Source organism: Rhodococcus sp. 27YEA6, assembly GCF_044908235.1.
Lineage (GTDB): Bacteria > Actinomycetota > Actinomycetes > Mycobacteriales > Mycobacteriaceae > Rhodococcus_F > Rhodococcus_F qingshengii.
Window position 1 is genome coordinate 230,686 of sequence record NZ_JBIYCY010000003.1, and the last position, 115,343, is coordinate 346,028.

Here is a 115,343-nt window from a genome sequence, read left to right on the forward strand (position 1 = left end):
CCGCGGTAGGTGACGTTCGAGTTCTTGTACAGCCCACCGGTGGCGGGCAATTCGACGGTGACGTCGTATCGGCCGATACCGACCATAGCGGGAACACGCACGTACTGAGTGGCCATCACGATCAAACCGACAACCGTCAAGACGGCGAAGATGGTGAGCTGGATACGGACGAACTTTGTGAGCATCATGGTGCCGGTGCCCCCTGAGGAAGTCCTGGAATGTTGATCGGCGGAAGTCCCGGAATCTGAATGGTATTCGGATCCGCTGCCGGGGCCTGCGCAGCGGGAGCCTGTCCGGCGGGAGCTTGTGCCGGCGGTGCGGCAGGCTTGAGCGGATCGCTCAACGGGTTGCCTGTCTGTCCGGCGAGCCCCGCCTGCTTACCCAACACGCCTTCTGGTCCGGAGAGTGTTCCGGCCAACGGAGTTCCGGTGAGGAAGTTCGCGTCGAGTCGGGGCAGCGAGATGTCGATGGTCATCGCCAGGTTGGCGTAGTCACCGCGGATGACGTTGTCGATTCCGTTCTGTGGGAACGGGAACGTCAAGAGGACTCCGAGAACCTGAGTGAGAGCGTTACCCGAATCCGCCAAGGCCTTCAGAGTCGGCGACAGCGCGCGAACGTTGGTCGCGAAATCGTCGCCGCTCTCCTGGATGACGCGACTGGCCACCTCGCTGAGACCACCGAGGGAGGTCAAGGCGTTGGTGATGTCCTGACGCTGAGCGACAAGAACCTCGAGTGCCGGCGGAATACCTTCGAGTGCTTTGTTCAGGGTGTCGTGCTGGGCCTGGACCGTCGAGGACAGTCGATCGAGTCCCTCCATCGCCGAAACGATGTCGCCCCGTTGCTTGTCCAGACTGCCGACCAGCTGATCGAGCTGAGGTAGGAGGTCTCGAACGGAATCTTCACGCCCACCGAGAGCGGCGTTGAGTTCCTTCGTGATGTCCTGAACCTGAGCGAGACCGCCGCCGTTGAGAACAACCGACAGCGACGACAGCGTCTGTTCCGTCGTCGGGTAAGCGCCCGCTCGCTCGATCGGAATCAGGTCACCGGCTTCGAGTCGGCCCTCGGGCTCTTCTCCAACCGGCGGCGCCAACTCGATGTGCTGAGAGCCGAGCAAGCTGGTCTGACCGATTTTTGCCGTCGCGTTGGCCGGCAACTGAACCTCGGGATTCAGCGACACCGTTACCAGAGCGTGCCAGCCTTGAACCTCGATGTTCGAAACGCTTCCCACTGCCACGTCATCCACCCGGACGGGCGAATTCTGCGACAGCGTAGTCACGTTCGGCATCTCGATCTGAACCTCGTATGCGCCTTCGCCCCGGCCTTGAGTGCCTGGCATCGGCACCGAGTTGAGACCGTTCCATTCACAACCGCTGGCGCCGAGAGCCACTGCCGTGGCCAACACCGCAACCGTGGTCTTGCGAGCTACCCGCATCAGTTCCCTCCGCCCATGTTGAAGAGTTCGGCGAGATCCTTGGGAACACTCGTCATGGGAGCACCCGACATCGGTCCTGCGACGGTTTCCGGCTGATTCTGACTTGCCGCTTCCAATCCCGGTTCGGTGTAGACGATCTGATCCGGGAAAGCCTGCACGCCCGCGACCGGGTTGAACAGGAATCCGGGGTAGTTGCCGATCATCGTGCTGAGCACCGGCCCGAGGTACTGCTTACACAGGTCGGCACTGTTCTGGGAGTTACCACTCTCGATACCTTCGATGGAACCACAGATCCACTGGATCGGATTCTTGAAGTTACTCAGTGCAATTGCGCCGGTCATACTGCCCTGAGCCGGCTTGTAGATCTGATAGAAGTTGGCAAGCGACGTCGGTCCGGAGTGCAGAACCTGCTCGATCTCCGGGCGCTTGTCAGTCAGTACCTGAGTGGCATCGGCGAGACGCGCAACCGATTCGCTCAGTCCCTCGCTGTTGTCCTTGACGAACCGCTGGACGTCGCCGACGGCCAGGTCGAGATCACTGAGGGCGGTACCCAACTCGTCGGAGCTGCTTGCGAGAACGCTTGTCACCGAAGCGAGGTGACCGCTGAACTGCACGATCTGCTCGTTACTCGAGGACAACGCAGTGACAAATGCCTGCAGGTTCCGAATGGTGGAGAACAAATCGGTCCGGCCTTCGGACAGCGTGTGCATCGTGGCCGAGAGTTCGCGCAGCGTCGACCGAATCGACTCACCGTTACCGTCGAGGTTCGTTCCCACGGTGTCGATGAATCGACCGAGGGAACCCTGATCGTCCAGACCCTCCGGTCCGAGGGCGTCCGACAGTTTGGTCAGTTCGGTCTTGATCTCGTCCCACTCCACCGGAACGGCGGTGCGCTCGATCGGGATCTCGCCGCCGTTGGGCATCTGTTCCCCGCCGGAGTACACGGGGGTCAATTGCACGAAGCGCGCGGACACGAGGCTTTGAGCAACGATGAGCGCCTTGGCATCTGCCGGAACGTCGACGCTCGAATCGATCTTCATCTCGACGTAGGTGTCCCGATCACGCGGTTCGATCTTGGTCACCTTGCCGACGTTGACACCGAGCACTCGCACGACATCGCCCTCGTAGAGACCGGTGGTCGAGACGAAGTGCGCGGAGATCTTGGTCTTGCCCAGGCCTGGGATGAATAGGTAGGCCGCACCGGCGACAAGCAGCGCGACCAGCACACCCGCTCCGATCAGCACCCACTTCTTGCGTGGGTTGGTGGAGCCCTGTGGATCCTGTGAAGTCATGGTCTCGGTCATTCTCCCGGCCCCCTGATCGTCGGTGGAATACCGGGGAAGAAGTCTTCCAGGTCGCCCGGAACCTGCTCGGGCGCGACGCTGGTGTCCACCAGGGTCTTCCACCAGTTGCTCGGCAGAATGTTGATGATGAAGGCGTCGAAGAACGGGCCGCTGGCCACGGTCTCACCGAGCGCGGTGATGTACGGTCCGAGTCCGTCGAGCGCTCCCGCGATGTTGTCCTTGTTCTGCTGGAGAACCTCGGCGACCGAATTCAGCTTCTCGAGGGTCGGCCCCATCTGAGCCTCGTTCTCCTGCACCAGCGCTGACAGTTGACGTGAGACTGCGCCGGTGTTGACGATCAGTTCGCTGATCGCGTCACGCCGCAAGCTCAGTTCGGCAAACAGCTTGTTGCCGTCGACCAGCAACGAATCGATCTGACCGCTTCTGTCGGAGAGGATCTTGGTGACATCTTCGGCCCGCGAGAGCAATTGGAGCAGGCTCTCGTCGCGTGAGTTGATGCTCTGCGAAAGCCGCGTCATTCCGTCCAACGCGGTGCGCAGTTCGGGCGGAGTATCGGCCAGCGTGTCCGAGATCGCGTTGAGCGAATCGTTGATCTGTTCCGTGTCGAGTTCGGACACCGTTGTCCCGAGGTCACCCAGAGCGTCGTTGAGCGAGTACGGGGAGTTGGTGCGTTCGACCGGAATCGGCGTGTCCGTCCGCAACAGTCCGGATCCTTCCGGCCGTACCGCCAACGACTTTCGCCCGAGAACCGTGTTGGTCTTGATATCAGCCGCTGTCTGCTCGCCCAGGGCGACACCGTCCTGAACGGTGAAGGTGACCAACACCTTCTGGTCGTAGAGTTCGACGTCGCTGACCTTGCCGACCTTCACGCCGGCCATGGTCACGTCGTCGCCGGTGACCAGGCCGCCGGCATCTTGGAAGTACGCCGAGTAGCGAATGCCACCGTTGATGAACTGGAGTTGATCGTATTGAAGCGCGGCACCGACGGTTGCCACCGCCAGGACGAGACCGATGACACCGATCTGTACCGGATTACGTTCACGGGTTGGGGTCATGAGACTTTTGCGCACCTTCCCGTGTCCTGAACTGCCGTGGGCAAGATGATCGTCGTCCCGTCGGGTCCGGAGAACTTGAAAGTGTTGGCGCACAGATAGAACTGGAAGAATGCTCCGTACGTGCCCACTCGGATCAGCTTCCGGTAGTCGGACGGCAGACGATCGAGAGCGGTGTTGATGTCGTCCTTGCCCAGGTCCAGCTGCGTCATCGTTCGGTTGGTCTCCCCGATCAGCGTCTGGATGTCCGGACGTGTCGCCTGCAGCAACGACGCGAGATCTCCCGTGGCACCGGCGATCTCGGTGATCGAATTACCGATCGGGCCACTGTCCTTCGCCAATCCACTGACCAACTGCTGGAGCTGATCGATCGTGGTGGAGAACTGATCGCCCTTGTCGTTGATGGTGCCGAGTACATCGTTGAGATTGGTGATGACGTCCCCGATCAGCTGGTCTCGGTCCGCCAACGTGCTGGTGAACGAACTGGTGTTTCCCAGCAACGAAACCAGCGTTCCGCCCTGGCCCTGGAGTACCTGCAGCAGGGCCCCGGAGAGGTCGTTGACCTGCTGCGGGTCGAGCGAACGAAGCAGCGGCTTGAATCCGCCGAGCAGCAGATCCAGATCGAGAGCGGGCGACGTCTGATCGACCGGAATGGATCCTCCCGACGGAAGCGTCTCGGTGGAACCGGCGCCCTCGAGCAGTTCCATGTAGCGATCGCCCACCAGGTTCTCGTAGCGCACAGTCGCTTTGGTGCTCTTCATCAGCGAGTACTTGGTGTCGACGTCGAACTCGACCTCGGCCTGGTTGGAGTCACCGATGGACACTCCGGTGACCGACCCGACCGGAACACCGGCGATGCGGACCTTGTCGCCGGACTTGAGTCCCGAGACGTCCGAGAAGGTGGCGTGAAATCCGTTGCTGCTGCTGAAGCGCACCTGACTGAAGACGATCGCCAGTCCGGCGAAGATGACCGCCATGACGACGGTGAAAATCAGCAGCTTGACCGTGGTCGGTCTCATCACTTCCCGTCTTCCTGCTCGTAGGAGTCACCGAAGAGATACTGGAAAATGGTCGGCACGGTAACGCGCAGTTCGGTGTTGGGAACGAAGGGCACGTTGCCGGTGTTGGTGACTGCGAACGGTGCATGCCCGTCGACCTTCGGATCGAATTCGGGCAGACCATAACAATTGGGTCCGCCGGAGGCCGCGACCTTGGGGAGAGATTGCGGATTCTGGTACGCCTCGGCGCCGTACATGAAGCTCGCACTCAGCATCAGCGCCGCTTTGTCCCCGGTGCCTGCCAGTGGCTCGAACTTGATCCGGCCGTCGTTCAACCCGACGATGAAGCACGTCAGACCCGACGAGTACTTGTCGAGCAGGGTCGTCGTCGCGGTCAGAGTGTCGAGGGCGGTGGTCAGGTTCTGCTCGTTGTCGGTCAACAACGCGTTGCCGGTGTCCGCGAGGCCGGTGACGTTGAGCAACAGCAAGTCGAGGTTTGCCTGCTCGGCCACGATCGATCCGCTTGTCGCGGTGGCATTGTCGAGAATGCGCATCAGATCCGGTGCCACGTCGGCGTACAGATTGGTGACATCGGCGGCGCCGACCAAGTCTTCCTGGAGCTGCGGCAGAACCGGATTCATCTTCTTCAGATAGGTGTCACCGAGCTCGAGAACCTCACCCAGCGACTCGCCGCGCCCGTTGAGTGCGGTGGAGATCGCGCCGAGTGTGGCGTTGAGCTTTTCCGGTTCGATCTTCGCAAGTACGTCCGAAAGATGTTCGAAGACACTGTTGAACTCGACGGTGACGCTGTCCGAAGCGATGACAGCACCCTCCTGGATCGGCTGGGTCGACGGATCGTCGGGGATCACGATGTTGACGTACTTCGCACCGAACACCGTGGTGGTCTTGATCTCCACCCGGGCATTCGACGGAATCTTCGACATCTGGCCCGGGTCCATCGCCAACTTCAGGTTTGCCTGGTCCCCGTCGAGGGAGATCGATTCGACGCGGCCGACCTGCACTCCACGCAACTTCACCTTGGCATTGGGTTCCATGACGAGGCCGGCACGCGTGGACGTCACGGTGATGGGCGTGCTCTTGGTGAACCCACCCGAGAACATGGTGAGAGCAACGGCGACGATCGCCACGAGTCCGAGGACCAGGCCGGCTGCGGCCAACTTCTTGTGCCATCTGGGTACGGTCATCGCTTGCCCGCCTATCCCGACAGGTTGAAGTTGCCGGACCCGCCGTAGATGGCGAGTGAGATGAGCAGGGTGACCGTGACGACCGCGATCAACGAGGCGCGCACTGCGTTACCCACCGCGACACCGACGCCGACCGGGCCACCGGTTGCGTTGAATCCGTAGTAGGTGTGGATGAGCATGACGGCCAGCGCCATGACTATCGCCTGGGCGAACGACCACAGTATGTCCGTGGGTATCAGGAAGGTCGTGAAGTAGTGGTCGTACACGCCGCCGGACTGGTTGTAGAGGAACACCGTCGCAAAGCGGCTGGCGACGAACGACGCGATCACCGCCAGTGAGTACAGCGGGATGATCGCGATCATGCCGGCCATGACGCGGGTGCTGACCAGATACGGAATCGACGGGATCGCCATCGTCTCCAGCGCGTCGATCTCTTCGGAGACGCGCATCGCACCGAGCTGCGCGGTGGAGCCGGCGCCGATGGTCGCGGCGAGGCCGATTCCGGCGATGACCGGCGCTGCGATGCGAACGTTGATGAAGGCGGCGAAGAAGCCCGTCAGTGCTTCGACGCCGATGTTGCCCAGCGAGCTGTAGCCCTGAACGGCGATGGTGCCACCGGTGAACAGTGTCAGGAATCCGACGATCACGACGGTGCCACCGATGACGGCGAGCGCACCGGTGCCCATGCTGATCTCGGCGATCAGTCGCAGAGTTTCACGTGGATAGCGCATCAGCGCCTTGGGAGCGTGACCGAGAGCCTTCGCGAAGAACAGCGCTTGATCACCGATGCTGTCGATACTGCGAGAGATCGAACCGATCTGTCGACGTGTGCGCGGGAAGCGTCCCGCTGCGGCCAACGCCATCAGATCTCCTCCCGTCTGTCGTTTGTCGTTCTGTCCACTTCGATCTCTCCGACTGCCGTGGGCCTCATCCGGCCGTCAACTTGATACCGATGGTCGTGATGAGCACGTTGACGACGAAGAGCGCCATGAACGCGAACACGACGGTCTGGTTGACCGCGTCACCGACGCTCTTGGCGCCGCCTTTGACGTTGAGTCCGAGGTAGGCCGCAACCAGGCCGGCGATCATGCCGAACAGCCCTGCTTTGACCATGGAGAGCATGAGCTCACCGAATCCGGTGAGCAGTGTGATGCCGTTGACGAACGCGCCGGGGTTCACGTCCTGGATGAACACGGAGAAGACGAAACCGCCGAGGATGCCGATGGTGCAGACCAGTCCGTTGAGGAGCAGCGCCACACCTGTCGACGCGAGCACTCGGGGAACGACCAACCGGTGGATGGGATTGATCCCGAGCACCTTCATGGCGTCGATCTCTTCGCGGATGGTTCGGGCCGAAAGATCCGCGCAGATGGCGGTTGCGCCGGCGCCGGCGACGATCAGCACGGTGACGATGGGGCCGACCTGCGTGACGGTGCCGAGGGCAGCTCCGGCACCACTGAGGTCGGCTGCACCGATCTCGCGCAAGAGAATGTTGATGGTGAAGCTGACCAGCACAGTGAACGGGATTGCGACCAGCACCGTCGGCACCATCGAGACTCGGGCCACGAACCAGGCCTGATCGATGAACTCTTGCCGCTGGAAAGGGCGGGAGAAGACTGCCCTCAAGGTTTGGGCGGACATCTGAAAGAAGCCACCGACCGCTCGTAATGGCACCTCGACGAGGTCTACCATTCGCCCTCCTCGTCCTTGGTTGCCGCAGTACTGTCTGTTCTCATAGTCCAGCCCCCGACAGCTTGTGACTCAGGTCATATTAACTAGAACGTGTTCACCTGTCAAAAACAAGTGTCCAACTCTAAGGAGTAGCCTCACGGCGCCGATCCGAAACCGGAAGATCGGAGACATGGGAAGCATCCCTTTTCGATGCGATTTTCGCCGAAATATCCTGGAAATTAATACTTTTGAATGATCGGCGCCTTTCGGCGCCAGGTTCGAAATTCAGCCATGCGAGAGCCTTGACTGGGCACGCCGATCGAATATCGCATCGTTCGCAGGAATGCAAAATTGGAACACAGTCCAGTTTTTTCGAGACCGTTGGTCTCGTTACAGAACGCAGGCAAACTGCCGCGCCCACCGACTCGTGAACACGCTATTTCTACCAGGAAGTGGACACGTAGACCGTCTGAGTGTGAACAACGGTTCTACGTGTCGCGCACCCGAGAATCAGCGCCGTCGATCAGCCCAACGCGCGCAGGGCCGCCGATGCCGAGAACATCTTTGCCGGGTCACGGCCTGCGAAGTAGTCACCCATCACCGCGGACAGCGTTTCCGGCGACCAAGAATCTCCCTCGGCGTCGAACCGCTGCTCGACGACGGGCGCCGCCATCAGCGCAACCATCGGTCCGTACACCACGAATACCTGACCGTTGACGGCGTCGGCCGCTGGTGATGCCAGGTACGAGACGAGCGATGCCACATGCTCGGGCGAGAGCGGATCGATGCCGTCGGCCGGCGCGTCACCGAACACACCTTCGGTCATCGACGTCCGTGCCCGCGGGCAGATCGCGTTGGCCCGAACGCCGTAGCGCGAGAGCCCACGTGCGGCCGACAACGTCAGCGCCGTGATTCCGGCTTTTGCAGCGCCGTAGTTGGGCTGCCCTTCCGGTCCGAGAAGGCCCGCCTCCGAAGAAGTGTTGACGATGCGCCCGTACACCGGCGCCCCGGCTTCCTTGGATTTCGCCCGCCAGTAGGCAGCGGCGTTGCGGCACAGGAGGAAATGGCCGCGAAGATGAACTTCGAGTACCAGATCCCAGTCTTCGTCGGACATGTTGAACAGCATCCGGTCGCGTACGACGCCGGCATTGTTGACGACAATATCGACACTGCCGAACTGCCCCTGCGCTGCTTCCATCAGTGCGTCGGCGGTAGAACGCTCACCGACGTTGCCTGCCACGAATTCGACTTTGGCGCCGAGCCCGCGGATCTCCTCGAGCGTTGCTTCGACGGCCTCGTTCGGGGCCAGATCGTTGACGACCAACGACGCACCGGCCTTCGCCAGACCGATGGCCTCGAACTTTCCGAGCCCCGATCCGGCACCGGTCACGATGGCGACCTTGCCTTCGAGACTGGTTTCTGGGCTGTTCACAGCATTCATCGAAGCGCTCTCCCGGTTCTCTGCGGTCGTGTGTCGAGTTACCCGGCTCGATTGCCGTGACCCACGAGTTCGCAACTTTAGAACGTGTTCTTGTTTTGGGCAACCATCGTCACGGATGTTCGGTCAGCGCCGCACGCGGGCACTGAGCGATCGCGGAACGGACATCTTCCCAGCGATCCTCCGGCGGACGCACGGAACTGATCACGAGCTCCTCGTTGTCGTCGAGGTCGAAAATATCGGGTGCGATCCCTACGCACACTCCGTTTGCCTCGCAACGGTCCAGATCAACCCTGACCTCCATGGCGATTCCTCTTCTCTACTCACTACTACTGGCGCGAACACGGATACGAAACGAGTGCCGCAGGGCTGTGCCGCACACCGTTCCTGGCGATAACACTAGAACCTGTTTCAGTCGTGTGCAATGATTCGAAAAAGTACCGAGAACGGACGTCGAACGATCCGCCGGAGACGGCGAGAGCGTCCCTTGTCGCCGATGTACGCATCGATAGAACCTGTGTCAATCGAATGGTTGACGCTTTGATTCGTATCTCTATGGAGAGGTAACCATGCACATCACCTACACCCCTGAGCAGCAACAGCTCCAGGAGGAGTTGCGTGCCTACTTCGCACAACTGATGACTCCCGAGCGGCGTGAAGCGCTCGCCGCCACGACGGGTGAGTACGGCGAAGGCAATGTGTACCGCGAAGTCGTCGCGCAGATGGGCCAGGACGGCTGGCTCACCCTGGGTTGGCCGAAAGAGTACGGCGGACAGGAACGCTCCGCGATGGACCAGCTGATCTTCACCGACGAAGCCGCCATCGCCGGTGCGCCGGTGCCGTTCCTGACGATCAATTCGGTAGCGCCGACAATCATGCATTTCGGTACGGACGAGCAGAAGGCCTTCTTCCTGCCCAAGATCTCTCGCGGTGAGCTCCACTTCGCGATCGGCTACTCCGAGCCCGAGGCCGGCACCGACCTGGCCTCTCTGCGCACGTCGGCGGTCCGTGACGGTGACGATTACGTCATCAACGGGCAGAAGATGTGGACCAGCCTGATCCAGTACGCCGACTACGTGTGGTTGGCGTGCCGCACCGATCCGGAAGCCAAGAAGCACAAGGGAATCAGCATGCTGATCGTCCCCACCACGGCAGAAGGCTTCTCCTACACACCGGTTCACACCATGGCCGGCCCCGACACCAGCGCCACCTACTACCAGGACGTGCGGGTCCCGGCGTCGTCGATCGTGGGTCAGGAACACGGCGGCTGGGCACTGATCACCAATCAGCTCAACCACGAGCGCGTTGCCCTCACCTCGGCCGGACCGATTCTGACCGCGCAGCGTGAGGTCCGCGAGTGGGCACAGAACACCAAGCTGCCCGACGGCCGACGCATGATCGACCAGGAATGGGTGCAGATCAATCTGGCTCGCGTGCATGCCAAAGCCGAGTACCTGAAGTTGATGAACTGGGAAATCGCCTCCGCAACCGATCACGCTCCCGGCCCCGAAGCTGCGTCCGCCAACAAGGTGTTCGGTACCGAATTCGCCACCGAGGCTTACCGCTTGCTGATGGAAATCCTCGGATCCTCCGCCACGATCAGGCAGAACTCCCCCGGCGCTCTTCTGCGCGGCCGCATCGAACGCATGCATCGTTCTTCGCTGATCCTGACGTTCGGCGGCGGTACCAACGAAGTGCAACGCGACATCATCGGAATGACAGCTCTGCGGCTTCCCGCATCGAAGCGATAAGGACCCACGATCATGGAATTCACCCTTACCGAGGCCCAGCAGGACCTGTCCGGCCTGACACGATCCGTAGTCACCGAACTGGTCACCAACGATCGCCTTCGTGAACTCGACGCCGCGGAAGACCGCTTCGACGCCATCTTGTGGAACGCTCTGGCCTCGGCCGGCGTCCTCGGTGCGGCCCTTCCGGAGTCGGTCGGCGGAGACGGATTCGGGGTCCTCGAGCAGTGCAGCATCCTGGCCGAACTCGGACGCGGTGTTGCAGCCGTTCCGTTCTTGACGTCCATCGTCGGGTCCGCCGCAGCGATAGCGGAATTCGGCTCGGACAAGCAGCGAGACGAATGGGCGAGCGCTGCCGCCGCCGGCGAGAAGGTACTCACCGCGGCCCTCGCCGAGGAATACAACGACGACCCGGCCCACCCCGTCACGCGTGCCGAGAAGACCGCCGAAGGTTGGCGCATCGACGGAGCCAAGATCACCGTCGACAGTGCACCGCTCGCAGATCTGTTCCTCGTCCCCGCCATCACCGAGGACGGCGTCGCGGTCTTCCTCGTCGAACCGTCGGACGCGGGCGTGAGCATTACCAGGCAATCGACCACAGATTTCTCGAGCGCGGGTCTCGTCGAATTCGATTCGGTGCAGATTCCGGCCGACCGTGTTCTCGGCTCGGTTGCCCAGGGATCGGACATCGCGGCGTGGATCGTCGAGCGAATTCAGCTCGGTTCGACCGCCTACCAGTACGGAGTGCTCGATCAAGCGTTGAAGCTGACCGCCGAATATGCCACCGAGCGTGTGCAGTTCGGTCGACCGATCGGTAGTTTCCAGGCCGTGGCCCAGCGCCTCGCAGACGGATACATCGACGTCAAGGGTGTTCGTCTGACTCTGTGGGCTGCCGCGTGGCGTCTGAGCGAAGGACTTCCTTCCGACGGCGCTGTACAGACGGCCAAGTTCTGGGCTGCAGATGCGGGACACCGTGTCGGGCACACTGCGGTTCACGTTCACGGCGGTGTCGGTCTGGACGAGGACCATCCGGTTCACCGCTACTTCCTCGCGGCCAAGCATCACGAGTTCCTGCTCGGCAACGCAACGGATCAGCTTCGCGCGCTCGGCAAGGTACTTGCCGCAGTCCCTGCCTGAGTGCGTCCCACCGAGTGGAAATCCATGACCTGGTCCGAGACGAATCGATGATGATGCAGCTATGAGTCAGAGCCCCACTGTTTCCGATCTACTCCTCGGAGTCAGCGAGATCGACGACCGCGGTATCCGTTTCGAGGACCAGGTCATCACCTGGCGCGAGCACGTTCAAGGCTCGTTCGATCGAGCAGCGCTGCTGGACACGCTGCTCGATCGAACGCGCCCCGTCCATTTCGGACTTCTGATGGAGAACGTCCCCGAGTTCTCGTTGCTGCTCGGAGCGGCATCGTTCTCGGGTTCGGTCGCCGCCGGGCTGAACACGACCAGGCGCGGCCCGGCATTGGCGCGAGACATTGCGCTCTCCGACTGCCAGGTCATCTTCACCGAGAACAACCAGGCACATCTACTCGACGACGTCGATCTCGGCGACGTCCGGGTGATCAACGTGGATTCTCCGGCCTGGGCGGAATTGTTGGCGCCCTTCGCCGATACGCCGGCCTACGCGTCGACGGCGCAGCCCGACGATCTGTTGATGCTCATCTTCACTTCCGGAACCAGCGGTGATCCCAAAGCGGTTCGGTGCACGCACCACAAGTTGGCCTCTCCCGGGGTCATGCTTGCCGATCGTTTCGGGCTCGGCGCCGACGACGTCGTCTACATGGCGATGCCCATGTTCCATTCCAACGCGATGATGGCGGCGTGGACGGTCGCGCTGCACGCTCGTGCGGGAATTGCCATGCGACGCAAGTTCTCCGCTTCGGGTTTTCTACCCGACGTTCACAAGTACGGAATCACGTACTCCAACTACGTCGGAAAGCCGTTGTCCTTCATCGCTTCCACCCCCGAGGTGCCGAACGAGCGGGACAACACCTTGAAGATCATGTACGGCAACGAGGGTTCGGCGCCCGCCGTCGCCACCTTCGTCCGGCGCTTCGACGCTCGCGTCATCGACGGGTTCGGTTCCACCGAGGGCGGCATTTCGATCTCCGCGGCACCGGTTCCCCGGCCAGGCGCCCTCGGACTGCTCCCGGACGGCGTCAAGATCCTCGATCCCGAGACCGGAGCGCCATGCCCGCCTGCAGTCTTCGATGCCGACGGCCGGATCACCAACGCCGACGAGGCAACTGGTGAACTGGTCAATGTCACCGGCCCAGGCACGTTCGCCGGGTACTACAAGAACCCGGAAGCCGACGCCGAGCGAATGCGCAACGGCCAGTACTGGAGTGGCGATCTGGCGTACACCGACGTCGACGGTTACGTCTATTTCGCGGGACGCAGTTCCGGTTGGCTGCGAGTGGACGGCGAGAACATCGGTGCCGCACCCATCGAACGCTCCCTGGTCGGTTACCCGGGCTTCGCGCAGGTGTCCGTGTACGCAGTCCCCGACAGCGACGTCGGCGACCGCGTCATGGCGTCGGTGATTCCGGTCGGCGATGTCGACAACTTCGACCCGGCAGCCGTAGCCGAATACATCGATTCCCGGCCGGAACTCGGGCCGAAGCAGAAGCCGACCTTGATCCGAGTGTGCAGTGAGTTCCCGAGAACGGCGACGTTCAAGGTGGTCGCTCGAACGCAGAGCGCCGAACGCTGGAACACCTCCGATCCGGTGTGGATCCGACGGCGTGGAGAATCCGACTTCCAATTACTCACTCCCGAAATGGCACTCAGCCTCGAGAAGACGCGAGAGCCCGTCTAGCCCGATATCTCAGTAGTGCTGAGCAAGCGGTTTGTGCGCCGACACCGTTTTGTAGAACTCGGTGAGCCGAAGCTGTGATGCCGCTGCCTCGTCGATCACCACTGTCGCGTGTGGATGCAGTTGGAGGACCGATGCCGGGCACACCGCGGCCAGCGGCCCCTCGACGGCAGCGGCAATCGCAGCGGCCTTGTGTTCGCCGGTCGCGATCATCACCAGATGCTTTGCTTCGCAGATAGTTCCGAGTCCCTGGGTGATCACGTGCCGTGGTACGTCGCCCGGACTCTCGAAGAATCGGGCGTTGTCGGTTCGAGTCTGTTCCGTCAGCGTCTTGACCCTGGTCCTCGAATTCAGTGAGGACGTCGGTTCGTTGAAACCGATGTGACCGTTGCCGCCGATGCCCAGAAGTTGAACGTCCACCGGACCATTCGACGCAATCGCCCGGTCGTAGGCTGCCGCGGCGGCAAATGGATCCGGCGCGGTTCCGTCGGGGCTGAATACCCTTGCCGCGTCCAGGTCCAGGTGATTCACCAGCTCCGTTCGGATAACCTGGGCATACGACTCAGGGTGGCCTTCCGGCAGGCCGACGTATTCGTCCAACAGGAACGCCTGCACGCCGGCAAAACTCAACCCTTCCTCGCGGTGACGGCGCGCGAGTTCGCGGTACACCGAGAGCGGTGAAGATCCTGTCGCCAGGCCCAAAGTCCGTGCACCTGAATGCACCGCGTGTTCGAAGATGTCGGCAACAACGGTGCCGGCCGCCTCCGCACTGTCGACAATGACAATTTCCATCGGTTGATTCCTCAGCTTTCGGTGTAGTTCATGAGCCAGTTCCCAGCGGCCATGACGGCGCGGGTTTCGAGTTCTGGACCGGTGACGATCAGATCGGCGCGGCAACCCGGCACGAGATCGCCGACCATTCCGGCCAGCCCCATCAGCGAAGCAGGCGTTGCCGTCGCTGCGATGACAGCCGAAAGCAGATCGACGCCGGCGTGATTGACAGCCCGGCGGACTATGTCCATCAACCGACTCGTCCCGCCGGCAATGGCCGTGTCCCCCTGGCCGGCCAGCCGCGCCACGCCACCGACCACGTCGACGTCGAGAGGTCCGAGTGGGTAGCGCCCGTCGGGCATTCCCGCCGCAGCCATCGCGTCGGAGACCAACGCGATCTGATGCGGACCGACCAGATCGAACACCGTCGCCACCGTCTCGTCGGCGAGATGTACTCCGTCCCCGATCAACTCGACCACCATCTGTCCTTTCGCGGCCGCGGCAAGACACGCCGCCACTGCGCCGGGAGCGCGATGATGCATCGGAGCCATACCGTTGAACAGGTGAGTGGCACTGAGCGGTGCATGCGCCGAGTGTGCGATCGAACGTGTCGCAATCGGGTTGGACGCATCGGTGTGTCCGATACTCACGACGGCCCGGTGACGCTCCAGCAATGAGGCAAGTTCGCCGAAGTGTGCTGTCTCCGGAGCGATCGTCATCGAGCGGATGTGCCCGCGGCCGGCTTCGAGCAGCGACTCGAGCAGAGCCGGGTCGCCGTCGAGAATGCTGTCGGGATCCTGGGCGCCACAACGGAGTACCGACAGGAATGGACCTTCCAGGTGAATTCCGGCCAGCGTGCCCTCGTCCACCAGTCCAGCCAGGAGCTCGATGCGACTGCGCAGGATCTGCGGCGGCGCAGAGACGAGCGAGCCGATCACCGAGGTCGTGCCGTTCGTCCGGTGGTGATCGGCAGCCACGGTGGATCCGAACTCGTCTGCCTCGGGGAAACCGAATCCGCCGGCGCCGTGGCAGTGAACGTCCACCAACCCCGGGATGATCGTTGTCCCCGCAGCTGCCCGTTCGGGTAACGGGTCGGTTCGCTGCGACGCGGGCCCGGCCCACACCACACGATCACCGGAGATCTCGACGACCCCGTCCGGAAGCAGTTGCCCACCGGTCACCAGTTGTCCACGAAGAATTTGTCCACGATGTATCACGACATCACCTGCGGTACAACGGGAACTTCGGTATCCGCGATCGACAACTCACGGAGCACGGCGTCCGCGAGCACGTAGTGCCCTTGTTCGTTCGGATGGAATGCGTCAGCCAGGAGAGCCGGCGGTGGGCCCTCGGGAGAATGGGCCGTCCACTGCGCGTAGTGGTCGACGAACACCACGCGCGTCGAGGCGGCAACCTGCCGCACGACCTCGACGTACTGAACCAATCCCGCTCTGGTGGGCGCATTCTCGACGTCGATCGGTGGCGGCGTCTGCAGGATCGGCACCGCACCGATCGCTCGTGTCCGGAAGATCTTGTCCAAGAGGTCGTCTCGAAACCGCTCCAGTCCTTCTTCGCCATCCAATGCGTCATTCGTACCGAGCATGATCAACACCACCGAGGGTTCGAACACCTCGATGCGGTGTGCGAAACCCGCACGCACATCGGAGGATCGATTGCCGCTCACCCCGGTGTTGACAAGGACGTGGTTGAACAAGGAAAGCTCACCACGGATGCGCTCGGCGCAGTGTTCGACGTAACTTCGATGACCGTCGGTGTGCGTCAATCCCTGAGTGATGCTGTCGCCGGTGAAGACCCACCGTATCGGCGTCGAGGAGTCTACGAGCAAAGTCTCCAGTCGAATCCGTTCAGCAGTCCTGGACTTCAAAGCCTTCGACGTCGGGGTCACACCCTCTGCCTTCCGGCGCCCGATACTGCGGCTGCAAATTTCGACGTGATGAACGCCGGATCCGTGATTGCGGTTCCGACAACCACCGAGTCTGCACCCAGGGCGATGGCGCGTGCCGCATCCTCCGGGCTGTGGTACCGCCCCTCGGCGATGAGGACTGCATCTGGAAGTGCCTGCCGCAGTTCCGAGATCAGCTCCAGGTCCGGGCCGGCCAGCCGTCGGCTGTTCTCGGTATATCCCGCCAGTGTGCTGGAGATGACGTCGGCGCCCGCCGCGGCGGCAGCGATGCCGTCCTCGAGTGTTCCACAGTCGGCCATGACGAGGCCGCCGCGATCATGGACCGCGTCGACGGTGTCGGCAAAGGTCAGCCCGTCCGGACGAGGCCGCAGCGTGGCGTCGGCAGCCACGATCTGCGCACCCGAATCCACGACTTCGAGGGCTGATTCCCTTGTCGGCGTGATGAACACGCCCTCCGAGCCGATCTTCGTCAAACCGATCACCGGTACCTTCACTGCCGACACGACTGCGGCGACATCCGGAGTTCCGCCCACACCGCCGCAGCGGATCGCCACTGCTCCGCCGTCGACCGCGGCGCGGGCCATCCTCTCGATGGTCCCGGTGTCGCGCAGGGCATGGCCGTGTCCGGCCTGACAGGACACGATCAGCTTCCCGCTGATGATCGTGAGCAATTCTTCGACAGTCACGGTGTTACCTCGATTCGTGTTGCGGCGGCCAGTAGCGCAGCGCCGACGAGCGGCGCATCGGTGCCCAAACGGGCAGGAAGAATGGCAGTTTCGGCAATGGGGCCCATCGCTTCCACCCGGAAAGCGGAGGTCAGCGGAGACAGGAGGTCGGCTCCGATCTGGGCTGCACCGCCGCCGATGACGATCACCTCGGGATCGAATGCGGTGGCGACGCCGGCCAGGACGCGGCCCAGCAGAGTACCGGCGTCGGAGACCACGGCACGGGCGATCGGATCGCCCGAGTGCATGAGCGCCACCACTGCCTGTAACGGTTGAGTGGGCACACCCGCCCGCGCTGCGTACTCGGCTGCCATCGCCGGGCCAGACGCGACTGCCTCGAGGTGATCGGTTCTGCCGCAACCGCAACCTATCGCCCCGGAAACCGGAACCAACAGATGCGCGAGTTCGCCGGCTGTTCCGTGGGCACCGTGGTACAGCTGACCGCCCACGGTCAACGCGCCACCGATTCCGGTACCGATCGAGACGAACAGTGCAGAGGTTCGACCGCGTCCGGCGCCGATCATGTTCTCGCCGTGGGCCATCGCGCGCACGTCGTTGTCCACCGTCACCGGTAGGCCTGAGTGTGCCTCGAGTTCTCCGCGAACCTCGGCGCCACTCCATCCGGACAGAATGTCGGAGGCGAACACGACGCGGCCACGCACCCGATCGATGATTCCCGGTGCACCGACTCCGATTCCGGCTACCGTGTGATTCGCCCTCAGACGGTCGATCAACGCGGTAGCGGTCCCGAGAACGGCTTCCCTACCCGCCGTCGGTGTTGCCGCACGAACGGTGTCGATCACGTCTCCGTCGGACGTCACCACCGCGGCAGCCACTTTGGTGCCGCCGATGTCGATACCGATCCATCGCTTCTGCCCAGATGTCATGTCAGAGGAGCCCGGCCTGTTCCAGAACGACCTTGATCGTTGCGGTCTCGGACTCGTCGAGCGAGAGCATCGGCGCGCACATCGTGTTGCCGGTGATGACGCCGCGCAGGGCCAGAGCCGTCTTGAACGCGCCCAGACCCGCGGCACCGGCACTGACGCGACCCGGTGTCGGCGCCTCGACGATGGAGAACAGATCGGTGAGTCGATCCTGCTCGGCCTTCGCTGCGGCCCAGTCTCCTGCCTGCGCAGCGCGCCACAGTCGTACGTAGCCGTGCGGGTCCACGTTGGCCAGGCCGGGCACTGCGCCCGAAGCACCCATCAGCAGGCATCCGTCGACGACTACCTCGTGCCCGGTGAAGACGGCGAAGTTTTCGAGCCCGGCCGACTGACGGAGCAACATACGGAAACTGACGTCGTCGCCGCTCGAATCCTTCACGCCGGCGATGACTCCCTCGCGACCGAGCTCGACCAGCATTGCCGGGCTGAGCTTGCTGTGGACACGAACCGGGACGTCGTAGGCGAACAACGGAAGATCCACTGCGGCGTGGATGGAGCGGAAATGCGTTGCCGTCTCGGCTGCATCGGTGATCGCGTAGAACGGCGCCGTCGCGACGATGGCATCCGCACCAGCCTCGCGCGCCTGCTCGGCGACGGCGATGACCCGGTTGGTGGTCATGTCGTTCACTCCGACGAGGACCGGTACCTGGCCGCCGACGTGACCGATGGCCGTCTGCACCACCTGGGCGCGCTGAGCGTCGGTGAGGTAACCGACCTCACCCGAGGAACCGAGGACGAACAAGCCGTCGACTCCGGCTTCGATCTGCAGTGAGAGCAGGCGTTCGAGCGACGTGGTGTCGACCTCGCCCTCGAGCGTCAGTGGTGTGACGATCGGCGGGACGATTCCGCTGAAGGTGGTGGTTTCCGTGCTCATGGGGTCTCCATATGTTGGTTGTCGGATTGAGTTGTGGGTGCGGCTGTCAGGGAGAAACGGAGACCGGCTGACCGCTCGAGGCGGACAGATAGGCAGCATCGATCACGCGCATCGACGCGCGGGCGTCTGCCACGGTGTAGTCGGGTTCGGTCCGTGTGGGAAGTCGATCGAGCACGTGAGAGAGAAAGCTCGACACCGCGTTGTCCGAACCGAAGCCGCCGATGGGTAGTGCAGTCACGTCTCCCGAGGCCGCGAAGTGGGTCACCGCGGGTTTGTCGTCGTCGGAACTCGCGTATCCGTGGGATCCGAGGACGCGAACCGTCGCGGTATTCGCGCCGAAACCCGGTGCTGCGGGGATTCTTCCGACGGTCACCGTCGCGGTGACGCCGTTTTCCAGGGCGAGCGAGATCAACGCCGTGTCTTCGACTCCGAACTGCTGGTGGGCCCCGCCGTAGAGTGTGCTCGTCTCGGCGTACACCTCGGTGACGTCCAGGCCGGTGAGGTATCGGAGGTAGTCGGCGGCGTAACCGGCGAAGTTCACTACTTCTCCCCCGCCGGAAAGCGCGGGATCCACCACCAGTTCGGGACGCTCGACAGACGTCGCGAAATGTGTTCCGCTTGCGAGGAACTCGATGTCGACGTGGCGCGGCAGTCCGAGATTTCCGGCGTCGATCCATCGGCGCAGTCGCCGGAGCGCAGGTGAATGAGTGCGGTTCACCACCGTGCAGATTCGCCCGTTCGACCGTGCGGCTTGCTGAACCGCCGCGGCCTCCGCCTCGTCGACGCCCACCGGCTTGTCCACCAGGACGTCGAGTCCGGCGTTCAATGCGGCAATCGCAAGCCGCGCATGCCTGGTCGGCTCACTGCAGATGATCGCCAGGTCAATCCGTTCGGGGTCGAGCAACTCGCCGAGTTCGTCGATCCACTCGATGTCTGCGGCCTTTGCCATCGCGATCCCGTCCTCACGAATCCAATCGGGGACCGAGGATTCGTCGGAGGCCCCGACCAGGCTCACTCGAGGATCGGATCGCAACAGGTCCGCATAGGAGCCGGCATGCCTGACGCCGCTGACAAATCCGACGCGGATCGAACCGGTGCCGGTCATTGGTTTTCTCCGATCGAGACAGCGCGGCCGGTGTCGAGCGATTGCTGGGCAGCGATGGCAGTCGCGAGAGCTGCACGCACCTGCCAGTTCTCGACTATCGGGCTCGCGGAACCGTCGAGAGTGGCGATCCAGTGACGCATCTGATGCGACATCGCGTCCTCGATCGACGACGGCGGCGCGTTGGTCGTGTCCGTCATCAGTCCCGGGTCGTCGCCGGTGTCGTGCGCGAGCGTGCCGGAAGTCCCCGACACCACGATCCGACGCACCATCTTTCCCGATTGTGGTAGCGCGTAGGCCAATTCGATCAGAGCCAGCGATCCGTCCTCGAAGCGAACGGTCAGATGGAAGCTGTCGTGCACGGGCATCCCCGCCGCGAAGGTGGGGAAACTACGAGCGAACACACGGGTCGGACGACGACCGATCAGCCACGTCACCAGATCGAGTGCGTGGGTTCCGTTGTGAACGGGGTGACCACCCGAACGTTCCTTGTCGTGTTGCCAGCCTCGCCAGCCCCCTGGCCAGACATGGCCGGTGTACCAACTGAGATGGATCAACCGGGGGTCGCCGATGGCACCTTGTGCAACCGAGTTTCCGATCGAGGTGATCGACGGCTGGAATCGTACGGTCTGTCCGACCATCAGTGAGGTGCCGCCACCTTCGGTGGCCTCGACCATGGCGTCGAAGTCCGCGACTGTCAGCGCGGCCGGCTTCTCCACGTGCACATGCTTTCCCGCGCGGCCCGCGGCTATCGTCACGGGTGCGTGGTCGGGAGTGGCCCCGACGACGTTGACCGCCTGCACGCTCGGGTCGGCGAGAATCTTCGCCAGATCGGTACTGGCCTTCGCGCCCGGCGCCAACGCCGCAACCGATGCGGCCCGGTCCAAGTCACTGCCGAATACGTAGGCGACTTCGACCGACGGGATGCGCGCCAAGGCGCTGACGTGGTCCCGCGCGATTCCGCCGCTACCGATGACGGCTACACGCACCGTCACTTGGCACTTCCCGAGAGCACTGCCGGTTCGCCGCCACCGAGTCGCACCTGTTCGGCGACGACGAGTGCGCGTTCACGTGCGTACGTCAACGGCGAGTCGGGATCAGCCTTGCCGTCGAGAACTGCTGCCATCTCGTCGATTTCGTGACGAATCGCAGCCTGCATCCACAGCGAGGATCCTCCGTTGCCCGAGTTGTACTTCTGCGTCCTGCTCGCAGCGTCGATCAACGATTGGTTCTCGGCGTCGACGTCGAAGATCGGCCACGACTCTACGACCTGTCCCCCGCGCACTCGGCTGACCCGGCCGGTGTGGAAGTCCGCGTGGACCGAACCTTCGGTGGCATCGACGGTCAGCTGCCACGACGAAGTGTGTGAACGCGTCGAGATGGTGTGTCTGCCGATCGCGCCGCCGGCGAACGACACCACTGTGTTGCGGAAGCCGTCGTCCGCGGTGGCGATGCTCGACACGGCAGTCACCTCGCCGCCGAGCCAGCACATCAGGTCCAGTTCGTGAATCTCGTGAGTCAGTTCTCCACCCGTTCGGCTCTTGTCGAGCTTCCACCACTGTGGATCTGCGCCGTCGGTGTCGATCCAGCGTGAGCGAGACGTTTCGATCGCAGCGACCTCGCCGAGCTCCCCCGACGCCAGCAGGTCCGCCAGACGTCGTACACCCGGCATCATCCGCATGATGTGCCCGACCATCAACGGCGAACCGCTCGCGTCAGCGCTCGCGATCATGTTCTGCGCATCGACCAGTTCGACGGCGAGTGGCTTCTCGACAAAAACTGCCTTGCCGTGTTCGAGCGCCGCGATGGCAGGTTCGGCGTGCGCGTGATTGGGCGTCGCGACGACAACGAGGGCCAACTCCGGGTGAGCGGCCACCGCGTCGTGATCGTCTGTCGGGGTTGCCGAGAACTCTGCGGCGACGTCCTTGGCCCGCTCGAAGTCACGGTCGCACAGCATCGTCAGTTCGAAACGTGGATGGGCAGCCAGCTCGCGAGCGAGGGAACTACCGAAGAATCCGCAACCGACCACACCGACTTTGTATCGGGTCATGAAGTCTCCAAAGATTGGATGAGGGATGTCCTATGTTATACGGCCAGCGTCATCGCTCGTCAATTCGACGCCGGTAACACAGTCTTCATCTATGCAGGTGAGCGCACTATTTTTGGCTCGAAACCGGCGAAACGTCGAAGTTCGGCGCCGCCAGTTCCGAAGATTCTCTAGACGCTTTCTGATCCACAATGTAAGTTACGCAACATCGGACGTCGAACATAGGACATCCCCTATCCACTCCCTTGATGTCCCGCTCCCCGCCTTGGAGGCCGCCTTGAAGAACGAACGACCGCTGAGCTCCGCGTTCACCCGCCGAGACCTGTTCCGGTACACCGGGCTACTGGGAGCTGCAGCAGGTATCACCGCGACTCTCGCGGCCTGTGGCGGCGGGCCGTCGTCGACCTCGGTTGTCGGCGGTTCTGCGAGCACCGGCGATCTGACCACCGCCATCGGATACGGCAACGACCAGAGCTTCGACCCGATGCAGACTGCATCCGGTTTCCTCATGGCAGCGGTCAACCACGTCTACGAGGGACTGCTCGAAAACGATCCAGGCACCGGTGAGACGTATGCGGCGCTCGCACAGGCCGTCCCGACCGACGCCACTGCCTCGAACTGGACCATGAAAATCCGCGAGGGAGCAACCTGGCACGACGGCACTCCGGTCACCTCGGACGACGTCGTCTTCACCTTCGATCGCATCCTCGATCCACAGCAGAACGTACTGATCCGCTCCTTCTTCTCCTCCTGGCTGCAGTCCGTCACCAAGGTCGACGACCAAACGGTGACCCTGAACTTCAACTACCCGTTCAGCGCTGCCGCACAGCGTCTCTCGATCGCCAAGATCATGCCCAAGCACGTCTTCGACGGCCACTGGGACGAGGCCAAGTCCGGAGCGCTGGTCGTCGGTTCCGGTCCGTACAAGCTCAAGAGCCACACCCCCAAGAGCAACACAGCTTTCGAGGCCTTCGAGGCGTACAACGGGCCGCGTCCGGCCAACTTCGCGACCATGAACTGGCTCTCCATCGTCGACACCTCCTCACGCATCGCGCGCGTCTCGGGCAACAATGCCGGTGCACAACTCGCCGACAACATCCCCGTCGCCAACGTCCCCACTCTGACCTCCGGTGGGCGCACCGTCGAGGGCAACCCGGGCATGAACCTCATGTACCTGCTCTTCGACACCACTCAGGCACCGTTCGACGACGTTCGTGTTCGCCAGGCGATGTTCTACGCGATCAACACCCCGAAGATGATCGAGATCGCCCTCGGCGGCAAGGCAGCACCGGCCACGAGCTACCTGTACGAGCGCAACCCCGACTACGCGCGAGCGTCCACCGTCTACTCGTACGATCCGGACAAGGCCCGCTCACTCCTCGCTGCCGCCGGCGTCAGTGGCCTCGACCTGACACTGCTCTCCACCAACGTCAGCTGGCTGGCCGACTGCTTGCCGACCATCAAAGAGTCTTGGGACGCAGTCGGATTCAACACGACGCTCGAACCGCAGGACACCAGCGCCATGGTGAGCAAGCTCAACAGCGGCCAGAAGTTCCAGATCGCCGCCGGTACGTCCAACCCGCAGGCATTCGGCAGCGACGTCGACCTTCTCGTCCGCTACACGTACAGCAAGGGCGGCTTGTGGACGAAGACCTACGCCAAGTGGGACGACACCCCCGAAGCGCAGAAGATCTACGCCACCATGGACGAAGCCACCCGCGAGACCGACCCGGCAAAGCGCAGCACCCTCGTGCAGTCGTACCTGAACCAGATCGCCGAAAATGCTGTCTACTACCCGGTTCTCCATCAGGAACTCCTGACTGCGTGGGATCCGAAGAAGATCGCCGACGTCACTCCGCTGCCGTACCCCGGCGTCAACCTGCTTCAGGCGAAGCCGGCCTGATACCCGCCCGCTCGGCCGTTTCCCACAACTGAGAGATCCCCCGATGGCAAGAGTCCTCCCCATGCTGATCAGGCGATTACTGATACTGATCCCCCTGATCCTCGGCATCATCGCGTTCGTCTTCATCGTGATGCAGTTCGCGCCCACCGATCCCGCAACCGCGGCGTTCAACGGTGGCAACCCGACTGCGGAACAGTTGCAGCAGTTCAAGGAAGAGAACGGACTGCTCGATCCGCTTCCGCTGCAATACGTTCACTTCGTGACCGATCTGGTCAGCGGCAACATGGGTGACAGTCTGATTTCCGGTACCCCGGTGTTGGATTCGATCTCCACCGCTCTGCCACTGACCATTCAGCTCACGGTTCTCGGTCTGGTGATCGCCATCGTGCTCTCGCTGATCTTCGGCGTCACCAGCGCACTGTTCCGCGATCGTTGGCCGGATCAGGTCATCCGAGTGATCTCCCTCGGTGGTGTGGCGGCACCGTCATTCTGGTTGGCACTGCTGATGATTCAGTATCTGGCTGTTCAACTCGGATGGTTCCCCACCGGTGGCTACGTCAATCCGAGCGACTCCGTCAGCGACTGGCTCTGGTACATGGCGCTCCCGGCACTGTCCCTGTCACTGCCCGTCGCAGCACAACTCACGCGCATCATCCGCACGTCGATGGTCGAGGAGTTGGACAAAGACTACGTCCGGACCGCGATCGGCAGCGGCCTGCCCTATCACGTGGTGATCGGACGGAATGTGTTGCGTAACGCACTGATCAACCCGCTCACCGTCCTGGGTCTACGAGTCGGTTATCTCCTCGGTGGCGCTGTGGTCATCGAGCAGATCTTCGGCCTGCCCGGCATGGGTCAGCTCATGATCAACGGCGTCACCAACGGTGACCCCGCAGTCGTTCAGGGTGTTGTCATCGTCATCGCGGTCGGCTTCGTCGTCGTCAACCTCGCCGTCGACATCCTCTACCTGCTCGTCAATCCACGACTTCGGAGCGCAGCATGATGAGAAGAAAACTCACCGAGAAGCTTTCGCGACCCGGCATCACCTTTTCTCGCTTCCCCCTCTCGGCCTGGCTGTCGATGGCGGTTCTCGCGATCATCGTGCTCGCCTGCCTCTTCGCGCCGCTGATCACGCAGTACACCCCGCTCGAACAGGCGGTGGGTACCGCGGGCCCCAGCGCCGAGCACTGGTTCGGTCAGGACAGTCTCGGTCGAGATCTGTTCAGCCGCTTGCTCTACGGCGGACGCTGGTCGCTGACCATCGGTCTCGGTTCCACCTTCCTCGCACTGTGCGCCGGCGCTCTCATCGGATCGGTGGCCGCAACGAGCCGAAAAGGCGTCGACGAGACCATCATGCGTGTGCTCGACGTGGTCATGGCGTTCCCGGGCATTGCGCTCGCTGCCGTACTCGTCGCGGCCTTCGGTGGTTCGATCCCGGTTCTGATCGTCACTATCGCGTTCCTCTACACACCGATGGTGGCTCGCGTCGTTCGCGCAAACGTTCTCGCTCAGTACGGCGAGGACTACGTCGCGGCCGAAAAGGTCATCGGCGCAAGAACTTCACACATCGTCGTCAAGCACGTCGTAGCCAACTGTGCTGCGCCCGTTCTCGTCTTCTGCACTGTCATGGTCGCCGACGCCATCGTGCTGGAAGCCAGCCTGTCGTTCATCGGCGCCGGTGTGCGTCCCCCGGACCCGTCGTGGGGATCGGTGATCGCGGACGGCAAGAACATGGTCCTCCTCGGTGGTTGGTGGGCAACGGTGTTCCCCGGCCTGCTCATTCTGCTGACGGTGCTCTCCCTCAACGTGCTCGCCGAGGGCCTGACGGACGCGATGGCCGATCCGAGTCTGAAGAAGACCAAGAAGACGCCCTCCGCGCTCCAAGCAGCGCAGACCGCTGCAGCGGAGGAGACCTCCAACGAGCTCATTCTGGAGGACGAAGCCGCATCGGTCACCGACACTCCGGAGTTGATAGACGACTTCGCCGATCCGAGCGTCGTGAAAGATGTTCTCGAGCCGGCCGCCGAGCCGACTCCTCTCGAAACGCACCTGAAGATCCTGGCGGAAACCGAGCGGTCCCGCTCCGATCGTCTTGTGTACGAGGGCGATGCCGCGCCACTCCTCGAGGTCCGCAATCTCACGATCCGGTTCCCGGAACGCTACGGAGACACGGCGATTGTCGACAACGTGAGCTTCACCGTCCGCCCGAACGAGACGATGGCACTCGTCGGCGAGTCCGGTTGCGGAAAGTCGCTCACCTCGCTGGCGATCATGGGTCTGCTACCCAAGACGGCAGTGGTGACCGGCGAGATCCTGTTCGACGGAGTCAACGTCCTCGAGCTGAACAACCGGGAGCGAAACAAGCTGCGCGGGCACGACATGGCCATGATCTACCAGGATGCGCTGAGTTCACTGAATCCGGCGATGCTGATCCGCGCGCAGTTCAAGCAGCTAACGAAGCGCGGCGGTACCCGCACAGCCGAGGAACTGCTCGAACTCGTCGGACTCGATCCGGTGCGCACTCTCTCCAGCTACCCACACGAGCTTTCCGGTGGTCAGCGTCAGCGCGTTCTGATCGCCATGTCGCTCACCCGCAGTCCGCGGTTGATCGTCGCGGACGAGCCCACCACCGCTCTCGACGTCACCGTCCAGGCCCAGGTCGTGGACTTGCTCAACGACCTTCGGGAAAAGCTGGGGTTTGCCATGGTTTTCGTGAGCCACGATCTTGCACTCGTTGCTTCACTCGCTCACAAGATCACGGTGATGTACGCCGGTCAGGTCGTCGAGTCGGCGCCCACGAGTGATCTGCTCGTCGATCCCCGCCACGAATACACCCAGGGCCTTCTCGGGGCCGTTCTCTCGATCGAGGACGAAGCGCCGCGGCTGCATCAGATTCAGGGAACTGTTCCCTCGCCCGGAAACTTCGCGCCGGGTGACCGTTTCGCCGAGCGTTCCACTCGCCCGGACTCCGACCCCCTCCGCAAGCCGGAGATGGTCCGGGTCGACGGGACCGAGCATTGGTTCGCCAGCCAGTCCGCGACTCCCGTACGTACAGAATCGGAATTGGAGAGCGTGCGATGACTACAGCTGAAGCACCCATCCTGGAACTGAAGAACATTCACGTCGTCCACAAGACCCGTTCGGGATCACTGTTCAAACCGGGCACGGTTCACGCGGTCAACGATGTCAGTATCGACGTACGACGAGGGACGACGATCGGCATCGTGGGCGAGTCGGGTTGTGGCAAGTCCACTCTGGCCAAAGTCATGGTCGGACTGCAGAAGCCGACGTCGGGCGACGTGGTCTTTCGCGGCCGAAGCGCTCTGACCCGGTCGGCCGGCGTGCGCAAGGAGTTCGGCCGAGCGATCTCGATCGTCTTCCAGGATCCGGCTACCGCGCTCAATCCCCGAATGACGGTGGCCGACATCCTCACCGATCCACTCGACGTCCACGGCATCGGCAACCGCGCGAGCCGAACCGCCCGAGTTCGCGAGCTGGTCGGTTTGGTCGGACTCCCCCAATCTGCGCTCGAAGTCATCCCGAGCCAGATCTCCGGCGGTCAGCGGCAACGTGTCGCGATCGCGCGTGCACTCGCGCTCGAACCTGACGTCATCGTGGCCGACGAGCCGACGTCGGCGCTCGACGTCTCGGTGCGAGCGCAGATCCTGAATCTGCTCAGCGACATCAAGGCTCGGTTGGGGCTCGGCATGGTGTTCATCTCGCACGACATACAGACGGTGCGGTACGTCTCCGACACCATCGTCGTCATGAACGCCGGGCGGATCGTCGAGCAGGGAACGGCCCAGGAAGTATTCGACAGCCCGTCCGATGCGTACACGGCCAAACTGCTGGGTGCGGCGCCCAGCCTCCTGCAACGCACCGTTGACGTGGGTTGACCAATGGAGCGGATGACCGGACATAGGATGAAGGACGTTCGTATCAGAAAAGGGGAATCGATGTCTGTCCGGAGTGGCACACAGGGCGCTCGTTTCAGCGCGCAAAACCGCATGCGCGCACTTCAGACGGACATCATGAACTTGATCCTCGAACGCAGGCTCTCCCCCGGCGACCCGATGCCCACCGAGGCCGAACTGTCCGAGGAATTGGGTATCGGCCGAAACACGCTCCGGGAGGCGCTCAAGGTTCTGCAGGCCTTGGGTGTCGTCGAGATCCGTCACGGCTTCGGAATGTTCGTCGCCCCTAGCAACTTCGACGCTCTCGCCGACGGCCTGACCTTCCGTGGCCGGTTGTCCTTGCAGGGCACCGGGCACGAGGCGATGGAACTGGTCGACATTCGTCAGGCACTCGAGACCGGACTGATCGGTGCGGCGATGGCCGAGATGACGTCGGCCGACCACGCCGACCTCGACGAACTCGTCACCGGCATGGAGGTCCGTGCCGCTGCCGGGAAGAACTTCTCCGACATCGATGCGACCTTCCACTCCCGCCTGTACTCCCCTCTCGACAACCAGGTCCTCGGTCAGTTGATGGACGTCTTCTGGCAGGTGTACAGCGAGATACAGCAGGCCATCGGGCATTCGGATACGCCACTGATCGACATCGCGTCGAAGCACCGTGCGATTCTCGATGCGATCCGTACGGGTGATGCAGTCGAGGCGGCGCACACTCTCGATGTGCACTTCGGTGGCCTGCGCGAGCGGATCGCCAGTCTCCATGCGTCCGAAGCGCAGTAATTTCGAAACACGTGATTTTGCTCCGCTGGCTCACCATCGCGCCCGTTCTTCCGGCAAAATTACGGGTATGAAGAACCCGAACCTGACGCCTTCGCGCGTTCTCGCAGTTGTCCTCGCTGCCGCCCTGGTCATTTTCGTGATCGCACGCCGCCGCGACGACGGCGCCCTCAGCCGCGGAGAATGGTTGTCGGACACCGTCGGACCGGACGACCTCGCCGGCTGAAACGACGTGTGCCCTCGGCCGAAACTCGGCCGAGGGCACACGCACGTGTCATCTACTACTTCATCGAATCCAGTCGGGTTCGCGCGTCCTCGAACCCGGATACCAGCTCTGCCATGACCTCGGCGACCGGGCGGATCTCGTTCATCCGTCCCACGATCTGACCGACGGGCATTGCCACAACTTCCGGGTTCTCCGATGCAGCGATTCTCTGATGAGCGTCGCTGACCAGAAGGTTCTGCAGCGGCATCGGCAAGGGCGCCGGTGCTCCCGGGTTCGACCAGGCTTCCGTCCACTTGGTCTTGAGCAACCGAGCGGGCTTACCCGAGTAGATGCGCGAACGAACGGTGTCGGCCGACGTCGCGCCCAACAGTGCACGCTGAATAGCGGACGGGCCCTCGCCCGATGCACTGCCGAGTTTGTATTCGGACGTGGTGAGCCAGTACGAGCCCATCCACACTCCGGACGCACCGAGTGCAAGTGCGGCAGCCACCTGACGGCCGCTGCCTATACCGCCGGCAGCCAGCACAGCAGCTGAATCACCCAGTGCATCAACGATTTCCGGAACGAGAACCATCGACGCAATTTCGCCGGTGTGACCGCCTGCCTCGTAGCCCTGCGCGATCACGATGTCGACACCGTTCTCGACGTGACGACGCGCATGCTCGACGGCGCCGGCCAGCGCTGCTACCGGTACACCCTTCTCGTGCGCCTGATCGATGACGTCCTTCGGCGGTGATCCCAGCGCATTCGCAATCAACGCAATCCGGTGTCCCAGAGCAACATCGACGTGTGACCGCGCCACCGAGTGAAGCCATCCCAGTACGCCGGTCGCATGCTCGACGTCGTCGGAAAGCGGCGGCACACCGAGCTCGTCGAGCGTGCGGTTGACGAAGGCGCGGTGCTCCTCCGGAATCAGCTTGTCGAGATCGACGGCGCCGCCCTCGGTCGGCACCTTGGCCGGCATGACGATGTCGACGCCGTACGGCTTACCGTCGGTGTTCTCGTCCATCCACGTCAGTGCGGCTTCGAGCTCTTCCGGGTCGTTGAACCGGACGCAACCGAGCACGCCCAGACCTCCCGCGCGGCTGATCGCGGCCGCGACGTGCTCGGAAGGAGTGAATCCGAAAATCGGGTATTCGATGCCGAACTTGTCGGCGAGATCCGAACGCATCAGGCTTCCACGCTTTCGTTTGCGGACGCCACAGGAGCGCCGTTTCCGTTGTGATCATCGGCCTCGCGCGATTCCGTTTCGGCCTTCGCCCAGCGGTAGTCGGGCTTGCCTGCCGGGTTGCGCTTGATCTGGTCCACGAACCACACGCTGCGCGGAACCTTGTATCCGGCAATCTCTTTGCGTGCTGCGGTGGCGATGTCGTGCAGCGTCGGCGACGTGCCTTCGCGTACCTGGACCACTGCGGCAACCCGCTGACCGAAGCGCTCGTCGGGGATACCGACCACCAGCACGTCGAAGATGTCCGGGTGCGCCTTCAAAGCGCCCTCGACCTCTTCCGGGTACACCTTCTCGCCGCCGCTGTTGATCGACACCGAACCGCGGCCGAGCATCGTGACCGTGCCGTCGGCTTCGACCTGCGCATAGTCGCCGGGGATCGAGTAGCGAACGCCGTTGATGGTGCGGAAGGTTTCGGCCGTCTTGACCTCGTCCTTGTAGTAGCCGAGCGGGATGTTGCCCTTGCGAGCGAGCATGCCGCGCTTGCCCGATCCGGGTTCGACCTCGTTGCCGTCGTCGTCGAGAACCGTTGTGGAGGCGTCGATCTTGACCGTCGGACCGCCAGTGTGCTTCTGGCCCTTGCTCAGCACGGCAAGTCCACCGAAGCCGGTCTCGGATGCTCCGATGGAGTCCGTCAACAGGCGGTTGGGCAACAGTTCGAGGAACTGCTCCTGGATACTCGGCGAGAAGAGTGCAGCACTGCTGGCCATCACGTAGAGCGTCGAAAGATCGTACGGCTCACCGGTCTCCGGGTTTCCGGCGATGAGTGCGTCGAGCATCGGACGGCCCATCGCGTCACCCGTGATGAAGATCAGGTTGACCTTGTGCTTGTCGATGTTCTGCCACACCTCGTGGGCGTCGAATTCCGGGTGCATCAAACAGGTTCCGCCGCCGAAGAGGCTGTGGAATACCGCCGACTGCGAACCGCCGTGAATCATCGGAGGGATCGGGTAGCGGATCATGCTCGGGTTGGCGGCGCCGACCTTCGCCATCTCGTACTCGTCCTCGACCGGAACTCCGGTGACGAAGTTGATGCCTCCGCCGAGAACACGCCACCAGTCCTCGTGACGCCACATGACGCCCTTGGGACTTCCGGTGGTGCCGCCGGTGTAGAGCATGAAGATGTCGTCGTTGCTGCGCTCTTCGAAATCACGCTCACCCGAACTCTGCGCGAGTGCGTCCTCGTAGCCGATGCCGAAAGCACTGAAGTCCAGATCGGTGCCGTCCTCGACCACGATGACGGACTTGACCTTGGGAGTGTTCGGCAGGACGTTCGCGACCTTGTCCGAGTAGCGGCGCTCGTGAATGAGCGCAACCATGTCGGAGTTGTCGAAGATGTACTGCAACTCGTTCTCGACGTACCGGTAATTGATGTTGACCATCACGGCCCGGATCTTGAAAACCGCGACCATGGCCTCGATCGCCTCGATGACGTTCCGGCAGTAGATGCCGACCTTGTCACCCGGCTGAACGCCATGTTCACGCAGGTAGTGACCGAGGCGGTTTGCTCGGTCCTCCAACTGTGCATAAGTCATCTCGCGGTTGTCCGAGACCAGCGCAACGCGGTCCGGAACGAGGTCGATTGCGTGCTCTACGAAGTCTGCGATGTTAAGGGCCACGAGTTCAAAGTAGAACGTGTTACCGTTTCTGGCAAGACCCAATTTGAGAGCCAGCTCACAGACCCACCAGGAGCCATCAGTGTCCACTTCGACGACCGAAAAATCAGACATTTCGGAAACCGCGCCGCATTGCCTCGTGGAGAAGCGTGGCCACGTTCTCATCGTGACCATGAATCGCCCCGAGCGTAAGAACGCCATCACCGGCGAGATGATGGCGATCATGGTCGACGCCTGGGATCAGGTCGACAACGACCCCGAAATCCGTGTCGCCATCCTCACCGGTGCGGGCGGCGACTTCTGCGCCGGCGCCGACCTCAAGAACATGTCCGCCAAGCCGCCGGGAGATTCCTTCGCGGGCGGTGGCGTCGACATGTCCAAGATCGAAGGCCTCCTCAAGGGCCGTCGGTTGACCAAGCCGCTGATCGCCGCCGTCGAGGGTGCAGCCATCGCCGGCGGAACCGAAATCCTGCAGGGCACCGACATCCGCGTCGCGGGTGAGAGCGCCAAGTTCGGCGTCTCCGAAGCCAAGTGGGGGCTCTTCCCGCTCGGCGGTTCCGCAGTGCGTCTGGTGCGACAGATTCCGTACACGATCGCGGCGGACATCCTGCTCACAGGTCGTCACATCAAGGCTCCGGAGGCCAAGGAGATCGGGCTCATCGGCCACGTGGTCCCGGACGGCCAGGCCCTCGACAAGGCGCTGGAGCTCGCGGACCTGATCAGTGCAAACGGCCCTCTCGCCGTGCAGGCGATTCTCAAGACCATCCGCGACACCGAGGGCATGCACGAGGAAGAGGCCTTCCAGATCGACGCACAGCTGGGCATGAAGGTGTTCATGAGCGCCGACGCCAAGGAGGGCCCGCGGGCTTTCGGTGAGAAGCGGGCGCCCCAGTTCAAGGGTGTCTGACCCACCCCTGTCTGAGCCACCCCCGTCTGACCGACCCCCCGCCTGAGCCCCCTTTCCCGTCCGCTCTCGGTCCCACCCACCCCCCTTTCGAGCGAACGTACCTTTCGGCGCCTTCAGTGCGCCGAAAGGCACTTTCGCTCAGCCGGTTTCGTCCAATTTCACCCATCTCGACCTCGCGAACACCTGCGGCCGGGGACGTGACTGCGCCAATCTGTAGTGCGCACGCAGGTCCTCGATCACGCGATCAGGGTCCGTTCGCAGTGCACTGGGCACCGTCGGCAACACGATGATTCCCGCATTCTGCATACGCGTCCGACGCTCCACCGTGCGCTTGTAGTCCGTCGGCGCGGCATGCCATTCCAAGGAGTCGATGTCCCACGCGAAGGCAACCGAATCGATCCATCCGTCCGGAACTGCGATGAAGTCCCCGTTGGCATCCCGGATCTCATGGTTGAACAACATTTCCGGCAGCCCGCTCCGCTGCCACAATTTTCGCGCGTGAACCTCCGGAACCGAGTGGACGTTCGCGTTCACTTCGCGCAACACGACCCGAGGTAGCGCGGAACCCCGACTGCTACCCGCTTCGAGTTCCTTCGCAAGTTCGCGCACCGAGACATCGCCGCGTTGAACAGCCTCAGCGATGAGCGCCCGTGTGGGATCGAGCGCCTTGTACCGCCTCGCAGCGTCGAGTAACGCTCGCGGCAGCGGAGCACAGCGCAGACCGTTCCGAATCTCCGGCTCGGGCAGTCGAACAGTGCGCTCCACCGTGACGAACCCGACCGATTGAACTCGACGGTCGATGGGGATGAGCACCTGCACATCCCCCGAGTGCGTTCGATATCCGTACTCCGACATGGCTGATCGCCCCGTCAGCAGGGAATCGTCACCGCTCAACATGAGCGCAGCGATCGAGCGTTGACGTGGCGTCGGTTGACCGTTTCTGAGCAGAATGACCCCCGGCAATATGCGCTGCCACGGTCCACCTACCCGACACCGGGTGTGCACTGCGGAGTTGGACACGCCCAATCGCGCCAACTCCGCCGTTCGGATCACTCCGCTTCGACTGACGCGGTAAATCGCGTCCAGATCATCGCCCCACGTTCCTCGCCGCATGGTTGCAGCATGACTCGAGCATCAGCGCGGGCCCCGGCGGCGAACTGGGGTTTCGGTGCGCCTGTGGATAACTTTGGGCGAGCGAAAGGTACGTTCAGCGCCTCAGATGCGCTGAACGTGCCGTTCGCTCGAAGAAAAAAGGGGGGTACCGCTCGAAAAAAAAGGGGGTGCCCCGCTCAACCACCCACCGCGGCCGCGAGCTCTCGCACATGGTCGGCGTCGCGGCAGGTCACCAGCAGCATCGTGACTCCGGCTTCCTCCCAACGCTTCACGTCTGCGCGCACCTCGTCGACGTTGCCGATGATCATGGTCTCGGTGACCATCTCGTCGGGGACGACGGCAGCAGCTTCGTCCTTGCGGCCCGACATGAAGAGGCGACCGATCTCGTCGACCTCCTTCTCGTAGCCCATCCGCTTGTAGACCTGCGCGTGAAAGTTCAACTCCGGGGCGCCCATTCCGCCCACGTAGAGGGCGGTCATCGGCTTGAGAGCGGCGATGGCAGCGGCGCGATCGTCAGTCACGATGACCTGGCACGTGGCGGCCACCTCGAAGTCTTCGCGACTGCGACGGGCCCCGGCGCGCGCGAACCCTTCGTCGAGCCACTTGTTGTACATCGGGGCCAGGCGCGGGGTGTAGTAGATCGCCAGCCAGCCGTCGGCGATTTCACCGGCGAGCGCGACGTTCTTCGGCCCTTCGGCGCCGAGCCAGATCGGGATGTCCGCACGCAGCGGGTGCGTAATGGGCTTGAGCGGCTTGCCAAGTCCCGAACTGCCCGGTCCCGCATACGGCAGAGGGTAGTGGGGACCGGGACTGGTGACGGGCGCTTCACGGGCGAGGACCTGGCGCACGATCGAGACGTATTCGCGGGTGCGCGCGAGCGGCTTCTCGAACGGCTGGCCGTACCAACCTTCGACGACCTGCGGTCCGGATACGCCGAGCCCGAGGATCGTTCGCCCACCGTTGAGGTGATCGAGAGTGAGCGCGTGCATGGCACAGCTGGTTGGTGTTCGCGCCGAAATCTGTACGACGGAGGTGCCGAGACGGACGTTCTCGGTGCGCGATCCCCACCAGGCGAGCGGGGTGAATGCGTCCGAGCCCCACGACTCCGCCGCGAAGACCGCGTCGAATCCCGCGCCTTCCGCGGCCTCGATCAGTTCCGGGGCGTTTGCCGGCGGCTGCGCGCCCCAGTATCCGAGTTGCAACCCAAGCTTCATCGCAGGCCTCCACATTGCCGGTGATCAGAAGTGACTCTTGCCACAATCTCTAGAACCTGTTCTACTCGATCTTGTGACCATCGGAAAGAGCGGGGTGGCCGACAAGCCCCTGAGCGCACCATTGAATCTCCATTTCGACTACACCAGATCGACGGGACCGACCATCGGCGCGTTCGTGACTGCCCTGCGTGATCGCAAGGTGATCGGCGCACGTGGGTCGAACGGTCGTGTCTTCGTGCCGCCACCGGAATTCGATCCGGATACGGCCGAACCACTGACCGACTTCGTCGGAGTCTCCGACGGCGGAACGGTCGTGAGTTGGACGTGGATGCCCGAACCCATCGAGGGTCAACCCCTGACGAAGCCTTTCGCGTGGGCCCTGATCAAGCTCGACGGCGCGGACACGTCCATGCTCCACGCAGTCGACGTCGACTCCCCCGACGACATCAGCACCGGCCTGCGGGTCCGTGCTCGCTGGGCGTCGGAGCGGATCGGGCAGATCAAGGACATCGAGTGCTTCGAACCAGGTGAGAGCGAAAATGGAATCGCGACAGTCGATTCCACCGCCGATCCTGTCACCATGATCACGACGCCTGTCGACCTGCACTTCATGCATTCCGCTTCGGCCGAGGAGAGTTTCTACCTCCGCGGTCTCGCAGAAGGCAAGCTCATCGGTGGTCGCAGCGGACCCGAAGACAAGATCTACATCCCACCGCGCGGCGCCAATCCCACCAACGGGAAGCCGACGAGCGAGCAGATCGAACTGCCGGACAAGGGAATTGTCACCACCTTCTGCATCGTCAACGTCCCGTTCCTCGGGCAGCGAATCAAACCGCCCTACGTGGCCGCCTACGTGCTTCTCGACGGGGCCGACATTCCGTTCCTGCACTTGATTCTCGAATGTGATGCCGCGGACGTACGGATGGGCATGCGCGTCGAAGCCAAGTGGAAGCCTCGCGAAGAGTGGGGTTACACCCTCGAGAACATCGAATACTTCCGGCCGACAGGTGAACCCGACGCCGAGTACTCCACCTTCCAACACCACCTGTGAGGCTCCTGAAATGACTTCTGCAGACATCGCAGTCGTGGGCTTTGCTCAGGCACCCCACGTCCGCGAAACCAACGGCACCACCAACGGCGTCGAGATGCTCGTCCCGTGCTTCCAGCAGCTCTACAGCGATCTGGGAATCACCAAGTCAGACATCGGCTTCTGGTGCTCCGGATCTTCCGACTACCTGGCCGGACGAGCGTTCTCCTTCATCTCGGCCATCGACTCCATCGGAGCGGTCCCGCCGATCAACGAATCTCACGTCGAGATGGACGCTGCGTGGGCCTTCTACGAAGCGTGGATCAAGATCTTGACCGGTGAGGTCGAGACCGCGCTGGTGTACGGATTCGGCAAGTCCTCCGCCGGGCACCTGCGCAAGATCCTGTCCATGCAGCTCGATCCGTACCTCGTCACTCCGCTGTGGCCGGACTCCGTCTCGATCGCCGGACTTCAAGCCCGACTCGGACTCGACGCGGGTAAGTGGACGCACGAGGACATGGCGGAGGTTGCCGCTCGTAGCCGTCGTCACGCGCTGAGCAATCCGAAGGCTCAGCTCGCAGGCGAGGTCGACATCGAGGCCCTTCTCGCCAGCCCCTTCCTCGCAGATCCGTTGCGCGCACACGATTGTGCGCCCATCACCGACGGCGCGGCAGCAATCGTCCTGGCCTCGGGTAACCGCGCCCGCGATCTCTGCGAGCGGCCGGCGTGGATCACCGGACTCGAGCATCGCATCGACTCCCCCAACCTGGGTGCACGTGACCTGACCACCTCACCGTCCACTACGTCCGCAGCCAAGGCGGCAACGGGCGGCGAGGTCGGCAACATCGACGTCGCCGAACTGCACGCACCGTTCACTCACCAGGAATTGATCTTGAAGGAAGCGATCGGCCTGACCGACGCCACCACGATCAATCCGTCCGGCGGTCCGCTCAGCGGCAACCCACTGTTCGCCGGTGGTCTGGAACGAATCGGCCACGCCGCCAAGGCAATCTTCGACGGCCAGGCGAATCGCGCTCTGGCCCATGCAACAAGCGGCCCTGTGCTGCAGCAGAACCTGGTAGCAGTCTTGGAGGGACGGAACTGATGGCCGGAACGCCTCAACTCGCGGCCGTGCTCGGCACCGGCCAAACTCACTACGTCGCAAAGCGTCACGATGTCTCGATGGCGGGCTTGGTTCGTGAAGCCATCGACGCCGCGATGCTCGACGCCAACGTCGGCTGGGACGACATCGACGCCGTCGTCATCGGAAAGGCCCCCGACCTGTTCGAGGGTTCGATGATGCCCGAACTCGCCATGTCGGATGCTCTGGGCGCAAACGGAAAGCCGTTGCTGCGTGTTCACACTGCCGGATCGGTGGGCGGTTCGACGGCTATCGTCGCCTCCAGCCTGGTCAAATCCGGTGTCCACAAGCGGGTTCTGACGGTTTCCTGGGAGAAGCAGTCCGAGTCGAACGCCATGTGGGCGCTGTCCGTACCGGTTCCGTTCAACATGCCCGTCGGCGCCGGTGCCGGTGGATACTTCGCCCCGCACGTCCGTTCGTACATTCGTCGATCGGGCGCACCGGAGCACATCGGCTACCTCGTCGCTGTGAAGGATCGACTCAACGGCAGCCTCAATCCGTATGCGCACTTGCGGCAGCCGGACATCACTCTCGAATCGGTACAGGCATCTCAGATGCTCTGGGATCCGATCCGCTACGACGAGACCTGCCCGTCCTCGGATGGCGCGTGCGCTCTGGTGATCGGCAACGAGGAAGCGGCCGCACAGGTCGAGGCCGAGGGTCGTTCGGTCGCGTGGATCCACGCGACGGCGATGCGCACCGAGCCGACCTTCTATGCCGGACGCGATCAGGTCAATCCGCAGGCCGGCCGTGACGCTGCAGCAGCACTGTGGAAGTCAGCGGGTATCACCGATCCGCTCAACGAGATCGACTGCGCCGAAATCTATGTCCCGTTCTCGTGGTTCGAGCCGATGTGGCTCGAGAACCTCGGCTTCGCGGAGGAAGGCCAGGGCTGGAAGCTCACCGAGGCGGGTGAAACCGCGATCGGCGGCAAGCTCCCGGTCAATGCCTCGGGCGGTGTTCTCTCCTCCAACCCGATCGGCGCCTCGGGCATGATCCGTTTTGCCGAGTCGGCGATGCAGGTCATGCACCGCGCCGGCGATCACCAGGTAGCCGATGCTCGCAAGGCTCTCGGCCATGCCTACGGCGGTGGCTCGCAGTACTTCTCGATGTGGGTCGTCGGCTCCGAACGTCCCACCACGTAAGCAGCAGCACACACGCCGATCAGGAAGAGGCCGAAGATGAAGTACACCGTCGGGGTTGCCATGAACCCCTTGGACCAGTTAGCCGGTATCGCCAAAACTGCCGAGGAATGCGGCTTTTCGTCGATCGCTCTCCCCGATTCACTGTTCTTCATGGAAACGCAGGCGGCGGATTACCCGTACACCCAGGACGGGTCTCGGATGTGGAATGCCGAGACCCCCTGGGTCGATCCGCTCATCGCCGCGGCTGCAATGGGCGCGGTGACCGAGAAGATCGAGTTCTACACCCAGGTGCTCAAGCTGGGTAGCCGCAATCCCGTCCTGCTCGCGCGGCAGGTCGGTTCCGTGGCCGCATTGACGAACAACCGTTTCGGCTTCGGCGTCGGAATCGGTTGGGCTCCGGAAGAGTTCGAGTGGTGCGGCGCTCCGTACAAGCGTCGGGGCGCACGTGTGGACGAGATGATCGACGTCCTCAAACTGATCCTCGGCGGCGGCATGGTCGAGTATCACGGTGAGTTCTTCGATTTCGATCGCCTGCAGATGAGCCCGGCCCCCACCAAGCCGGTTCCGTTCTACGTCGGCGGCCACACCGAGGTCGCACTCAAGCGTGCTGCGCGAGTCGGCGACGGTTGGACCTCGGCGATGATCAAGTTCGACGACCTGGTGGGTGTGATCGCACGACTACGCGAACTGCGCGCCGAGTACGGCCGCGAGAACGAGCCGTTCGAAATCCAGACGGTGTGCATCGACCGTTTCGGCAAGGACGGTTACGCAGAGCTCGAAGATGCCGGCGTCACGGACATCATCACCGTGCCTTGGGTTTTCGACGGAATCGGATTCGATGCCCCGCTGGAGGCAAAGCAGGATTCGATGCGCAAATTCGCCGAGCAGTACATCAACTGAGGAGCCGCGATGACCGACGAACACCCCGCCCGCGTCGCGGGTAACGCTTCGCGCGCCGCAGCGAGTGGCAAGAACAAGGAAGCCTGGCTGGACCTCTTCGCCGAGGACGGTTGGGTGGAAGATCCGGTCGGGCCTTCGGGCTTCGATCCCGAAGGCAAAGGCCATCACGGGCGCGAAGCGATCTCCAAGTTCTACGACATGACGATCGCGAACGCGGACAAGCTCGAATTTCTGATCGACGATTCCCTGGTGTGCGGCAACGAGAACGTCAACATCGGCAAGATCCGAACCACCATCGGCGGCTCGATCATCGACGCCGAGGGCGTGTTCGTCTACCGGGTGAACGACGACGGCAAGATCGCGTCGCTTCGAGCATTCTGGGAAGTGGACCGTGCGATGAAGACGGCACGCAAAGCCTGAGAACCCACAGTACGAGCGCGGCCCCGGTCATCGACCGGGGCCGCGCTCGTCGTATTCGAATCAGCCTGTCGTACTTGCACCGAGAACCTCGAAATGGTTTCCTGGTTCCCAACGTCGCGTGTCGATGACGGACTGCGTCAGGCATGGAGGCGTCGTACCGCAAGGGGTCACTCATGACCATTTCGTTCAATCACACCATCATCGCCGCAAAAGACCGACAAGAGTCTGCGTGGTTCTTCACTCACATGTTCGGTCTTCCAGGCCCAGTCGAAGCCGGCTACTTTCTCGGCGTTGAACTCGAGCACGGCGTGACGTTGGACTTCGCACAGGTGGAAGAAGGCGCCGAGGTTGCGTCTCAGCACTATGCCTTCCTCGTCTCCGAGGATGACTTCGACGGCATCTACCAGCGGATACAGGCGTTGAAACTGGATCACTGGGCCGATCCGCGCCAGTCGAGTACCGGCTTCAACACCAACGACGGTGGGCGTGGGGTCTACTTCCTCGACCCGTCGGGACATTTCCTGGAAGCCATCACCAAACCGTACGGCGGCTGAATTGGAGATTGAACTACAAACGGCGGCGCCTACGGGAGATGAGGGATCCCGCAGACGCCGCCGCAGTTCCAGGTTGCCAACAAGTGGCTTCCCGGAACGTCTACTGTAGTTCTGCGTGTTCGAGAGTGCAGAGGCAACTCCCGAAAACCTACACAGAACCTACTCGCCGGTTACCAGGTCAGTATATGTCCGGATCAGTGTTTGACCGGGCAGCCCGATGTCTTGTAATCAACCTGAAACTCTTTGATGCCGTTGAGCCAGCCCGAGCGAAGGCGTCGGGGATCCCCGAGCCTGGTGATGTCGGGTAGGTGATCGGCGATCGCATTGAAGATCAGATCGATTTCCAGACGGGCCAAGTTGGCGCCGATGCAGTAGTGCGCACCGGTGCCGCCGAATCCGAGGTGCGGATTGGGGTCACGCATGATGTCGAACTTCGTCGGGTTCTCGAAGACGTCCTCGTCGAAGTTGGCCGACGCGTACATCATCACGACGCGATCGCCCTTCTTTATCTTCTGTCCGCCGAGTTCGGTGTCTTCGAGCGCGGTGCGCTGGAAGGAAGTCACCGGGGTCGCCCAACGAACGATCTCGTCGGCCGCCGTCTTGGGGCGTTCCTTCTTGTACAGCTCCCACTGGTCGGGATTGTCGAGGAAGGCAACCATGCCGTGTGTGATGGCATTGCGAGTGGTCTCGTTACCCGCGACCGCAAGCAGGATCACGAAGAAGCCGAATTCCTCTGGGGAGAGCTCATTTCCGTCGATGTCAGCTTCGATGAGCTTGGTGACGATGTCATCGGCGGGACACTTCTTGCGCTGATCCGCCATCTGGTACGCGTATCCCAGAATCTCCATCGACGCTGCCTGCGGGTCGATGTCGAACTCGGGATCGTCGTACGACGTCATCTGGTTGGACCAGTCGAAGAGCTTCATTCGATCTTCCTGCGGCACACCGAGAAGCTCGGCGATTGCCTGCAGCGGAAGTTCGGACGCGACCTGAACCACGAAGTCACCGGCACCGCCGGCAGCCGCGGTCGTGACGATCTTTTCGGCACGCTCGGTCAGTTCCTCGCGCAGGCTGTTGATGGCGCGCGGGGTGAATCCACGAGATACCAGCTTGCGCAGCTTGGTGTGCTCCGGAGCGTCCTTGTTGATGAGAATGAATCGCTGCATCTCGACGTTCTCACGCGGGATGTCGTCGGCGAAGCGAGGAATCGCAGTGTTCTCGTGGGTCGAGAAGATGTCGCTTCGCTGCGAAACTTCCTTGACCTCTTCATGACGGGTGACCACCCAGAAGCCCTCGTCCTGGAATCCACCGATTTCCGGGGGCTGCGGATTCCACCACACGGGGGCCGTCTTCCGGAGTTCGGCGAACTCCTCGAACGGCATGCGTTCCGCGTAGATGTCGGGGTCCGTGAAGTCGATTCCCTCGGGGAATGCGGGCTGTGCCACTGATGTCTCCTGCCCTAAGCCTTTTCATCACAGGGGTGATGGGGATCCGTGATGTGTAACACGTTCTACTCTCATTGAAACACAAGCCTGCTTACTAGGAAAGGAAACGTCGGCAGGTCTTGCTTCCCGCAGAGAACCTGTTCTACTTTTTCATTACAAGGAAAGGAGCCCGCTGTGGGCACACCAGTAATCGTCGAGGCTGTCCGTACACCGATCGGCAAGCGCGGAGGTTGGCTCGCCGGTCTGCACGCCGCCGAGATCCTCGGAGCTGCACAAAAGGGAGTTCTCGACCGGTCGGGAATCGACCCGTTGCTGATCGAGCAGGTGATCGGCGGCTGCGTCACCCAGGCCGGCGCTCAGTCCAACAACATCACGCGCACGGCCTGGCTGCACGCCGGACTTCCGTGGCAGACCGGCGCAACCACCGTGGACTGCCAGTGCGGTTCGGCCCAGCAGGCGAACCATCTGATCGCCGGTCTGATCGCCACCGGCGCCATCGACGCCGGTATCGCCTGCGGCATCGAAGCCATGAGCCAGGTTCCCCTCGGCGCCAACGTCGGCGATCAGGCCGGACCGCGCCGACCCGCGACGTGGGACATCGACATGCCCAACCAATTCGAAGCTGCAGAACGCATCGCGCGTCGACGCGGACTGACCCGCGACGACGTCGAAGCCCTCGGCGTCCGCTCGCAGGCGCTGGCCAAGCAGGCTTGGGAGGAAGGACGTTTCGACCGCGAGGTTCTCGAACTCTCGGCACCCCAGGTCGACAAGGAAGGAAACCTCACGGGCGAGACCAAGGTCGTCAATCGCGATCAGGGCCTGCGCGATACGACGGCGGAGTCCCTTGCCCGACTGAAGCCCGTCCTCGAAGGCGGGATTCACACGGCCGGAACGTCTTCCCAGATCTCCGACGGAGCGGCCGCAGTCCTGCTCATGGACGAGGACAAGGCTCGCGCGCTCGGATTGAAGCCGCGAGCCCGCATCATCGCCCAGGCGCTGGTCGGCTCGGAACCGGAATTCCACCTCGACGGACCGGTGCAGGCAACCAGCCGTGTCCTGGAGAAGAGCGGAATGAAGATCGGCGATCTCGATCTGTTCGAGATCAACGAAGCATTCGCATCCGTCGCACTGTCCTGGGCTCAGGTTCACGAACCTGACTTCGACAACGTCAATGTCAACGGCGGCGCGCTCGCTCTCGGCCATCCGGTCGGCAGCACGGGATCTCGCCTGATCACCACCGCACTGCACGAACTCGAGCGTCGCAACGGCTCGACGGCTCTGATCACGATGTGCGCCGGCGGCGCACTGGCCACCGGAACCATCATCGAGCGTATCTGAGATGACTACTCCCCCAGCCAAACCCAAGGGACTCGACGCTCCGGCGACGGTCAAGATCATCAAGTGGATGTCGAAGGCGAACGTCGCGATGTATCGCGCCACCGACGGGCGGCTGGGTAGCAAGTGGCGGGTCGGCAGCGCGTTCCCTCGCGGGCTGCCGATCTGCCTGCTGACCACCACCGGTCGCAAATCCGGCGAGGAGCGGATCAGCCCGCTGCTGTTCCTCGAGGACGGCGAGAACGTGATTCTGGTGGCGTCGCAAGGCGGTCTTCCGAAGAACCCGATGTGGTACCTCAACATCAAGGCAGACCCGGTGGTGACGGTGCAGATCAAGTCTCGGATCCGCTCGATGAAAGCCCGCGTCGCGGCCGAGGACGAGCGCGCTCGGCTGTGGCCGATGTTGAGGGCGATGTATCCGGATTTCGACAACTATCAGGCCTGGACCGACCGGGTCATTCCCGTCATCGTGTGCGAGCCACTGGAGAGTTAAACGAACTGTTTACAACAAAACGTTTACATTGACCCGGGTTCGTGCCACCCTGGGTTCATGACCGATGACCAGTTCAGACCGATCGATTCCGGCCGCGAACGCGCACATCGCGAGTACGCCGGACTCTTTCGAATCAGCGAGCGCCACGGCGCGACCCCAAGCCAGCGCGCGCGGCAATCTCATCCGGAGATGCTCGAGCCCTACGGCGCGGTGCGCGTCGTGGCTCGTCTTGCGGGTGGCACCGACACACCGCAGCCGAACGAACCCGAGGTCGACGATGCCGACGTCATGGCCGCGTTGACTCTGATCCCCAAGGCCCGAGCCGAAATGGAACAGCTGGAAGCACTGTTCCTCGGGATTGCCCGCGAACGGGGCATGACCTGGCAGGACATCGCTTTCGGGCTGGGACTCGGAAGCACTCAAGCCGCCCGCCAGCGCTACGAACGGCTCGTTCGCCGCACCGGAGGCTGAACGCGTGCCATAACCGGCGAGTTGGAGCACTATTGACTCGTACGGTCCGCACGGCGTTTCGACAGAGCCTCGAACACAGCAAGGAGTCGCATATATGACGACGCATATTCAAGATCAAATCCTGGACCGACGCGAGATCACCTCAGCCCTCGTGCGTGCGCTGGAGCGTCGCCACGAGGTGCTGGACGCAGTGGTCGACAGCAAGGACCACCAGGAGGCACTGACCACCGTCGCGGAACTCCTCGGCACGTCGGAAGCAAATGCCGAAGCAGTTCTGAGCCTCAAGTTCAGCGCACTGACCAAGGCAGCGCGCGATCGCATCCAGGGCGAGCTGGAGAATCTCGACGCCACTCTCGAATGGACGACGCTCGATCGTCCCGCGAGCAGCGGGCAGAACTTCACCCTGCGTCCGTTCAGCGACAGCGCAGAAGACAAGGCACTGTTCACGATTCGCTCGGCCGAGCAGCTCGGCGAAGACGGCAAGCCGTGGAGCGAGGATCGGATCGAAGCCGAGCGCGTCGGCGGTCTCGGTCGGATCGACGACGAGAGCGCTGCCTGGTTCGTCGCCGAGGACGTCTCCGGTGACGGCCCGAAGAGCGTCGGCCTGGTATTCGGCGAACTCGACGGCCAAGAGGTGAACGTGGCGATCTGGATCGCGCCGGAATCTCGCAAGAAGGGCTACGGCACAGCCTGCGTGAAGCATTCGCGGCGCGAACTCGCAGCTGAGTTCCCCGGCACCGTGTTGGTGGTTCGGGCGCCCGCGTAGGCGGCACGCCGCCTGTGAGTGGTTGAGGAGTTCCTGCACTCCTTAACCACTCACGGGGCCGGAGGCCCTACGCCCCGTACACCGGCGTCGGAATCTCCGCCTTCTCCAACAGCGTTGCCACGACGGGCCCGATCTCCTTCGGGTCCCAGCGATCTCCCTTGTCCTCGCTCGGGCCGTGACGCCAGCCCTCCGCGACGGTGATCTTTCCGCCCTCTACCTCGAACACCCGGCCCGTGACGTCCTTGGACTCGGCGCTACCGAGCCAGACGACCAGCGGCGAGATGTTCTCGGGAGCCATGGCGTCGAAGCCCTCTTCCGGAGCTGCCATCGCTTCTGCCATCGCCCCGCCCGCGCCGACAGTCATGCGTGTGCGCGCAGCAGGCGCGATCGCGTTGACACTGACTCCGTAATTCTTGAGCTCGGCGGCGGCCTGGATGGTCATCTCGGCGATACCGGCCTTCGCCGCAGCGTAGTTACCCTGGCCGATCGAACCTTGCAGTCCTGCACCCGAACTGGTGTTGATGATGCGTGCGTCGACGGTCTTGCCTGCCTTGGCCTCGGCGCGCCAGTAGGCAGCTGCGTGACGGAGCGGCGCGAAGTGCCCCTTGAGGTGCACGCGAATCACCGCGTCCCACTCGCCTTCGCTCATGCCGACCAGCATGCGGTCCCGCAGGAAGCCTGCGTTGTTCACGAGTACGTCCAGGCCACCGAAGGTGTCGATCGCGGTCTTGATCAGATTCTCGGCGCCCGCCCAGTCGGCGACGTCGTCTCCGTTGACCACTGCTTGACCACCGGCGGCGATGATCTCCGCGACAACCTGCTCGGCCGGACTCTCACCGGTCGCGGAACCGTCGGCACCCGCACCGATGTCGTTGACGACGACCTTGGCGCCCTCGGCAGCAAATGCCAATGCATGCGCACGTCCGATACCGCGGCCAGCCCCGGTGATGATGACTACGCGTCCGTCGACCAATCCACTCATATTTGTCTCCTAATGCACTCTGCTCGGGCTTGTCGGCTCCGCTTGTGTGCTAACTTACCAAGCAATCGCTTGGTTTGGTACACAGACGTAAGGAATCCCGATATGGGCATCAGCACCTCCTCCGACGGAACCGGCATCACCACGGTCACCATCGACTACGCGCCGGTCAATGCAATCCCGTCCAAGGGATGGTTCGAGCTTGCCGACGCCATCCTCGACGCGGGCAAGGATCTCAACACTCACGTAGTGATCCTGCGAGCCGAGGGACGCGGATTCAACGCCGGCGTCGACATCAAGGAGATGCAGGCCACCGAGGGATTCGACGCGCTGGTCGCCGCCAACCGCGGTTGCGCCGCGGCCTTCGCGGCCGTCTACGACTGTGCTGTACCCGTCGTCGTGGCCGTCAACGGATTCTGTGTCGGCGGCGGCATCGGACTCGTCGGCAACGCGGACGTGATCGTCGCTTCCGACGACGCGATCTTCTCCCTCCCCGAGGTCGACCGCGGCGCACTCGGCGCTGCCACACACCTCTCGAGGCTGGTGCCACAGCACATGATGCGCACGCTCTACTACACCGCACAGAGCGTCGACGCACACACACTCAAGCAGTTCGGCAGCGTCTACGACGTGGTCCCGCGCGAGAAGCTCGACGAGTGCGCTCGCGAGATCGCCGCGAAGATCGCTGCCAAGGACACCCGCATCATCCGGTGCGCCAAGGAAGCCATCAACGGCATCGACCCGGTGGACGTCAAGGGCAGCTACCGCCTCGAGCAGGGCTACACCTTCGAACTCAACCTCCTCGGCGTGTCCGACGAACACCGCGACGAGTTCGTCGCCACCGGCAAGCCGCGCGAGAACGCAACCCAGAAGGAAGGCTGAGACAAAACATGGCTAGCAAGCGTGACAAGACGAAGTCGCTCGACGAGGTAGTCGGCGAACTCCGCAGCGGAATGACGATCGGCTTGGGCGGCTGGGGATCTCGCCGCAAGCCGATGGCCTTCGTGCGTGCGATTCTGCGTTCGGACATCAAGGACCTGACCGTGGTCACCTACGGCGGACCGGATCTCGGACTGCTGTGCTCGGCCGGCAAGGTCAAGAAGGCGTACTACGGTTTCGTGTCCCTCGACTCCGCGCCGTTCTACGACCCGTGGTTTGCCAAGGCACGCACCGCCGGTGAGATCGAAGTCCGCGAGATGGACGAGGGCATGGTCAAGTGCGGCCTCGAAGCAGCTGCCGCTCGCCTTCCCTTCCTCCCGATCCGCGCCGGCCTGGGTTCGGACGTCCGCAACTTCTGGTGCGACGAACTCAAGACCGTCACCTCCCCGTACCCCGAGGCCGACGGCCGCTCCGAGACCTTGATCGCGATGCCTGCGCTCAACCTCGATGCGTCGTTCGTTCATCTCAATCTCGGTGACAAGCACGGCAACGCCGCGTACAACGGCGTCGACCCGTACTTCGACGACCTGTACTGCATGGCCGCCGAAAAGCGTTACGTCTCCGTCGAACGCATCGTCGAGACCGAGGAACTGGTCAAATCCGTTCCACTGCAGAACCTTCTGCTCAACCGCATGATGGTCGACGCCGTCGTCGAGGCACCCAATGGTGCGCACTTCACGTTGGCCGGCGAAAGCTACGGCCGCGACGAGAAGTTCCAGCGTCACTACGCCGAGTCCGCCAAGACCCCCGAGTCGTGGCAGGCGTTCGTCGACACCTTCCTCTCCGGCAGCGAAGAGGACTACCAAGCCGCAGTAAAGAAATTTGCCGATTCATCAAAGGCAGGGGAGCAGGCAAAATGAGCGAATCCACCGTCACCCGCGCAGAGTACGTTGTTCTCGCTTGCGCTGAAATCTTCTCCGGTGCAGGCGAAATCATGGCCAGCCCGATGTCGACGTCGTCCACCATCGGCGCTCGCCTGGCTCGACTCACCACCGAACCCGACCTGCTGATCACCGATGGTGAAGCCCTCATTCTCGAGGACACTCCGGCCGTCGGAACGAAGGGCCCCGTCGAAGGATGGATGCCTTTCCGCAAGGTGTTCGACGTCGTCGCTTCGGGCCGTCGTCACGTAGTCATGGGCGCCAATCAGCTCGATCGCCACGGCAACCAGAACCTCTCCGCCTTCGGCCCGCTTCAGCAGCCGACGCGTCAGATGTTCGGTGTGCGCGGCGCCCCGGGTAACACCATCAACCACGCGACGAGCTACTTCGTCCCCAAGCACTCCAAGCGAGTGTTCGTCGACAAGGTCGACGTGGTGTGCGGTGTCGGCTACGACCAGATCGATCCCGAGAATCCGGCTTACAAGTACCTGAACATCCCCCGCGTTGTCACCAACCTCGGTGTCTTCGACTTCGGCGGACCAGGAAACACCTTCCGCGCGTTGAGCCTTCACCCCGGCGTCACCGCCGAAGAGGTAGCCGAGAACACCTCGTTCGAGGTTGCCGGACTCGCCGAGGCCGGTATCACCCGTGACCCCACCGTCGAAGAACTTCACCTCATCCGCGAAACCCTCGATCCGCGCAACCTCCGGGACCGTGAGGTCTCGGCATGACCCCCACCCTGAAGACCGCGCTGACCGAACTGGTCGGTGTCGAGTACCCGATCGTGCAGACGGGTATGGGCTGGGTTTCCGGTCCCGCTCTCACGTCGGCAACGGCTAACGCCGGTGGTCTCGGCATCCTGGCTTCGGCCACGATGACGTACGACGAGCTCGAGCACGCGATCAAGAAGACGAAGCAGCTCACGGACAAGCCGTTCGGCGTCAACATGCGTGCCGACGCCACTGACGCCCCGCAACGCGCGGATCTGCTGATCCGTGAAGGCGTCAAGGTCGCGTCGTTTGCGTTGGCTCCCAAGAAGGAACTGATCGCCAAGCTCAAGGACCACGGCATCGTCGTCGTGCCCTCGATCGGTGCCGCGAAGCACGCGGTCAAGGTTGCATCCTGGGGCGCGGACGCCGTCATCGTCCAGGGCGGCGAAGGTGGTGGCCATACCGGCGGTGTGGCCACGACATTGCTTCTCCCCTCGGTTCTCGACGCGGTCGATATTCCGGTCATCGCCGGTGGCGGATTCTTCGACGGCCGCGGGCTGGCTGCCGCACTGGCGTACGGCGCTGCCGGTGTCGCGATGGGAACGCGATTCCTTCTCACCAGCGACTCTTCGGTGCCCGATTCCGTCAAACAGGAGTATCTCAAGCGCGGACTGACGGATACGACTGTCTCCCGCAAGGTCGACGGCATGCCTCATCGTGTGCTCAACACCGACCTGGTCAACAGCCTCGAAGGTTCCAGCTATGCAACCGGTTTGATCGCCGCGGCCAAGAATGCCACGAAGTTCAAGGCCATGACGGGCATGAAGTGGTCGACCCTCGCCAAGGACGGTCTCGCGATGAAGCGGTCGGGTGACCGCACGCTGATGCAGATCATCATGGCAGCCAACACACCGATGTTGCTCAAGGCCGGACTGGTCGAGGGCAACACGGAAGCCGGTGTTCTTGCTTCGGGTCAGGTTGTCGGCATGATCAACGATCTGCCCAGCTGCAAGGAACTGATCGAAAGCATCATGGAAGGTGCCGCGGGGCGTATCGACGCGCTTGCGGCTCTTCGCTGACACAGCTCTATCCGAGTGCGTCTCCCCCACTGTGCTTTACGCGTAGTGGGGGGAGGCGCACTCTTTGCGTTTGTCGGACTATCCCGTCTTCTCCTGCTCGAACCCGTCGATCATTCCGAAATACTGCGAGATCGCTGCTGCCGCCATCTGTACGGGAGCGGCGTTCCTCTTGTCTATCGTGCCGCGAATCAAGGGCCCACAAATCGAGAGACCTACTGGCATGTGGTCGAGCACCCCGATTCGCGCGGCGATACAGCCCATCCCGGAATTGCAGATTCCGAACGCAACTGCGTGTTGGCGAACGTCATTGGCGTTGTGCGACGATGCCACCGATCTGTTGCCGGCGCTCAACAGTGACTTCCCGATGGTCGACGCTTGCGCTGGGATACGTGAGCCGACGCGAGTCTGAAGGTCGGGGACCATCAGGCTCCCGATCTTCTGGATGTAGCGCACATGGTTTCCCTCCAACACCCCGAGGTGCACGGCGTGTCCAGTCACGAAATGCAATTGCTGAAGTAGGGGCGTAACCACTCGATCCACTTTGTTTCGATACAGCGAGAGCGCGCCCAGATCTCCTAGCTTGTCGCCTATCTCGTACTCGAGTCCTTCGCGGCGTAGCCAGTTCATCCTCACGAGTTTCAGTAGCATCCGGTGCACGGACGATCGCGGAATCCCGGTTCGGCGCGCGACCTCCCCCAATGTCAGCCGAGGCGCGTCACGAAAGCAGTCCACCACCACCGACAGTCTGTCGAGAGTTGACATGGGGATGGACTCTTCGGTGATCGGTCCGACCAACATCGATGTCTCCGTTCCGGTGGCCCGCCGCTTCGGCAGCCAACATTCGTTCCGCCCATCTGAGCTTCCGTGGACACACGACGCCAGTACGTTTCCCACGCAGCGGGAGATGCATCTGCATGGGCTCTCACCAGCACCTATACCGATGATCGGTCATGATCGTTGAGCCCGAATCCATCCCTCGTCACAGTGATGACCGGAGCCCATCAGATCATGCGGCGCCGAGCAGAACGCTTCAAAATCAGGAGGACACATGAATGCTTCATCCCCGTCGACAGGCGTGATCATCACCGGCGGCGCATCCGGAATCGGATTGGCCTCCGCCCGCGCGCTCGCGGCGATCCGACGACCAGTCGCTCTCTGGGATATCGACGAGGCAAAAGCGGTCGATCAGGCAGCCGTGATCTCCTCCGAATTCGGCATCGACGCCATCGGAGTGGGAATCGATCTCACGAGAGCGGACGACTACGCGGCCGCATTGGCCACAACCCGTTCCTCACTTCCCTCCATCGGCGGACTTGTTCACTCCGCCGGGGTCGTCGATATCGGATCCCTCGAAGGAGTGACGCTCGACGTGTGGGAGACGGGTATCAACACCCATCTACGTCCGCTCATCCTGTTGGTTCAACAGTTGATGCCTGATTTCACGGCCAATCCCGGTTCGGCAATAGTCGGAATCGCTTCGATCAACGCAACTTTGGGCAATGCAATCAACCCTGTCTACTCCGCTGCAAAGGGTGGGATGTTGTCGATGGTCCGATCGCTGGCGGACCGACTGGGCCCGGACGGCATTCGGATCAACTGCGTCTCTCCCGGACAGATTCTGACCCCTCTGCTTCAGCCGACCGTAGACGCATTGGGTGACGGGGCATTCGAACGACGCATCCTCCTCGGCAGGCTCGGTCGCCCGGAGGAAATCGCACACGCTGTCCGCTTCCTGCTGTCCGACGAAGCAAGTTACATCACCGCAACGGAATTGGTTGTCGACGGCGGCAACATCTCGTCGCAGCGTATGTGACTTGCCCAAAGATTTACCCCCCTTCGACTGTCGTACAACGTCGCTCGGTCCAGCCCACCGGGTGCACTCACGAAAGGAAGAACATGACAATTGCGGATGTCAATGAATCGGAAGAGGTTCGCATCATCGACCAGGGAGAACCTCCCACTCGATTTGCCCGCGGATGGCACTGCCTCGGCCTCGCCAAGGACTACAGCGACGGGAACCCGCATTCCGTCGAAGCTTTCGGTACCAAACTGGTCGTCTTCTCCGACTCGCATGGCGAACTGAAGATCCTCGACGCGTACTGCCGTCACATGGGCGGCGACCTGAGTCAGGGCACGGTCAAGGGCGATTCGATCGCGTGCCCCTTCCACGACTGGAGGTGGGGAGGCAACGGTAAGTGCACCGCGATTCCCTATGCTCGACGTGTCCCCCCGCTTGCCAAGACCCGCGCTTGGACTGCGCTCGAACAAGACGGGCTGCTCTTCGTCTGGCACGACCCCGAAGGCAATCCGCCTCCTGCCGAAGTCGCCATACCGATCATCAAGTCTGCGGAGCACGAGTGGACCGATTGGGTCTGGAAGTCGATAGTCATCGATACGAACTGCCGAGAAATCGTCGACAACGTCGTTGACATGGCGCACTTCTTCTACGTGCACTTCTCGTTCCCCACCTATTTCAAGAACGTCTTCGAAGGACACGTCGCCATCCAGGAGCAGAGCGGCATCAACCGCGACGACATCGTGACCTGGACCGACCCCGACGTACCGAAGTTGGTGTCGAATCTTTCGACAGCGGCCTACCACGGACCGTCGTTCATGATCGACGACTTGCGCTACGTCTACGAGAACTTCACGACCGATTCGGTGCTGATCAACTGCCACTACCCGGTGAGCCCGAACAAATTCGTACTCATGTACGGCATTACCGTCCAGAAGTCCGCAGAGATGCCCGCCGAGTTCGCCGATCAACTTGTCGACGCGATGATCGGATACATCGGTGTCGGGTTCGAGCAGGACATCGAGATCTGGAAGAACAAGACCCGCATCGACAATCCGCTGCTCTGCACCGAGGACGGTCCGGTCTACCAACTGAGGCGGTGGTATGAACAGTTCTACGTGGACGTCGCCGACGTCACGGCCGAGATGGTCGACCGTTTCGAATTCGAGATGGACACAAGCAAACCCATCGAAGTGTGGAAGCAGGAAGTCGCTGACAACATCGCACGCAGGGCCGCCGCAGGAGTAGGGCAATGACCATGGAACCGCTGGACTGCGAGCGGTGCGGAACATACGTCCTCGTGGAGAAGAACAGCTGGCATCACACGTCGACCCAGTGGCGATCAGATTCGCGCACGGCATGTTTGGAGTACCGCGACGATGCTGAACCGCCGAGAATTCGATCCGGAAGTTGTTCCGCATTGAGAAATTCCATCAATCAGGCAGCTACCGACGGACGCATAACAGTTCCCGAATGACAATCGTCCTCGCGACCTGAAGGCTCACGTCATAGCGGCGGCCAACTGCTGAGACAACGTACCTTTGTTCTCCACCTCGACGGTGTCGCAGCCCTGCCAACGCGCAGTTCTCCGAAGGAGTTCCGCCAACCGCGGCGCAGTGTCGGCGTCCGCGGTGGGTTCGGCCCACGCCGCGCGGACAAGCAGTCGACGGTTCTGACGGTCGTTCTTCAGATCGACTCGGGCGCAGATCTTGTCGTCGATCAAGACCGGAAGCACGTAGTATCCGTGAACTCGCTTGTGCGCCGGAGTGTAGATCTCGATCCGGTAGTGAAAGTCGAAGAGCCGCAACGCTCGATCGCGTGCCCACACTACCGGGTCGAAGGGTGACAACAACGCTTCCGCACGGATGGACCTGGGACGCTTCGCTCGCGGATCGATCCACACCTCCCTTGCCTTGCCTCGACGCTCCCAGCCGTCGACGGACACCCGGCGCACACTGCCGGCATCTTCGAGTTCCTGCAATGCCGTTCGTGCTTCTGCGCTGGGCAGACGAAAGTAGTCGGCGATGTCGTCGAGGGTGCCGAGACCGTGTGCCTTCACACCCCGCAGCACCAGTTCGCGTATCGCCTCCGACCGCTCGACGTGTGCGTCGAGTATCTCGGGTGCAAGCATCTGCTCGGCCAGGCCGTAACGACGCTCGAAACCGGCGCGCCCCGCCGAGACCACCTCGCCCCAACGGAACAGCGTCTCGAGCCCGACCTTCACGTCGGACCACCCCCACCACGGACCGCGCCGCGTGTTCGCCTCGTGTTCGATCTCGCTCGCCGCCATCGGACCGTTGTCGCGCAACTCCTGCCGCAACCAATCGAGGAAGACGCGCCGATCGGAAGCCCACCCGTCCTTGTCACTCAACGCTTTGGCGCGAAACTGGTCCATCCGCCAGCGGAACAACGGCCACATGTCCACCGGCAAGAACGTTGCTTCGTGACCCCAGTATTCGAGGTATCCCGAACCGGGGGTGAAGGCAAGCTGATCGAGTCTGGATTTGTCGTATGCGCCCAATCGCGCATAAACGGGTAGGTAGTGACTGCGTTCGAAGACATTGACCGAGTCGATCTGCAGCACCTGCAGCCGGTCCATCACGCCGACCAGATTGCGACGCGTCACCGTCGTGGGATGCGATTTGCCGAATCCCTGAGCGGCAAGGGCTATGCGACGGGCAGCTGCCAGTGACACGACTTCGCTCATAGTGGGCCAGACTACGCACACTCACCGACACGCTTCAGGCGGCCGAAGCCCGACGGCCGAACAATACTGCCGACATGAACACCTGCAACCTGGCCGCGTTCTCTGCGGCAGCGTCGAACTTCATCATGCGGCCGACATCCGGGACCAGGTTGAGCGCAGCATGAACTACGAACTTCGCCTCTACTGCCGACAGCTCAGGACGAATCTCGCCGAGCACTCGCGCCCATTCGACCACGTAAAGCTTCTGGCGATTCTTCAGATCGCTTCGATGACTCGGCAGAAGGTTGTTCATCTCGGAGAAGTAGACCGACATCAATTCGTGCTGTGCAAACGACAACTCCACGTACATCGCCGACAGTGACCGGAGCACTTGTTCGTGCGAAGTCGCGGAGTCGAAGACCGCTGCCGTCGCCAAGTCCAAGCGATCTGCAGCTCGATAGAACACGGCGCCGAGAAGCTCTGCCTTGCTGGGAAAGTAGCGGTACATACCGGATGCGTTCAAGCCGGCGGCCGCGGCGATCTCTTCGATGCTGACGTCGTGATACCCGCGAGAGTCGAAGAGGCGCACGGCTTCCTGCAAGAGACGTTCACGTTTGTTCGTGGTCACGGTTCGTGGTAACGAGGACTGCTCCAAGCGGCCAGCGGTGATTGCACCCTCACCTTGATCTATCGCCAGACACGCGTCGAGCAGAACCTTCTCCATCGATCGCTGGGGCAGCAACAGGTTATGGACGGTGATGCTGCCGATGACGCTGAACATCGCTGCCACGACAAGGGTCTCGTCCCTCGCCGTCATCGCGGGTTCGGAACGCGAAAGATACCGGGCTACTCGGCGATTGACCGCACTGGCTTGCGCTCGAACGGATTTCCGATCATCGGCGTCGAGAAACCGGCTCTCCCAACGATAGATTCCGGCCGTACGCCGATTGCGGATCGTCGTTCGTATCACTGCAATCAGATCTTCGCGCAACCGCTGCGCATCGGTTGCCGCAGGCGCAACCGAAACGGCATCGAGGGCACTGGCGAGCGCTCCGGTCAACTCCAGTGCCGCGTGGCGGAACATCGCGTACTTGTTCGGAAAGTGCCGATAGAGCGCCGAACCCGAAATACCGACCGCCGACGCGATGTCGTCGACACTGACAGCAGGATATCCGCGCTCACTGAACGCGATTGCCGCTGCTGCCGCGATCTGCGCCTTGCGGTCCTTCGGTCGCCTCTTGACGGAGTCGGACCTCGGCTGCCGAACAGTCCCATTCGACGTCTGCGCGTCGACGAACTGATCGTTCAGGCTCACCGTGTACCCCACTCTCCAGCCCTCACGCACGAAGCACTTCGATCCGCCTGCTCATCAGACGAGAATCAGCATAAGCATGATTTTGAAAACTCGTACACCGATTTCAGCACATCGCGCGTCTAGAGTTTCATACATGCAGGTAACGCTGCCTTTGATCAGAACACACCACTCGCCCTTCGCCGCCTCCCCCGTTGCTTCCATCGAGAATCTTCGTTAACAAAACGTTGCCTGTGGCCACCAGCAGTGGGTAGGGTCACCGCTCGAAGCATCCAGCCCGCATCCACGAAGCAATCCGACTGACAGATTCGGAATATTCGTAAACATACACAGGATGTCGATATGAATAGTTCCGATATCTCCACGTCAATGAAGGAAACTCGGTCAACAGGGCTGACAGTTCGACGAGAATTTCGGTTCACATAATGCTTGCTTGGACACATATATGTGTGAGATGCTTCACAGGCAGTTCGCTCGACCGCCAGCGCTCGAACAGTTCGAACTCCGTGCCGAACACTGTTGATCTGCAAAGGAATTCAATTAGATGACGTACGAGCTGCCAGCCGCGAAGGGCCCGGTGCGAGACGTAGCGTTACAGGGGGGCTATCTGATCGGATTCTCGGTTCAGGCACTCTTCGGTCTGTTCACGGCAATCCTGCGCAGACGACTCTCGTTGCACGAGACGGTTACTCAGACCCTGTTCATCGGTCGCGTCAGCACCGGCCCGTCGCTGCTTCTCATGATTCCGATCGGTGTATTCATCGCCGTCTCGGTCGGTGAACTGGCCGGCCGGATCGGAGCCGGTGGATATTCCGGAGCTGTCGTAGCTTTCATCATCGTCGGTCAGGCCGCGGCGCTGGTGTGCGCGTTGATGATGGCCGGTGTCGCAGGATCGGCGATCTGCACGGATTTGGGTTCACGAAAGATCCGGGAAGAGATCGACGCGATGGAAGTGATGGGCATCGACGTGATCGAGCGCCTCGTCGCACCGAGATTGGTTGCGGCAGTGATCGTCTCCCTTGCACTGTGTTCGATGGTCACCTTCGGCGGTGTGATCGCGTGCTACCTGTACCACATCTACGTCCAGCATCTTCCGGCCGGAACGTTCATGGCAACGTTCAGTCAGTACGGGCGATCTTCCGACTTCGTCATGGCTTTGGTGAAGGCTGCGGTCTTCGGCATCGCTTCGACTTTGGTCGCCACCTTCAAAGGTCTACATGCAAAAGGTGGCCCACGCGGCGTTGCCGACGCAGTCAACGAAGCCGTGGTCATCGCGTTCGCGCTCGTCTTCATCGTGAACACAGTGTTGTCCGCGCTCTACACCGTAATCGTCCCGGCAGTCGGTGAATTCTGATGTCGCTCGTCGATCTCCGTGTTCGAGCACGTCAAGCGAGCAGACCCCTGCGAACCGCGGGCGACGGCCTCGTCTCCCTCGGTCAGCACGTCACTTTCTACGTCCGCACTATCGCATCGATCCCCTTTGCGCTCACCAAGTACCGCAAGCATGTACTCGGTCAGATCAGCGAGGTCAGCTTCGGCACGAACTCCTTGTTGTCCGGCGGCGGCACCATCGGGATCGTCTTCGCGATGTCGCTGGCCGCGGCGATGATGTTGGGCGTCGAGACCCACCGGGGCCTCGAGCTTGTCGGGATGACCTCGCTCTCCGGCATGCTGTCCGCGGTTGCCAACACCCGTGAACTGGCCCCTGTTGTCGTCGCGATCGCGTTGGCCGCCAAGGTCGGAACGGGTTTCACCGCCCAGATCGGGGCCATGCGTATCTCCGACGAAATCGACGCGCTGGACTCGATGGCGATCCGATCGATCCCCTTCCTCGCGGGTACCCGGGTGATCGCTGCCATGATCTGTGTCATCCCGATCTACATGATCGGACTCCTGGCCAGTTACCTCTCGACCCGACTGGTCGTCGTGTTCTTCAACGGCGCATCGGCAGGTACTTACGACTACTTCTTCCATCTGGCGATCTCTCCGCAGGATCTCCTGTACTCGGGTCTCAAGGCCGTGGTGTTCGCCGCTGTTGTCGCGCTGGTTCATTGCGCTTACGGCTACTACGCATCGGGCGGTCCGGCCGGCGTCGGGCAAGCGGCCGGGCGCGCGCTCCGGACTGCGATCCTCGCGATCGGAATCCTCGACGTACTGATGACTTTCGCGCTGTGGGGCCTCGTGCCCCAGATCCCGGGAATGGGGGTCTGAGCCGTGGACAGACTCACTACACGCACGAAGATCGTGTACGCCCTTCGCGGCGCGATCGCCATAGTCGTAGCCGTCGCCGCCGCCGTGACAATGGTTCTACGCGGTTCGGGAAATCTCGAGCAGAGCACCGACATCTTCGTCGCTGTTCCAGCCACAGCCGGTCTCATCAGCGGTGAAGCTCCGGTTCGGTACCACGGCGTCAACGTCGGCCGAATCGGCGAAATCGAATCAGGAACCGCCGAATCCGTTGTGCAGTTGCAGATTCAGACGGATGACGCGTCGAAGATTCCCGCCGACGTGGTGGCCCGCGTCGTTCCGCGCACGTTCTTCGGCGACATCTACATGCAGCTCGTGGACAGTCCGAATGAGCAGGACCAGACGACTCTGTCGGACGGAGACGAGATCCACATGGACGACGGACCCGAGGCCGTCGCCCTCTACGACGTGTACACCAAATTGGTCGGAGTCCTCACCGCGATGCAACCCGAGAAACTTCAAACGGCTCTGACCGCACTCGGTCAAGCCCTGGACGGAAACGGAGCCGAGATCGGAGCCACGATAGACAATCTCAGTGCCGCTTCCGGCGCACTGGCTCCTGCCGCCCACCAATTCCTGGAATCCACTCCGGAATTTCGATCTGTCGTCGACGCGTTGGACCATGCGACCCCCGACATTCTCGATACCTTGGCAGCCGCCACAACCGTCTCGAACGACATGGTCGCCAACAGAGCGAATCTCGAGTCCTCGATCGGCGCGGCCGCAGTCTTCGCCGCTACCGTCGACGATTTTGTCGGGGCGAACAACCGAAACATCATCACTGTGATCGATTCCGCCGGAAAGATACTCGCAACCACCGCGGCCAATCCCGGAGGACTGCGTTCCACCCTCGCGAATGCCAGTACGTTCGGCGCCGCGGGCGCTCGGGTCTTCGCCACCGGAAAGTTCGACATCACAGCAGTTGCCACGTTCGCCGAACCGCTCCCATACACGGGTGATGATTGCCCGCAGTACGGTGACTCGCGCGGAGCACAGTGTTCGGGCTCCAACCTGACGCCTGAACAACCCGTCAGTGCCCCGGTCGTGGGCGGCGTAGCCGAAGCGGCCTCCCTGCGGTACCTCGAAGATCAACTACTGGGCGGATCGCCGGAACCCTCGGATACCCCCAACCCGGCAACAACACTGATGTTGGGGCCGATGGTCAGAGGTAACGAGGTGACCGTCCCGTGAAGGTCCGTCCTGGCCAGGTAATTCGGTTGTCACTCTTCTGTCTCACCGGCGTCGCCTGCGCGTCGTTCGTGGCGAACACGTTGTCGGTCCCGGTTCGCGGAAGCACCGATTCGTACTCGTTCGAGTTCACCGACGTCGAAGGACTCAACCCGGGCAACCCGGTCACCATGTCGGGTGTGCGTATCGGCCGCGTGGACTCGGTTGCGTTCGCCGACAACGGAGGCGGGACGAGCAAGGCGATCGTCGACGTCGAAATCGAGTCGCGATATTCCCTCGAGTCGGATGTCCGTGCCGCCGTGCGCTACGGCGACATGCTCGGTGCTCGATATCTGGCACTGACGCAGGACGACAGCGCAACAACGGTATCCGCACGACAGCTCGAACCAGGTGACACGATACCGCTGGCGCAGACAACACCGCCGATCAACTTGACGGCCCTGATGAACGGGTTCAAACCGTTGTTCGCCGCGCTGCAGCCCGAGCAGGTCAACACGCTCACGCGAAGTTTTGTCGAAACCTTCAACGGCCAGGGCCAGGCAATGACCACCCTGCTCGACCAGATCGCGACCATGAGTTCCGGCCTGGTCGACCGTCAGGACGTCTTCGCGCAACTACTCACGAACATGAACACACTTCTCACCTCCGTCGACGAGCGTCAACCCGAATTGGTCGGCCTGTTGGACGGTTTGAACGATCTGAGTACTTCCGTCGTCGGGCAGAACGATCAACTGGTCTCGCTCTTGGATCAGGGAAACCGCACTGTCTCGTCGTTGGCTCAGATCATGGCCGGGTCGAACGGTGCATTCGGTCAGACCGTGCAACAACTCGAAAGTGTCACCGGGAGTTGGATTGCGAGCACCGACGAGTTCAACAGACTTCTCGTCAACCTTCCCCAGTTCGCCGACGCCGCCAACCGGATCGGAAGTTACGGAAGTTTCATCAGCCTGTATCTGTGCAATTTCACTCTGAAGGCAGGCGACATGGAAGCCAACATCTTCGGTCCGACACACTCGCCGGTGTGCTCATGATGTTCCTGGTCAAGCTGATCGACGTGTTCGTCGGCATCATGCTCTTCCTGTTCAAAGGGGATCGCCGTCGCAGCGGTAGCGGCACCGCTCTCGCCCTGGGCAGTCTCGGAATCTTCGTTCTGGTGGTGGGACTCGGCGCCGCCTTGGGCATTCCGAAGCTCTGGTACAACGTACGCACGTCGGCATACACAGCCGAGTTAGCCAATGCCAGCGGGCTTTCCGACACCGATCCGGTTTACGTGGCCGGGGTTCCCGCGGGCCGAGTGGATTCGATCGACCTTGCCGGCGACCACGTCGTCGTCAACTTCCGCTTGGACAAGGACCAGCCTTTGGGAAACCAGAGCACGGCGACGGTCAGGCTCAAGACGGTCCTCGGCAAGCGCTACCTGGAGATCGTGCCGGCCGGAGTGGTCGACGACTCCGAGGCGCGGGTCATCCCGCTCTCCCGCACAACCGTGCCGTACAGCCTCGACGACGTCAGCAGTGATGCCACCACTGCGGCAACAGGCGTCGACCTACAGGCGATGGAGTCCATGATGAACACCCTTTCGCAGGTGATTCCCACTGATTCCGATCAGGTGGGCCGGGCTCTGGCCGGAATCAGCGGCGCCTCGGCGGCTTTCGCGCAGAACAGTGAACAGATCGACCAGATTCTCATCATGTCTCGTGAGCTGTCGGACATGGCTGCGGCACAAACCGATTCGATCGTCGGTGCTGCGGCCAATGCTCAGACGATCGTTCGAACTCTTGCGATGCGCAAGGACGCACTGACTCAGCTGGTCGACAACCTGACAATCATCATCTCGAAGCTCTCCACCACTTTCGTCGATCGTCAGGACGAGTTCGGAGCCATGACCGACAACCTCGTCGCGGTCACCACCACGCTGAAGAACAACGCAGATCAGATCGACCTGCTGTTGACTCGTCTTCCTTCCGCGCTGCGTTCGGTCACCGATTCAACCGGCACCGGCAATTGGACCGACGTCAACGCGCCGGCGGCCGTGATCCCGGACAATCTGCTCTGCGCGCTCGGCATCATGGAGGGCTGCAAGTGAATACACGAAAAGCCGTCACGGCCATGCTGGTAGTGACCTTGGCGATCGCCCTGCCCGGTTGGTACATATTCGGACGAACAGATCAGTCCAAGACCGTCTACGCCGATTTCAGCTACGTCGGCGGAATCTACGAGGGAAGCAAGGTCACCGTCCTCGGAGTCGGCGTCGGGACGGTCACGTCGGTGGAACCTCGCGGAACTTCTGTTCGAGTAGCGATGTCGATGCCCGACTCCGTGGACCTGCCCGCCGACGCCTCGGCCTATGTCCTCAATCCATCGGTGATCAGCGATCGACACATCGAACTCGGCCCGGCGTACACCGGCGGAGAGACACTGAAAGACGGCGACCAGATTCCGATCGAACGTGCCCACTCCCCCATAGATTTCGACGGCTTGATGGGAAGCGTCAGCACTTTGGCCGACGCATTTGCCGGGGATGGGGGCAATCTCGGCGATCTCGTGAGCCGCGGCGCCGCCGGGTGGCAGGGCCAGGGCGATCAATTCAACACCGCAATTCGCAACCTCAGCACAGCAACCGGAGTTGTCGGCGCTCGGTCGGAAGACATCGGTGCCCTTGTCGACAATCTCAACACTTTGATGAATGCTCTGGACGCACGGCAGGTCAGCCTCGACGAACTTGTCGGCGACCTCGGCGTCCTGGGTGATCAATGGGCGAGCCAGAACATGGACATCTCACAGCCTCTGCAGGATCTGCAGGTGGTCTTCGACCAGTTGAACAGTTTCATGACAACTCACGGCGATGATGTCGGTGCCATAGCCGACAACGTGCGAGTTCTCGGTGACACTCTGGCTGCCAAAGAACCCGGCCTCGCCGAGTTCATGGACCTGGTGCCGTTGATGATGCAGAACCTCTCCCAGACAATCGGTCCTGATCAGCGCGGGCGCATTCGGCTCAACGTCTCGACTGCATTGACTCAGTTCGCGGTGGCGAAACCGCTGTGCGACACCTACAAGTTGCCGATCTGCACCGGAGCCGGGTTCACGAATCCGATTTCCTTCCCCCTCAGCACTTCTGATCCGCTCGGCATCGCCTCCGCGATTTCCGGCGGAGCCGTCCCCGGAGGTGGCAATTGACGCGGCAATCGGTTCGAATAATCGCCGGTATCGTGATCATCGGTGTGGGTTCTGCGGCCGTGCTCGCCTTCGGCGGCTGTAGCGCAGGCATTCAAGACCTACCCCTGGGTCGTTCGGCCGACGGTGACGCGTACAACGTGGCGCTGCAGCTGGCCGGCGCCGACGGCCTGGTGTTGGGAGCAGACGTCCGCAGCGGCCAGAAAGTCATCGGTCGAGTATCCGCGCTGTCAGCCGATGTCGTCGGAGCCGATGTGACTCTGAGTCTGGACGCCGCGACGCCATTGCCCGACAACGTCGAAGCTTCCGTCGAACTCCCGTCCGCACTTGGCAATCCGTTCATCAGACTCTTGGTGCCGGAAGTTCCGTCCGGCTCCACGCTCAGCGACGGAGACACAATTCCGGAGTCTCGCACCGAGATCGGTCCGCAGGTCGAAAGTGCGCTTGCCACCCTCGGCACGGTTCTGACCGGAAGCGGCATCGACCAACTCGATACCGTGGTGCGCGAGCTGAACACCGCGTTTTCCGGGCGCTCCGGTGAAGTTCGTTCTCTGACCGAGACCCTCACCTCGCTCATGGCAGAGGCAAGCAGTCACCGCAGCGAGTTCGACGAGGCCGTCGACCTCGCTGCCCGGGTCTCCTCCCAACTGGCCGGCCAACGCGTAGTTGTCGACAACTACCTCGATTCCGTTCCACAGGTGGTGTCGATTCTCGTGGGACAGAAGGATCAGATTGCGAGCCTGTTGAACTCGACCGTTCAGCTCGCCACCAACGCAAACACCATTCTCGACTCGTCTCCCAACGGCCTCGACGCGATGCTGCACGATGCGTCGACCGTTGTCGGGACTCTGGATTCGTTCAACTCGGAGATCGGCCAGACGCTGACGAACATGAACGGGTTGCTCGAAAACTTCACCGGTGCAGTGCAGGGCGACTACCTCGTTTTCGACGGCGCCCTGGATATTCCGGGAACGATCGACAAGCTCTGGAGCGGCGGTATGGCCGGTCAATCGATCGCACCAGCGGGAACTCTCACCGATCTACTTCAGGGAGGTCTGCGTTGAGTCGCCTTGCGCTTGTTCAACTTGTCCTGTTCGCTCTGATCGCTGCTGTGGTCATCCCTTTCGGGATCGTCTACGTGGTCGGCCCTCAGGGTTTCGGGGGTCAAATCCTGCTGCACGCCAACATGTCCGACGCCTTCGGACTGACCAAGGGCACGGTCGTCACGTATCGCGGCGTACAGGTGGGGAAAGTGAGTGAAGTCGAACTCGACGCAGGCACCCGCACGGCTCGGGTGGAACTCTCACTCAACGACAACACCGAGATACCTACCGACAGCGTCGCCAAGGTGACGATGGGGACCGCAGCCGGAATTCAGAATGTCGACATCTACCCCAACACAGACCACGGCCCGTATCTTAGGGACGGCGACGAGATCGCCATGCCCGCGGATCAGCAACCGGTCCAGATGAGCCAGTTGATGCTTCAGGCGTCCGGTGTCTTGGAAGGGATTGATCCACAAGCGATCAGCGACATCGGGACCGAGCTGGGGAATTCGTTCAACGGGCTCGGCCCGAGCTTGGCGACGATGATCGACAACGGTGGGACCATGTCGGCGCAGTTGAACGACCAGTCGGCCGAACTCGCTGCGCTGCTGTCGCGAACCTCCACGTTGGTGGACTCCATGGCGACACAATCGGATTCGTTCGTCCGGGGAATGGCAGCTGCCAAGAACTTCACCGAACAACTCGAATCCAATGCGCCGGTGCTGATCTACCTCACCGATCATTCGCCCGCCGCCCTGAACAGCGCTCAACAGTTGTTCGACAAGTACCACAACACTTTCGGAGCGGTCCTGGCCAATCTCGTCACTGTCGCACCGATCATCTCCGACCGCACAGAGGCCCTGGAAACCGGACTTGTCACGATTCCTGAAGGTCTCGCCAAACTGGCATCCATCGTCAAAGGCGATCGCGCCGACTTTGCCTTGGTTGCGACCCAGGGGCCGGTCTGCAACTACGACACCCCTCGGCGTGAGGTCGGCGATCTGTCTCCCACCAGTCCGAGTCTGGCGATGTACTGTCCCCCCGCCGACGACCTCGTCCAACGCGGAGCACAGAATGCTCCGCGTCCGAACGACCTCGGTTTGCAGAACTCGACCGTCCCGGGCACTCCGATCGGACCGCCCGTCGTCGCAGATCCGATTCTCGTCCCGACCGGAGTCGACGCCCTGAACTACTGGAGATTGATGTTGGAAGGACTGGGAAATGGCACACGGTGACAACGCACTACTCGACGAGACAGAAGCCGAGGTGGCCGAACATCCGACTTCTCCGTCGCTACTTCACCGCCTGAAGGAGCCACGCAACGCACTGATCTCACTAATGGCGGTAGCGCTGGTCGCAGCATTGGCGGTGCTCGGATTCCAGATGTACTCGGCGAATCAGGAAGACACGCTGCGGCAGGAGGCTTTGGACACCGCACGGGATTACTCAACCATCATGTCCTCCTTCGATTATCAGAACCTCGATGTCAACAAGGACACCATCGCCTCGATGTCGACCGACGAGTTTGCCGGCACCTACCGAACGATGGTGGATTCCCTGAGGGAAGTCGTTGCCGGGGGCCAAGGCCAGGCGAGCGCGACGGCGACAGACGTCGGCATCGGATCACTGGACGATTCGTCGGCCAAGGTGCTCGTGTTCGTCGACCAACAAGCCAAGAATGTCGCAGCGCCAGAGGGAAACACACAGAAGTACCGCATGGTCGTGTCCCTGGTCCGCTCGGGCGACCGGTGGCTCGTGAGCAACGTCGAGACCAAGTAACTCACCACACGCGGAGGAAGATCCATGCCCACTCACTACCTGGATTCGGAAAAGTCCGAGTCGTCGCTTCGCACCGATCAGACACGCATCACCATCACGGCCGAGCGTAGACGGTGGGCACGTAAGCCCGCACACATCACCGACGCACTCGATTTCTGGTCGTTCGCCGGAGCCGCTGCCAACGTCATCCTACAACTCGGTTGGCCCGAGGTGGCGTACGGCGTCATGGAGAGCAAGGTCGAATCGGGTGCTCTGACAGCGCATCCGTGGAAGCGTGCACGAACCACGACGCAGTACCTGACGGTCGCGATCCTGGGTGACGAGGAAGAGCGAAAGGCTTACCGCGAGGCCGTGAACTCGGTGCACCGACATGTGAAGTCGGATTCAAACAGCCCGGTCAAGTACAACGCCTTCAATCGCGAACTCCAATTATGGGTTGCTGCATGCCTGTTCATCGGTTTCGAGGACAGTCATCAGTTGCTGCACGGCAAGATGTCCGAAGAACAGGCGGAGTCGTTCTACAAGTCCGCGTCAACTTTGGGAACGACGCTGCAGGTCACCGAAGAGATGTGGCCGGCCACACGTGCCGACTTCGAGCGCTACTGGAACCTCGGTTGCGAACGCGTCGTCATCGACGAACGCACCAAGCAGTACCTGATCGACTTGGTCAACCTACAGATGATCGCGTGGCCGATACGCCTGGTGTTCCGAAACTTGTTGCGGTTCCTGACGGTCGGATTCCTTCCACCGATCTACCGCGACCAACTCGATCTCGAGTGGACCGAAGACGACCGCCGCCGGTTCGAACACCTCTTCATTTTCGTGTCGTTCGTCAACAGGTTCATCCCACGCTCCGTTCGTCAGGCCGGCAACACCATTCAGATGCGCGACATTCGCCGCCGGATCAAGGCGAGCAAGAATCTCGTCTGAGCCAGCAGCGCGTTATTCGTTGTCAATTCTGCTGCCCTACAGGTAAATCGGGTCGGTCGGTCGACAACAGATCACGGCTGGACATGGGTTCCAGCACGACTGAAACCGGGTCGAAAAGCCGACAAACCGGGCTTATCGAGTGTCACATCCGCCGCATATCGACGCCGTCGAGGCACGTTTCAGGTGACTTGCATCACATTTTATCTCGTTTATGTAACGCCGGGAGAGGTGGCATATCGCCACGCGACCTGGGAAAACACTCTTTGATGCATTTCTGTTGCACAAACATGTGTCGACACGCCGACCCGTGACCAATCCGTAATCATCTCTTATGGTTGGTGACAGCCCGATCAACCGGGCATTACCGAATCGCCACCGCCCGTCCCACCCCGCGGTTCGGACTCGACAACATTCCTAGAGGTGGGAGCGGAGCTGAGACGGTCACCGTCCTCCGTCGGCGGGACTCGAGAGGATTTACCGAAAATGACCAAGACCACCGTTACCCGTGCACTTGCCTCTGTCGCCGCAGCCGGAGCCCTCGCAGCCGGAGCCCTCGGACTGAGCGCAGGCACCGCATCCGCAGCCACCCACGACTGGTCGGGTGTCGCAGAATGCGAATCTTCGGGCAACTGGGCCGCGAACACCGGAAACGGCTACTACGGCGGACTCCAGTTCAGCCAGAGCACGTGGGAGGCCTACGGCGGAGCGGGCAGCGCCGCCAACGCCAGCCAGGCAGAACAGGTCCGCGTTGCTGAAAACGTCCTTGCCGGTCAGGGCGCCGGCGCGTGGCCGGTGTGCGGACAGTACCTCCGCTGACCCCAGTTCGAGTAGTGCGTCACTGCCCGGTGTTCGTCGAGAATTCGACGGGCCCCGGGCAGCGTCGCACTAGCGACCTTCATGCCCCGCCTGATCCGGCCCCACCACCACTACTGTTGAAAGATGTTACAGCGGTATGTGATCCGTCGGGATGACGCGGAGCGAGCGAGGTGTACTGACTCGCCTTCCGATCACGCATCAGCCCTCGGAGAGCCATCCACAATTTTTGGGCCGCCCTCGCCAACCGGTTGTGAGAACTGACCAGCGCAGCCGTAGAAGCGTACGGGATGGGGTCCTCACGCACGTAGTGCTCCATAACCCCAGCGTAGCCGTGTTTCTATGCCGAAATGTTCGTTTTCAATCGCTACCTCGCATCCCTCACGGCGACCGAACAAATCGATCCGGCGCACTCGATGGCCCATCCTTGACCAGGCGTGCAAACCGGTCGGGTAAATCGCGTGGCCCGAACACTTCTCGACCACTGTGTGACAAGAGACGGTCAACGCTCCACCACTCGAAGTGCTCGACCAGCTCGGCGGCCAGCGCTTCGCGCCCCAACGACCCACAGGGCTCGAATGCGGTCGCCACCGGCACGAGGAAGTAGTCGTTGATCGCACCACCCCAACCCGGCAATATCGCCGGGTCACGGATCTCCTCATGCCACAGATGGGTGGCTGCGCCGTAGTCGCGCAAGCCGATCTCCTCGTCCAATTCGCGCGCGAGCGCCTCGGACGGGGTTTCGTCTCCTTCCAAGCCTCCGCCCGGAGGACACCAGACCGTAAGCCCGCCCCCGGGCGCGATGAATCGGTAAAGCAGAAGACGGGACTGGTCGTCAACGGCCAACCCCCTGGCCGAATGCCTCAGACGCATGAGTGCCACTGTAAGTCAGCAGGTCAGGCCATGACGGCCAACTCCGGCAGTCCGGCAACCACAACCGCGAGGTTGTATCCCGACATCCGCAGTTCTCCGTTGTCCCCTGTCCTCGCGTACTCCGCATGCCCGAACGCCCGCTCGTGTTTCACTCCATCCGGGGTGATCCCCTCGGCCGTGGACAACCGATGGAACTCGGTGCGCGTCGGATCGCCACCGAAACGGCCGAACCCCGCGATACTGTCGCCTTCCGCTTTCATGACGTAGACGTGCCGGTCGGCGATACCGAGGTCCGACTCCACCTTGGCTCGCACCCCGGGTGAACCGTAGAACACCACGTCGTCGACCGCTGCGCTTGCCCCGCGTTGCAGCGCAAGAGAAGTCGCGAGGGATCCGTAGGAGTGGCCCAACGCGGTGATATGGACTCCGTCGTTGACCGACGCAGAACGAAGACCGTGAAAAAAGCTGCCCAATGCGTCGGCGGCTATGCCGGCCTTGGACGATCGACTGACGTCGAAGCTGGCCCGACCGATGTCGAACTTTCCCGGCCCGATCACCTGTGGCGCGTCGTATCCGATCCAGGCGATGGTGGCCACGCTTTCCTTTCGGCCGGCCAGTTCGAGCTGCCGCATCGCCTCGGCTCGTAATCGCGTTGCCTCGCCGACCATTCCGCGCATCGAGTCCTTGACGTTGGTGTTCAGTCCGGGAATCGTCACGGAGATGTGATCCGCTGTGTCCGGATCACCGATCGCAATTGCAGCGAAGCCGCGTTCGCCCGAGCGCATGTCCATGAGCAGTAACCGTCGATCAGGTTCGGCGCGAAACAACTCGTCGAGCGCGTCCAGATCCTCGAGTTTGCGTTCGGCGTACCACTGGCCCGCCCCGGTGTTACTCAGTCTGCCGCCGAAGAACTCGCGGTGAAGTTCTTGCGAGATTCGGACTGAATCATCTTGCAGCCGTGCTCGTTCCGATTGAATTCGATCGAGATTGGCCGGGCTGCGAATCGCAGCAGGAATGCCGTCGAGGTTGGCGATCAGGCCTGGTGCATGACGCAACATCTGACGCTGCCGATCAGGGCTGAACGCTCGCCACTCCTCCCCCACACGCACAGCTTTGTCACGGAGGTCGGTGCCGACCTGAGACCGCAGAGACAACGCATGATGAAGATCCGCGCTGACCAGCAGTGCCTCACCGATCAGTTCTCGAACTGCGACCTCGAGCAACTGGGCGTGCACGTGGAGCGGGTGACCGTCGGCGATGGGCGCAACGGCAGAGACGGTTCCATCCTGACGAATATGCAAGTCGTCGGCGACGGCCTCTTTGCGCAGCGTATCCAGCCGTCGACGGATGTCGCGAACGCGGTGAGCGACCAGAACGCCTTCCAACCCAGCAGACAGTTGATCCAAGGCTTCGACGTCCCATACGTCGATATCTGTGAGATCCACTCGGGTCAGGACGAACGAGCAGCGATCCGAGCCTGTACTTCCGGGCGACGCAACGGAGGGACGGTCTGAGGTGGCTGTCTGCGAGGCGGCAACGCACTGAGCAGGCGCGTCGTCGTTTCGGTCACCTCACGCACCGCCTGTTCGAAGGCGTCTCGGTTCGCGTCGGACACCTTGGCTATTCCGCTCACCTTACGTACGTATTGGCGAGAGGCCGCCTCGATCTCCTCCGGCGTAGCAGCGGGCTCGAGTCCACGAAGTTCAGTGATGTTTCGGCACATAATTCGACGATAACCCTGCTCACCGACGTCGTCACGGTTCGATACATCAATGTATCCAAACTGCCACGCAGATCCGGGCATCACGGTAGTTTCAGTGAAATTCCCCCAGTGACTGGAAGTAGCCACTAACTCATGGACTCTGCACTCACCTCCGTCGGCCTACCCGCCGCACTCGCCATCATCATGTTCGGCCTCGGACTTTCCTTGACGGTCGGAGATTTTGCCCGCGTGGCAAAAGCGCCGAAAGCCGTCTCGATTGCCCTGATCTGTCAGTTGTTGTTGCTCCCGGCCGCGGCCTTCGGTCTGGTCACGTTGTTCGACCTCGACCCGCTGCTCGCTGTCGGCATGATGCTCCTCGCCGCATCACCGGGCGGCACCACGGCAAACCTGTTCAGCCATCTGTTCCGCGGCGATGTCGCTCTCAATGTGACACTCACTGCGGTCAATTCGGTGATAGCGGTGGTCACCCTTCCGCTCATCACCAACTTCGCGTTGGGCTACTTCGAACCCGAGGACGCGGACGGCACCCTCGGACTGCAGTTCACGAAGGTACTTCAGGTCTTTGCCGTCGTACTGATTCCTGTCGCCCTCGGAATGTGGGTTCGATTGCGCTCGAGCGCCTTTGCCGAGCGCATGGACAAGCCCGTCCGCATCGGATCCGCGGTGGTTCTGGCACTGGTGATCGTCGGAACGGTTGTTTCCGAGCGCGAGAACATCGCGGACTATCTCGTCGACATCGGCGTCGTCGCTGCCTTGTTCTGCCTACTGAGCCTCTCGATCGGTTACGTCGTTCCCCGGATATTCGGCATCGAGGATCGTCAGGCCATCGCCAGTTCCATGGAAATCGGCATCCACAACAGCACGTTGGCGATCACCATCGCCGTCAGTCTCCTCGACAACGTGCAATTGGCAGTACCGGCCGCGGTGTACGGCGTTCTGATGTTCCCGCTCGCTGCAGCCTTCGGCGCCGCAATCACCCGAAAGTCACGGACCATGGCCGAAATCGACTAATATCAGGCGGTTTTCGATATAGGTGATCTGGTATCGCCAACCCTACGATCGATACGGACTCAGACCGAAGGGTATCGAAAAAATGCTGACCAACACACCTACCGTGCCGGACGAACGCGTCTGGCAAGAGCTAGTCGACGCACTTACCCGTCGCCAATTCGGCATCGGAGCCGGGATGGCAGCAGTCGCAACTATTCTGTCGTCCTGCAGTTCCAGCGACGGTTCAGGGGCCGATGATGACGCTCAAATGCGCACCGTCACCACGCCGTTGGGGACCTACGACATACCTACCAACCCCAAGCGGGTCTTGGCCGTCGACGCCCGAACCGACCTCGAGCTCGCCATTGCCCTGGAACTACCGGTGTTCGGATACAACATCTCGCCCGTCACCAAGTGGGTTCCCGTCGACGGCTCGGCCGAATACCTCAGCGACAAGCCCAATCTGGAGCAGATCCTCGGACTCGCACCCGATCTCATCATCTGCGTCAACGCCGACAACGAGTACTGGCCCGCCGCAAAGCTCCAAGCCATCGCTCCTGTCCTGACGACCGAATCGAAGCAGACGTGGCGGGAGAACCTGACCCGGCTCTCCGATTGGCTGGGCCGAACACCCACCATGGATCGCCTGATCACCGACTATGACGCTCTGATCACCGACATCCGCTCTCGACACGCTTCGGCGATCGCGGGCAAGACCGTCGCAAGCTTGTCCTACAGTCCGGACAAGGCCACGATCTACATCGACAGCCTGCCCGTGTCGGAGGAAACGGGAAAGAAGAATCGTCAACCCACCGACATGACGCTCGCCGATATCGGCGGAAGAACATTGAACACAACCGGTTTCGACAATCAGGGACGACTGAGCATCGAAGAGATGGATCGTCTGCAAGGCTGCGACGCGTTCATGGTTTCTGTCACAGACAGCAATGACACCACCTTCGAACAACTCTCGGACACCAAGTTGTGGCAAAGACTTCCGGCTGTGCAGGCCGGGAACGTCACCGTTCTGCAAGGAAGTACGTACTACGGGTCCATCTACACCAACATGTACGTCGCCAAGGGCTGGGACGATCTCTATTCGACGCTCGACTGATCAGACTTGTCCGTGGAAATGCCGGCCGCTCCCGCGCGGTCGGCATTTCACGTTTCGAGGTCGATGCCCAACGCTCCGGAGAGGGTCCGCAGACAGATCACTCTCAACTCTTCCTGCGGTATGGAAGGTTGATCGAGCCAGTCGAGGCAGACAGCTCGGACGAACGCGATCCATCCCCGAACTGCAACGGCAGCGAGCTGTCTTCTTTCGCCCTCGAATCCCAGTGCATCGAGGATTCGAATCTGCTGCTGTTCGAGTTCGCGCTCGACAATCGCCCGGATACCGGCCTCGGCCGACAGCGTCCCGACGTTGATGGCGCGCACTCCCCTGCTGTGCGACTTCACGTACGCGAAGTAGGCGTCCAACCCGGCTGCCACCTGTTCGCGCACCGGTAGCGTCGCATCGGGTGCGGTCACCTCGAGCAGGTGCTGCGATTCGCGCTCGACGATTGCGGCGAAGAAGTCTCGCTTGGTCGGAAAATAGTGGTACATCAACCCGCGCGAGACGCCCGCAATCTCGGCGACCTCTTCGATCCACACATCCTCGTACGAGCGATCGGCAAAAAGTTGCGCGCCGATGTCGAGCAACTGCGTGCGCCGCTGCTCTCGGTCCAGGCGTTTTCGTGGTGCGACCATAGGCAAGTCAGATTACTACTTGACACCGATTCAGTAAGGCGTACTTTGCGTACTAGACATCAATTCAGTAAGCGATCTCACCCCGGGGGACACACAATGAGCGTCGACACCACTCCAGAGGCGACGACCGATGCTCGGATCCCGCATCCGGCGTGGCGCCTGCCGGTCCTCGGGGACGTTCTCGGGATCAATATCCGGACACCGCTGCAGAACTCCGTGAGCATCGGCCGCGAACTCGGCCCGATCTTCGAGAGAAATGTCCTGGGAAATCGCTTCGTCTTCGCCTCGGGCGCGGACATGGTGGCAGAACTGTCCGACGAGTCCCGGTTCGCGAAGCACCTTGCACCTGGAGTCAAAGCACTCCGCGGAATCGGCGGCGACGGCCTGTTCACGGCGTACAACCACGAACCCAACTGGGGCAAGGCGCACAATCTCCTGGCACCGGCGTTCAGCCAGACTGCGATGCGCTCGTACCACCGCACCATGCTCGACGTAGCCGGCGAGTTGGTCGACCATTGGGACAGTCGTGAAAGTGACTCCCCCATCGACGTCTCCGCAGACATGACCAAGCTGACGCTGGAGACCATCGGACGCACTGGATTCAGCTACTCGTTCGACTCCTTCGAACGTGAAGAACAGCATCCGTTCGTCAAGGCAATGGTCGGCGCACTCTCCCATTCGCAGCGCACGACGTTCCTGAAGTCGACCGCCCTCGGGCGAGTGCTCGCACGTCGCGCCGATCAACGTGACGAGGTCCGCAAGGCGTACATGGCCGAGGTTGTGGACGAAGTGATCCGTGCCCGGCGGACAAGTACCGAACCGGGGCCCGAAGATCTTCTCGAACTGATGCTGCGGGCGGCACGCGAGAACGATCCCAACCGTATCGACGAACTGAACATCCGCCATCAGGTCGTGACCTTCCTCGTCGCCGGACACGAAACGACCTCCGGCGCATTGTCGTTCGCGCTGTACTACCTGTCACGAAACCCTGACGTGCTGGCCAAGGCGCAAGCCGAGGTCGACAAGGTATGGGAGGGCGAGGAGCCCGCCTTCGAGAAGATCGCGAAACTTCGATACGTACGACGCGTCCTCGACGAATCATTGCGTCTGTGGCCGACCGCTCCCGCCTACGGGCGCGCGGCGCTCGAAGACACGACGCTCGTCGGCAAGTATCCGATGAAGAAGGGCGATTGGATGCTCGTGCTCATCCCGTCACTTCATCGTGATCCGGTGTGGGGCAACGATCCCGAGGCGTTCGATCCGGATCGCTTCCTGCCTGCCAACATCAAAGCCAGGCCGGCGCACGTGTACAAGCCATTCGGAACGGGTGAACGCGCCTGCATCGGAAGACAATTCGCCATTCACGAAGCGGTCCTCGTGTTGGGCACCATCTTGCAGAAATACACGATCGAGGCCGATCCGGACTACGAGTTGAAGGTAGCCGAACGGCTCACCCTGATGCCCGAAGGCTTCAACTTGACGGTCCGCCGACGCTGACCTCGCAAAACTGCGTCGCGCAACTCGGTTGAACAGTCCCGAATGCGGTAATCCCTGAGGTGGCAGCAGCGAGCACCGGCGCACCCTGGGAGTTCACATGACAAAGAGGCCTGCAGTGGGAATCGTCTTACTCTCGGCGGCATTGGCCACGGGAGCTTGCTCGGCAAGCGTCGGGACGCCGCAAGTGGACAAGTCCGAAGTCGCAAGTCAGATCTCCACTCAACTAGCCGAGAAGATCGGCGAGCCACCCGACGACGTGACGTGTCCGGAGAACCTCGACGCCGAAGTCGGCGCATCGATCACGTGCATCCTGACCGAGCAGGGCACCGAATACGACGTCACAGCTACCGTGACCAGCGTTGACGGTGAAAGTGCGAACTTCGACATCAAGGTCGCGGATGCGCCGAACAACTAACTGCTGTGCGCCTTTATTAACCGCCGGCGGTTAATAAAGGCGCACAGCAAGGCGTCAGAGACGCTCGATAATCGTCGCGTTCGCGGTGCCGCCACCTTCACAGATGGTCAGCAGGCCATAACGACCGCCGGTGCGCTCGAGTTCGTTGAGCAGGGTTGCCATCAGCTTGGTGCCGGTCGCGCCGAGCGGGTGACCGAGTGCGATCGCGCCGCCGTTGACGTTGACCTTGGCCGGATCTGCGCCGATTTCCTTGATCCAGGCCAGGACGACCGGGGCAAAAGCTTCGTTGATCTCGACGATGTCGATGTCGTCGATGCTCAGGCCGGCCTTCGCGAGAGCATGCTTCGTGGCCGGGATCGGCGCACTGAGCATGAAGATCGGGTCGTCGCCGCGTGCGCTGAGGTGATGAATCCGGGCGCGGGGCTTGAGGTTGTACTTCTCCACCGCTTCCGCCGACGCCAGCAGCAGCGCACTCGCACCGTCGGAGATCTGGCTGGCCACTGCCGCGGTCATGCGTCCGTCTTCGACGAGAACCTTGAGCGTCGCCATCTTCTCGAGGCTGGTCTCGCGGGGTCCTTCGTCGACGGTCGCGTCGCCCATGGCGACGATCTCGTTGTCGAAACGACCCGCGGCGATTGCAGCCTTGGCGCGCTCATGGCTCTGCAGGGCCCACTTCTCGAGCTCTTCGCGGCTGATGTCCCACTTCTCGGCGATCATTTCGGCGCCCTTGAACTGCGAGACCTCTTGGTCACCGTAGCGCTCGGTCCAACCGACCGAACCCGAAGTCGGCGTGTCGAATCCGTACTGCTGACCGACGATCATCGCTGCCGAGATCGGAATCTGGCTCATGTTCTGAACGCCGCCGGCAACGATCAGATCCGCGGTGCCCGACAGGATGGCCTGAGCGCCGAAGTGCACTGCCTGCTGGCTCGAACCGCACTGACGGTCGACGGTCACCCCGGGAACGTGCTCCGGGAATCCCGCTGCGAGCCAGGACATACGGGCGATGTTGCCGGCCTGGCCGCCGATGGCGTCGACGCAACCGAAGATCACGTCGTCGACGTCACTGGGGTCGATACCGGTGCGCTCGACCAGTGCCTTGACGACGTGCGCACCGAGATCGATGGGGTGCACGCCGGACAGCGCGCCGCCCCTCTTGCCGATCGGTGTGCGAATGGCGTCGACGATGTAAACCTCGGACATAGCGTTAGCTCCTAGTTTCGTTGTGCAGCAATAGTTCTTGAAGTTGATTCAGCAATAGCGTCTGAAGTTGTGGCCGGATCGGAGAGCCCGTCGAGCACGATCGCGAGATATTGAGCCGCGACGGCGTGAGCCGAGAGGGATCCACCAGGGCGGTACCAGCGAACCGCGACCCACACGGTGTCGCGCATGAAGCGGAAGACCAATTCGACGTCGATGTCGGAGCGGAAGGTCCCGTCCGCGACGCCGGCTTCGAGGACGCCGACCCACAGGTCCCGGAATTCGGTGTTGCGCTCGGCCAGGTAAGCGAAGCGCTCGTTCCCGACGAGGTGCTTGACCTCGTCCTGGTAGATCGCCACAGCCGAATGTGAGGCGTCGATGGCCTCGTACGACGTCACGACCAGTGCTTCGAGCGTCGCGCGACTGTCCAACCCCGCCGCGACGATCTCGCGGTATTTTCCGAAGAGTTCGTCGAGGAACTGGTGCAGGATCTCGTCGACCATCGACTCCTTGGAATCGAAATGGTGATACAGGCTGCCGGACAGGATCCCGGCGGCGGCGGCGATGTCGCGGACGGTCGTCGCGCGCACTCCGCGATCGGCGAAGAGCCCCGCCGCGATCTCGAGCAGCTCGTCGCGGCGCCCGGACTTACCGTTTGATTCGTCGGAATTTCGAGGTGGCGTCATGTATTCAATCCTATCCAGGGCCTTCCCCTGTGCGCGGTCAGCGAGTCCAGGGGCTCCTTAACCGCGCACGGGGACGCTAGGCCCTCTGCGAAGAAACGGAGACGATCTCGCCGGTCATGTAGGTGGAGTAATCGCTGGCGAGCATCGCGATGACCGTTGCGATCTCCCAGACCTCCGCGGCGCGGCCGTAGGCCTCACCGGAAGCCAACTGGTCGAGCAGTTCCTCACTGGTGACCTTCGCCAGGAACGCGTGACGCGCAATGGAAGGCGAGACCGCGTTGATACGGACTCCGTACTCCGCTGCTTCGATGGCGCTGCACCGAGTCAGCGCCATGACGCCGGCCTTGGCTGCGGCGTAGTGCGCCTGGGAATGCTGCGCGCGCCAACCGAGAACGGACGCGTTGTTCACCAGAACACCGCCGTGGGGAACGCTCTTGAAGTACCGCAGGGCGGCGCGCGTCGAACGGAAGGTGCTGTTGAGGGTGATGTCGAGAACGCGATCCCACTGATCGTCCGTCATGTCGACGACGGGAGTTTCACCGCCAAGGCCCGCGTTGTTGACGACGATGTCGATACGTCCCAACTTCTCGGCGGCGCCGACGAACAACGCGTCGACCTGCTCGGTGCTCGATACATCGCAGATGATCGATTCGACCTGCTGACCGGGGAATTCGGCCTTCAGCTTCTCCACCGTCTCGCCGAGTCGACGCTCGTGGAAGTCGGAGACGAGAACGTCGCCGCCCTCGAGAAGCACCCTGCGCGCAGTGGAGAAACCGATGCCGGTTCCGGCTGCGGCGGTGATGATCGCCTTCTTGCCCGCGAGCAGTCCGTGGCCCGGGGTTTCCTCCGGCGCAACGGAAAGCGGGGACGCGGCTTTGGTGTCAGACATTAACGGGCCTCTCGAGGAAGACCGAGCACGCGCTCGGAAATGATGTTGCGCTGAATTTCGTTGGAGCCGCCGTAAATCGTGTCGGCGCGGGTGAAGAGGAAGAGTCGTTGCCATTCGTCGAGCTCGAGGTGCTCGGGATCGGTGATGTCCGAGGCATTGCCTTCGGAATCCGCCCACGGTGCAACCAACGACGACGCACCCTGCACGTCCATCGCCAGCTGTCCCAGATCACGATGCCAGTTGGCCCACAACAGTTTTGCGACGGACGCTTCTCCGCCACCGGTTCCGGCGTCGACCGCGTCGAGAGTGCGCATCGCGTGGGCGCGCATCACGCGCAGTCCGACCCACGCGCGGGCGATCTTTTCGCGAATGTGCGGATCCTGGTCACTGCCATTGGCTTTCGCCAGGTCGACGACGCCTTGGAGCTCGCGGGCAAATCCGATCTGCTGTCCGAGCGTGGATACACCGCGCTCGAAGGTGAGCAGCCCCATCGCGATCTTCCAGCCCTCGCCGGGTTCCCCGACCACCAGATCGGCATCGGTAACGGCGTCGTCGAAGAAGACCTCGTTGAACTCCGATGTGCCGGTGAGCTGCTGAATGGGCCGAACTGTCACACCGGGCTGATCCAACGGGACAAGCAGGAAGCTCAACCCCTGGTGACGCTTGGAGCCCACCTCGGTGCGGCAGACCACGAAGCACCACTGCGCGACGTGAGCCAGTGAGGTCCACACCTTCTGGCCGTTGATGATCCACTTGCCGTCTTCGAGGCGTGCGGTCGTGGAGACGTTCGCGAGGTCGGAACCGGCGCCGGGCTCGGAGTAGCCCTGCGACCACAGTTCACTGACCGTGTTGATGCCAGGAAGGAATCGGCGCTTCTGCTCGTCGGTGCCGTACGCGATCAGCGTCGGGCCGAGCAGCTCTTCACCGATGTGGCTGACGCGAGCGGGCGCACCGGCCTTCGCGTACTCCTGATGGAAGATGACCTGCTGGGAGATGCTTGCTCCCCGCCCGCCGAACTCCTTCGGCCACCCGAGGCACGTCCACCCCGACGCTGCGAGGTGCTTGTCCCACTCGAGTCGTTGCTCGAAGAACTCGTGCTCACTGCCGGGGCCGCCCTTACCCTTGAGCTGGGCGAATTTGCCCGTCAAGTTCTCGGCCAACCACTGCGCGACCGTGGCCGCAAACTCGTCGTCCGTCATCTGCCCGTCCGGGCTCTCGCTCTGGTCCACATATGTAAGATAACCTACCAAGCACTTGCTAGGTAGCGTGTCAGGTAGGAGTCCAGTGACCGAACAACCGAGAACCATCCCATCAGCCCTCATCCGGGCCGCCGAGGAGTTCGGTGAGCGCGCGGCTATCGCCGATGGCGACACCCGACTGACCTTCGCACAGCTACATCAGCGCGTCCGCGATTTCGCCGGCGCACTGATCAACCGTGGGGTGAAGGCAGGCGACCGCGTCGTCATCTGGGCGCCCAACACATACCACTGGGTGATCGCCCTGCTCGGCGCTCAGTACGCCGGCGCAGCCATCATCCCGATCAACACGCGCTACACCGGCACCGAAGCACTCGACATCATCGAGCGCGTCGACGCAGCTGCCCTGGTGGTCGTCGGCACGTTCCTCAAGGCCGACCGGTACCAGCAGTTGCTCGACGCCAATCCGGACCTGAGGATCCCCACCGTCATCCAGGTACCGATCGACGGGGACGACGACCGTGACGGCGTCATCGAGTTCGAGGACTTCCTCGCGCTCGCCACCGACGCCGCCCGCACCGAAGCCGACGCGCGTGCTGCGAAGGTGCAGCCAGACGACGTCAGCGACATCCTCTTCACCTCCGGCACCACGGGGCGCAGCAAGGGTGCGATCACCGCGCATCGTCAGTCCATCGCTGTCGCCAAGTCGTGGGGTGAATGCGCCGAGGTCACCGCCGACGACAACTTCCTCATCATCAGCCCGTTCTTCCACACCTTCGGGTACAAGGCCGGAATCCTGGTCTGCCTGTTGAACGGTGCGACGATCGTGCCGGTGTCCGTCTTCAACATCGACGACACCCTCGCATTGGTCAGCAGCGAGAAGATCAGCATCCTGCCTGGCGCCCCGACGATCTACCAGACCATCCTCGATCATCCCCGCCGCAGCGAATACGACCTGTCCTCGCTCCGCATCGCGATCACGGGCGCAGCACCCGTGCCGGTTGCTCTCGTCGAGCGCATGCAAGCAGAGCTTTTCGACGCCGTCCTCACGGCATACGGTTTGACCGAGGCAGTGGTTGCGACCATGTGCCGCACCGACGACGACCCGGTCACCGTCTCCACCAGTTCCGGCCGCGCGACAGCCGATTTCGAGGTCAAGATCGGCGACCAAGGCGAGATCCTGCTTCGCGGACCGAACGTCATGCTCGGGTACCTCGACGACCCGGAATCCACCGCCAAGGCAATCGACGTCGACGGCTGGCTGCACACCGGAGACGTCGGAACCCTCGACGAGCGCGGATATCTCGACATCACCGACCGTCTGAAAGACATGTACGTCAGCGGCGGATTCAACGTCTACCCCGCCGAGATCGAGGGCATGTTGGCTCGCCTGCCCGGCGTCCACGAGTCTGCTGCCATCGGCATCCCCGATCACCGGATGGGAGAGGTGGGCCGCGTCTACATCGCCCAACTCGACGGTGCCGGCCTCACCGAAGAGTCGGTAATCGCCTTCCTCAAGGAGAAGATCGCAGGCTTCAAGGTGCCCCGCGAGGTGCGCTTCGTAGATCACCTGCCCCGTAACCCTTCGGGCAAGGTCCTCAAAACGGTTCTGCGCGAGGAACAATCATGACCGTTCCCTTCGAAGCCGACGTCGTGACCTACGAGGTTCGTGACTCGGTCGCCGTCGTGACCTTGAATCGACCCGACTACCGCAACGCCCAGAACTCGGTGGTCACGTACGCCCTCGACGCGGCATTCCAGCGCGCCGTCGAGGACGACGACGTGAAGGTGATCGTCCTGGCAGGCAACGGACCTCACTTCAGCGCCGGACACGACCTGGGAACTCCGGGACGCGACCATCACGTCGAGTACGAGAACAAGGCCACCATGTGGTGGGATCACGTCGACAAGCCAGGCGGTGACCAGCGTTTCGCCCGCGAGATGGAGGTCTACCTGGGCATGTGCCGCCGTTGGCGGGAGATCCCCAAGCCCACCATCGCGATGGTCCAAGGCGCCTGCATTGCCGGTGGGCTCATGCTCGCCTGGGTCTGCGACATGATCGTCGCGGCCGACGACGCCTTCTTCTCCGATCCCGTTGTCCGCATGGGCATCCCCGGCGTCGAATACTTCGCGCACCCGTGGATGGTCGGTTCACGATTCGCCAAGGAAATGCTCTTCACCGGCGATCGGTTCACCGCGCAACGTGCATACGAAATCGGCATGGTGAACCGCGTCGTCGCCCGCAAGCATCTCGAGAAGGAGACGTTCGAGCTCGCCGGACGTATCGCCGAGATGCCGCGCTTCGGACTGGCTTTGACCAAGAAGGCCGTCAATCAGTGCGAGGATCAGATGGGGATGCGCAACGGCATCGACTCCGTCTTCGGTCTGCATCACTTCGCTCACGCTCACAACGCCGAAGTCGGCAAAGACTCGCTTGGTGGTCTCGACGCCAAAGCTATGGCTGCCAGTGCTCGCGCACCGCAGGAAGGAACAAAATAGTGGATCTCGTATTCGACGACGCCACAACCGCATTCCGTGACGAGGTTCGCTCGTTCCTGGAAGCGAATGTACCCGCGACTCCCCTGAAGTCGATGGATACCGCCGAAGGCTTCGAAGAGCACCGTCAGTGGGAGCACACACTCGCCGACGCCGGCTACGCCGTCGTCTCCTGGCCCAAGGAACTCGGCGGACGCGATGCGTCCCTGCTCGAATGGGTCATCTTCGAGGAGGAGTACTACCGCTCGGGCGCGCCCGGCCGCGTAAGCCAGAACGGTATCTTCTTGTTGGCTCCCACACTGTTCGAGCATGCAAATGCCGAGCAGTTGGCTCGCATCATGCCGCGCATGGCTCGTGCCGACGACATCTGGGCCCAGGCCTGGTCCGAGCCCGAGTCCGGTTCCGACCTCGCAAGCCTGCGTTCGAGTGCGAAGAAGGTCGACGGCGGCTGGCTGCTCAACGGTCAGAAGACGTGGAGCTCACGCGCGAGTTACGCCGACTGGGGCTTCGGCTTGTTCCGCTCCGATCCGGATGCGCAGCGCCACAAGGGCATCACGTATTTCATGTTCGACCTCCGGTCGAAGGGTGTCACCGTTCGCCCGATCGATCAGCTCGACGGTGAGCCCGGCTTCGCCGAGATCTTCCTCGAAGACGTCTTCGTTCCGGACGACCCGGCCAACCCAGGTGAGTCGGGTGTGATCGGAAACGTCAACGAAGGTTGGCGGGTCGCGATGAGCACCGCGAGCAACGAGCGTGGTCTCTCGCTGCGCAGCCCCGGCCGCTTTCTCGCCACCGTCGACCGCCTGCTCGAGCTGTACAAGTCCAGCGGACGCACCGACGACAGCGCTCTGCGCAACCAGGTCGCCGACGCCTGGATCGGCGCTCGCGCTTACCAACTCAACACATTCGGCACCGTCACCCGTCTGGCCGACGGTGGACAGCTCGGCGCCGAGTCCTCGATCAACAAGGTCTTCTGGTCCGAGTGGGATATCGCCACCCACGAGACTGCTCTCGAACTTCAGGGCCCTGAAGCCGAGTTGGCCGACAACTGGATGGACGGATACCTGTTCTCCCTGTCCGGCCCGATCTACGCAGGCACCAACGAGATTCAGAAAAACGTCATCGCTGAGCGTCTGCTCGGCCTACCGAAGGCGGACCGATGAGATTCGCGCTCGACTCCTCCCACCAGGACTTCGCTGCAAGCATCGATGCGCTGCTGACCAAGTCCGACATGCCCGCCGTCATCCGTTCGTGGAACGACGGTGACACCGAGCCGGGCAAGAAGCTCTGGCAGCGCCTCGCCGAGACCGGCGTCAACGGTCTCGTCATCTCCGAAGAGCACGACGGACTCGGCGCCGACGCCGTCGACCTGGTCGTTGCGCTCGAACAGCTCGGTCGGCACGCAGTACCCGGACCGGTCGTCGAAACGATCGCCGTGGCGCCGACGCTCCTGGCTTCCGTTGCACCGGAACGTCTCTCTGCTCTCGCCGAGGGTTCGCTGGCAACCGTCGCAGCTCCCCCGCGCACACCGTTCGCGCTCGACGCCGATGCGGTGGATCTGGTTCTGCTAGCGCAGGACGGTGCCGTATCACTCGGCGTCCCTGGCGAAGCCAAGGCATCAGTGGATCTCTCCCGCAAGCTCTACGAGGTTTCCGCCGGCGAATCACTGGGCTCCGCCGACTTCTCGGCCGCCTTCGACATGGGCGCTCTTGCCACTGCCGCGCAGTTGCAGGGCCTGGGACAGACACTGCTCGAGGTCACCACCGAATACGCGAAGCAGCGCAAGCAGTTCGGCAAGGTCATCGGACAGTTCCAGGCCATGAAGCACCACCTGGCCGAGGTTGCCGTCTCCCTCGAGATGGCTCGCCCCCTGCTGCACGGCGCCGCACTGTCGGTTCGCGATCAGTCGGCCGACGCCTCGCGTGACATCTCTGCGGCCAAGGTCGCGTGCGGGGATGCTGCGTACAAGGCCGCTCGCGTCGGACTCCAGGTTCACGGCGCCATCGGCTACACGATGGAACACGATCTCTCCTTGTGGCTCACCAAGGTACGGGCGCTGCTCACCGCGTGGGGCACACCGTCCGAGCATCGCGCACGCGTCGTCGAAGCGCTGGTTGCATCATGAGCATCGACACCGAAGACCAGGCAGCATTGCGCGCATCGGTACGCGATCTCCTGAGCAAGCATTCCGACTCCGCTGCCGTCCGCGCCGCCATCACCACAGAGATCGGCTACGACGCCGCTTTGTGGAGCAAGCTGTGCGAGCAGATCGGCGTCGCCGCGTTGGCGATTCCGGAGGAGTTCGACGGCGTCGGAGCAGGTTTGGGCGAAGTACACGTGGTCCAGGAGGAATTGGGCCGCACGCTGACCCCGTCACCGATGCTGGGTTCGGCGATTCTTGCCGCACAGGCACTGCTGCTTTCCGGTGACAACGACGCATGCTCGCGACTGCTGCCCGGTGTCGCGTCCGGCGAGAGCACGCTCGCTCTGTGCTGGGCAGGTGCCGCGGGTTGGAGCACCTTCGGCGTCGAGGCAACCGAAGACGCGTTGACCGGTACGGCGTCGTACGTCCTCGACGGACACGTCGCAGACACCCTGCTCGTTCTCACGGCCGACGGGTTCTACGAAGTGGATCCAGCGGCCGAAGGCGTCTCCCGCCGACGCGTCCCCACCATGGATCCGACGCGAACGCTGGCGGAGGTCACGTTCTCCGGTGTTCGTGGTCGGCCACTGGAGTGGTCCGAAGATCTGGTCGATCGGATCCGAACCGTCGTTCTGATCGCCTTGTCTGCTGAACAGGTCGGAGCGGCAGCAGCGATCGTCGAACAGACCGTGGAATACACCAAGTCGCGCAAGCAGTTCGGTCGCGCGATCGGTTCTTTCCAGGCCCTCAAGCATCGGATGGCCGACATGTACACGTTGGTCGAGACGGCGCGGTCGATGACGTACGCCGCCGTGGCGACGCAGTCGGCGGACGACGCGGCAGTGGCGAAGGTCTACTGCTCGGAAGCCTTGCAGCAGATCACCTCCGAAGCGGTTCAGTTGCACGGCGGAATCGCGATCACCTGGGAGCACGACGCTCAGCTGTACTTCAAGCGTGCACACGGCAGCGCTCAGCTTTTCGGTCAGCCGAGCACCTACCTGCCGAGCCTCGCGCAGGCAGCGGGCCTCTAGGAGACGTCGGTGCTTGTTCGCTCGGGATTGCGAGCGAACAAGCACCACTGGTGCCCAGTCAGTGGAATGCCCAGCAGATTAATAGCTCTGGATCGCGCAGAATCGGTCACCAGACAGCTGTCCATCCCACAGACCGGAGTTTTCTCGTGAATCGATTCGACGACAAGCGCGTCCTCATCAGCGGCGCAGGATCCGGAATCGGCCAGGCCACCGTTGCCCGCATCCTGGCAGAAGGTGGCACCGTCGTCGCCGCCGACATTTCCGAGACCGGCCTCGAACAGACGCTGAACGCAGCGAAGGACGCAGGCCATTCCGATCGCCTGACCACGGTGAAGGTCGACATCTCCAGCGAAGAGTCTGTTCGCGAACAGGTCGGCGCTGCGATCAAGGCTCTGGGCGGGCTCGACGTGCTGGTCAACGCGGCGGGCATTCTGCGCTCCGCGCACACCCACGAGATGACACTCGATTTCTGGAACACCGTCATCGGGGTCAACCTCACCGGAACTTTCCTCATGACGAGGGAGTCCCTGCCGGCACTGCTCGAAAGCGGGGCAGGCGTCGTGGTCAACTTCAGTTCCACGTCGGCCACCTTCGCCCACCCATATATGACGGCATATGCAGCGTCGAAGGGCGGAATCCAATCCTTCACGCACGCTCTTGCACTCGAGTACAGCAAGCAGGGCCTTCGCGCCGTGGCCGTCGCACCCGGCAGCATCGCTTCGGGCATGACCTCCGATCCTGGATTCCCGGCCGACATCGACTTCACGCTGCTCGGCAAGCTGGCGCCGGCAATCGGTGAGGGTTTCGCGCCCCCGTCCGCGGTCGCCGGCGTGATCGCGATGCTCGCTTCCGAGGACGGCTCGTTTGTCACCGGAACGGAAATCCGCATCGACGGCGGCACGCATATGTGACCACTTGCTGTGCGCCTTTATTAACCCCCGGCGGTTAATAAAGGCGCACAGCAGCGAGGCGGCATACTTAACTGGCCGCCGGGAACCAGTCCGGCGGTACGGAGTGCGGTGGGGAGCCAGCGGTGAGCGAATCAACAGGCAGTACGAACCTCGAGCCCGTGCTGATCAGTCCCGTCGTCGGCGGAATGATTCGCACGTGGTCCGAGGACGAGACCCGCTTGTGGAGCGTCGACGATCCCGCGGCGCTCGGCGCACTGTTGGGACGCGGTCTCGTAGCCCGTACGACCCTGCCGGACAACAAGTTCCGAGAGGTTGCGTTTCTGGATACCCAGACCCAGGCCCTCACTGTGCAGCCGCGCTTCGCTTCCCCTGACAGCACTGCACTTGCCGCACCGTTCAAGCTCACCGAGGCGTCGGCCCCGACGTCCGACGCTTGGGAAGATCTCGAATCGGTACTCGCGTCGGTCGCGATCTCCGCTGCTGGACGTGGCGAATTCTGGCTCGCGGAACTCGGCGGGTGGGATTCTCCGCACGAGCCGAACTGCCTCTTCACGACCGTCGACGAATCGGGACTGGCCAACGCGGTCATGGAGGCCACCCCCGCGCCCGCCGGAACCGGCGTCTGGCCGGAGGTTCCGAGCGGACAAACCGGCGTTTCCGTTTCGGCACCAGCCTCACAGGACACCATCGAGGCTGCCGGAATCTTCGCGGTATCAGCGATCGAGACGTGGGGCGTCACACCGTGGGACATCAACCTCACTTTCGGCAAACTGGTCGATTTCGCCTGATCAGCGGCGCCGACACGCGGCGGTGAGTTGTACGTCTCCCCTCAGCCGACGGCTCACGGTTCGTCACAACACGCCCGATGGCGACGACATCGGGCCCCTCGGTGGGCATACTGAGGGAACTGGGGTTACTCCCGGTCACAAATACCCGTGGATCCGCGTCGGGGCGGGTGCGGTCCGACAACACGCGAGCAGCCACAGACACTGGCGGCTCCGAAAGGTTCAATCATGGCAACCGACCAATTACAGACGGTTGTATTGCACGGCGACCAGCTCAAGTACGTCGACCAAGGCAGTGGCCCCGTTGTGGTGCTCATTCACGGCCTACTGGGCGCGCACTCCAATTGGGAGCCGCAGATCGAGACGCTCTCGCGTCATTACCGCGTGATCGCCCCTGATCTCTTCGGACATGGTGCGTCGGACAAGCCTGCCGGCGACTATTCACTCAGTGCTCACGCCGCCACCGTTCGCGACCTCCTCGAAGCCCTCGATATTCCGTCGGCCACCCTCGTCGGTCACTCCCTCGGTGGTGGGATCGCGATGCAGACGCTGTACCTGTTCCCCGACCGGGTGGAGCGGCTGTGCCTGGTGGCCAGCGGCGGACTCGGCCCCGAGGTGAGCCCACTCCTGCGCGCGGCGACTCTGCCCGGCAGCGAACTGGTACTTCCCGTTCTCGCGTCCAGGACGCTGACCGACGTGACGGACAAAGCGCTCGGACTTTTCAACAAGATCGGCCTGTTCAAGCTCGGTGCCAGCGCGAGTGAGGCCCGTAAGAGCTTTGCTTCGGTATCGGACGCGTCGACACGTCAGGCATTTCTGGCGACCGCGCGATCAGTCATCAACTACAACGGCCAAACCGTCAATGCCACTCCGCATTTCGCCAACTTCAAGAACCTGCAGGCACTACTGGTGTGGGGCGAGGAAGACACCATCATCCCCAACGCCCACACCGAGAATGCTCGCGCCGAACTACCGCTGGGGCGGGTGGAGATATTCAAGCGCGCCGGGCATTTCCCGCACCTTGACTATCCGGATCGCTTCGACCGTGTCTTCTCCGAATTCATGACGGACTGCGGAGTCGGTATCGGCACCGGACCCAAGGCCGTCAGCAGCTGAACTAGCTCCCCGCAACCAGCTCTTCGAGGTAGCTCGCCACCCCGTCCTCGTCGTTCGTGGGCAAAATTCGGTCGGCGAGCTCGATGACCTCGGCTCTGGCGTTGGCGGGCGCCAGAGCCGTTCCGGCCCAGGTCAGCATCGCAACGTCGTTGAAGGCGTCACCGGCCGCGGCAACTTCCGACGCGTCGATGCCGTCGATCGCGCACAACTGCGCGAGAGCGCTGGCCTTCGAGACGCCCGCTGCAGCCATTTCCATGTACGGAGCCCCGGAGTGGGTCAACTCCACACCCTCGATGCCCGCAGCGACCGCAGTTCGGTACAGGTCGGCGCTGGGAACCTCGGCATGCCGGGCCACGATCTTGACCATCGGCTCCACGTCCAGCGGCAGCGTATCGGCGAGCACCATCTCGTGCAGGTGCCGGTGATGGTCCGCGAACTCGCACAGAGCGGCATACTCCGGCTCGGCAAAGAACTGCGTGGGTCCGACGTTCGCGAACACGACGCCAGGAATCAGAGCACGAACCTGCTCCATAGCTGTTGCAGCCAAAGATGTTTCGATCGAAACGGTGTCGACGATCTCCGGAGTCCCGTCCGCCAGGTCGAGAATGACAGCTCCGTTGGCACACACAGCTTTACCGCGAAATCCGCACGAGCTCGCCAACGTGTGTACCGAATGCCTGGCCCGGGCCGTCGCCCACACAACTTCGATCCCCGCGAGCCGCGCGTTCTCCATGGCCTGCGCGGTGCGCGCCGAAATCGTTCGGTCGGAGCGCAGCAGGGTGCCGTCGAGGTCGGTTGCGAACATACGAATACGGGTCACCAGACAATGATGGCAGTCCGTTCGCAGCCCTCACCAACTACGTGACATGGGCCGTTGCTCTGTCAATTACTTGCTTGGGCCTCGAGAAGGTGCCGACGCATCTCACCGAAGACCACACCCAGCCGCTCGACATCTCGCGGGCTCAGCAGGTCGAACATGCTCTCCCGTACAGCGGCCACGTGCGCCGGGCTTGCCGACGCCAATTTCTCGGCACCCGAGTCGGTCAGCTCCGCATTAGCGCCCCTCTTGTCGTCGACACACTCGACCCGGCGCACCCACCCGGCACCGACCAGCCGATTGACGGCCCTGGTCACACCACTTCGGGTAGCCATCACAGCGTCGGCGAGCTCACTCATGCGCAGTTGCCGGCCGGGCGCTTCGGCGAGAGCGACCAGCAGTTCGAAATCGGTGAAGGAAATGTCGGAGTCTCGCACCAACTGCTGATCGAGAACACGCTGGAGCAGTCGGGTCGAGTCCAGGTAAGCCCGCCAGGCCGTTTGCTCCGAGTCGCTCAACCACCGCGTCGATTCCATGACACCAGCATATCCGAAGTAGTTGACAACGAAATCAAATGATCTATTCTCAATGTAGTTGATCAGTCAACTACCTGTTCGAAGAGAAGGTTCAACCGAGAGGCGGGCGCTATGAGCGACAACAACGCAGTGCAGTTCGAGGAACGCCGGGCCGAGATCAGGGATCGACATCTGCTCCCCGCCGACAAACGACCCGCATCGACCGCACGCGGCCTGCACCATACGGCCCTGATCAGCAGTGACGTCGAACGAACCGTGAAGTTCTACCAGGATCTCCTCGGATTCCCACTCACCGAGTTGATCGAGAACCGTGACTATCCCGGGTCGTCGCACTTCTTCTTCGACATCGGCAATGGCAACCTTCTGGCGTTCTTCGACTTCCCGGGTCTCGACGTGGGCCCGTACCAAGAAGTACTCGGCGGCCTCCACCACATCGCGATCAGCGTCGAACCCGCCAAGTGGGCGAAGCTACGTACCAGACTGACCGAGGCCGGCGTCGAACTGATCGAGCACAGTGAGGTTTCGCTGTACTTCCGCGATCCCGACGGCGCTCGACTCGAACTGATCGCAGACCCACTCGGTGAGATGTACGGCAATCACGTCCTCTGAAAACTTGCTCTCCCCCATACCATTCGGAAGGCACACCATGACCTCCACTCTGTCGCAGCCGAACCTCGATATCCGTCGATCCGGGGATCGCTTCAAGTCCAATGCCGGCTGGCTGGACTCGAAGCACTCGTTCTCGTTCAGCAATCACTACAACCCGAAGAACACTCACCACGGTCTTCTTCTGGTGAACAACGACGACATCGTCACGCCGGGAATGGGATTCGACACCCATCCCCACCAGGACATGGAGATCGTCACCTGGGTACTGAGAGGTTCTCTCGTACATCAGGATTCGATGGGTCATTCGGGTGTCATCTACCCCGGTCTAGCCCAGCGGATGAGCGCCGGAACGGGCATCCTGCATTCGGAGAAGAACGATTCGTGGCGACTCGGTGACGTGGCGGGTGCGCATTCCGACAAGCACAGCGACCCGGTTCACTTCATCCAGATGTGGGTCATCCCCGACGAAGCCGGAATCACCCCCGGCTACGAGCAGTTGGAGATCGACGCCGAATTGCTTGCCGGTGGACTGGTTCCCGTCGCCTCCGGCATGGACGCGTACGCCGATCACTCGGCAATCCGGATTAAGAACAAGTACGCCGCGATGCACGTTGCGCGTCTGCAACCCGGACAGCCCGTGACCCTGCCGGACGCACCGTTCCTGCACGTTTTTGTCGCCGACGGTCAGGCCGCCATGGAAGGCGTCGGAGTGCTCGAACAAGGTGACGCGGTACGCGTGTCCGGCGGCGGAGGTCAGCAGATCAGCTCCGATACCGGGGCAGAGGTCATCGTCTGGGAAATGCACGCCACCGTTTCGCAGGGATGACGTGAAGCCCTTCTCGTACGACGCTTCACCGGCTCGAATTGTCTTCGGCCAAGGGATGATCGATACGATCGCCGAAGAAGTGCGGCGGCTCGGCCGTAGCCGAGTGATGGTGCTGGCAAGTCGTCGACTCGACGCGGTTGCCGCCGCCGTGACCGAATCTCTCGGCGACATGGCGGTGGCCCGCTTCGACGGCGCTTTGATGCATACTCCGATCGAAGTCACGACAGCCGCGCTGAGACTTGCCGAGAACCATCACGTCGACACGGTCGTCGCGATCGGCGGCGGTTCGGCAACCGGGTTGTCCAAGGCATTGGCACTACGAGCGGGGTTCGATCAGATCGTCGTTCCGACAACGTACGCGGGATCAGAAGTCACTCCGGTGTTGGGTGAAACAGAGAACGGACGCAAGACAACTCGCTCCTCTCCCCACATCCGACCGGAAACCGTCATCTACGACGTCGACCTCACTCTCGATCTGCCGCTGGATACCACCGTCACCAGCGCCGTCAACGCGATGGCGCATGCGGTTGAAGCGTTGTACTCCACCGAGTCCAACCCGATCACGGACTTGATGGCGATCGAGGCGATCTCCGGGATCGCCCGTGCGCTGCCGAGCATTGTCGATGATCCGAAAAATCTGGAAGGTAGGGCCGAACTACTGCAAGCAGCCTGGTTGGCCGGAACCTGCTTGGGCACGGTCGGTATGGGGCTTCATCACAAGTTATGCCACACCCTCGGTGGCAGCTTCGGTTTGCCGCATGCTCCCACCCACACCGTTGTCCTTCCCCAGGCAATGGCGTTCAACGCGCCTGGCGTCCCGGAAGTCATGTCTCGAATAGCGACTGCCTTGGGTGTATCCGACGCCGCCACCGGCGTTTTCGACCTCGTCACCTCGTGCGGCGGACCGACCTCTCTGCGAGAGGTGGGAATGAGTCACGATCAGATCGGCCGTGCAGTCGAACTCGCGAACGCCGCCGCTTATCCGAACCCGCGTGAGATCACCCCGGCAGGCCTGAGCGAACTCCTCGAGAACGCCTGGTCCGGGCGTCGACCCGCCATCAGGTGAGAACGAATCAGGCAGTACCGCCTCGCGGCCTGACATGTTCGAAGATCAGAATCGTCTCGGTCGCAGCAACCGCCGGATGCGCCGAGAGATTGTTGACAACGAAGTCACGCAACTGCGCCGAATCCGTCGTTGCGACGTGCAGCATGTAGTCGTCGACACCGGCAACGAAGTACACGTTGAGCACCGAGTCCAGCTTGGCGAAATCGTCGCCGAGCCGGCTGAGGTGCGACCGTGCGTTGGCCTGCAGTCGAACTGCGATCATCGCCTGCAGATCCATTCCGAGAGCGGCGGGGTCGATGTCCGCATGGAATCCCCTGATCACGCCGTTGTCCACCAAGGCGCGCACACGTCCGAGGCATGTCGACGGCGCAATTCCCGCGATCGCGGCCAGCGCATTGTTCGGAATCCTCGCATCCTTCACCAGCTCTTCGAGCAGAACCCGGTCGATCTCGTCCAACTTCATTGCTGCCCGAACATGCTTCGGCGAGGCAGCCGTCTGAATACCGATTTTTGAACTTTCACGCACCATACATACAGCGTAGAGAATTATCTTCACTTCTCTTCACTATCTGGCGACGAAACTTCATGCTTGGCACCTGCCATTCGAAGAAACAACAGACTCAGTTCGGAGCCGTGTCATGAAGGTCGGAATCCCCCGCGAGATCAAAAACCACGAGTACCGCGTGGCCATCAGCCCAGCAGGCGTCCACGAACTGGTCGGCCGAGGACACGAAGTCGTCATCGAAACGGGTGCAGGCGTCGGCTCCTCGTTCAGTGACGAGGATTTCAAGGCCGCGGGCGCGCAGATCCTCGGATCTGCCGATCAGGTCTGGACGGACGCAGATCTACTCCTGAAGGTCAAAGAACCTATTGCAGAGGAGTATTCGCGACTCCGTAAGGATCAGGTTCTCTTCACCTACCTGCACCTGGCGGCGTCGAAGGAATGCACCGACGCGCTCCTGACGTCGAAGACCACCTCCATCGCCTACGAAACAGTTGTCGGTTCCGACGGTTCACTGCCCCTCCTCGCCCCGATGAGTGAAGTAGCCGGACGCCTGGCACCGCAGGCGGGCGCCTATCACTTGATGCGTCACGGCGGCGGACGCGGAGTTCTGATGGGCGGCGTCCCCGGAGTGCGCCCCGCCAAGGTCGTGGTGATCGGTGCGGGAGTCTCCGGCAAGAACGCCATCGCCGTGGCCTACGGCATGCAGGCCGACGTCACCGTTCTCGACCTGTCGATCGCGCGCCTGCGGGAAATCGACGAGCTGTACCACGGCCAGGTCAAGACCATCACGTCCAACAGCCTCGAACTCGAACAGGCAGTACTCGACGCCGACCTGGTCATCGGCGCAGTGCTGGTCCCCGGGGCGAAGGCGCCGACTCTCGTCTCCAACAGCCTGGTGGCGCGTATGAAGCCGGGTTCTGTCCTGGTCGACATCGCCATCGACCAGGGCGGCTGCTTCGAGGATTCACACGCGACCACGCACGCCGATCCGACGTACCAGGTTCACGGTTCGGTCTTCTACTGCGTTGCGAACATGCCCGGAGCGGTCCCCCGTACGTCCACCTACGCACTCACCAACGCGACGCTTCCGTACGTCGTCGCATTGGCAGACAAGGGGTGGAAGGACGCGGTCGCGACAGTTCCCGGCCTGGGGTCAGGTCTGAGCACACACGACGGCCTGCTCCTGTCCGACAGTGTTGCATCGGCGCATGGGTACTCGGCTACCACTCTCTGACCCAGGCAGCTCTGACCCAGGCAGCTCTGACCCAGGCAGCTCTGACCCAGGCAAGGACAGCTCGAGATCGCTAGCCTTGATCCATGAGCATTCCTGACATCACGCTGAATTCCGGAACCACGATCCCGCAACTCGGCCTCGGAGTCTGGCAGGCCACCAACGACGAAACCGAGCATGCAGTACGGTTCGCACTCGACGAGGCCGGCTACCGGCACATCGACACCGCTGCCGCCTATGGAAACGAAGAGGGCGTCGGACGAGGTATCGCCAACTCGTCCGTCGCGCGAGAGGACATCTTCCTCACCACGAAGCTGTGGAATGCAGATCAGGGCTACGAGCCGGCGTTGAAGGCTTTCGACACCAGCATCGACAAGCTGGGCGTCGACTACGTCGATCTCTACCTCATCCACTGGCCTCTGCAGGACAACGACCGACTCCTCCGCACGTGGGACGCACTCGAAAAGATCGCGGAATCGGGCCGCGCCAAGGCAATCGGGGTGTGCAACTTCGAGCCGCATCATCTGCAGCTTCTCGTCGAACGCGGTGGATTGTTGCCCGCAGTCGATCAGGTGGAACTGCACCCGCACCTCACGCAGCAGGCCATTCGCGACAAGGCCGCCGAGCACGGGATCAAGGTCGAATCGTGGAGCCCACTCGGCGGTACCAGTAACGCAGGTTGGGGTAAGGCGTCCAAGCCCAACACCCTGCTCACCGACCCGATCATCACTCGAATCGGTGACCGCCACAGCAAGACTGCCGCGCAGGTCCTGATCCGTTGGCACCTTCAGAACGGCCTGATCGTCATCCCGAAATCCGTACACGATGCTCGAATCGCTCAGAACATCGACGTATTCGACTTCGAACTCACCGATCTCGACCTGAGCGAAATCGATACGCTCGACGACGGTACCCGCGTCGGCGCGCATCCCGATGAACTCAACATCGGTGCACCGAACTGATCAAGCCGCTCGTTTGGTGGGGCGAAGCGCATCGAATCCGTTTCGCCTCACCATCGTTCCGAGGGTCTTCCACCACGGCCGAGCCGGATCCGGCTCGCTTCCGTCGCCCATCCGGTGCAGCTGATCGGTATGCCACTGCAGGTCGAGTGCACCGTCGAGCATCGAGATGTCGGCAACCTTCCCCAACAACTTCCGCGCTCCGAACTCAACAGTCGGCACGGTCAATCGTTCCCGATCCGATTCCAGGAGAACGGTTGCCGCGTCGGGGATCGTGATCGTCGGCCGGCCGAGGCCGATCACGTCGCACGCGCCGGAAGCCAGTGCCTCGACCATCGCCGATCGCGAGCGGAAGCCGCCGGTGACCGCCAAGGGAATGTCGCCGGCAATCGCTCGGACTGTCTCGGCGTACTCGAGGAAATATGCCTCTCGATCGCGAGTGCTCTGCTTCTGCGCTTTACCCATCATGGCCGGCGATTCATAACTGCCACCGCTGATCTCGATGAGATCGACGGACTCTTCGGTCAACGCGCGCACTACTTCTCGCGACTCGTCTTCCGAGAATCCACCTCGTTGGAAATCAGCCGAGTTGAGCTTGACCGAGACCGCGAATCCCGGAGCAACGGCAGAGCGTATGCGCCGAACGATTTCGAGCAGAAAGCGTCGTCGACGCTCGGGATCTCCACCCCACTCGTCCGTCCGCTGATTGGACAAGGGCGAAAGGAACTGCGCAACAAGATAACCGTGCGCTGCGTGTATCTGCACGCCGCCGAAGCCGGAGGACTCGGCGACGCGAGCGGTTTCCGCGAACTTGTCGATGATCTCGTCGATCTCAGCGGTCGAGAGTTCTCGCGGCGTCGCCATTCCCGGAATCTTCAGCGCGATCGCGCTCGGGGCGACCGGTCTACCTCTGCTGGCAATCGGGTTGGATTGCCGCCCTGGGTGGTTCAGCTGCATCCAGATCTCGGCGCCGCCGTTCTTGGCGGTCTTGGCCCAGGCAGTCAGTGCTTCGGCATCACGATCGTCGTCGACGACGACATTGCCCGGTTCGGCGATCTGCGATCGATCGACCATGACATTGCCGGTGATCAGCAAACCGAACCCGCCACTGCCCCAACGACCGTACAGCGTTTCCAAGCGAGTGGACGGTCCATGAGTGCGGTCACCCAGAGCCTCGCTGAGCGCAGCTTTCATGGTCCGATTCCGCAGGATCTGCCCGCAGGGCAAAGTCAACGATTCTCCGAGTGTGGTCATGGATGCCTCTCGTATGAAGGGAAGAAAGTCAATGGCGTGGCGCAGAACCGAAGTGCCGCTTGGTATCGCGCACGAAGCTCGAGAAGATCAGTGAGTTGACCGGTAGCCCGCCACGCACCGCGAGCGACAGCTTCGGACGCGGCGAGAATGCAAAATTCCACTGCAGTCTCGAACCCACTGCGAGCTCGTCGACGCGGTAGTCCTCCGCGAAGGATTGGAACAGCGGAACATTGGACTGTTCGACGTAAAACGAGTGCCGACGCGTTTCGTCGTCCCAGGTGATGAACTTTTCGCGCATCTGCATCGCACCACCGCCCACCTCCGCGATTCGGCGCGTGCCGACGCCGTAGGGGCGCGGCGAGGTGTAGTGCACTTTGGTGAGCAGCCGGCACCACGACAGCGGTTCGTCCGCGGTCAGACCAGCCCAGACGTCATCCGGTTCGGCGGTGAGGTCGATCGAGTACGTGAAGATATGCGGTGCCGTGTCGAAGAAATCGACACCGACCGGTTCGAGGTCGAACCAATGTGTCATCGCCTACTCCTGCCCAATTAGCCGTTACATGAAGTTACGGATACTTGACGACCGAAGTCAACCCCCGAAGGCTCAGCCGGACCAAGCCTCAGAACGAGAGAGCCCCTGCAGTGAAGCGATGACCTGTTCGAGCGGCTCGATACTTCGAGTCGTCTGACACACCGCCACCGCACCTTCGACCGACGTGATCGTCAGGTTTGCCATCGATTTTGCCTGCACTGCAGGATAACCCGCAGTTTCGAGTTGCGATTCGATCAACTTCTGCCATCCCAACATGACCTCAGCCGACACTTCCGCGACTTCTGGCTCACTGGCACGCGCCAACCCGCCGGCAATCACCGGGCAGCCGATCGCGAAGTCCGAGCGTGTGAGATTGAGTCGCCAGATGTCTCCGACCGCTTCGATCACGTCGGCCGTGGAACCGGTAGCCGCAGCCGAGCTGATCCGTCTGGTGATGATCGCACCGGCCGCGCGCACGGCTTCGACCATCAACTCGGTCTTACCGCCAGGAAAGTGGTGGTAGATCGACCCACGGGGTGCGCCGCTGTGCTTGATGACGTCGCTGAAGGACGTCGCGTCGACACCGTTGCGGCTGATCAGTTCAACCGCACTGCGAATCATGCGATCACGTGAGCTCAGCTCTGCCATGTCACAGATCCTTCGGCCGTCGGTACACCTGTCGACTCATACGCTACGTTATGTATGACGACCTACATAGTGATGGGATGAAACAATGAGTGACGAGACAACCGCGACTGTCGATCCGGCGCAGATGACAGGCCTCGAACTTCTCCGCTGGATGGGAACGCAGGTCAACGACCGACCCAGCATCGGACGCCTCCTCGGCATGGAGATGCGCGAGGTCAACGAGGGATCGGTGAGCTTCGCCCTGACCCCGCGTGCCGATTTCAGCAACCCGCTCGGCACTGTGCACGGCGGCATCTGCGCAACGCTGCTCGACTCGGTCATGGGCTGCGCGGTACACACGATGCTTCCGGCCGGCGTCGGCTACACGACCCTCGAACTCAAGCTCAACTACATCCGCACGGTGCCTCTCGACGGTGACGAACTGACAGCCCACGGCAGCGTAATTCACGTGGGCGGGCGTACCGCGACGGCAGAGGGCAAGGTCTTGGACAAGAACGGCAAGTTGGTGGCGCATGGAACCACGACGTGCATGATTTTTCGCTGAGCCGACGAAGGATGGCGAGAATGTAGCTGAGCCGACGAAGGATGGCGAGAATGTAGCTGCGCCCGACGTGAGCAGGGTGCGAGTGCCGATGTACGATCGGCTCGTGACCCTGCTCACTGCGCACCTCTGGTGGCCCGACCGCTGACGGTCAGCCGCAACTGCGTGCTGCCCGGACCGATATCGGGTGGTCCAGCAGGCTCCTCTCAAGATCCCCGATCCGGCAAATGCCGTACGCGTCGTCGCTACGACCGCCAAGATCAGGTACCGAATCCACGAAGGAGAGTTAGTTGACCACCACCCCACTCAACCGTTCGCTCGAGCCTTTGGGCGTCTCCATCCCGTCGAAAGTGCCGACGCACTGGTACAACCTGGCGGCTGACCTCCCCGAGCCTGTTCCCCCGCACCTGCATCCGGGCACTCGTGAGCCGCTCGGCCCCGAGGACTTGGCGCCGCTGTTCCCGATGAACCTCATCGCGCAGGAAGTCGCAACCGAGCGCTACATCGAGATCCCGGAGACGGTTCGCGAGATCTACGGCATGTGGAGGCCCTCTCCCCTGTTCCGCGCGCATCGACTCGAGCGCGCTCTCGGCACACCTGCCCGCATCTACTACAAGTACGAAGGCGTGAGCCCGGTCGGTTCACACAAGCCGAATACTGCTGTCGCGCAGGCTTACTACAACGCAATCGAGGGAACCACCAAGCTCACCACCGAAACCGGTGCGGGACAGTGGGGTGCGTCGCTGTCGTTCGCGGGCGCGCTGCTCGGACTCGACGTCGAGGTATGGCAGGTTCGCTCGTCCTTCGATTCGAAGCCGTACCGACGCATCCAGATGGAGGCGTACGGCGGAATCTGTCACCCGTCGCCTTCGGACCTGACGGAAGCCGGACGCGCACTGTTGAAGTCGCATCCCGACACCACCGGCTCGCTCGGTATGGCCATCAGTGAGGCCGTCGAGGTCGCTGCGCAGGATCCGAACACGCACTACTCACTCGGTAGCGTGCTGAACCACGTCATGCTGCACCAGACCGTGATTGGTCAGGAAGCAATGGTCCAGCTCGAAGAAGCCGGCGACGCCGTCCCCGACACCGTGTTCGGTTGCGCCGGCGGCGGTTCCAACCTCGCCGGACTCACCTTCCCGTTCCTGGGACGAAACCTTCGCGAAGGCACCAAGACTCGTCTGGTCGCCTGCGAGCCGTCGGCATGCCCGTCCCTCACCCAGGGCGAGTACCGCTACGACTTCGGTGACGTCGCCGGCCTGACGCCGCTGCTCAAGATGCACACTCTGGGTAAGGATTTCGTACCGCCGGCCATCCATGCCGGTGGCCTCCGCTACCACGGCATGTCGCCGATGGTCTCGCACGCGGTCAACCTCGGACTCATGGATGCAATTGCCGTCGATCAGGACGACGCACTCCAGGCAGGTCTGATTTTCGCCCGCGCCGAAGGAATCATCCCGGCTCCGGAATCAACCCACGCGGTTGCCGGCGCTATCGCTCACGCCCGTGCCGTCACCGAACCCGAGGTGATCGTGATCGGGCTGTCCGGCAACGGTCAATTGGATCTTCCGGCGTACTCGCCTTACGTCTGACGCCGTCGGTGTGGTGGTCTCGTGCGTACGAGGCCACCACACTTCGTCACACCGAGCACGTGGGCTCGATCTCGCGATCGACATCGTGCCGGCCGTCCGCGAAACGAACCGATCAGTTTGATCGATCGGTTACGGTCTTTCGATGCAGCTTCGGTTGAAGGAACATTGGAAACTGGTCGCACTCGGACTGGCATTGCTCGTGGCGATCGCGTTCATCGTCGTATCGGTAATCTCCGACTCCAGTGATGCGGCATGGCCGAAGCAGAAGACAGGCGGTCCGATCGTCGAGCAAGGCGTTGTCGACGTAGACCTCTCCGATCCTCCGAAACAAGCCTGGGAACTCGATGTCCGAGCGCTCACGGACAACCCCGGGCACGTGCTGCTGTCGATGCCTTCCACGCTCGATAGCTACTACGGCTACGGCAACACGTACCAAGTCGGTGACGTGCTGGTGGCCGCGACTGCTTATCCGCTTCCCAAGACCGACGAGTCTTCGTCGAGTCAGGGAGTCGGTGCCGTCACACTCGTCGGGGTGAATCCCGACGACGGAAGTCCGCTGTGGAAAACGCGAATCGGCGGAGTCATCGGCCAGTGCAGTCAGCAGAACGAATCCACGATCATCGCGTGCTGGGGCGATCGACGGATGATCTTTGTCGATACCGCGACCGGAACTCTGATGTCCGACCTCGGAACCGACTTCGATCTCAATGGCGCCACCATCGCCGGAGACACCGTGTACACGTCCGGCGAAAGGATGGACGGAACGGTTCGAACACGAATTCTTGCCAGCGGCACCACAACCAATTTGACTGCCAACTTCGTGCGTACCTTCGAACCAAGTGAGAAGTTCGGAGCCGTCTACACGGTCCCTCACACCGACACTGTCATTGCGATGGAACAGGGCGACGGCGGGGACCCGCAGTACCGCTATCGAATCTACGATCTGCAGTCCGGCGCCGAACGATTCCGATTCGAGGGCGATTCGCTTGTCCCTACCGGGAACGGATTGTTCCTCACCAGTGTCGGCGGCCGGTCGGGATATGCCGGAACCCAAAACCTCTTGGCTTCCGACGGATCCACGATTCGTGCGATACCGATTCCCTCGTACTCATCGTCGTCCTACCCGAGTAAGCCCTCGACGGCGGTGCCGATGTTTCTCGGCGACGGCGCCTACGATCCGGAGTCGGGTGACGAACTCTGGCGCAGTTCACAAATCGTCAACACCGCGACGGCCGGGACAGGAAGCGCCATCGCCGCAGTGGTAGGAAAAACAATCCTCGTCACGTCGCCGGAGACCCGCACAATCTCGGGTCTCGACGTCGAGAGTGGCCGACAACTGTGGCAAACACCCTGGCAAGACGCGTACTGGGTTCGAAGCGGTGCGACTGATGGCGATCACTTCGTCTTCAGCGACTACACCGGCATGCATTCGATCAGGGCTCGCGACGGAAAGATGATGTGGTCGGTCCCCCTTCCGCCAGAGGTCGATCCGCGCGGAGTCGTCGTCTCGAATGCCGGCAAAAACGTGTCGTTCTCCTGGCAAAACCACTTCACCGTTTGGCGATAGGCCGGCAACATCACCGGTTCAATGTCGTACTGACCAGCCGGCTCAGCAACCAGCAAATGGATAGACGTACAGCCTCGATGGCCACAATCCAGTCTGGCGCGTTTGTTCAATTTCGGGGGAACGATCTCGAACAACTGCATGTATCTCCGCGACTCCGACTTCGGAAAGATCAGACCAGACCTGCGGTGAAGGGGTGCATACGAATCGCACCGACTCAGGTATCTGATCCAATCCAACGATAAAGGGAGCCAACGGGAATGGATGCGAAATCCCCAATTTGCAGTCGGCAACAAATAGTCCAGTTCGCGCGCGAACATCTGCGTACCGGGGGACCGAACTCAGACCAAATTCGTCGTCATTTCGGTTTGCAAAAACGCGCGTTCTTCACGCAGCTCGACACCCATCTGGACGATTCTGCACTTTCAATGCCCGAAAAAGTTGCACTCCGCCGCATCTGCCGACAGGAGGATAGAAGGTGCCCGATCAAACGTATGAACGTCTCAGCAGGTCAAGCCAACCCACCCCGGCCGATGTACGACGCGCTTCCTTTCCCACCCCAGAACCATCATGCTTGACGATCGAAAGCCGCCAACTACGTTGAGCCGCTGGATTCTTCCGCAGTCCCCTCTTCTCGGATCGGGATCATCGGAGATCCAACAGCCGCGCGACTTTCAGGCTCAAATGCAAGGCCAACCGGTCGTCGCCGTTTGCCAAGTCTGCTCGTGTTATCTCCTGAATTCGCCGCAAGCGATAGTACAAGCTCCCTCGATGCACACAGAGCGCCTCTGACGTTCGCTTTACGTCACCGGCATTGTCCAAAAAGCTCTCCAGCGTCGCGAGAAGAGCCTCACTTTTTGAGTCCTCATGGCTGAGCAAGGACTGCAAACCTGAGTGAATACTGTTCTCGAGTCGATCCTCCGACAGTTCGGCCAGTAGTCCGTAGACGCCGAGATCCCGATAACGCACAACATTTCCGAGCACCTTGACGACCTGGGCCACATCTGCGGAACGTCTGGACTCTTCGTAGGATTCGCGCACGTGTGCAACCGAGGTTCGCGGTTCACCGATACCGACCCAACATTCGATGTTCTGGCGCCCACTTTCAGACAAGACTCGCTCCCGGGCTGCCACGATCAGCGAGTCCAGATGGGTTTGAGTCGAGCGTTCGGCCACCGATACGATCAACAGACTGTGGTCGGGGCGGTCGAGTTGGATTGCACTGTTCCGCGGGAGCCTCCGTCGAAGCTGATCGACGCCGACGGCAACACTCAGACGATCTCTTTCGGTCAATGTCGACTGGTCGCCAGGACGGAGCAACACAGTGACCACGACTGCTGGACCCGCAGCCAACAAGCCCTCCTCGGCCAACCTGTTTGCCGCGTCCTCGCGCAGCGACCGCTCGCCCGACAGGACGTCTCGGGTAAGTTCCCGCTCCCGACTTCGGGACAACTCGTCCAGCAACTGTTCGCGGTGGAGGATCATCGCTGCCGCATCAGCCGTGCGCCTCAAGACCTCGGCTTGATCCTCGTCAACTTCGCCCTCCGAAGTCAACAGCCAGACGAAGCCCAGCAGCGCATTGCGGTACCGGATCGGCATCCCGACCCGGCCAAGGGTCAGCCCTAGTTCTTCGTTGACGGGAACAGTGAAGAGATCGAGGGCTTCACGGCCTCCACTCGCGTAGATGAAGTCTACGATCTCGCGTGAAACATTCCGCTGTAGAACGGAATTCATTCTGACTGAATCGACGGCACTGTCATGCGAGTTGTACGCGAGCAGACGAATCTGTACATCATCGATCGCAACGGAACGGTCCAGTCGGCGCCCGGTAGTGTCCACCAAATGCTGCAGTTCTCCGACCATGGTCGAACTGTACGAGCCCCCTCTCCGGTTTGCAACATATGCCCAAATTTCTACGTAGAAAATTGAACACATGACAGTGATGCAACTAACTTTCGCACCATAGGCTCGCTTCATGCCAAGCACCCGAGACCCGTGACGTCTTCACTCGGTCCGCAAACCGGCAGAAGTGGCAGTGACGAGATCTGTTGCAGCCGTGGGATTTGCGTAATGGGGAGCGAGGCCGGCCGGCACTATCTCCCTCAGACGAAGTCGCCTCCGACCCGAAATCGACAAACGACCTTCGGTCGCCAGTTCAACATCGAATCCCACCGACCTCTTTCAATGTCGAATACCTCGAATGACATCGGTGACCGTGATATCGCAAAGCCGTTGCCATTCAGCATATCCCGAGAGGAATCATCATGACCGGCACAGCAAATGCTCCTGTAGAGCATCAAACCGAGACGTCACCTGGACGTCGATCGGCGCGCCGTAGGGCCCTGATCGCCGGGGCGACAGGCAACATCGTTGAATGGTTCGATTTCACGATCTACGGCTTCACTGCCGCAGTTCTCGCGACAGTGTTCTTCCCTCCGGAGTTCGGCAGTGGCGCACTGCTTGCCACCTTCGCTCTTTACGGAGTCGCCTTCTTGGCCAGACCTGCCGGCGGCATATTCTTCGGACGGCTTGGTGACCGCCTCGGCCGACGGAGATCATTGTCCCTGGCAATTACGCTCATGGGCTGCTCGACAGCGGCAATCGGTCTCCTACCGACGTACGCTTCGATCGGTGTTGCAGCACCGCTGTTGCTGCTGCTGTGCCGATTGGTTCAAGGATTCTCGGCCGGCGGCGAATACACCGGAGCGGCAACCTTCGTCGTCGAGCATGCGCCGTCTCACCGCCGAGGCTTGTACGCGGGGATTATCAGCTCTTCGTCGTTCGTCGGCAGTATCTTGGCCACGGTCACAGTCTTGTCATTCAGCTCGGTCGGCGCTGAGCACTTCGCCGACGGAGGATGGCGTTGGCCGTTCATCATCGGAGGCGTTGTCGCCATGGTGGGCCTGTTCATGAGGCTTGCCGTCGAGGAGACTCCGGCGTTCAAGGAAATGCAAGAAAACGATTCCCTTCCAACCCGCCCACTCGCAGATCTGTTCCGCAATCACTGGCGGACTCTGCTCACGTCCTTCGTGTACTTCGCCTCGCTCGGTGTCGTTACTCATATGCTGCTCGGCTACATGCCGACATTTCTGGTTCTCTCAGCCGATGTTCCGAGCACGGTTGCACTGCTGATGACAACCGGCGCTTTGGTTCTCGCAGTACCGCTGTTCATCTTCTTCGGCGCCACAGTCGACCGAATCGGCCGGAGGCCACTCGTCAGAATCGGCATGGTGATGTCAGTTTTCGTCTCGGTGCCCAGCTACATGCTCATCGGTACCGGAAACATTTTCGCGATTGCCATTGCACTGGCTGCTCTGGTCATCGCGCTTTCCTTACTCGCGTCCGCTTTGCTCGTAATCCTCGAAATGATGCCGACGCATGCTCGATTCACCGGCACGGCAATCCCCTACAACATCGCATATGCGCTCTTTGCAGGAACTGCGCCGCTGGTGTGCGCAGCACTGGTCAACGCCACTGGAAGCGATCTGTCGCCTGCCTTCTACGCGACCGCCATCGCTTTGATCGCACTTCCCATTCTGTGGCGAGGGATTCCGGAAACGAAAAAACTGGTCTGCCACGCAGGGCAGCCCGACGAAACATTTCTGACAACGGACGCGCCACGGCTGTGATTTTTTGCGCAGCTGTCGATAGCGTTCCGATGGCCGCCACGAGAGAGTTGAGGACGACGAACACCTCTGGACTTTCAGGTGCCAAATTCATTAAGACAGAGCCGAATCCGAGAAGTCGGGATGAAGCTCTCCAGAGGAAGTCGACGGCGTCGGAATTACCAGAACCCAAGCTTGCCGGATCGAACAGCTGCGCTTTCGATCCGGCAAAGCCATCAGTAGAAAGAGAGGCCGAAAGTGCCTACCGACAAGACCGATGCAGTTGTGGTCGGAGCTGGAGTGATCGGCAGCTCCATCGCCTACGAACTGGCCGCTCGAGGTTACGAAGTCCTGGTCATCGACAAGTCTGGTGGTCCGGGCTACGGCTCGACCAGTGCATCCAGTGCGGTTATCCGGTTCAACTACTCCACATTCGACGGTATGGCTGCGGCTTGGGAGTCGCTGCATTGCTGGCAAAACTGGAACGAGCATCTCAACGCGACAGTCGACGGCGCGCTTGCGAAGTTTCGGCAATGCGGGATGGCACTGCTCGATGTCGACGTCGCGCCCCACGCGCGCACGATCGGATTATTCGAGAAGATAGGAATCGATTACCAGCTTTGGGACGCAACGACACTCGTCGAGAAGATTCCCGGTATCGACGCCGGCAAATACTATCCTCCGAAGCCAGTCGACTCGGAGTCCTTCTTCGCAGATGCGGAAACCACGCTCGGAGCGCTGTACACACCTCAGGCGGGGTTCGTCGACGACCCGCAACTGGCCGCCGCGAATCTTGCTGCGGCAGCACGTTCGCACGGTGCGGGTTTCGCGTACAACACGCGTGTGGTGGCAGTCGAGCAGTTGCCTGACGGCATCTGGCAGTTAGGGCTCCACGACGGGGAAAGTGTGAAATCCAAGATTGTCGTCAATGCCGCCGGCCCCTGGTCAGGAGCGTTCAACAAGCTGTCGAACGTCGGGGCCGACTTCAAGGTTTCGGTTCGGCCCTTGCGCCAGGAAGTTCATCACGTCACCGCACCCACTGGCTACAACGACGACGAGATCCTCGGCCCGATGATCGCCGATTTGGATCTCGGAACCTACATGCGAGCCGAACCTGGAAACGGTTTCCTTGTCGGCGGAACCGAACCGGATTGCGATCCGCTCGAGTGGATCGACGACCCTGATACCGCCAACCCGAATCGCACTGTTGCCCGGTTCGAAGCGCAGGTTTTCCGCGCCGCCAGGCGTTTCCCCACCCTGGAGGTCCCGTCACAACCGAAAGGTATTGCCGGCGTGTACGACGCAGCATCCGACTGGACCCCGATCTATGACAAGACAGACAGGCAAGGTTTCTACGTCGCCATGGGCACCAGCGGGAACCAATTCAAAAATGCGCCCATCGCTGGGCGCCTCATGTCCAGGATCATCGACCAGGTGGAAGCTGGACACGATCACGACGCTGATCCCCTGACCTATGTCGGGATGCACACCGGGCTCGAAATCGACCTCGGCGCATTCTCCCGCCTTCGGGCACCCAATGCCGAGTCGACCGGGACGGTCATGGGTTAGAAGTCTTGTCCGGCTTGGAGAATCGATAGCCGCGACAACTGAATAGACACGGCTGTGGGTGTCCACCATGTGGTGGACACCCACAGCCGACTTCTCCTTCAACGGCGTCTACGGAAAATCGCCCTGGAACGTGTCAGCGGCACATCGCCTCCGGGACGGAGAGCTAACGTGCATGGCAGCTCTTCAAGTAGCTCAGGAACGATGCCTGCAGCCCGGTTACGTGCGTCTCGTGCAACAACGCGGTCGAAACATCCTGCGACCGTCCCTTGCCATGCAACTGCTCCACGACGGCGAGAACGTTGCGTGACAGTCCGCGATAGATCGGAATGGGTCCAGTCAGTTCGGCTTCGTTCAGCGTGACGTGCAGCTGCGGAACAACTGAGCCCACGCCACGCTCGGGCAGTGCCTCGACCAGTGTGTGGATCTGGCTGTCGGCGTTCACAACTCCGGGACTACCCGCACCGAAGGTCGCGAATGGGGGCGCGTCGCGCAGCCATGCGTAGAGGGCGAAAAGGCCTCCGTACGAGTACCCGAAGAGTCCGTGCCCGGACTCGCTGACACGTAGCTCCGACGAGTACAGGCGAGGGTGGAGTTCGTTGGTCAGGAAGTCGAGGAAGACGTCCGCGTGGGTGTCTGCCAGCTCCTCGAGGTAGGCGTCCACATACTCCTGGGTCATTGCACCCGAGTCGCGAGCAGCGGCAAGAGTAGCCATCAATTCTTCGCCTACCGGTTCCCCGGGCGGCACGAGATCGCGGTTGCGTAGTCGTGCCCAGTTGGCAGCTTCTTCACCGGCATAACCGACGCTGACCTGGATGTACGGGGCGATCGTCAGATACGGGTCTGCCTGCGTGACGATGAGCGGGGCGGTAAGACCTACAGCCCAGTTGCCGTCCATCACGTATATCAGCGGTAAGGGATCCGTGGAGTCCGCGTAGCCGGGGGGTGTGGTCACCCAGATGCCGTAGCTGTACCCCGACTTCGCCGTTATTTCGAAGTACTCCGTGTCTGCAAAACATCCGTGCAGCATTGCGCTCATCGAACCTCTCCCTTCACTACGTGGCCGGCCTTCACGACGAGAACAGCCATGTCCGGATCGGCGAACACCTTGGCGTCGTGGAGCGGGTCTTGCTGCCAGGCAACCATGTCCGCCTGCATTCCGACGCGGATAGTTCCAACGGTGTCCCCGATACCGAGGATGTCGGCGTTGACGCTGGTGGCCGAAACGAGAGCATGCATCGGCGACTCCAACTCGGCCCGCAAGCGCAACTCCTCGCCTCGGCGCTGCTGGTGCGGCCCGATGAGGTCCGAGCCCAGGCCGATCCTCAGGCCTGCTGCGCGAGAGACCGCGAGTGCCGAGGCCATGCGTTGACGTACTCCGGCGGCGCGGTCTCGTATTGCAGGGTCCAGGTCCATGCTCTCGGTGTCCGTCAACTGCTCGACCACGGCGAAGGTAGGGACCAGAGCCACGTCATGCTCGCGCATCAGCTGGGCGGTCTCTTCGTCGATGTCGGTGCCGTGTTCCACGCACCGGACACCGGCTCGCACTGCGTTGCGAATGCCCGCATTGTTGTGCGCGTGCACCGTGACGTAGGTGCCCCGCGACGCTGCTTCTTCCACTGCCACGGAGATTTCCTCGACGGTGAACTGTGTGTCGGTGAGGTGGTCATGGCCTCCGACGACACCGCCGGTGACGCACAGTTTCAGAAATGTTGCACCTCGGCGGAACGACTCGCGCACATTGCGTCGTAGCTCGTCGGCATTGCCCGACATCAAGGACAGGGCGCAGAGCCCGGGAATGTGGTGCATGTTCCACAGCACGGTCGGCTCCCACGCGGCCCCGTAGTAGCCGTGTCCACCGGTCTGGCACTGCACAGGACCGCACGAGAGGACGCGCGGACCACGCACCTTGCCGCTCGCGATAACGTCGACGACTCCGCCGTCGATGCCACCGACGTCTCGCACCGTGGTGAAGCCCGCGTCGAGGGCATGGCCCGCGGTGGCGAAGATGCCCGCAGCCAGTTCGGCTGCCGAGAGCTCAAACCCGAATTGCCTTCGGATCGGACTCGAAATGCCCAGGTGGACATGGGCATCGATGAGCCCCGGAGTCAGAAGCATGCCGTCCAAGTCAACCGTGGTCGAACCCGACGGCGCCTGTCCGATCGCGGTGACAATGCCGTCGCTCACGCACACGTCGACTTCGACCGGGTCGGTACCCGATCCATCCGCGACCATGCCGCCGGCAAACCATACGTCAGTCAAAGGGACCTCCGAGCATTGGAAACCACTCTCCTAAACACTGGTGAATTCGATATGCGGTACCGTACTCAACAGTGGTGAACCCGTCAATGGAGGTAGCGTGAGATCGCCGGTTGGGGAGGGTCGAGAGCGACTGTTGCAGGCACTGTTCGACGAGTTCGGTGAAACCGGCCCAAGCCCGAAGCTGTCGATGCGCCAAGTAGCGGAGCGACTCGGAGTGCACCACACGCTGCTGACCTATCACTTCGGATCACGACCGGGACTCCTCAGCGCCGTGCTGTCGGAAGCTCGCCGCCGTGACAACCTCGTCATCGCCGCGATGGGCAAAGATCTCGGGTTCGCAGCCCTGTGCAGGGCGATCTGGAGCTTCTACTCGAACGCCGAGCACGAAGATCGAAGCCGCACCTTTTTTCACCTGGCCGGACTTGCGGTTTACGAGCACAAAGCATTTCAAGATTTCGCCGCCGACCTCGACGATTTGGCGCACCTCCTCGAAGCGGCGGCCCTTCGCGAAGGATTCACAGTGGTGGATGCAAAGCAGCAGAGCATCATCGCAACCGCATGTCTGCGAGGACTGTTGCTGCAGAGGTTGCTCACCCCCGACGCCGAGGTCGACGCGGCAGCCGAGCGCTTCATCACCTCGTTGACAGCGTCCACCACGTAAGGCCTCACAACCGATCACCCTCGTTCGAAATCACCGACGCGGGGCCGTTTGCCATTGGCTCGGTCACGTTTCGGCGTGAGACGGGTCTCTGAACCCCGGTTGAATGGTGGCCGATCGCACTTTCGACATCTGTACGAGCGAAGTGCCGAAAGATGCGACAAGTGAACCTATCCCGACCCAGCAGACACTCGACATCATCGACAAGTCCGATGATTCACATGAGTTTCGAAAGTCAGGATTGAATTGTGACCATTACCTTCCGTGCCGCAGAGTTGAACAGCGCAAGTGGGATCTTCCAGCAAGCACTGCTCGGCCAACCCAGTGCAGAGCCACTCGGCGGAGACATCATCACTCGTGCAGATGTCGAATTCACCAGTGACGACGGCCGCATTCAATCCGGAGTCTGGGAGAGCGAACCGGGAAAGTCGCGGTGGGAGTTCCTCACCCGCGGCGAGATCATCACCATCGTCTCCGGCGCCATGACCGTCGAGGAGGACGACGGCGATCCCGTACATCTCGTTGCCGGTACGAGTGCAATCTTCCCAATCGGATGGAAGGGTACGTGGACGGTCACCGAGACCGTACGCAAGGTGTTCGTCGTATACAACGAATGACCAAGAGAATCCGCAACATCCGACTTTCACGGCCCGTCGTACGGACGAATCTCCCGACGCAGCCCACTTGCCCTGAGTACCTGTCGCTGCACTCCCGCCCTCACTGAATCCTCGGTGCCGATTACTCTCACATGGTTTCTGGCGCGAGTGATCGCCGTGTACAACAACTCCCGAGTCAGCAGTGACGACGCCTCGGCCGGCAACATCACCGATACGGTGTCGTACTGGCTGCCCTGGCTCCGGTGAATCGTCATAGCGTAAACCGTCTGCACCGACGAGAGTTGGCTCGGGTGAATCAGAAACGCATCACTGCCCCGCTGGAATGCGGCAATAGGCACGCCATCCTCACGCTGCACGATCACCCCGGCGTCCCCGTTGTAGATCTTCGACTCGTAGTCGTTGGCCGTCACGAGCAGCGGTTGGCCCGGATACCACCGCGTCGGGTCAAGAAACTGCCCTGATGCCGTGCCGACCCACTCCATCGCCTGCTGCGCCCACCTCCCGACACCGTACGGTCCGTCACGGTGGGCGCACAGAAGGCGGTGCGATTCCAAGCCTTTCAGCGCGCCGATCGCATCACCCACCTCGGCCGACGCCGTCACCACCTCTGAACTCGCAACGATGTCGGCGCGCAATGCGTCAACATCCTCGGGCGAATGGAAGGAGACGGCTGGATCACCGCTGCGCAGGATACGCAGAACCTCAGCGGAATCTCCCGCTCGAACTGCCCTGGCCAACGACGCGATGGTTCCGTCGAAGCGGCGCCCGCGTGAGAGTTGAATGATCCCGCCCCGCAGACGATCCTGTTCATCCGCACTCAATGCCTCTTCGGAACCAGTGGCCGTGAGATCGTCACCCACCAACTGTGTCAGCGTCGGATTTCCACTGACCTTTACCGGGCGGGCGACAAGATCAGCAAGAACAGCGCCCGCGTCGACTGAGGTCAACTGATCGGGATCGCCGACGAGCAGTAGCCGGGCATCGGGGCGAACGGCTTCGAGCAGGCGCGCCATCAACGTGAGGGAGACCATCGACGTCTCGTCGACGACGACCACATCGTAGGGAAGTCTGTTGGTCGCATTGTATTTGAAACGACTCGAACTCCCCCGCTGCCAACCGAGTAGGCGGTGCAGGGTCATGGCCGCGAGTTCTTCGGGAAGGCCAAGGCTCGCGGTCTGCTCACGTACGGACTCCTGCAGCCGCGCTGCGGCTTTACCCGTCGGTGCGGCCAGACCGATGCGAGCATTCGAACCCAATTCCTCCGACAGGAGAGCGAGAATACGTGCGACCGTATGGGTTTTGCCGGTTCCGGGCCCACCGGCGATGACGGTGGTCCACTGTGTCGCGGCGAGAGCAGCTGCTATCCGTTGACGATCCGGCGCGATGGTCGGCCCGTTCTCGTCGACGAACAGCGAATCCAGCCGCGTTCGGACCGCTTTCAGGTCGGCGGGCGGCCACGTGGACGCCCGCTCGTCGAGCACTCGCCGAATCGTCTGCTCCTGCAGAAAATATCGATCGAGGTAGAGGAGTTCACCGTCGTCCGTGTCGACCAACCGGAGCGGTCTGAGAGGTCCGGCGTTTCCGCCGATCACCAGAGGGCTCAGCCGAAGGGCGGCAACGATCTCCGACGGTTCGGGCCACGGCAACGACGTGAGTTCCTCCTCCGTCGCATTGTCGACGCTCACATCACGCATCCGTCGTAGATCGAGGCACACCGAACCTGATCGCACGGCCCGAACTGCCAACGCCGCGGCCAGCATCACTTCTTCGGAAGTTTCACCGCCCAGGCTGCACACTCTCGTCGCGACATGAACATCGGCGGCAACCAGAACCCCGGCTTCGTTGAAGATTCGCACGATCCCTTTGGCGCGCTGCGCCAATTGCGCCTCGGTCATCGAATCTTCTCCCCTACTGTGTGGGACGCATCAAGACCGGCCAGCAGATCCGATAGTTCAACCGTCAGCTGAGCAGGCGGTTTCCATTCGAAGACACCGCATTCCGGCGGGCTGTCCGGGCCGAGCATCCCACGCACGAATTGATACTGCGCGCCCCCGAGATGACGGTGCGGATCGTAGTCGGGCAGGCGCCACCGCAGATACCGATGCAGTGCAACCGAATACAGCAGTGCCTGCAGCGGATAGTGCGAGCGCATCATCTCCGTCGCCATGAGTTCACGCGTGTAGTTGGCAGCCGTCAGATCGCCGCGACCGATCCGGTTGGTCTTGTAATCGACGATCACGAACGACGGGCCCGGGATCCGCAAGACTGCGTCGATACTGCCCGTCAGGAATCCGCGCATCGGTGACGTCTCGACACGGTCCAGATAGTCGGCGTACGACGCCAGAATGTCGTCGGAGGAAAGGTGGCGCCTCAACAGTTCCGACACTCCGCGGAGTGTGACACTCATCGACACCGGATCGTCGCCACCGGCCAGTGGGAGTTCGAAATCGAGTTCGGGAAGACGATCTTTCGGCGCGATCGTGGCCAAGGTTCCGAATCCCAAGGGAGTCTGCATCACCAGATACAGCGCATCCGCGAGTGCTTCGGAGTCGACCTCGGCCGCCCGTACCGAGACCGCCTCGGCGCAACGCATCCCGAGTTCCGCTCTCAGATCTGCCACAGCCGTGTCCACCACCTCGAGCACCTCATGCACCAGCGTGCCGAATGCGGCGCCCGCGGGAAGTCCGTTCATGGGTGAAGGGAACGCCTCCAGGGGCGAGGGGGTAATGCTCCCGAGGTCTACGGAATCCTCTGGCTCGTCGTCTTTTTCGGGATCCTCGACCTCGCTGCCCGTGGTCGTGACCGCGTGGTGCGCTCCGGCGGTGAGTGCCGAGTACGACGTACGACGCCACAGAGTGTCCAGGTCTCGACCGAAACGCGCCGCGGCCAGTTCGGTTACGTCCGCAGCCGCTCTGGACCAGTGGACGGGCGAGGGCGGATGGGGACCAACAGGTTCCACCGAGATCACGTCGGAAGCTGCTGCCGGCCAGGTTGCGAGCCGTGCTGCGGTTGTACCGTCGTCGAGCACCTTCACTACCCGAGCAGGTTCGGCGATGCCGGGTGTACGTCCGAGCATCAACCGGTGCAGCGGCGAGCGGGAGGTCCCGTAGCTGGGTGCCCACCAGAGCACGAGTTGGCACTGCGCCCGGGTCAGCGCCACGTACAGCAGCCGCAGTTCTTCGCCCGCTTCCTCGGCCTCCGCAACAGTCTTTCTGGCGTTGTACCCCGGGCCTTCCTGCCCGCCGACGTCGAGGATGCGGCGTCCCTCCGGGTCGTGCAACAGCTGCGTCGGCGAGTTGAAGCCGCCAACGCTCTCCCAACTGAACGGGACGTAGACGATCGGGAACTCGAGCCCTTTGGTGGCATGCACCGTAGCGATTTGCACTGCGGCAGCGTCACTGTCGAGGCGGCGGCTTCGATCGGTGGCGCTCCCGGACGTCGGTTCCTTGATCCGATCGGAAAGCCAGCGAACCAGTGCGCTCAACCCGAACGCTTCCTCGGTCGCGACGCGACCGAGGAGTTGTGCGACGTGCCGCAGATCGGTGAAATCTCGTTCGCCGGACGGGGCCGCGAGTACACGCTTCTCCAGATTTGTTTCGGCAGAGATTCTTTCGAACACAGCCGCAAACCCGACGCGTGCGAACAGCCCGGAATAGGAGCGCAGTTGACCTGCAAGTTCTGCAACGACGTTGTCGCCGTCCTTGTCCAGTTCTTCGGAGGTGCGCCCGAAAATCGGCGAGAGGGCCGTCAACCGGACACGATCGGAGCGATGGGGCTGCTCGATCGCCTGCAACAGCCACAGCCACTGGGTCGCACTGGGTGTCGCGAAAACACTGGACCCTCCGGTCAATACGGAAGGTACACCGACGGCATCGAGAGCATCGCGGATCATCGCCACGTGCTTGTGGGTGCGCACCAACACCGCGACGTCTCCTGGTTCGACCGGGCGTGGATCACCGTCGACTGCCAAGCGGGTATCGCCGCCCAGGAGGGCGACCACGTCTGCTGCGACGTCGTCCGCGACGCGACTGCGAAGTCTGCCTACGGCAGGAAATCCCGAACGATTGAGCGGTCCGGCTCCGGTACGAGGCAGATGGCGTACACGCATCGGCACCGGGCCGAACAACCGAGACTTCTTGTGCGAAGCCTCCACCGGATGCGCGACGATGCCTTCGTTGCCGAGTGCGGCACCACCGTAGAGGTGTTCGAGTGCCGCCAACAACCCTGGGTCGCTACGCCAATTGGTGGTCAACTCCTGGTGCGCATCCGCCTGATCGACCGCATCGAGATAACTCAGGACTTCTGCCCCGCGGAACGCATAGATGGCTTGTTTGGGATCACCGACCAGGACCAGGGTGGTGTGACCGTGGAAGGCCAACCGCAGAATGTCCCACTGCAACGGATCGGTGTCCTGGAACTCGTCGATCAACACGACCTTGAACTTTTCGCGCACCCGACGACACGCGACGGGACCGTATTCCGGATCCGTCAATACACCGTGCAACAGCGTCAGCAGATCGTTGAAGTCGCGAATTCCTTTGGTCCGCTTACGTCGTTCGACCTCGACACGAGCAGCAGCCGCGAAGAGGACGCGCTGACCGGGTGCGGTCTCCTCCTCGCCGTCGGGTTCGAGAATTGCCTGACCATCGCCGACTGCGCTTCGGGCGATGGCCAGCGCGTCCTTCGTGGAGAACGGTGGAGACGAGTCCGTCCGGCTGTAGCGGCTGAGGTACAAATCCGAGACGACCTCACTGATCAGGTCGTCGACCGACTCCACAAAAGTTGTGTCCGGTTCGCGTTCCCCGGCGATGCCGAGTCCGTCGAGCATCCTCTGACAGAAACTGTGGGTGGTCGTGATGGTGCCGGCGTCGAACTCCGCGAGAGCGCGCAGGAGTCGACGACGCCGCACGCCGATCTCCTCGTCGTCAGCTGTGGCGAGGTACGCCACCAGATCATCATCCGACCGCCTCGCCGCCTCCGGGTCGACCAGAGCGGCGGACACTCCCGCGAACCTCTCCCTGGCACGCTCACGAAGTTCCTGAGTGGCGGCCCTACTGAATGTCACCAGCAGAACTTGCGAAATGTCAGCGAGACCTTCGGCAACACAACGGGTCGCGAGTCCGACGATCGCGTAGGTCTTGCCAGTTCCGGCGCTCGCTTCCAACACCGTGGTGCCGGTCGGCAGTGGCCCCAGAAGATCGAAGTCCACGGGTTACTCCGCTCTTTCGTTGGTCAGCAACGGATCCCACAGTCGTCGGGCGAGAACTCCGAACCGAGTCGGTTCCTCGGCCCAGACGAACTCGTCGTCCGACGGCGGATCCGCAGCCAACTCCGCAAGTGTTCGAGCCTCTCCGAAAACGTAAGTGTTGCTCGGATCGATCATCTCGCCGTACTGCCCGCTCCACTGGGTGTCCGCACCGTTTGTCGCATCGTCGACCGACTCCCCACCAAAGCGTCGGCGCGCATATTCGGCTGAAGTAGCGGCCCACATCGGCAACGGACGCTGCAGCCCCCGCTCGCGTAGGTCCACCAGTTGCTGCAGGATCTCGACCGCATTGCCTGGCGCATCGAGCACCGACCGTGCCGCTGCGATCTTTCCCCGACCCCGTCCGATCGAGACTGCATCGAGCGCACCGGGTCGTCCGTGCGCTTTCAAGGCGAGCAGGTTTATCCAGGCCGTCATCCGATGTTTAGGCGCCAGTGAGGAATACGACGCTCCCACCACTGAATTGCCGTGCACACCGGTTACCGTTCCGGTGAGACGACGCCCGTCACCGAGGTCGATGTCGACGTCGACAGCCTCGGAGTCGCCCTCGAGGTGTGGCAATGCAAGACCGGCAAGTTGGTCTACCACCCACTCGACGTTGCCCAGAACCGTGGCGCCCAGGTTGTAGGGCGGCAAAGTACCGCGGCGCCACTCGGCTGCACGGAAATCCGCCGGGCTGCGTCCAGCCAAGCGCGAGAGAAGCATTCGGTCACCCAGAGCCCAGGTGGACAGTGGATCGAGCTCGGTTGCCAGCGAATCCGCGATGTCGTCGTCGAGTTCCGGTACCCGGACGCCGAGGCGTTGGCGCAGAAAACCACGCGCGGGATGTACCAGGAAGTTCACCAAGTCGGCGAGGTTCACTTCCTTCGGATGCACCTCGGGTAGCTCGGCCGACAAGACTGTCGGCAATTCGACCGGTGTTCCGGAGGCAGCCCTCGCACCGGCCAGCGCTGCCGTGTCGAAGCTGAACGGCTTGTTCGGCGCGAAGTTTCGATTGTCGAACGATTGCAACGGATGCCGTGTCAGCACTCCGTTGATCGCTTCCGGACCCACCGTCGCACTGAGTACGTCGAGAAGGCCACTGAGGGGGATCGCCGGTGGTCTGACGACACCGGTGACCGGATCGGCACCGGTATACAACAGAATCAGATGTTCGCCCGCAGACATCACGGCATCGAGAAGCAGTTGCCGGTCTTCACTGCGCAGATCACGCTCCCCCACAACGGGATCACGGGACAAGATGTCGTCGCCGTCGACTCCACCGGTTCGAGGGAACACCTCGTCGTCGAGTCCGATCAGCACGACCACGCGATGCGGTACCGAACGCATCGGAACCATCGTGCACACCGTCAGTTCGCCGGTTCGGAAGTTGGCACGCGTCGGTCTGCCCGCGAGGCTGCGCGAGAGCATCGCGCGAACATCGGCCAGACGTAACACCGTCTCTCCGCCGAATTCGACAGCAGCTACCAGTTCGCGGTGGGCCCCCGCGCTCTGCCAGGAATCTGCGGGCGCTGTGTCGGTCAGCAGATCCAGGGCCCGCATCAGCACACGAAGCCATTCGGCCGGTGAATGTGGGCCGGCAAGATCGCGAAGCGAGACGGCCAGGCGATCGACGAACTCTGCGAAACGTCCAGTCAGGTCGATGTCTGTGCCGTCCACGTCATCGAGTGGTAGCGCGAGATCCAGCCAGGCATTTTCCGATTCGTCCGCGCTGACCCCCAACAAGATTCGGTCCATGGCGGTGTTGAAGGTGTTCTGCGGAAATGCATCGAGGCCGAACGTGGCACGCTGCCGACTACCGATTCCCCAGCGAGCACCCGCTTCCGTCGTCCATTCCCGCAATCTTTCCAACTCGTCGTCGCCCCACGAAAAACGTGTGCGGACAGGCTCGGTCGCGGCCAGGTCGAGAACCTCACTGGCTGTGGCCCGGCCGTCGGCCAATTCGAGGAGAGAGCCGAGAACGGCCAGGACAGGATTGGTCTGACGTAATCCGCGGTCTGCCAGCCTTACTCGAAGGAGATGCCCCGGGTGGCCATGGACGCCTTGCCCGAATGCAGCACGAACCAAAGGTGCGTACGTTTCGACGTCCGGGCACATCACGAGTACGTCGCGCGGCTGCAATGTCGGGTCGTCCTCGAACAATCGGAGCAGACATTCGCGGAGCACCTCGACCTGCCGTGCCGGCCCGTGGCAAGCGTGGACCTGAACTGTCCCATCCGGTTCCGCTGCAACCCTGGGAGCACGATCTGCGATGACATCGGCCTTGACCGTCGCCAGGAGGGATTTCGGGCCGGCTGGTTCGGGAAGATGCACCGACTCGAACTCGGCGGCACCGAGGCTGATCTGAAGTTCACGAACGTCGCGAGCAAGACTCGACAGCAACGGATTGGCGGATATCAGCGCTGACCCGTCTTCCGAACGTCGGATCGTGCTCCTACTTCGAGGCGGTATGCGCGAGCTCATCTTGGTCCACAGCGCGGGGCTGGGATGCGGGAGCCAGATGTGCACGTCCCGATTCGCACTGAGTGCGCTCAAGATCATTCGCTGATCGACCGGCAGCCGGGTCGGCCCGAAGACCGACAGACGTTCCGGTAGGTCGACCAAGGCCGGGTCCTCGACCAGCGCGCGGCTCACTTGCCCCAGTCGCTCTGCGGGCCCCGGAACGTCGATCTTGTCCGCGACGATGCACCACAGACGTGCCTGCCATTCGAAATCCTCCGACAGCGCCAATCCGTGTCCGTCGGTCAACCGCCCGGCGGCCCAGTCGATCAGCA

General features: G+C 62.1%; 108 protein-coding genes and 1 pseudogene (2 of these 109 only partly in view). 61 read left to right on the top strand and 48 right to left on the bottom strand.

All coding sequences use genetic code 11. From position 1 onward, the window contains the following. The 10 genes from ABH939_RS11330 to ABH939_RS11375 form a co-directional block, all read right to left on the bottom strand. On the bottom strand, window positions 1–188 hold the 5' portion of the coding sequence (locus ABH939_RS11330) for an MCE family protein (protein WP_019747002.1). Its footprint begins 1,207 nt before the window's first position; the window shows 188 of its 1,395 coding nt (coding positions 1–188); its start codon is at window positions 186–188; its stop codon lies off the left edge, out of view. Continuing rightward, a complete protein-coding gene (locus ABH939_RS11335; RefSeq protein ID WP_020968506.1) occupies window positions 185–1,432 on the bottom strand; it encodes an MCE family protein in 1,248 nt (415 codons plus the stop codon). The genes ABH939_RS11330 and ABH939_RS11335 overlap by 4 nt, the downstream gene beginning before the upstream one ends. Further along, entirely contained in the window at window positions 1,432–2,736 is a 1,305-nt protein-coding gene (locus ABH939_RS11340) for an MCE family protein (protein ID WP_007734341.1), read from the bottom strand. Before ABH939_RS11340 ends, ABH939_RS11335 begins: the two co-directional genes overlap by 1 nt. Next, window positions 2,733–3,791 (bottom strand): MCE family protein, encoded by a 1,059-nt coding sequence (locus ABH939_RS11345; protein WP_404649632.1) that lies wholly within the window; start codon window positions 3,789–3,791, stop codon window positions 2,733–2,735. Before ABH939_RS11345 ends, ABH939_RS11340 begins: the two co-directional genes overlap by 4 nt. Next, window positions 3,788–4,807 (bottom strand): MCE family protein, encoded by a 1,020-nt coding sequence (locus tag ABH939_RS11350; RefSeq protein WP_007734337.1) that lies wholly within the window; start codon window positions 4,805–4,807, stop codon window positions 3,788–3,790. Before ABH939_RS11350 ends, ABH939_RS11345 begins: the two co-directional genes overlap by 4 nt. Continuing rightward, the gene (locus ABH939_RS11355; RefSeq protein ID WP_042449518.1) at window positions 4,807–5,991 is read right to left on the bottom strand and encodes an MCE family protein; all 1,185 of its coding nucleotides are present in this window, start codon (window positions 5,989–5,991) and stop codon (window positions 4,807–4,809) included. The genes ABH939_RS11350 and ABH939_RS11355 overlap by 1 nt, the downstream gene beginning before the upstream one ends. An 11-nt stretch (window positions 5,992–6,002) precedes the next feature. Next, window positions 6,003–6,854, bottom strand: a complete 852-nt coding sequence (locus ABH939_RS11360; protein WP_003945759.1) for an ABC transporter permease — start codon at window positions 6,852–6,854, stop codon at window positions 6,003–6,005. A gap of 64 nt (window positions 6,855–6,918) precedes the next feature. Then, on the bottom strand, window positions 6,919–7,683 hold the full coding sequence (locus tag ABH939_RS11365) for an ABC transporter permease (RefSeq protein WP_003945687.1): 765 nt from the start codon (window positions 7,681–7,683) through the stop codon (window positions 6,919–6,921). 502 nt (window positions 7,684–8,185) lie between these two features. Then, a complete protein-coding gene (locus tag ABH939_RS11370) occupies window positions 8,186–9,103 on the bottom strand; it encodes a 3-oxoacyl-ACP reductase (protein ID WP_042449517.1) in 918 nt (305 codons plus the stop codon). Window positions 9,104–9,212: 109 nt separating this feature from the next. Continuing rightward, window positions 9,213–9,404: a ferredoxin gene (locus ABH939_RS11375; protein ID WP_007734330.1), complete on the bottom strand. Its 192-nt coding sequence runs from the start codon at window positions 9,402–9,404 to the stop codon at window positions 9,213–9,215. Window positions 9,405–9,669: 265 nt separating this feature from the next. Between ABH939_RS11375 and ABH939_RS11380 the strand changes: the two genes are divergently transcribed. The 3 genes from ABH939_RS11380 to ABH939_RS11390 all read left to right on the top strand — a co-directional run bounded on the left by ABH939_RS11380 (window position 9,670) and on the right by ABH939_RS11390 (window position 13,678). Further along, on the top strand, window positions 9,670–10,851 hold the full coding sequence (locus ABH939_RS11380) for an acyl-CoA dehydrogenase family protein (RefSeq protein ID WP_003945878.1): 1,182 nt from the start codon (window positions 9,670–9,672) through the stop codon (window positions 10,849–10,851). Between the two features lie 12 nt (window positions 10,852–10,863). Continuing rightward, entirely contained in the window at window positions 10,864–11,985 is a 1,122-nt protein-coding gene (locus ABH939_RS11385) for an acyl-CoA dehydrogenase family protein (RefSeq protein ID WP_047269586.1), read from the top strand. Window positions 11,986–12,046: 61 nt separating this feature from the next. Continuing rightward, window positions 12,047–13,678 carry a long-chain-fatty-acid--CoA ligase gene (locus tag ABH939_RS11390; RefSeq protein ID WP_404649633.1) on the top strand — a complete coding sequence of 544 codons (1,632 nt, stop codon included), beginning with the start codon at window positions 12,047–12,049 and terminating at the stop codon, window positions 13,676–13,678. A gap of 9 nt (window positions 13,679–13,687) precedes the next feature. Here the strand turns inward: ABH939_RS11390 and nagB are convergent, their stop codons facing one another. The 9 genes from nagB to ABH939_RS11435 are packed head-to-tail and all read right to left on the bottom strand — an operon-like array spanning window position 13,688 to window position 22,065. After that, entirely contained in the window at window positions 13,688–14,467 is a 780-nt protein-coding gene (gene nagB / locus ABH939_RS11395; RefSeq protein WP_081557385.1) for a glucosamine-6-phosphate deaminase, read from the bottom strand. Between the two features lie 11 nt (window positions 14,468–14,478). Then, entirely contained in the window at window positions 14,479–15,663 is a 1,185-nt protein-coding gene (locus ABH939_RS11400) for an N-acetylglucosamine-6-phosphate deacetylase (RefSeq protein WP_404649634.1), read from the bottom strand. Then, on the bottom strand, window positions 15,660–16,352 hold the full coding sequence (locus ABH939_RS11405; RefSeq protein WP_404649635.1) for an SGNH/GDSL hydrolase family protein: 693 nt from the start codon (window positions 16,350–16,352) through the stop codon (window positions 15,660–15,662). Before ABH939_RS11405 ends, ABH939_RS11400 begins: the two co-directional genes overlap by 4 nt. Next, window positions 16,349–17,056, bottom strand: coding sequence for an N-acetylmannosamine-6-phosphate 2-epimerase (locus tag ABH939_RS11410; RefSeq protein ID WP_047269588.1), 708 nt, complete (start codon window positions 17,054–17,056; stop codon window positions 16,349–16,351). Before ABH939_RS11410 ends, ABH939_RS11405 begins: the two co-directional genes overlap by 4 nt. Further along, window positions 17,053–17,982: an ROK family protein gene (locus tag ABH939_RS11415; RefSeq protein WP_058039191.1), complete on the bottom strand. Its 930-nt coding sequence runs from the start codon at window positions 17,980–17,982 to the stop codon at window positions 17,053–17,055. The genes ABH939_RS11410 and ABH939_RS11415 overlap by 4 nt, the downstream gene beginning before the upstream one ends. Window position 17,983: 1 nt before the next feature. Next, window positions 17,984–18,913 carry a dihydrodipicolinate synthase family protein gene (locus ABH939_RS11420; RefSeq protein WP_007734313.1) on the bottom strand — a complete coding sequence of 310 codons (930 nt, stop codon included), beginning with the start codon at window positions 18,911–18,913 and terminating at the stop codon, window positions 17,984–17,986. Between the two features lie 46 nt (window positions 18,914–18,959). Beyond that, on the bottom strand, window positions 18,960–20,018 hold the full coding sequence (locus ABH939_RS11425) for a Gfo/Idh/MocA family protein (protein ID WP_007734307.1): 1,059 nt from the start codon (window positions 20,016–20,018) through the stop codon (window positions 18,960–18,962). Beyond that, window positions 20,015–21,010, bottom strand: coding sequence for a Gfo/Idh/MocA family protein (locus ABH939_RS11430; protein ID WP_065351957.1), 996 nt, complete (start codon window positions 21,008–21,010; stop codon window positions 20,015–20,017). Before ABH939_RS11430 ends, ABH939_RS11425 begins: the two co-directional genes overlap by 4 nt. Beyond that, window positions 21,007–22,065, bottom strand: coding sequence for a Gfo/Idh/MocA family protein (locus tag ABH939_RS11435; protein WP_217018384.1), 1,059 nt, complete (start codon window positions 22,063–22,065; stop codon window positions 21,007–21,009). The genes ABH939_RS11430 and ABH939_RS11435 overlap by 4 nt, the downstream gene beginning before the upstream one ends. 274 nt (window positions 22,066–22,339) lie before the next feature. Here ABH939_RS11435 and ABH939_RS11440 point away from each other — a divergent pair, with 274 nt between their 5' ends. The 6 genes from ABH939_RS11440 (at window position 22,340) to ABH939_RS11465 (ending at window position 28,882) form a co-directional block, all read left to right on the top strand. Continuing rightward, window positions 22,340–23,965 carry an ABC transporter substrate-binding protein gene (locus ABH939_RS11440; RefSeq protein WP_217018383.1) on the top strand — a complete coding sequence of 542 codons (1,626 nt, stop codon included), beginning with the start codon at window positions 22,340–22,342 and terminating at the stop codon, window positions 23,963–23,965. A 43-nt stretch (window positions 23,966–24,008) separates the two neighbouring features. Next, window positions 24,009–24,968 (top strand): ABC transporter permease, encoded by a 960-nt coding sequence (locus ABH939_RS11445; RefSeq protein WP_003945671.1) that lies wholly within the window; start codon window positions 24,009–24,011, stop codon window positions 24,966–24,968. Next, window positions 24,968–27,046, top strand: coding sequence for a dipeptide/oligopeptide/nickel ABC transporter permease/ATP-binding protein (locus ABH939_RS11450; RefSeq protein WP_219466672.1), 2,079 nt, complete (start codon window positions 24,968–24,970; stop codon window positions 27,044–27,046). Before ABH939_RS11445 ends, ABH939_RS11450 begins: the two co-directional genes overlap by 1 nt. Next, a complete protein-coding gene (locus tag ABH939_RS11455) occupies window positions 27,043–27,861 on the top strand; it encodes an ABC transporter ATP-binding protein (RefSeq protein WP_003945888.1) in 819 nt (272 codons plus the stop codon). The genes ABH939_RS11450 and ABH939_RS11455 overlap by 4 nt, the downstream gene beginning before the upstream one ends. Window positions 27,862–27,921: 60 nt before the next feature. Continuing rightward, window positions 27,922–28,659 carry a FadR/GntR family transcriptional regulator gene (locus ABH939_RS11460; protein ID WP_050655749.1) on the top strand — a complete coding sequence of 246 codons (738 nt, stop codon included), beginning with the start codon at window positions 27,922–27,924 and terminating at the stop codon, window positions 28,657–28,659. A 67-nt stretch (window positions 28,660–28,726) separates the two neighbouring features. Continuing rightward, a complete protein-coding gene (locus ABH939_RS11465; protein ID WP_003945810.1) occupies window positions 28,727–28,882 on the top strand; it encodes a hypothetical protein in 156 nt (51 codons plus the stop codon). Between the two features lie 55 nt (window positions 28,883–28,937). On the opposite strand, the gene ABH939_RS11470 is transcribed toward ABH939_RS11465, so the two are convergent. Further along, window positions 28,938–30,053, bottom strand: coding sequence for a nitronate monooxygenase family protein (locus ABH939_RS11470; RefSeq protein ID WP_003945863.1), 1,116 nt, complete (start codon window positions 30,051–30,053; stop codon window positions 28,938–28,940). Beyond that, the gene (locus ABH939_RS11475; protein ID WP_039973409.1) at window positions 30,053–31,726 is read right to left on the bottom strand and encodes an acyl-CoA synthetase; all 1,674 of its coding nucleotides are present in this window, start codon (window positions 31,724–31,726) and stop codon (window positions 30,053–30,055) included. The genes ABH939_RS11470 and ABH939_RS11475 overlap by 1 nt, the downstream gene beginning before the upstream one ends. A 79-nt stretch (window positions 31,727–31,805) precedes the next feature. On the opposite strand from ABH939_RS11475, the gene ABH939_RS11480 reads away from it, so the two are divergent. Beyond that, complete coding sequence (locus ABH939_RS11480) at window positions 31,806–32,630, top strand: crotonase/enoyl-CoA hydratase family protein (protein WP_007734275.1); 825 nt, start codon at window positions 31,806–31,808, stop codon at window positions 32,628–32,630. A gap of 138 nt (window positions 32,631–32,768) precedes the next feature. Here the strand turns inward: ABH939_RS11480 and ABH939_RS11485 are convergent, their stop codons facing one another. Continuing rightward, complete coding sequence (locus tag ABH939_RS11485; protein ID WP_042920440.1) at window positions 32,769–33,743, bottom strand: hypothetical protein; 975 nt, start codon at window positions 33,741–33,743, stop codon at window positions 32,769–32,771. 176 nt (window positions 33,744–33,919) lie between these two features. Continuing rightward, window positions 33,920–34,957, bottom strand: coding sequence for an LLM class F420-dependent oxidoreductase (locus ABH939_RS11490; RefSeq protein ID WP_019746980.1), 1,038 nt, complete (start codon window positions 34,955–34,957; stop codon window positions 33,920–33,922). 73 nt (window positions 34,958–35,030) lie between these two features. On the opposite strand from ABH939_RS11490, the gene ABH939_RS11495 reads away from it, so the two are divergent. From ABH939_RS11495 to ABH939_RS11520, 6 genes are all read left to right on the top strand, one after another. Further along, the gene (locus ABH939_RS11495) at window positions 35,031–36,008 is read left to right on the top strand and encodes a Zn-ribbon domain-containing OB-fold protein (RefSeq protein ID WP_021342921.1); all 978 of its coding nucleotides are present in this window, start codon (window positions 35,031–35,033) and stop codon (window positions 36,006–36,008) included. Between the two features lie 10 nt (window positions 36,009–36,018). Then, complete coding sequence (locus ABH939_RS11500) at window positions 36,019–37,089, top strand: thiolase domain-containing protein (RefSeq protein WP_007734273.1); 1,071 nt, start codon at window positions 36,019–36,021, stop codon at window positions 37,087–37,089. Further along, the gene (locus ABH939_RS11505; protein ID WP_007734272.1) at window positions 37,089–38,270 is read left to right on the top strand and encodes a thiolase domain-containing protein; all 1,182 of its coding nucleotides are present in this window, start codon (window positions 37,089–37,091) and stop codon (window positions 38,268–38,270) included. The genes ABH939_RS11500 and ABH939_RS11505 overlap by 1 nt, the downstream gene beginning before the upstream one ends. 36 nt (window positions 38,271–38,306) lie before the next feature. Then, window positions 38,307–39,170 (top strand): TIGR03619 family F420-dependent LLM class oxidoreductase, encoded by an 864-nt coding sequence (locus ABH939_RS11510; protein WP_404649636.1) that lies wholly within the window; start codon window positions 38,307–38,309, stop codon window positions 39,168–39,170. Window positions 39,171–39,179: 9 nt separating this feature from the next. After that, the gene (locus tag ABH939_RS11515) at window positions 39,180–39,590 is read left to right on the top strand and encodes a nuclear transport factor 2 family protein (protein ID WP_007734269.1); all 411 of its coding nucleotides are present in this window, start codon (window positions 39,180–39,182) and stop codon (window positions 39,588–39,590) included. A gap of 173 nt (window positions 39,591–39,763) precedes the next feature. Then, on the top strand, window positions 39,764–40,144 hold the full coding sequence (locus ABH939_RS11520; RefSeq protein ID WP_020906296.1) for a VOC family protein: 381 nt from the start codon (window positions 39,764–39,766) through the stop codon (window positions 40,142–40,144). A gap of 194 nt (window positions 40,145–40,338) precedes the next feature. On the opposite strand, the gene ABH939_RS11525 is transcribed toward ABH939_RS11520, so the two are convergent. Next, window positions 40,339–41,589 (bottom strand): cytochrome P450, encoded by a 1,251-nt coding sequence (locus ABH939_RS11525; RefSeq protein ID WP_007734267.1) that lies wholly within the window; start codon window positions 41,587–41,589, stop codon window positions 40,339–40,341. Window positions 41,590–41,763: 174 nt separating this feature from the next. On the opposite strand from ABH939_RS11525, the gene ABH939_RS11530 reads away from it, so the two are divergent. The 4 genes from ABH939_RS11530 to ABH939_RS11545 all read left to right on the top strand — a co-directional run bounded on the left by ABH939_RS11530 (window position 41,764) and on the right by ABH939_RS11545 (window position 44,654). Further along, the gene (locus ABH939_RS11530; protein WP_003945509.1) at window positions 41,764–42,927 is read left to right on the top strand and encodes a steroid 3-ketoacyl-CoA thiolase; all 1,164 of its coding nucleotides are present in this window, start codon (window positions 41,764–41,766) and stop codon (window positions 42,925–42,927) included. Window position 42,928: 1 nt separating this feature from the next. Continuing rightward, complete coding sequence (locus ABH939_RS11535) at window positions 42,929–43,417, top strand: nitroreductase family deazaflavin-dependent oxidoreductase (protein ID WP_047269597.1); 489 nt, start codon at window positions 42,929–42,931, stop codon at window positions 43,415–43,417. A 57-nt stretch (window positions 43,418–43,474) separates the two neighbouring features. Then, the gene (locus tag ABH939_RS11540) at window positions 43,475–43,888 is read left to right on the top strand and encodes a hypothetical protein (RefSeq protein WP_007734258.1); all 414 of its coding nucleotides are present in this window, start codon (window positions 43,475–43,477) and stop codon (window positions 43,886–43,888) included. A gap of 94 nt (window positions 43,889–43,982) precedes the next feature. Further along, entirely contained in the window at window positions 43,983–44,654 is a 672-nt protein-coding gene (locus tag ABH939_RS11545) for a GNAT family N-acetyltransferase (protein WP_003945460.1), read from the top strand. A 67-nt stretch (window positions 44,655–44,721) separates the two neighbouring features. On the opposite strand, the gene ABH939_RS11550 is transcribed toward ABH939_RS11545, so the two are convergent. Beyond that, entirely contained in the window at window positions 44,722–45,636 is a 915-nt protein-coding gene (locus ABH939_RS11550; protein ID WP_003945561.1) for an SDR family oxidoreductase, read from the bottom strand. A 102-nt stretch (window positions 45,637–45,738) separates the two neighbouring features. Here ABH939_RS11550 and echA20 point away from each other — a divergent pair, with 102 nt between their 5' ends. The 4 genes from echA20 to ABH939_RS11570 are packed head-to-tail and all read left to right on the top strand — an operon-like array spanning window position 45,739 to window position 49,242. Continuing rightward, window positions 45,739–46,515, top strand: coding sequence for a (7aS)-7a-methyl-1,5-dioxo-2,3,5,6,7,7a-hexahydro-1H-indene-carboxyl-CoA hydrolase (gene echA20, locus ABH939_RS11555; protein ID WP_003945611.1), 777 nt, complete (start codon window positions 45,739–45,741; stop codon window positions 46,513–46,515). A gap of 8 nt (window positions 46,516–46,523) precedes the next feature. Next, window positions 46,524–47,432 carry a cholesterol ring-cleaving hydrolase subunit IpdA gene (ipdA, locus tag ABH939_RS11560; protein ID WP_404649637.1) on the top strand — a complete coding sequence of 303 codons (909 nt, stop codon included), beginning with the start codon at window positions 46,524–46,526 and terminating at the stop codon, window positions 47,430–47,432. Further along, window positions 47,429–48,184, top strand: a complete 756-nt coding sequence (locus ABH939_RS11565; RefSeq protein ID WP_042920450.1) for a CoA-transferase subunit beta — start codon at window positions 47,429–47,431, stop codon at window positions 48,182–48,184. Before ipdA ends, ABH939_RS11565 begins: the two co-directional genes overlap by 4 nt. Further along, window positions 48,181–49,242: a nitronate monooxygenase family protein gene (locus tag ABH939_RS11570; protein WP_007734249.1), complete on the top strand. Its 1,062-nt coding sequence runs from the start codon at window positions 48,181–48,183 to the stop codon at window positions 49,240–49,242. Before ABH939_RS11565 ends, ABH939_RS11570 begins: the two co-directional genes overlap by 4 nt. A 78-nt stretch (window positions 49,243–49,320) precedes the next feature. Here ABH939_RS11570 and ABH939_RS11575 read toward each other — a convergent pair whose 3' ends face one another. Next, a complete protein-coding gene (locus ABH939_RS11575; RefSeq protein WP_058039199.1) occupies window positions 49,321–50,040 on the bottom strand; it encodes an IclR family transcriptional regulator in 720 nt (239 codons plus the stop codon). Window positions 50,041–50,290: 250 nt separating this feature from the next. On the opposite strand from ABH939_RS11575, the gene ABH939_RS11580 reads away from it, so the two are divergent. Next, window positions 50,291–51,055: an SDR family NAD(P)-dependent oxidoreductase gene (locus tag ABH939_RS11580; RefSeq protein WP_007734247.1), complete on the top strand. Its 765-nt coding sequence runs from the start codon at window positions 50,291–50,293 to the stop codon at window positions 51,053–51,055. Window positions 51,056–51,138: 83 nt separating this feature from the next. Continuing rightward, the gene (locus tag ABH939_RS11585) at window positions 51,139–52,293 is read left to right on the top strand and encodes a Rieske 2Fe-2S domain-containing protein (protein WP_404649638.1); all 1,155 of its coding nucleotides are present in this window, start codon (window positions 51,139–51,141) and stop codon (window positions 52,291–52,293) included. 245 nt (window positions 52,294–52,538) lie between these two features. Here ABH939_RS11585 and ABH939_RS11590 read toward each other — a convergent pair whose 3' ends face one another. Then, window positions 52,539–53,744, bottom strand: a complete 1,206-nt coding sequence (locus ABH939_RS11590; RefSeq protein WP_269613096.1) for a winged helix-turn-helix domain-containing protein — start codon at window positions 53,742–53,744, stop codon at window positions 52,539–52,541. A 34-nt stretch (window positions 53,745–53,778) separates the two neighbouring features. Further along, window positions 53,779–55,038 (bottom strand): TetR/AcrR family transcriptional regulator, encoded by a 1,260-nt coding sequence (locus ABH939_RS11595; RefSeq protein ID WP_404649639.1) that lies wholly within the window; start codon window positions 55,036–55,038, stop codon window positions 53,779–53,781. Between the two features lie 541 nt (window positions 55,039–55,579). On the opposite strand from ABH939_RS11595, the gene ABH939_RS11600 reads away from it, so the two are divergent. The 11 genes and pseudogenes from ABH939_RS11600 to ABH939_RS11650 all read left to right on the top strand — a co-directional run. Continuing rightward, window positions 55,580–56,389 (top strand): ABC transporter permease, encoded by an 810-nt coding sequence (locus ABH939_RS11600; protein WP_003945485.1) that lies wholly within the window; start codon window positions 55,580–55,582, stop codon window positions 56,387–56,389. Then, the gene (locus tag ABH939_RS11605) at window positions 56,389–57,246 is read left to right on the top strand and encodes an ABC transporter permease (protein WP_003945491.1); all 858 of its coding nucleotides are present in this window, start codon (window positions 56,389–56,391) and stop codon (window positions 57,244–57,246) included. The genes ABH939_RS11600 and ABH939_RS11605 overlap by 1 nt, the downstream gene beginning before the upstream one ends. A gap of 3 nt (window positions 57,247–57,249) precedes the next feature. After that, the gene (locus tag ABH939_RS11610) at window positions 57,250–58,473 is read left to right on the top strand and encodes an MCE family protein (protein WP_404649640.1); all 1,224 of its coding nucleotides are present in this window, start codon (window positions 57,250–57,252) and stop codon (window positions 58,471–58,473) included. Next, window positions 58,470–59,501 carry an MCE family protein gene (locus tag ABH939_RS11615; protein WP_042449469.1) on the top strand — a complete coding sequence of 344 codons (1,032 nt, stop codon included), beginning with the start codon at window positions 58,470–58,472 and terminating at the stop codon, window positions 59,499–59,501. Before ABH939_RS11610 ends, ABH939_RS11615 begins: the two co-directional genes overlap by 4 nt. Further along, the gene (locus ABH939_RS11620; protein ID WP_404649674.1) at window positions 59,501–60,556 is read left to right on the top strand and encodes an MCE family protein; all 1,056 of its coding nucleotides are present in this window, start codon (window positions 59,501–59,503) and stop codon (window positions 60,554–60,556) included. The genes ABH939_RS11615 and ABH939_RS11620 overlap by 1 nt, the downstream gene beginning before the upstream one ends. Next, the gene (locus ABH939_RS11625) at window positions 60,553–61,650 is read left to right on the top strand and encodes an MCE family protein (protein ID WP_003945762.1); all 1,098 of its coding nucleotides are present in this window, start codon (window positions 60,553–60,555) and stop codon (window positions 61,648–61,650) included. Before ABH939_RS11620 ends, ABH939_RS11625 begins: the two co-directional genes overlap by 4 nt. 32 nt (window positions 61,651–61,682) lie before the next feature. Further along, window positions 61,683–62,711 (top strand): MCE family protein, encoded by a 1,029-nt coding sequence (locus tag ABH939_RS11630; RefSeq protein ID WP_228401890.1) that lies wholly within the window; start codon window positions 61,683–61,685, stop codon window positions 62,709–62,711. After that, the gene (locus ABH939_RS11635; protein ID WP_058227636.1) at window positions 62,708–63,928 is read left to right on the top strand and encodes an MlaD family protein; all 1,221 of its coding nucleotides are present in this window, start codon (window positions 62,708–62,710) and stop codon (window positions 63,926–63,928) included. Before ABH939_RS11630 ends, ABH939_RS11635 begins: the two co-directional genes overlap by 4 nt. Further along, on the top strand, window positions 63,915–64,472 hold the full coding sequence (locus tag ABH939_RS11640; protein ID WP_047269603.1) for a hypothetical protein: 558 nt from the start codon (window positions 63,915–63,917) through the stop codon (window positions 64,470–64,472). The genes ABH939_RS11635 and ABH939_RS11640 overlap by 14 nt, the downstream gene beginning before the upstream one ends. Before the next feature lie 24 nt (window positions 64,473–64,496). Beyond that, a complete protein-coding gene (locus ABH939_RS11645) occupies window positions 64,497–65,402 on the top strand; it encodes an oxygenase MpaB family protein (protein WP_003945519.1) in 906 nt (301 codons plus the stop codon). 483 nt (window positions 65,403–65,885) lie between these two features. Further along, window positions 65,886–66,212 (top strand): annotated as a pseudogene (locus ABH939_RS11650) (transglycosylase family protein); the annotation flags it as partial. 384 nt (window positions 66,213–66,596) lie between these two features. Here the strand turns inward: ABH939_RS11650 and ABH939_RS11655 are convergent. From ABH939_RS11655 to ABH939_RS11665, 3 genes are read right to left on the bottom strand one after another with little or no spacing between them, the layout of a single operon-like run. Next, window positions 66,597–67,088 (bottom strand): NUDIX domain-containing protein, encoded by a 492-nt coding sequence (locus ABH939_RS11655; protein WP_404649641.1) that lies wholly within the window; start codon window positions 67,086–67,088, stop codon window positions 66,597–66,599. A gap of 23 nt (window positions 67,089–67,111) precedes the next feature. Beyond that, window positions 67,112–68,533 (bottom strand): alpha/beta hydrolase, encoded by a 1,422-nt coding sequence (locus tag ABH939_RS11660; RefSeq protein WP_007734212.1) that lies wholly within the window; start codon window positions 68,531–68,533, stop codon window positions 67,112–67,114. Between the two features lie 5 nt (window positions 68,534–68,538). Beyond that, window positions 68,539–68,811 (bottom strand): DUF2277 domain-containing protein, encoded by a 273-nt coding sequence (locus ABH939_RS11665; RefSeq protein WP_003945457.1) that lies wholly within the window; start codon window positions 68,809–68,811, stop codon window positions 68,539–68,541. Between the two features lie 132 nt (window positions 68,812–68,943). On the opposite strand from ABH939_RS11665, the gene ABH939_RS11670 reads away from it, so the two are divergent. Both ABH939_RS11670 and ABH939_RS11675 read left to right on the top strand, forming a co-directional pair. Further along, window positions 68,944–69,822 carry a bile acid:sodium symporter family protein gene (locus ABH939_RS11670; protein WP_003945620.1) on the top strand — a complete coding sequence of 293 codons (879 nt, stop codon included), beginning with the start codon at window positions 68,944–68,946 and terminating at the stop codon, window positions 69,820–69,822. 82 nt (window positions 69,823–69,904) lie between these two features. Beyond that, window positions 69,905–70,915 carry an ABC transporter substrate-binding protein gene (locus tag ABH939_RS11675; protein WP_202426981.1) on the top strand — a complete coding sequence of 337 codons (1,011 nt, stop codon included), beginning with the start codon at window positions 69,905–69,907 and terminating at the stop codon, window positions 70,913–70,915. A gap of 47 nt (window positions 70,916–70,962) precedes the next feature. Here the strand turns inward: ABH939_RS11675 and ABH939_RS11680 are convergent, their stop codons facing one another. Continuing rightward, a complete protein-coding gene (locus tag ABH939_RS11680) occupies window positions 70,963–71,550 on the bottom strand; it encodes a TetR/AcrR family transcriptional regulator (RefSeq protein ID WP_003945528.1) in 588 nt (195 codons plus the stop codon). Between the two features lie 96 nt (window positions 71,551–71,646). Here ABH939_RS11680 and ABH939_RS11685 point away from each other — a divergent pair, with 96 nt between their 5' ends. Together ABH939_RS11685 and ABH939_RS11690 are read left to right on the top strand one after the other, a co-directional pair. Beyond that, window positions 71,647–73,047, top strand: coding sequence for a cytochrome P450 (locus ABH939_RS11685; protein ID WP_007734205.1), 1,401 nt, complete (start codon window positions 71,647–71,649; stop codon window positions 73,045–73,047). Between the two features lie 97 nt (window positions 73,048–73,144). Continuing rightward, complete coding sequence (locus ABH939_RS11690; protein WP_073512010.1) at window positions 73,145–73,462, top strand: DUF4333 domain-containing protein; 318 nt, start codon at window positions 73,145–73,147, stop codon at window positions 73,460–73,462. 54 nt (window positions 73,463–73,516) lie between these two features. Here the strand turns inward: ABH939_RS11690 and ABH939_RS11695 are convergent, their stop codons facing one another. The 4 genes from ABH939_RS11695 to ABH939_RS11710 form a co-directional block, all read right to left on the bottom strand. Then, window positions 73,517–74,665 (bottom strand): acetyl-CoA C-acetyltransferase, encoded by a 1,149-nt coding sequence (locus ABH939_RS11695; RefSeq protein ID WP_007734192.1) that lies wholly within the window; start codon window positions 74,663–74,665, stop codon window positions 73,517–73,519. 11 nt (window positions 74,666–74,676) lie between these two features. Next, window positions 74,677–75,348: a TetR/AcrR family transcriptional regulator gene (locus ABH939_RS11700; RefSeq protein ID WP_404649642.1), complete on the bottom strand. Its 672-nt coding sequence runs from the start codon at window positions 75,346–75,348 to the stop codon at window positions 74,677–74,679. A gap of 76 nt (window positions 75,349–75,424) precedes the next feature. Further along, window positions 75,425–76,237: an SDR family oxidoreductase gene (locus tag ABH939_RS11705; RefSeq protein ID WP_003945582.1), complete on the bottom strand. Its 813-nt coding sequence runs from the start codon at window positions 76,235–76,237 to the stop codon at window positions 75,425–75,427. Further along, window positions 76,237–77,466, bottom strand: a complete 1,230-nt coding sequence (locus ABH939_RS11710) for an acyl-CoA dehydrogenase family protein (RefSeq protein ID WP_007734188.1) — start codon at window positions 77,464–77,466, stop codon at window positions 76,237–76,239. Before ABH939_RS11710 ends, ABH939_RS11705 begins: the two co-directional genes overlap by 1 nt. 55 nt (window positions 77,467–77,521) lie before the next feature. Between ABH939_RS11710 and ABH939_RS11715 the strand changes: the two genes are divergently transcribed. The 8 genes from ABH939_RS11715 (at window position 77,522) to ABH939_RS11750 (ending at window position 85,915) form a co-directional block, all read left to right on the top strand. Beyond that, window positions 77,522–79,063, top strand: coding sequence for a FadD3 family acyl-CoA ligase (locus ABH939_RS11715; protein WP_021332413.1), 1,542 nt, complete (start codon window positions 77,522–77,524; stop codon window positions 79,061–79,063). Beyond that, window positions 79,060–79,932 carry an enoyl-CoA hydratase gene (locus ABH939_RS11720; RefSeq protein WP_064688590.1) on the top strand — a complete coding sequence of 291 codons (873 nt, stop codon included), beginning with the start codon at window positions 79,060–79,062 and terminating at the stop codon, window positions 79,930–79,932. Before ABH939_RS11715 ends, ABH939_RS11720 begins: the two co-directional genes overlap by 4 nt. After that, entirely contained in the window at window positions 79,932–81,092 is a 1,161-nt protein-coding gene (locus ABH939_RS11725; protein ID WP_007734181.1) for an acyl-CoA dehydrogenase family protein, read from the top strand. Before ABH939_RS11720 ends, ABH939_RS11725 begins: the two co-directional genes overlap by 1 nt. Then, window positions 81,089–82,054: an acyl-CoA dehydrogenase family protein gene (locus ABH939_RS11730; RefSeq protein WP_007734178.1), complete on the top strand. Its 966-nt coding sequence runs from the start codon at window positions 81,089–81,091 to the stop codon at window positions 82,052–82,054. Before ABH939_RS11725 ends, ABH939_RS11730 begins: the two co-directional genes overlap by 4 nt. Continuing rightward, on the top strand, window positions 82,051–83,103 hold the full coding sequence (locus ABH939_RS11735) for an acyl-CoA dehydrogenase family protein (protein WP_003945931.1): 1,053 nt from the start codon (window positions 82,051–82,053) through the stop codon (window positions 83,101–83,103). The genes ABH939_RS11730 and ABH939_RS11735 overlap by 4 nt, the downstream gene beginning before the upstream one ends. Before the next feature lie 146 nt (window positions 83,104–83,249). Continuing rightward, window positions 83,250–84,014 carry an SDR family NAD(P)-dependent oxidoreductase gene (locus tag ABH939_RS11740; RefSeq protein WP_003945543.1) on the top strand — a complete coding sequence of 255 codons (765 nt, stop codon included), beginning with the start codon at window positions 83,250–83,252 and terminating at the stop codon, window positions 84,012–84,014. A 122-nt stretch (window positions 84,015–84,136) separates the two neighbouring features. After that, window positions 84,137–84,802 (top strand): hypothetical protein, encoded by a 666-nt coding sequence (locus ABH939_RS11745; protein ID WP_404649643.1) that lies wholly within the window; start codon window positions 84,137–84,139, stop codon window positions 84,800–84,802. A 225-nt stretch (window positions 84,803–85,027) separates the two neighbouring features. Then, window positions 85,028–85,915 (top strand): alpha/beta fold hydrolase, encoded by an 888-nt coding sequence (locus tag ABH939_RS11750; RefSeq protein WP_003945464.1) that lies wholly within the window; start codon window positions 85,028–85,030, stop codon window positions 85,913–85,915. Window position 85,916: 1 nt separating this feature from the next. Here ABH939_RS11750 and ABH939_RS11755 read toward each other — a convergent pair whose 3' ends face one another. Next, complete coding sequence (locus ABH939_RS11755; protein WP_003945542.1) at window positions 85,917–86,735, bottom strand: HAD family hydrolase; 819 nt, start codon at window positions 86,733–86,735, stop codon at window positions 85,917–85,919. Window positions 86,736–86,797: 62 nt separating this feature from the next. Next, window positions 86,798–87,268 carry a MarR family winged helix-turn-helix transcriptional regulator gene (locus ABH939_RS11760; RefSeq protein ID WP_007734171.1) on the bottom strand — a complete coding sequence of 157 codons (471 nt, stop codon included), beginning with the start codon at window positions 87,266–87,268 and terminating at the stop codon, window positions 86,798–86,800. Window positions 87,269–87,379: 111 nt separating this feature from the next. Here ABH939_RS11760 and ABH939_RS11765 point away from each other — a divergent pair, with 111 nt between their 5' ends. Genes ABH939_RS11765 through ABH939_RS11775 form a run of 3 tightly spaced genes read left to right on the top strand, consistent with a single transcriptional unit; the run spans window position 87,380 to window position 89,769 of the window. Next, complete coding sequence (locus ABH939_RS11765) at window positions 87,380–87,877, top strand: VOC family protein (protein ID WP_007734170.1); 498 nt, start codon at window positions 87,380–87,382, stop codon at window positions 87,875–87,877. A gap of 37 nt (window positions 87,878–87,914) precedes the next feature. Then, on the top strand, window positions 87,915–88,703 hold the full coding sequence (locus ABH939_RS11770) for a pirin family protein (RefSeq protein WP_404649644.1): 789 nt from the start codon (window positions 87,915–87,917) through the stop codon (window positions 88,701–88,703). A 1-nt stretch (window position 88,704) separates the two neighbouring features. After that, window positions 88,705–89,769 (top strand): maleylacetate reductase, encoded by a 1,065-nt coding sequence (locus ABH939_RS11775; RefSeq protein ID WP_063315016.1) that lies wholly within the window; start codon window positions 88,705–88,707, stop codon window positions 89,767–89,769. 7 nt (window positions 89,770–89,776) lie between these two features. Here the strand turns inward: ABH939_RS11775 and ABH939_RS11780 are convergent, their stop codons facing one another. Then, a complete protein-coding gene (locus tag ABH939_RS11780) occupies window positions 89,777–90,298 on the bottom strand; it encodes an Lrp/AsnC family transcriptional regulator (RefSeq protein WP_064443115.1) in 522 nt (173 codons plus the stop codon). 109 nt (window positions 90,299–90,407) lie between these two features. Between ABH939_RS11780 and ald the strand changes: the two genes are divergently transcribed. Together ald and ABH939_RS11790 are read left to right on the top strand one after the other, a co-directional pair. Beyond that, on the top strand, window positions 90,408–91,508 hold the full coding sequence (gene ald, locus ABH939_RS11785) for an alanine dehydrogenase (protein ID WP_054188063.1): 1,101 nt from the start codon (window positions 90,408–90,410) through the stop codon (window positions 91,506–91,508). Window positions 91,509–91,591: 83 nt separating this feature from the next. Further along, on the top strand, window positions 91,592–92,467 hold the full coding sequence (locus ABH939_RS11790; protein ID WP_063315018.1) for an aldo/keto reductase: 876 nt from the start codon (window positions 91,592–91,594) through the stop codon (window positions 92,465–92,467). Here the strand turns inward: ABH939_RS11790 and ABH939_RS11795 are convergent, their stop codons facing one another. From ABH939_RS11795 to ABH939_RS11805, 3 genes are all read right to left on the bottom strand, one after another. Next, complete coding sequence (locus ABH939_RS11795; RefSeq protein ID WP_211921462.1) at window positions 92,468–93,718, bottom strand: NADH:flavin oxidoreductase/NADH oxidase family protein; 1,251 nt, start codon at window positions 93,716–93,718, stop codon at window positions 92,468–92,470. It lies immediately after the preceding gene. 28 nt (window positions 93,719–93,746) lie between these two features. Beyond that, window positions 93,747–94,250, bottom strand: a complete 504-nt coding sequence (locus tag ABH939_RS11800; RefSeq protein ID WP_042920475.1) for an SRPBCC family protein — start codon at window positions 94,248–94,250, stop codon at window positions 93,747–93,749. Between the two features lie 72 nt (window positions 94,251–94,322). Continuing rightward, the gene (locus ABH939_RS11805; RefSeq protein ID WP_003945856.1) at window positions 94,323–94,898 is read right to left on the bottom strand and encodes a TetR/AcrR family transcriptional regulator; all 576 of its coding nucleotides are present in this window, start codon (window positions 94,896–94,898) and stop codon (window positions 94,323–94,325) included. A gap of 85 nt (window positions 94,899–94,983) precedes the next feature. Here ABH939_RS11805 and ABH939_RS11810 point away from each other — a divergent pair, with 85 nt between their 5' ends. The 3 genes from ABH939_RS11810 (at window position 94,984) to ABH939_RS11820 (ending at window position 98,598) form a co-directional block, all read left to right on the top strand. Then, complete coding sequence (locus ABH939_RS11810) at window positions 94,984–95,442, top strand: PaaI family thioesterase (RefSeq protein WP_003945940.1); 459 nt, start codon at window positions 94,984–94,986, stop codon at window positions 95,440–95,442. A 287-nt stretch (window positions 95,443–95,729) separates the two neighbouring features. Beyond that, entirely contained in the window at window positions 95,730–97,031 is a 1,302-nt protein-coding gene (locus ABH939_RS11815) for a TrpB-like pyridoxal phosphate-dependent enzyme (protein WP_003945451.1), read from the top strand. Between the two features lie 142 nt (window positions 97,032–97,173). Continuing rightward, entirely contained in the window at window positions 97,174–98,598 is a 1,425-nt protein-coding gene (locus ABH939_RS11820; protein ID WP_404649645.1) for a PQQ-binding-like beta-propeller repeat protein, read from the top strand. A gap of 642 nt (window positions 98,599–99,240) precedes the next feature. On the opposite strand, the gene ABH939_RS11825 is transcribed toward ABH939_RS11820, so the two are convergent. After that, window positions 99,241–100,458 carry a CdaR family transcriptional regulator gene (locus ABH939_RS11825; protein WP_003945591.1) on the bottom strand — a complete coding sequence of 406 codons (1,218 nt, stop codon included), beginning with the start codon at window positions 100,456–100,458 and terminating at the stop codon, window positions 99,241–99,243. A 401-nt stretch (window positions 100,459–100,859) separates the two neighbouring features. Here ABH939_RS11825 and ABH939_RS11830 point away from each other — a divergent pair, with 401 nt between their 5' ends. Both ABH939_RS11830 and ABH939_RS11835 read left to right on the top strand, forming a co-directional pair. Continuing rightward, on the top strand, window positions 100,860–102,224 hold the full coding sequence (locus ABH939_RS11830) for an MFS transporter (RefSeq protein WP_003945654.1): 1,365 nt from the start codon (window positions 100,860–100,862) through the stop codon (window positions 102,222–102,224). 234 nt (window positions 102,225–102,458) lie between these two features. Then, window positions 102,459–103,769 (top strand): FAD-binding oxidoreductase, encoded by a 1,311-nt coding sequence (locus ABH939_RS11835; protein ID WP_192711935.1) that lies wholly within the window; start codon window positions 102,459–102,461, stop codon window positions 103,767–103,769. Between the two features lie 163 nt (window positions 103,770–103,932). Here the strand turns inward: ABH939_RS11835 and ABH939_RS11840 are convergent, their stop codons facing one another. Both ABH939_RS11840 and ABH939_RS11845 read right to left on the bottom strand, forming a co-directional pair. Next, the gene (locus ABH939_RS11840) at window positions 103,933–104,805 is read right to left on the bottom strand and encodes an alpha/beta hydrolase (RefSeq protein ID WP_230359501.1); all 873 of its coding nucleotides are present in this window, start codon (window positions 104,803–104,805) and stop codon (window positions 103,933–103,935) included. Further along, complete coding sequence (locus ABH939_RS11845; RefSeq protein WP_354541506.1) at window positions 104,802–106,028, bottom strand: amidohydrolase family protein; 1,227 nt, start codon at window positions 106,026–106,028, stop codon at window positions 104,802–104,804. Before ABH939_RS11845 ends, ABH939_RS11840 begins: the two co-directional genes overlap by 4 nt. 97 nt (window positions 106,029–106,125) lie before the next feature. On the opposite strand from ABH939_RS11845, the gene ABH939_RS11850 reads away from it, so the two are divergent. Then, window positions 106,126–106,689 (top strand): TetR/AcrR family transcriptional regulator, encoded by a 564-nt coding sequence (locus ABH939_RS11850; protein WP_029254476.1) that lies wholly within the window; start codon window positions 106,126–106,128, stop codon window positions 106,687–106,689. A 245-nt stretch (window positions 106,690–106,934) separates the two neighbouring features. Continuing rightward, window positions 106,935–107,303 (top strand): cupin domain-containing protein, encoded by a 369-nt coding sequence (locus ABH939_RS11855; protein WP_007734139.1) that lies wholly within the window; start codon window positions 106,935–106,937, stop codon window positions 107,301–107,303. A gap of 26 nt (window positions 107,304–107,329) precedes the next feature. Here ABH939_RS11855 and recD read toward each other — a convergent pair whose 3' ends face one another. The 3 genes in view from recD to recC are tightly spaced (at most 3 nt apart) and all read right to left on the bottom strand, a layout consistent with a single transcriptional unit that may run on beyond the window. After that, on the bottom strand, window positions 107,330–109,198 hold the full coding sequence (gene recD, locus ABH939_RS11860) for an exodeoxyribonuclease V subunit alpha (protein ID WP_042449428.1): 1,869 nt from the start codon (window positions 109,196–109,198) through the stop codon (window positions 107,330–107,332). Then, a complete protein-coding gene (locus ABH939_RS11865) occupies window positions 109,195–112,512 on the bottom strand; it encodes a UvrD-helicase domain-containing protein (RefSeq protein WP_042449426.1) in 3,318 nt (1,105 codons plus the stop codon). The genes recD and ABH939_RS11865 overlap by 4 nt, the downstream gene beginning before the upstream one ends. Window positions 112,513–112,515: 3 nt before the next feature. After that, a protein-coding gene (gene recC, locus ABH939_RS11870) for an exodeoxyribonuclease V subunit gamma (RefSeq protein ID WP_404649646.1) crosses the window boundary here: on the bottom strand, window positions 112,516–115,343 show its 3' portion. It continues 454 nt past the right edge of the window; the window shows 2,828 of its 3,282 coding nt (coding positions 455–3,282); its start codon lies off the right edge, out of view; its stop codon occupies window positions 112,516–112,518.

What these genes read in the sequence shown, in the direction of transcription:
- ABH939_RS11380 (WP_003945878.1), top strand. Translation starts at nt 9,670, where the DNA reads ATGCACATCACCTACACCCCTGAGCAGCAACAGCTCCAGGAGGAGTTG.
- ABH939_RS11580 (WP_007734247.1), top strand. Translation starts at nt 50,291, where the DNA reads ATGAATGCTTCATCCCCGTCGACAGGCGTGATCATCACCGGCGGCGCA.
- ABH939_RS11415 (WP_058039191.1), bottom strand. Translation starts at nt 17,982, where the DNA reads ATGACATCTGGGCAGAAGCGATGGATCGGTATCGACATCGGCGGCACC.
- ABH939_RS11695 (WP_007734192.1), bottom strand. Translation starts at nt 74,665, where the DNA reads ATGTCCGAGGTTTACATCGTCGACGCCATTCGCACACCGATCGGCAAG.
- ABH939_RS11350 (WP_007734337.1), bottom strand. Translation starts at nt 4,807, where the DNA reads ATGAGACCGACCACGGTCAAGCTGCTGATTTTCACCGTCGTCATGGCG.
- ABH939_RS11460 (WP_050655749.1), top strand. Translation starts at nt 27,922, where the DNA reads ATGTCTGTCCGGAGTGGCACACAGGGCGCTCGTTTCAGCGCGCAAAAC.
- ABH939_RS11445 (WP_003945671.1), top strand. Translation starts at nt 24,009, where the DNA reads ATGGCAAGAGTCCTCCCCATGCTGATCAGGCGATTACTGATACTGATC.
- ABH939_RS11585 (WP_404649638.1), top strand. Translation starts at nt 51,139, where the DNA reads ATGACAATTGCGGATGTCAATGAATCGGAAGAGGTTCGCATCATCGAC.
- recD (WP_042449428.1), bottom strand. Translation starts at nt 109,198, where the DNA reads ATGACCGAGGCGCAATTGGCGCAGCGCGCCAAAGGGATCGTGCGAATC.
- ABH939_RS11700 (WP_404649642.1), bottom strand. Translation starts at nt 75,348, where the DNA reads ATGACGCCACCTCGAAATTCCGACGAATCAAACGGTAAGTCCGGGCGC.
- ABH939_RS11780 (WP_064443115.1), bottom strand. Translation starts at nt 90,298, where the DNA reads ATGGTGCGTGAAAGTTCAAAAATCGGTATTCAGACGGCTGCCTCGCCG.
- ABH939_RS11825 (WP_003945591.1), bottom strand. Translation starts at nt 100,458, where the DNA reads ATGGTCGGAGAACTGCAGCATTTGGTGGACACTACCGGGCGCCGACTG.
- echA20 (WP_003945611.1), top strand. Translation starts at nt 45,739, where the DNA reads ATGGGCATCAGCACCTCCTCCGACGGAACCGGCATCACCACGGTCACC.
- ABH939_RS11505 (WP_007734272.1), top strand. Translation starts at nt 37,089, where the DNA reads ATGGCCGGAACGCCTCAACTCGCGGCCGTGCTCGGCACCGGCCAAACT.
- ABH939_RS11830 (WP_003945654.1), top strand. Translation starts at nt 100,860, where the DNA reads ATGACCGGCACAGCAAATGCTCCTGTAGAGCATCAAACCGAGACGTCA.
- ipdA (WP_404649637.1), top strand. Translation starts at nt 46,524, where the DNA reads ATGGCTAGCAAGCGTGACAAGACGAAGTCGCTCGACGAGGTAGTCGGC.
- ABH939_RS11800 (WP_042920475.1), bottom strand. Translation starts at nt 94,250, where the DNA reads ATGACACATTGGTTCGACCTCGAACCGGTCGGTGTCGATTTCTTCGAC.
- ABH939_RS11805 (WP_003945856.1), bottom strand. Translation starts at nt 94,898, where the DNA reads ATGGCAGAGCTGAGCTCACGTGATCGCATGATTCGCAGTGCGGTTGAA.
- ABH939_RS11640 (WP_047269603.1), top strand. Translation starts at nt 63,915, where the DNA reads ATGGCACACGGTGACAACGCACTACTCGACGAGACAGAAGCCGAGGTG.
- ABH939_RS11420 (WP_007734313.1), bottom strand. Translation starts at nt 18,913, where the DNA reads ATGAGCACGGAAACCACCACCTTCAGCGGAATCGTCCCGCCGATCGTC.
- ABH939_RS11690 (WP_073512010.1), top strand. Translation starts at nt 73,145, where the DNA reads ATGACAAAGAGGCCTGCAGTGGGAATCGTCTTACTCTCGGCGGCATTG.
- ABH939_RS11605 (WP_003945491.1), top strand. Translation starts at nt 56,389, where the DNA reads ATGTCGCTCGTCGATCTCCGTGTTCGAGCACGTCAAGCGAGCAGACCC.
- ABH939_RS11760 (WP_007734171.1), bottom strand. Translation starts at nt 87,268, where the DNA reads ATGGAATCGACGCGGTGGTTGAGCGACTCGGAGCAAACGGCCTGGCGG.
- ABH939_RS11355 (WP_042449518.1), bottom strand. Translation starts at nt 5,991, where the DNA reads ATGACCGTACCCAGATGGCACAAGAAGTTGGCCGCAGCCGGCCTGGTC.
- ABH939_RS11720 (WP_064688590.1), top strand. Translation starts at nt 79,060, where the DNA reads ATGACCGTTCCCTTCGAAGCCGACGTCGTGACCTACGAGGTTCGTGAC.
- ABH939_RS11570 (WP_007734249.1), top strand. Translation starts at nt 48,181, where the DNA reads ATGACCCCCACCCTGAAGACCGCGCTGACCGAACTGGTCGGTGTCGAG.
- ABH939_RS11545 (WP_003945460.1), top strand. Translation starts at nt 43,983, where the DNA reads ATGACGACGCATATTCAAGATCAAATCCTGGACCGACGCGAGATCACC.
- ABH939_RS11790 (WP_063315018.1), top strand. Translation starts at nt 91,592, where the DNA reads ATGAGCATTCCTGACATCACGCTGAATTCCGGAACCACGATCCCGCAA.
- ABH939_RS11375 (WP_007734330.1), bottom strand. Translation starts at nt 9,404, where the DNA reads ATGGAGGTCAGGGTTGATCTGGACCGTTGCGAGGCAAACGGAGTGTGC.
- ABH939_RS11705 (WP_003945582.1), bottom strand. Translation starts at nt 76,237, where the DNA reads ATGTCTGACACCAAAGCCGCGTCCCCGCTTTCCGTTGCGCCGGAGGAA.
- ABH939_RS11750 (WP_003945464.1), top strand. Translation starts at nt 85,028, where the DNA reads ATGGCAACCGACCAATTACAGACGGTTGTATTGCACGGCGACCAGCTC.
- ABH939_RS11360 (WP_003945759.1), bottom strand. Translation starts at nt 6,854, where the DNA reads ATGGCGTTGGCCGCAGCGGGACGCTTCCCGCGCACACGTCGACAGATC.
- ABH939_RS11550 (WP_003945561.1), bottom strand. Translation starts at nt 45,636, where the DNA reads ATGAGTGGATTGGTCGACGGACGCGTAGTCATCATCACCGGGGCTGGC.
- ABH939_RS11470 (WP_003945863.1), bottom strand. Translation starts at nt 30,053, where the DNA reads ATGCGTTCGGATCTCGCCGACAAGTTCGGCATCGAATACCCGATTTTC.
- ABH939_RS11795 (WP_211921462.1), bottom strand. Translation starts at nt 93,718, where the DNA reads ATGACCACACTCGGAGAATCGTTGACTTTGCCCTGCGGGCAGATCCTG.
- nagB (WP_081557385.1), bottom strand. Translation starts at nt 14,467, where the DNA reads ATGGAAATTGTCATTGTCGACAGTGCGGAGGCGGCCGGCACCGTTGTT.
- ABH939_RS11540 (WP_007734258.1), top strand. Translation starts at nt 43,475, where the DNA reads ATGACCGATGACCAGTTCAGACCGATCGATTCCGGCCGCGAACGCGCA.
- ABH939_RS11770 (WP_404649644.1), top strand. Translation starts at nt 87,915, where the DNA reads ATGACCTCCACTCTGTCGCAGCCGAACCTCGATATCCGTCGATCCGGG.
- ABH939_RS11565 (WP_042920450.1), top strand. Translation starts at nt 47,429, where the DNA reads ATGAGCGAATCCACCGTCACCCGCGCAGAGTACGTTGTTCTCGCTTGC.
- ABH939_RS11450 (WP_219466672.1), top strand. Translation starts at nt 24,968, where the DNA reads ATGAGAAGAAAACTCACCGAGAAGCTTTCGCGACCCGGCATCACCTTT.
- ABH939_RS11840 (WP_230359501.1), bottom strand. Translation starts at nt 104,805, where the DNA reads ATGAGCGCAATGCTGCACGGATGTTTTGCAGACACGGAGTACTTCGAA.
- ABH939_RS11765 (WP_007734170.1), top strand. Translation starts at nt 87,380, where the DNA reads ATGAGCGACAACAACGCAGTGCAGTTCGAGGAACGCCGGGCCGAGATC.
- ald (WP_054188063.1), top strand. Translation starts at nt 90,408, where the DNA reads ATGAAGGTCGGAATCCCCCGCGAGATCAAAAACCACGAGTACCGCGTG.
- ABH939_RS11385 (WP_047269586.1), top strand. Translation starts at nt 10,864, where the DNA reads ATGGAATTCACCCTTACCGAGGCCCAGCAGGACCTGTCCGGCCTGACA.
- ABH939_RS11490 (WP_019746980.1), bottom strand. Translation starts at nt 34,957, where the DNA reads ATGAAGCTTGGGTTGCAACTCGGATACTGGGGCGCGCAGCCGCCGGCA.
- ABH939_RS11485 (WP_042920440.1), bottom strand. Translation starts at nt 33,743, where the DNA reads ATGCGGCGAGGAACGTGGGGCGATGATCTGGACGCGATTTACCGCGTC.
- ABH939_RS11390 (WP_404649633.1), top strand. Translation starts at nt 12,047, where the DNA reads ATGAGTCAGAGCCCCACTGTTTCCGATCTACTCCTCGGAGTCAGCGAG.
- ABH939_RS11810 (WP_003945940.1), top strand. Translation starts at nt 94,984, where the DNA reads ATGAGTGACGAGACAACCGCGACTGTCGATCCGGCGCAGATGACAGGC.
- ABH939_RS11340 (WP_007734341.1), bottom strand. Translation starts at nt 2,736, where the DNA reads ATGACCGAGACCATGACTTCACAGGATCCACAGGGCTCCACCAACCCA.
- ABH939_RS11345 (WP_404649632.1), bottom strand. Translation starts at nt 3,791, where the DNA reads ATGACCCCAACCCGTGAACGTAATCCGGTACAGATCGGTGTCATCGGT.
- ABH939_RS11510 (WP_404649636.1), top strand. Translation starts at nt 38,307, where the DNA reads ATGAAGTACACCGTCGGGGTTGCCATGAACCCCTTGGACCAGTTAGCC.
- ABH939_RS11670 (WP_003945620.1), top strand. Translation starts at nt 68,944, where the DNA reads ATGGACTCTGCACTCACCTCCGTCGGCCTACCCGCCGCACTCGCCATC.
- ABH939_RS11575 (WP_058039199.1), bottom strand. Translation starts at nt 50,040, where the DNA reads ATGTTGGTCGGACCGATCACCGAAGAGTCCATCCCCATGTCAACTCTC.
- ABH939_RS11675 (WP_202426981.1), top strand. Translation starts at nt 69,905, where the DNA reads ATGCTGACCAACACACCTACCGTGCCGGACGAACGCGTCTGGCAAGAG.
- ABH939_RS11465 (WP_003945810.1), top strand. Translation starts at nt 28,727, where the DNA reads ATGAAGAACCCGAACCTGACGCCTTCGCGCGTTCTCGCAGTTGTCCTC.
- ABH939_RS11735 (WP_003945931.1), top strand. Translation starts at nt 82,051, where the DNA reads ATGAGCATCGACACCGAAGACCAGGCAGCATTGCGCGCATCGGTACGC.
- ABH939_RS11680 (WP_003945528.1), bottom strand. Translation starts at nt 71,550, where the DNA reads ATGGTCGCACCACGAAAACGCCTGGACCGAGAGCAGCGGCGCACGCAG.
- ABH939_RS11820 (WP_404649645.1), top strand. Translation starts at nt 97,174, where the DNA reads ATGCAGCTTCGGTTGAAGGAACATTGGAAACTGGTCGCACTCGGACTG.
- ABH939_RS11590 (WP_269613096.1), bottom strand. Translation starts at nt 53,744, where the DNA reads ATGAGCGAAGTCGTGTCACTGGCAGCTGCCCGTCGCATAGCCCTTGCC.
- ABH939_RS11370 (WP_042449517.1), bottom strand. Translation starts at nt 9,103, where the DNA reads ATGAATGCTGTGAACAGCCCAGAAACCAGTCTCGAAGGCAAGGTCGCC.
- ABH939_RS11435 (WP_217018384.1), bottom strand. Translation starts at nt 22,065, where the DNA reads ATGACCCGATACAAAGTCGGTGTGGTCGGTTGCGGATTCTTCGGTAGT.
- ABH939_RS11425 (WP_007734307.1), bottom strand. Translation starts at nt 20,018, where the DNA reads ATGACCGGCACCGGTTCGATCCGCGTCGGATTTGTCAGCGGCGTCAGG.
- ABH939_RS11685 (WP_007734205.1), top strand. Translation starts at nt 71,647, where the DNA reads ATGAGCGTCGACACCACTCCAGAGGCGACGACCGATGCTCGGATCCCG.
- ABH939_RS11730 (WP_007734178.1), top strand. Translation starts at nt 81,089, where the DNA reads ATGAGATTCGCGCTCGACTCCTCCCACCAGGACTTCGCTGCAAGCATC.
- ABH939_RS11665 (WP_003945457.1), bottom strand. Translation starts at nt 68,811, where the DNA reads ATGTGCCGAAACATCACTGAACTTCGTGGACTCGAGCCCGCTGCTACG.
- ABH939_RS11645 (WP_003945519.1), top strand. Translation starts at nt 64,497, where the DNA reads ATGCCCACTCACTACCTGGATTCGGAAAAGTCCGAGTCGTCGCTTCGC.
- ABH939_RS11365 (WP_003945687.1), bottom strand. Translation starts at nt 7,683, where the DNA reads ATGGTAGACCTCGTCGAGGTGCCATTACGAGCGGTCGGTGGCTTCTTT.
- ABH939_RS11600 (WP_003945485.1), top strand. Translation starts at nt 55,580, where the DNA reads ATGACGTACGAGCTGCCAGCCGCGAAGGGCCCGGTGCGAGACGTAGCG.
- ABH939_RS11620 (WP_404649674.1), top strand. Translation starts at nt 59,501, where the DNA reads ATGTTCCTGGTCAAGCTGATCGACGTGTTCGTCGGCATCATGCTCTTC.
- ABH939_RS11455 (WP_003945888.1), top strand. Translation starts at nt 27,043, where the DNA reads ATGACTACAGCTGAAGCACCCATCCTGGAACTGAAGAACATTCACGTC.
- ABH939_RS11335 (WP_020968506.1), bottom strand. Translation starts at nt 1,432, where the DNA reads ATGCGGGTAGCTCGCAAGACCACGGTTGCGGTGTTGGCCACGGCAGTG.
- ABH939_RS11535 (WP_047269597.1), top strand. Translation starts at nt 42,929, where the DNA reads ATGACTACTCCCCCAGCCAAACCCAAGGGACTCGACGCTCCGGCGACG.
- ABH939_RS11655 (WP_404649641.1), bottom strand. Translation starts at nt 67,088, where the DNA reads ATGCGTCTGAGGCATTCGGCCAGGGGGTTGGCCGTTGACGACCAGTCC.
- ABH939_RS11515 (WP_007734269.1), top strand. Translation starts at nt 39,180, where the DNA reads ATGACCGACGAACACCCCGCCCGCGTCGCGGGTAACGCTTCGCGCGCC.
- ABH939_RS11500 (WP_007734273.1), top strand. Translation starts at nt 36,019, where the DNA reads ATGACTTCTGCAGACATCGCAGTCGTGGGCTTTGCTCAGGCACCCCAC.
- ABH939_RS11520 (WP_020906296.1), top strand. Translation starts at nt 39,764, where the DNA reads ATGACCATTTCGTTCAATCACACCATCATCGCCGCAAAAGACCGACAA.